General features: G+C 67.2%; 108 protein-coding genes, 1 pseudogene and 2 riboswitches (2 of these 111 only partly in view). Of the genes and pseudogenes, 45 read left to right on the top strand and 64 right to left on the bottom strand.

The annotated features are described in order from the left end of the window. The 3 genes in view from AC3A35_RS14670 to AC3A35_RS14660 are tightly spaced (at most 1 nt apart) and all read left to right on the top strand, a layout consistent with a single transcriptional unit that may run on beyond the window. A protein-coding gene (locus AC3A35_RS14670; protein ID WP_487436879.1) for a hydrogenase 4 subunit F crosses the window boundary here: on the top strand, nt 1–373 show its 3' portion. The gene continues 1,085 nt to the left of window position 1, outside the view; the window shows 373 of its 1,458 coding nt (coding positions 1,086–1,458); its start codon lies off the left edge, out of view; the stop codon is at nt 371–373. A gap of 1 nt (nt 374) precedes the next feature. Further along, nucleotides 375–1,919, top strand: a complete 1,545-nt coding sequence (locus AC3A35_RS14665; RefSeq protein ID WP_487436878.1) for a hydrogenase large subunit — start codon at nt 375–377, stop codon at nt 1,917–1,919. Beyond that, entirely contained in the window at nt 1,919–2,434 is a 516-nt protein-coding gene (locus tag AC3A35_RS14660) for an NADH-quinone oxidoreductase subunit B family protein (RefSeq protein ID WP_487436877.1), read from the top strand. Before AC3A35_RS14665 ends, AC3A35_RS14660 begins: the two co-directional genes overlap by 1 nt. Before the next feature lie 25 nt (nt 2,435–2,459). On the opposite strand, the gene purU is transcribed toward AC3A35_RS14660, so the two are convergent. Both purU and thrH read right to left on the bottom strand, forming a co-directional pair. Further along, nucleotides 2,460–3,335 (bottom strand): formyltetrahydrofolate deformylase, encoded by an 876-nt coding sequence (purU, locus tag AC3A35_RS14655; protein ID WP_487436876.1) that lies wholly within the window; start codon nt 3,333–3,335, stop codon nt 2,460–2,462. Between the two features lie 100 nt (nt 3,336–3,435). Beyond that, nucleotides 3,436–4,047 (bottom strand): bifunctional phosphoserine phosphatase/homoserine phosphotransferase ThrH, encoded by a 612-nt coding sequence (thrH, locus tag AC3A35_RS14650; protein WP_487436875.1) that lies wholly within the window; start codon nt 4,045–4,047, stop codon nt 3,436–3,438. A gap of 184 nt (nt 4,048–4,231) precedes the next feature. Between thrH and AC3A35_RS14645 the strand changes: the two genes are divergently transcribed. Beyond that, the gene (locus AC3A35_RS14645) at nt 4,232–4,852 is read left to right on the top strand and encodes a hypothetical protein (RefSeq protein ID WP_487436874.1); all 621 of its coding nucleotides are present in this window, start codon (nt 4,232–4,234) and stop codon (nt 4,850–4,852) included. On the opposite strand, the gene AC3A35_RS14640 is transcribed toward AC3A35_RS14645, so the two are convergent. Continuing rightward, nucleotides 4,795–5,250 carry a DUF2917 domain-containing protein gene (locus AC3A35_RS14640; RefSeq protein ID WP_487436873.1) on the bottom strand — a complete coding sequence of 152 codons (456 nt, stop codon included), beginning with the start codon at nt 5,248–5,250 and terminating at the stop codon, nt 4,795–4,797. The two genes, AC3A35_RS14645 and AC3A35_RS14640, sit on opposite strands and share 58 nt — an antisense overlap. 131 nt (nt 5,251–5,381) lie before the next feature. Between AC3A35_RS14640 and AC3A35_RS14635 the strand changes: the two genes are divergently transcribed. Further along, nucleotides 5,382–6,299: a LysR substrate-binding domain-containing protein gene (locus AC3A35_RS14635; RefSeq protein ID WP_487436872.1), complete on the top strand. Its 918-nt coding sequence runs from the start codon at nt 5,382–5,384 to the stop codon at nt 6,297–6,299. A gap of 1 nt (nt 6,300) precedes the next feature. Here the strand turns inward: AC3A35_RS14635 and AC3A35_RS14630 are convergent, their stop codons facing one another. The 5 genes from AC3A35_RS14630 to gshA form a co-directional block, all read right to left on the bottom strand. After that, on the bottom strand, nt 6,301–7,197 hold the full coding sequence (locus tag AC3A35_RS14630) for a DMT family transporter (protein WP_487436871.1): 897 nt from the start codon (nt 7,195–7,197) through the stop codon (nt 6,301–6,303). A gap of 84 nt (nt 7,198–7,281) precedes the next feature. After that, nucleotides 7,282–8,154 (bottom strand): DUF6279 family lipoprotein, encoded by an 873-nt coding sequence (locus AC3A35_RS14625; RefSeq protein WP_487436870.1) that lies wholly within the window; start codon nt 8,152–8,154, stop codon nt 7,282–7,284. A 137-nt stretch (nt 8,155–8,291) separates the two neighbouring features. Further along, on the bottom strand, nt 8,292–9,344 hold the full coding sequence (locus tag AC3A35_RS14620; protein WP_487436869.1) for an FAD:protein FMN transferase: 1,053 nt from the start codon (nt 9,342–9,344) through the stop codon (nt 8,292–8,294). Next, complete coding sequence (gene gshB, locus AC3A35_RS14615; RefSeq protein ID WP_487436867.1) at nt 9,341–10,297, bottom strand: glutathione synthase; 957 nt, start codon at nt 10,295–10,297, stop codon at nt 9,341–9,343. Before gshB ends, AC3A35_RS14620 begins: the two co-directional genes overlap by 4 nt. Before the next feature lie 2 nt (nt 10,298–10,299). Then, nucleotides 10,300–11,589 carry a glutamate--cysteine ligase gene (gene gshA / locus AC3A35_RS14610; protein ID WP_487436866.1) on the bottom strand — a complete coding sequence of 430 codons (1,290 nt, stop codon included), beginning with the start codon at nt 11,587–11,589 and terminating at the stop codon, nt 10,300–10,302. A gap of 512 nt (nt 11,590–12,101) precedes the next feature. Here gshA and AC3A35_RS14605 point away from each other — a divergent pair. Further along, complete coding sequence (locus AC3A35_RS14605; RefSeq protein WP_487436865.1) at nt 12,102–13,109, top strand: SLAC1 anion channel family protein; 1,008 nt, start codon at nt 12,102–12,104, stop codon at nt 13,107–13,109. Between the two features lie 64 nt (nt 13,110–13,173). Beyond that, a complete protein-coding gene (locus tag AC3A35_RS14600) occupies nt 13,174–14,400 on the top strand; it encodes a glutaredoxin family protein (RefSeq protein ID WP_487436864.1) in 1,227 nt (408 codons plus the stop codon). Between the two features lie 55 nt (nt 14,401–14,455). Here AC3A35_RS14600 and AC3A35_RS14595 read toward each other — a convergent pair whose 3' ends face one another. Together AC3A35_RS14595 and petA are read right to left on the bottom strand one after the other, a co-directional pair. Then, nucleotides 14,456–14,803: a NifB/NifX family molybdenum-iron cluster-binding protein gene (locus AC3A35_RS14595; RefSeq protein WP_487436863.1), complete on the bottom strand. Its 348-nt coding sequence runs from the start codon at nt 14,801–14,803 to the stop codon at nt 14,456–14,458. A gap of 135 nt (nt 14,804–14,938) precedes the next feature. Continuing rightward, nucleotides 14,939–15,532: a ubiquinol-cytochrome c reductase iron-sulfur subunit gene (gene petA / locus AC3A35_RS14590; protein ID WP_487436915.1), complete on the bottom strand. Its 594-nt coding sequence runs from the start codon at nt 15,530–15,532 to the stop codon at nt 14,939–14,941. A gap of 568 nt (nt 15,533–16,100) precedes the next feature. On the opposite strand from petA, the gene AC3A35_RS14585 reads away from it, so the two are divergent. After that, entirely contained in the window at nt 16,101–17,714 is a 1,614-nt protein-coding gene (locus AC3A35_RS14585) for a tetrathionate reductase family octaheme c-type cytochrome (RefSeq protein WP_487436862.1), read from the top strand. Continuing rightward, nucleotides 17,711–18,322: a cytochrome b/b6 domain-containing protein gene (locus AC3A35_RS14580; RefSeq protein ID WP_487436861.1), complete on the top strand. Its 612-nt coding sequence runs from the start codon at nt 17,711–17,713 to the stop codon at nt 18,320–18,322. Before AC3A35_RS14585 ends, AC3A35_RS14580 begins: the two co-directional genes overlap by 4 nt. Before the next feature lie 63 nt (nt 18,323–18,385). Here the strand turns inward: AC3A35_RS14580 and AC3A35_RS14575 are convergent, their stop codons facing one another. The 5 genes from AC3A35_RS14575 to AC3A35_RS14555 form a co-directional block, all read right to left on the bottom strand. Continuing rightward, entirely contained in the window at nt 18,386–19,492 is a 1,107-nt protein-coding gene (locus AC3A35_RS14575) for a PA0069 family radical SAM protein (protein WP_487436860.1), read from the bottom strand. A gap of 61 nt (nt 19,493–19,553) precedes the next feature. After that, nucleotides 19,554–20,561: an ABC transporter ATP-binding protein gene (locus AC3A35_RS14570; RefSeq protein WP_487436859.1), complete on the bottom strand. Its 1,008-nt coding sequence runs from the start codon at nt 20,559–20,561 to the stop codon at nt 19,554–19,556. Next, nucleotides 20,558–21,568, bottom strand: coding sequence for an ABC transporter ATP-binding protein (locus AC3A35_RS14565; RefSeq protein WP_487436858.1), 1,011 nt, complete (start codon nt 21,566–21,568; stop codon nt 20,558–20,560). Before AC3A35_RS14565 ends, AC3A35_RS14570 begins: the two co-directional genes overlap by 4 nt. Beyond that, nucleotides 21,565–22,476, bottom strand: a complete 912-nt coding sequence (locus AC3A35_RS14560) for an ABC transporter permease (protein WP_487436857.1) — start codon at nt 22,474–22,476, stop codon at nt 21,565–21,567. The genes AC3A35_RS14565 and AC3A35_RS14560 overlap by 4 nt, the downstream gene beginning before the upstream one ends. Before the next feature lie 79 nt (nt 22,477–22,555). Further along, the gene (locus AC3A35_RS14555) at nt 22,556–23,533 is read right to left on the bottom strand and encodes an ABC transporter permease (RefSeq protein ID WP_487436856.1); all 978 of its coding nucleotides are present in this window, start codon (nt 23,531–23,533) and stop codon (nt 22,556–22,558) included. A gap of 321 nt (nt 23,534–23,854) precedes the next feature. Here AC3A35_RS14555 and AC3A35_RS14550 point away from each other — a divergent pair, with 321 nt between their 5' ends. The 11 genes from AC3A35_RS14550 to AC3A35_RS14500 all read left to right on the top strand — a co-directional run bounded on the left by AC3A35_RS14550 (nt 23,855) and on the right by AC3A35_RS14500 (nt 35,109). Continuing rightward, a complete protein-coding gene (locus AC3A35_RS14550) occupies nt 23,855–24,775 on the top strand; it encodes a PhnD/SsuA/transferrin family substrate-binding protein (RefSeq protein ID WP_487436855.1) in 921 nt (306 codons plus the stop codon). A gap of 15 nt (nt 24,776–24,790) precedes the next feature. After that, entirely contained in the window at nt 24,791–26,860 is a 2,070-nt protein-coding gene (locus tag AC3A35_RS14545; RefSeq protein WP_487436854.1) for a putative bifunctional diguanylate cyclase/phosphodiesterase, read from the top strand. Further along, the gene (locus AC3A35_RS14540) at nt 26,853–27,431 is read left to right on the top strand and encodes a hypothetical protein (protein WP_487436853.1); all 579 of its coding nucleotides are present in this window, start codon (nt 26,853–26,855) and stop codon (nt 27,429–27,431) included. The genes AC3A35_RS14545 and AC3A35_RS14540 overlap by 8 nt, the downstream gene beginning before the upstream one ends. Further along, nucleotides 27,428–28,519 carry a c-type cytochrome gene (locus AC3A35_RS14535; protein ID WP_487436852.1) on the top strand — a complete coding sequence of 364 codons (1,092 nt, stop codon included), beginning with the start codon at nt 27,428–27,430 and terminating at the stop codon, nt 28,517–28,519. The genes AC3A35_RS14540 and AC3A35_RS14535 overlap by 4 nt, the downstream gene beginning before the upstream one ends. After that, nucleotides 28,516–30,090: a SulP family inorganic anion transporter gene (locus AC3A35_RS14530; RefSeq protein ID WP_487436851.1), complete on the top strand. Its 1,575-nt coding sequence runs from the start codon at nt 28,516–28,518 to the stop codon at nt 30,088–30,090. Before AC3A35_RS14535 ends, AC3A35_RS14530 begins: the two co-directional genes overlap by 4 nt. A gap of 125 nt (nt 30,091–30,215) precedes the next feature. Then, nucleotides 30,216–30,524 (top strand): hypothetical protein, encoded by a 309-nt coding sequence (locus AC3A35_RS14525; protein WP_487436850.1) that lies wholly within the window; start codon nt 30,216–30,218, stop codon nt 30,522–30,524. A 279-nt stretch (nt 30,525–30,803) separates the two neighbouring features. Continuing rightward, on the top strand, nt 30,804–31,418 hold the full coding sequence (locus tag AC3A35_RS14520; protein WP_487436849.1) for a thermostable hemolysin: 615 nt from the start codon (nt 30,804–30,806) through the stop codon (nt 31,416–31,418). Then, the gene (locus tag AC3A35_RS14515; protein ID WP_487436848.1) at nt 31,415–32,896 is read left to right on the top strand and encodes an AMP-binding protein; all 1,482 of its coding nucleotides are present in this window, start codon (nt 31,415–31,417) and stop codon (nt 32,894–32,896) included. The genes AC3A35_RS14520 and AC3A35_RS14515 overlap by 4 nt, the downstream gene beginning before the upstream one ends. A gap of 18 nt (nt 32,897–32,914) precedes the next feature. Further along, nucleotides 32,915–33,592 (top strand): iron-containing redox enzyme family protein, encoded by a 678-nt coding sequence (locus AC3A35_RS14510; protein WP_487436847.1) that lies wholly within the window; start codon nt 32,915–32,917, stop codon nt 33,590–33,592. Then, nucleotides 33,589–34,425 (top strand): SDR family oxidoreductase, encoded by an 837-nt coding sequence (locus AC3A35_RS14505; RefSeq protein WP_487436846.1) that lies wholly within the window; start codon nt 33,589–33,591, stop codon nt 34,423–34,425. Before AC3A35_RS14510 ends, AC3A35_RS14505 begins: the two co-directional genes overlap by 4 nt. A 21-nt stretch (nt 34,426–34,446) precedes the next feature. Continuing rightward, nucleotides 34,447–35,109 carry a tetratricopeptide repeat protein gene (locus AC3A35_RS14500; protein WP_487436845.1) on the top strand — a complete coding sequence of 221 codons (663 nt, stop codon included), beginning with the start codon at nt 34,447–34,449 and terminating at the stop codon, nt 35,107–35,109. Between the two features lie 13 nt (nt 35,110–35,122). Here the strand turns inward: AC3A35_RS14500 and AC3A35_RS14495 are convergent, their stop codons facing one another. The 4 genes from AC3A35_RS14495 to AC3A35_RS14480 all read right to left on the bottom strand — a co-directional run bounded on the left by AC3A35_RS14495 (nt 35,123) and on the right by AC3A35_RS14480 (nt 38,398). Then, nucleotides 35,123–36,496: an ATP-binding protein gene (locus AC3A35_RS14495; RefSeq protein WP_487436844.1), complete on the bottom strand. Its 1,374-nt coding sequence runs from the start codon at nt 36,494–36,496 to the stop codon at nt 35,123–35,125. Continuing rightward, nucleotides 36,493–37,161 carry a winged helix-turn-helix domain-containing protein gene (locus tag AC3A35_RS14490; RefSeq protein ID WP_487436843.1) on the bottom strand — a complete coding sequence of 223 codons (669 nt, stop codon included), beginning with the start codon at nt 37,159–37,161 and terminating at the stop codon, nt 36,493–36,495. The genes AC3A35_RS14495 and AC3A35_RS14490 overlap by 4 nt, the downstream gene beginning before the upstream one ends. Before the next feature lie 93 nt (nt 37,162–37,254). Further along, nucleotides 37,255–37,791 carry a YkgJ family cysteine cluster protein gene (locus AC3A35_RS14485; protein ID WP_487436842.1) on the bottom strand — a complete coding sequence of 179 codons (537 nt, stop codon included), beginning with the start codon at nt 37,789–37,791 and terminating at the stop codon, nt 37,255–37,257. Between the two features lie 58 nt (nt 37,792–37,849). Further along, nucleotides 37,850–38,398, bottom strand: a complete 549-nt coding sequence (locus tag AC3A35_RS14480) for a DUF3617 domain-containing protein (protein ID WP_487436841.1) — start codon at nt 38,396–38,398, stop codon at nt 37,850–37,852. A gap of 129 nt (nt 38,399–38,527) precedes the next feature. Here AC3A35_RS14480 and AC3A35_RS14475 point away from each other — a divergent pair, with 129 nt between their 5' ends. Together AC3A35_RS14475 and AC3A35_RS14470 are read left to right on the top strand one after the other, a co-directional pair. Beyond that, nucleotides 38,528–38,977, top strand: coding sequence for a septal ring lytic transglycosylase RlpA family protein (locus AC3A35_RS14475; protein WP_487436840.1), 450 nt, complete (start codon nt 38,528–38,530; stop codon nt 38,975–38,977). Nucleotides 38,978–39,119: 142 nt separating this feature from the next. Then, entirely contained in the window at nt 39,120–41,174 is a 2,055-nt protein-coding gene (locus AC3A35_RS14470; protein ID WP_487436839.1) for a helicase-related protein, read from the top strand. Nucleotides 41,175–41,262: 88 nt separating this feature from the next. On the opposite strand, the gene AC3A35_RS14465 is transcribed toward AC3A35_RS14470, so the two are convergent. Further along, nucleotides 41,263–42,861 (bottom strand): ABC transporter substrate-binding protein, encoded by a 1,599-nt coding sequence (locus AC3A35_RS14465; RefSeq protein WP_487436838.1) that lies wholly within the window; start codon nt 42,859–42,861, stop codon nt 41,263–41,265. 237 nt (nt 42,862–43,098) lie between these two features. Between AC3A35_RS14465 and chrA the strand changes: the two genes are divergently transcribed. The 3 genes from chrA to cysK all read left to right on the top strand — a co-directional run bounded on the left by chrA (nt 43,099) and on the right by cysK (nt 46,763). Beyond that, nucleotides 43,099–44,460: a chromate efflux transporter gene (gene chrA, locus AC3A35_RS14460; RefSeq protein WP_487436837.1), complete on the top strand. Its 1,362-nt coding sequence runs from the start codon at nt 43,099–43,101 to the stop codon at nt 44,458–44,460. Nucleotides 44,461–44,587: 127 nt separating this feature from the next. Continuing rightward, on the top strand, nt 44,588–45,595 hold the full coding sequence (locus AC3A35_RS14455; RefSeq protein ID WP_487436836.1) for a sulfate ABC transporter substrate-binding protein: 1,008 nt from the start codon (nt 44,588–44,590) through the stop codon (nt 45,593–45,595). Nucleotides 45,596–45,785: 190 nt separating this feature from the next. Then, nucleotides 45,786–46,763: a cysteine synthase A gene (gene cysK, locus AC3A35_RS14450; protein WP_487436835.1), complete on the top strand. Its 978-nt coding sequence runs from the start codon at nt 45,786–45,788 to the stop codon at nt 46,761–46,763. 62 nt (nt 46,764–46,825) lie between these two features. On the opposite strand, the gene AC3A35_RS14445 is transcribed toward cysK, so the two are convergent. Further along, a complete protein-coding gene (locus AC3A35_RS14445) occupies nt 46,826–47,698 on the bottom strand; it encodes an EAL domain-containing protein (RefSeq protein WP_487436834.1) in 873 nt (290 codons plus the stop codon). A 610-nt stretch (nt 47,699–48,308) separates the two neighbouring features. Here AC3A35_RS14445 and AC3A35_RS14440 point away from each other — a divergent pair. Genes AC3A35_RS14440 through AC3A35_RS14420 form a run of 5 tightly spaced genes read left to right on the top strand, consistent with a single transcriptional unit; the run spans nt 48,309 to nt 53,089 of the window. Next, nucleotides 48,309–49,331 carry a sulfate ABC transporter substrate-binding protein gene (locus AC3A35_RS14440; RefSeq protein WP_487436833.1) on the top strand — a complete coding sequence of 341 codons (1,023 nt, stop codon included), beginning with the start codon at nt 48,309–48,311 and terminating at the stop codon, nt 49,329–49,331. Further along, nucleotides 49,331–50,167, top strand: coding sequence for a sulfate ABC transporter permease subunit CysT (cysT, locus tag AC3A35_RS14435; protein ID WP_487436832.1), 837 nt, complete (start codon nt 49,331–49,333; stop codon nt 50,165–50,167). The genes AC3A35_RS14440 and cysT overlap by 1 nt, the downstream gene beginning before the upstream one ends. Beyond that, entirely contained in the window at nt 50,167–51,069 is a 903-nt protein-coding gene (gene cysW / locus AC3A35_RS14430; protein WP_487436831.1) for a sulfate ABC transporter permease subunit CysW, read from the top strand. Before cysT ends, cysW begins: the two co-directional genes overlap by 1 nt. Next, entirely contained in the window at nt 51,066–52,154 is a 1,089-nt protein-coding gene (locus AC3A35_RS14425) for a sulfate/molybdate ABC transporter ATP-binding protein (RefSeq protein WP_487436830.1), read from the top strand. Before cysW ends, AC3A35_RS14425 begins: the two co-directional genes overlap by 4 nt. Continuing rightward, nucleotides 52,151–53,089: a CysB family HTH-type transcriptional regulator gene (locus AC3A35_RS14420; RefSeq protein ID WP_487436829.1), complete on the top strand. Its 939-nt coding sequence runs from the start codon at nt 52,151–52,153 to the stop codon at nt 53,087–53,089. The genes AC3A35_RS14425 and AC3A35_RS14420 overlap by 4 nt, the downstream gene beginning before the upstream one ends. Before the next feature lie 34 nt (nt 53,090–53,123). Here the strand turns inward: AC3A35_RS14420 and AC3A35_RS14415 are convergent, their stop codons facing one another. Next, entirely contained in the window at nt 53,124–53,591 is a 468-nt protein-coding gene (locus AC3A35_RS14415; protein ID WP_487436828.1) for an Lrp/AsnC ligand binding domain-containing protein, read from the bottom strand. A gap of 166 nt (nt 53,592–53,757) precedes the next feature. On the opposite strand from AC3A35_RS14415, the gene putA reads away from it, so the two are divergent. The 7 genes from putA (at nt 53,758) to AC3A35_RS14380 (ending at nt 63,691) form a co-directional block, all read left to right on the top strand. Next, nucleotides 53,758–57,441: a trifunctional transcriptional regulator/proline dehydrogenase/L-glutamate gamma-semialdehyde dehydrogenase gene (putA, locus tag AC3A35_RS14410; RefSeq protein ID WP_487436827.1), complete on the top strand. Its 3,684-nt coding sequence runs from the start codon at nt 53,758–53,760 to the stop codon at nt 57,439–57,441. Nucleotides 57,442–57,604: 163 nt separating this feature from the next. Continuing rightward, nucleotides 57,605–58,699 carry a branched-chain amino acid ABC transporter substrate-binding protein gene (locus AC3A35_RS14405; protein ID WP_487436826.1) on the top strand — a complete coding sequence of 365 codons (1,095 nt, stop codon included), beginning with the start codon at nt 57,605–57,607 and terminating at the stop codon, nt 58,697–58,699. A 114-nt stretch (nt 58,700–58,813) separates the two neighbouring features. Continuing rightward, nucleotides 58,814–59,728, top strand: coding sequence for an ABC transporter permease subunit (locus AC3A35_RS14400; protein ID WP_487436825.1), 915 nt, complete (start codon nt 58,814–58,816; stop codon nt 59,726–59,728). Continuing rightward, nucleotides 59,728–61,056 (top strand): high-affinity branched-chain amino acid ABC transporter permease LivM, encoded by a 1,329-nt coding sequence (livM, locus tag AC3A35_RS14395; RefSeq protein WP_487436824.1) that lies wholly within the window; start codon nt 59,728–59,730, stop codon nt 61,054–61,056. The genes AC3A35_RS14400 and livM overlap by 1 nt, the downstream gene beginning before the upstream one ends. Then, on the top strand, nt 61,053–61,904 hold the full coding sequence (locus tag AC3A35_RS14390) for an ABC transporter ATP-binding protein (RefSeq protein WP_487436823.1): 852 nt from the start codon (nt 61,053–61,055) through the stop codon (nt 61,902–61,904). Before livM ends, AC3A35_RS14390 begins: the two co-directional genes overlap by 4 nt. Beyond that, complete coding sequence (locus tag AC3A35_RS14385) at nt 61,904–62,617, top strand: ABC transporter ATP-binding protein (RefSeq protein ID WP_487436914.1); 714 nt, start codon at nt 61,904–61,906, stop codon at nt 62,615–62,617. Before AC3A35_RS14390 ends, AC3A35_RS14385 begins: the two co-directional genes overlap by 1 nt. Nucleotides 62,618–62,785: 168 nt before the next feature. Beyond that, nucleotides 62,786–63,691: a DMT family transporter gene (locus AC3A35_RS14380; RefSeq protein WP_487436822.1), complete on the top strand. Its 906-nt coding sequence runs from the start codon at nt 62,786–62,788 to the stop codon at nt 63,689–63,691. A gap of 144 nt (nt 63,692–63,835) precedes the next feature. On the opposite strand, the gene AC3A35_RS14375 is transcribed toward AC3A35_RS14380, so the two are convergent. Next, a complete protein-coding gene (locus tag AC3A35_RS14375; RefSeq protein WP_487436821.1) occupies nt 63,836–65,065 on the bottom strand; it encodes an Eco57I restriction-modification methylase domain-containing protein in 1,230 nt (409 codons plus the stop codon). 292 nt (nt 65,066–65,357) lie between these two features. On the opposite strand from AC3A35_RS14375, the gene AC3A35_RS14370 reads away from it, so the two are divergent. Continuing rightward, entirely contained in the window at nt 65,358–65,879 is a 522-nt protein-coding gene (locus tag AC3A35_RS14370; RefSeq protein ID WP_487436820.1) for an N-acetyltransferase family protein, read from the top strand. Between the two features lie 25 nt (nt 65,880–65,904). Here the strand turns inward: AC3A35_RS14370 and AC3A35_RS14365 are convergent, their stop codons facing one another. Next, nucleotides 65,905–66,804 (bottom strand): LOG family protein, encoded by a 900-nt coding sequence (locus AC3A35_RS14365; RefSeq protein WP_487436819.1) that lies wholly within the window; start codon nt 66,802–66,804, stop codon nt 65,905–65,907. Nucleotides 66,805–67,004: 200 nt separating this feature from the next. Between AC3A35_RS14365 and AC3A35_RS14360 the strand changes: the two genes are divergently transcribed. Then, nucleotides 67,005–67,886, top strand: a complete 882-nt coding sequence (locus AC3A35_RS14360; protein WP_487436818.1) for a dienelactone hydrolase family protein — start codon at nt 67,005–67,007, stop codon at nt 67,884–67,886. A gap of 10 nt (nt 67,887–67,896) precedes the next feature. On the opposite strand, the gene AC3A35_RS14355 is transcribed toward AC3A35_RS14360, so the two are convergent. From AC3A35_RS14355 to AC3A35_RS14290, 14 genes are all read right to left on the bottom strand, one after another. Next, on the bottom strand, nt 67,897–68,088 hold the full coding sequence (locus AC3A35_RS14355) for a hypothetical protein (RefSeq protein WP_487436817.1): 192 nt from the start codon (nt 68,086–68,088) through the stop codon (nt 67,897–67,899). 34 nt (nt 68,089–68,122) lie between these two features. Further along, nucleotides 68,123–68,701 (bottom strand): Gx transporter family protein, encoded by a 579-nt coding sequence (locus AC3A35_RS14350; RefSeq protein ID WP_487436816.1) that lies wholly within the window; start codon nt 68,699–68,701, stop codon nt 68,123–68,125. Further along, on the bottom strand, nt 68,682–69,071 hold the full coding sequence (locus AC3A35_RS14345) for a NusG domain II-containing protein (protein WP_487436815.1): 390 nt from the start codon (nt 69,069–69,071) through the stop codon (nt 68,682–68,684). The genes AC3A35_RS14350 and AC3A35_RS14345 overlap by 20 nt, the downstream gene beginning before the upstream one ends. Further along, on the bottom strand, nt 69,068–69,943 hold the full coding sequence (gene rapZ / locus AC3A35_RS14340) for an RNase adapter RapZ (RefSeq protein ID WP_487436814.1): 876 nt from the start codon (nt 69,941–69,943) through the stop codon (nt 69,068–69,070). Before rapZ ends, AC3A35_RS14345 begins: the two co-directional genes overlap by 4 nt. Nucleotides 69,944–70,024: 81 nt before the next feature. Continuing rightward, nucleotides 70,025–71,485, bottom strand: coding sequence for an alanine/glycine:cation symporter family protein (locus AC3A35_RS14335; RefSeq protein WP_487436813.1), 1,461 nt, complete (start codon nt 71,483–71,485; stop codon nt 70,025–70,027). 85 nt (nt 71,486–71,570) lie between these two features. Further along, complete coding sequence (locus tag AC3A35_RS14330) at nt 71,571–72,491, bottom strand: MBL fold metallo-hydrolase (RefSeq protein WP_487436812.1); 921 nt, start codon at nt 72,489–72,491, stop codon at nt 71,571–71,573. Next, the gene (locus AC3A35_RS14325) at nt 72,488–72,676 is read right to left on the bottom strand and encodes a DUF1289 domain-containing protein (protein ID WP_487436811.1); all 189 of its coding nucleotides are present in this window, start codon (nt 72,674–72,676) and stop codon (nt 72,488–72,490) included. Before AC3A35_RS14325 ends, AC3A35_RS14330 begins: the two co-directional genes overlap by 4 nt. Continuing rightward, nucleotides 72,673–72,879, bottom strand: a complete 207-nt coding sequence (locus tag AC3A35_RS14320) for a DUF1289 domain-containing protein (RefSeq protein ID WP_487436810.1) — start codon at nt 72,877–72,879, stop codon at nt 72,673–72,675. The genes AC3A35_RS14325 and AC3A35_RS14320 overlap by 4 nt, the downstream gene beginning before the upstream one ends. A 12-nt stretch (nt 72,880–72,891) precedes the next feature. Continuing rightward, the gene (locus tag AC3A35_RS14315; RefSeq protein ID WP_487436809.1) at nt 72,892–73,827 is read right to left on the bottom strand and encodes a hydroxymethylglutaryl-CoA lyase; all 936 of its coding nucleotides are present in this window, start codon (nt 73,825–73,827) and stop codon (nt 72,892–72,894) included. 28 nt (nt 73,828–73,855) lie between these two features. Beyond that, the gene (locus tag AC3A35_RS14310) at nt 73,856–75,544 is read right to left on the bottom strand and encodes an AMP-binding protein (protein ID WP_487436808.1); all 1,689 of its coding nucleotides are present in this window, start codon (nt 75,542–75,544) and stop codon (nt 73,856–73,858) included. A gap of 165 nt (nt 75,545–75,709) precedes the next feature. Continuing rightward, nucleotides 75,710–77,707 carry an acetyl/propionyl/methylcrotonyl-CoA carboxylase subunit alpha gene (locus tag AC3A35_RS14305; protein WP_487436806.1) on the bottom strand — a complete coding sequence of 666 codons (1,998 nt, stop codon included), beginning with the start codon at nt 77,705–77,707 and terminating at the stop codon, nt 75,710–75,712. Then, nucleotides 77,707–78,507, bottom strand: coding sequence for an enoyl-CoA hydratase/isomerase family protein (locus tag AC3A35_RS14300; protein ID WP_487436805.1), 801 nt, complete (start codon nt 78,505–78,507; stop codon nt 77,707–77,709). The genes AC3A35_RS14305 and AC3A35_RS14300 overlap by 1 nt, the downstream gene beginning before the upstream one ends. Nucleotides 78,508–78,558: 51 nt before the next feature. After that, complete coding sequence (locus AC3A35_RS14295; protein WP_487436804.1) at nt 78,559–80,166, bottom strand: carboxyl transferase domain-containing protein; 1,608 nt, start codon at nt 80,164–80,166, stop codon at nt 78,559–78,561. A gap of 14 nt (nt 80,167–80,180) precedes the next feature. Next, nucleotides 80,181–81,374, bottom strand: a complete 1,194-nt coding sequence (locus tag AC3A35_RS14290; protein ID WP_487436803.1) for an isovaleryl-CoA dehydrogenase — start codon at nt 81,372–81,374, stop codon at nt 80,181–80,183. Nucleotides 81,375–81,528: 154 nt separating this feature from the next. On the opposite strand from AC3A35_RS14290, the gene AC3A35_RS14285 reads away from it, so the two are divergent. Next, a complete protein-coding gene (locus AC3A35_RS14285) occupies nt 81,529–82,608 on the top strand; it encodes an AraC family transcriptional regulator (RefSeq protein ID WP_487436802.1) in 1,080 nt (359 codons plus the stop codon). 62 nt (nt 82,609–82,670) lie between these two features. Here AC3A35_RS14285 and AC3A35_RS14280 read toward each other — a convergent pair whose 3' ends face one another. The 10 genes from AC3A35_RS14280 to AC3A35_RS14235 form a co-directional block, all read right to left on the bottom strand. Then, nucleotides 82,671–83,573 (bottom strand): SdiA-regulated domain-containing protein, encoded by a 903-nt coding sequence (locus tag AC3A35_RS14280; protein WP_487436801.1) that lies wholly within the window; start codon nt 83,571–83,573, stop codon nt 82,671–82,673. A gap of 80 nt (nt 83,574–83,653) precedes the next feature. Continuing rightward, the gene (locus AC3A35_RS14275; RefSeq protein WP_487436913.1) at nt 83,654–83,869 is read right to left on the bottom strand and encodes a DUF899 family protein; all 216 of its coding nucleotides are present in this window, start codon (nt 83,867–83,869) and stop codon (nt 83,654–83,656) included. Between the two features lie 116 nt (nt 83,870–83,985). Further along, nucleotides 83,986–84,666 (bottom strand): NHL repeat-containing protein, encoded by a 681-nt coding sequence (locus tag AC3A35_RS14270; protein ID WP_487436800.1) that lies wholly within the window; start codon nt 84,664–84,666, stop codon nt 83,986–83,988. Between the two features lie 46 nt (nt 84,667–84,712). Further along, nucleotides 84,713–86,017, bottom strand: a complete 1,305-nt coding sequence (locus AC3A35_RS14265) for a hypothetical protein (protein WP_487436799.1) — start codon at nt 86,015–86,017, stop codon at nt 84,713–84,715. A gap of 92 nt (nt 86,018–86,109) precedes the next feature. After that, on the bottom strand, nt 86,110–87,012 hold the full coding sequence (locus AC3A35_RS14260) for a fructosamine kinase family protein (protein WP_487436798.1): 903 nt from the start codon (nt 87,010–87,012) through the stop codon (nt 86,110–86,112). A 231-nt stretch (nt 87,013–87,243) separates the two neighbouring features. Then, nucleotides 87,244–87,855 (bottom strand): DsbA family protein, encoded by a 612-nt coding sequence (locus AC3A35_RS14255; protein WP_487436797.1) that lies wholly within the window; start codon nt 87,853–87,855, stop codon nt 87,244–87,246. Nucleotides 87,856–87,963: 108 nt separating this feature from the next. Beyond that, the gene (locus AC3A35_RS14250) at nt 87,964–89,097 is read right to left on the bottom strand and encodes an acyl-CoA dehydrogenase (RefSeq protein WP_487436796.1); all 1,134 of its coding nucleotides are present in this window, start codon (nt 89,095–89,097) and stop codon (nt 87,964–87,966) included. A gap of 241 nt (nt 89,098–89,338) precedes the next feature. After that, on the bottom strand, nt 89,339–90,550 hold the full coding sequence (locus AC3A35_RS14245; protein WP_487436795.1) for an acetyl-CoA C-acetyltransferase: 1,212 nt from the start codon (nt 90,548–90,550) through the stop codon (nt 89,339–89,341). Between the two features lie 64 nt (nt 90,551–90,614). Further along, the gene (locus AC3A35_RS14240; RefSeq protein WP_487436794.1) at nt 90,615–91,082 is read right to left on the bottom strand and encodes a PaaI family thioesterase; all 468 of its coding nucleotides are present in this window, start codon (nt 91,080–91,082) and stop codon (nt 90,615–90,617) included. Nucleotides 91,083–91,181: 99 nt separating this feature from the next. Then, nucleotides 91,182–91,625, bottom strand: coding sequence for a MerR family transcriptional regulator (locus AC3A35_RS14235; protein WP_487436793.1), 444 nt, complete (start codon nt 91,623–91,625; stop codon nt 91,182–91,184). A gap of 153 nt (nt 91,626–91,778) precedes the next feature. On the opposite strand from AC3A35_RS14235, the gene AC3A35_RS14230 reads away from it, so the two are divergent. The 3 genes from AC3A35_RS14230 to AC3A35_RS14220 all read left to right on the top strand — a co-directional run bounded on the left by AC3A35_RS14230 (nt 91,779) and on the right by AC3A35_RS14220 (nt 95,182). After that, nucleotides 91,779–92,807, top strand: a complete 1,029-nt coding sequence (locus tag AC3A35_RS14230) for an MBL fold metallo-hydrolase (RefSeq protein WP_487436792.1) — start codon at nt 91,779–91,781, stop codon at nt 92,805–92,807. Nucleotides 92,808–92,849: 42 nt separating this feature from the next. Next, a complete protein-coding gene (locus AC3A35_RS14225) occupies nt 92,850–94,670 on the top strand; it encodes a PHA/PHB synthase family protein (RefSeq protein ID WP_487436791.1) in 1,821 nt (606 codons plus the stop codon). Between the two features lie 68 nt (nt 94,671–94,738). Next, nucleotides 94,739–95,182 (top strand): PIN domain-containing protein, encoded by a 444-nt coding sequence (locus AC3A35_RS14220; RefSeq protein ID WP_487436790.1) that lies wholly within the window; start codon nt 94,739–94,741, stop codon nt 95,180–95,182. Here AC3A35_RS14220 and AC3A35_RS14215 read toward each other — a convergent pair. From AC3A35_RS14215 to AC3A35_RS14145, 15 genes are all read right to left on the bottom strand, one after another. Further along, on the bottom strand, nt 95,133–96,074 hold the full coding sequence (locus AC3A35_RS14215) for a helical backbone metal receptor (RefSeq protein ID WP_487436789.1): 942 nt from the start codon (nt 96,072–96,074) through the stop codon (nt 95,133–95,135). The two genes, AC3A35_RS14220 and AC3A35_RS14215, sit on opposite strands and share 50 nt — an antisense overlap. Before the next feature lie 66 nt (nt 96,075–96,140). Further along, nucleotides 96,141–96,614, bottom strand: a complete 474-nt coding sequence (locus AC3A35_RS14210) for a type II secretion system protein (protein WP_487436788.1) — start codon at nt 96,612–96,614, stop codon at nt 96,141–96,143. Further along, nucleotides 96,601–97,008, bottom strand: a complete 408-nt coding sequence (locus AC3A35_RS14205) for a type II secretion system protein (RefSeq protein WP_487436787.1) — start codon at nt 97,006–97,008, stop codon at nt 96,601–96,603. The genes AC3A35_RS14210 and AC3A35_RS14205 overlap by 14 nt, the downstream gene beginning before the upstream one ends. Nucleotides 97,009–97,012: 4 nt before the next feature. After that, complete coding sequence (locus AC3A35_RS14200) at nt 97,013–97,489, bottom strand: type II secretion system protein (protein ID WP_487436786.1); 477 nt, start codon at nt 97,487–97,489, stop codon at nt 97,013–97,015. Further along, complete coding sequence (locus AC3A35_RS14195; RefSeq protein ID WP_487436785.1) at nt 97,486–99,708, bottom strand: secretin N-terminal domain-containing protein; 2,223 nt, start codon at nt 99,706–99,708, stop codon at nt 97,486–97,488. The genes AC3A35_RS14200 and AC3A35_RS14195 overlap by 4 nt, the downstream gene beginning before the upstream one ends. A gap of 161 nt (nt 99,709–99,869) precedes the next feature. Continuing rightward, nucleotides 99,870–100,379: a hypothetical protein gene (locus tag AC3A35_RS14190; protein ID WP_487436784.1), complete on the bottom strand. Its 510-nt coding sequence runs from the start codon at nt 100,377–100,379 to the stop codon at nt 99,870–99,872. Further along, nucleotides 100,376–100,930 (bottom strand): hypothetical protein, encoded by a 555-nt coding sequence (locus tag AC3A35_RS14185; RefSeq protein ID WP_487436783.1) that lies wholly within the window; start codon nt 100,928–100,930, stop codon nt 100,376–100,378. Before AC3A35_RS14185 ends, AC3A35_RS14190 begins: the two co-directional genes overlap by 4 nt. Beyond that, entirely contained in the window at nt 100,927–101,487 is a 561-nt protein-coding gene (locus AC3A35_RS14180; protein ID WP_487436782.1) for a hypothetical protein, read from the bottom strand. Before AC3A35_RS14180 ends, AC3A35_RS14185 begins: the two co-directional genes overlap by 4 nt. After that, nucleotides 101,484–102,215: a hypothetical protein gene (locus AC3A35_RS14175; protein ID WP_487436781.1), complete on the bottom strand. Its 732-nt coding sequence runs from the start codon at nt 102,213–102,215 to the stop codon at nt 101,484–101,486. The genes AC3A35_RS14180 and AC3A35_RS14175 overlap by 4 nt, the downstream gene beginning before the upstream one ends. Further along, nucleotides 102,196–103,887, bottom strand: a complete 1,692-nt coding sequence (locus AC3A35_RS14170; protein WP_487436780.1) for a GspE/PulE family protein — start codon at nt 103,885–103,887, stop codon at nt 102,196–102,198. Before AC3A35_RS14170 ends, AC3A35_RS14175 begins: the two co-directional genes overlap by 20 nt. After that, a complete protein-coding gene (locus AC3A35_RS14165) occupies nt 103,884–105,059 on the bottom strand; it encodes a type II secretion system F family protein (protein WP_487436778.1) in 1,176 nt (391 codons plus the stop codon). Before AC3A35_RS14165 ends, AC3A35_RS14170 begins: the two co-directional genes overlap by 4 nt. A gap of 10 nt (nt 105,060–105,069) precedes the next feature. Beyond that, nucleotides 105,070–105,525 carry a type II secretion system major pseudopilin GspG gene (gene gspG, locus AC3A35_RS14160; RefSeq protein ID WP_487436777.1) on the bottom strand — a complete coding sequence of 152 codons (456 nt, stop codon included), beginning with the start codon at nt 105,523–105,525 and terminating at the stop codon, nt 105,070–105,072. Nucleotides 105,526–105,706: 181 nt separating this feature from the next. After that, nucleotides 105,707–106,354, bottom strand: a complete 648-nt coding sequence (locus AC3A35_RS14155) for a PEP-CTERM sorting domain-containing protein (protein ID WP_487436776.1) — start codon at nt 106,352–106,354, stop codon at nt 105,707–105,709. Nucleotides 106,355–106,611: 257 nt separating this feature from the next. Continuing rightward, nucleotides 106,612–107,091, bottom strand: a complete 480-nt coding sequence (locus AC3A35_RS14150) for an Ig-like domain-containing protein (RefSeq protein WP_487436912.1) — start codon at nt 107,089–107,091, stop codon at nt 106,612–106,614. A gap of 205 nt (nt 107,092–107,296) precedes the next feature. Beyond that, on the bottom strand, nt 107,297–109,099 hold the full coding sequence (locus tag AC3A35_RS14145) for a S8 family serine peptidase (protein WP_487436774.1): 1,803 nt from the start codon (nt 109,097–109,099) through the stop codon (nt 107,297–107,299). A 93-nt stretch (nt 109,100–109,192) separates the two neighbouring features. After that, nucleotides 109,193–109,279: riboswitch (cyclic di-GMP riboswitch) on the bottom strand. 405 nt (nt 109,280–109,684) lie between these two features. Here AC3A35_RS14145 and AC3A35_RS14140 point away from each other — a divergent pair. Beyond that, nucleotides 109,685–110,047, top strand: coding sequence for a hypothetical protein (locus AC3A35_RS14140; RefSeq protein WP_487436773.1), 363 nt, complete (start codon nt 109,685–109,687; stop codon nt 110,045–110,047). A 319-nt stretch (nt 110,048–110,366) separates the two neighbouring features. Then, a pseudogene (locus tag AC3A35_RS14135) lies at nt 110,367–110,546 on the top strand (IS5/IS1182 family transposase); the annotation flags it as partial. Nucleotides 110,547–110,782: 236 nt separating this feature from the next. Here AC3A35_RS14135 and AC3A35_RS14130 read toward each other — a convergent pair. Beyond that, on the bottom strand, nt 110,783–112,654 hold the full coding sequence (locus AC3A35_RS14130; RefSeq protein WP_487436772.1) for a S8 family serine peptidase: 1,872 nt from the start codon (nt 112,652–112,654) through the stop codon (nt 110,783–110,785). A 24-nt stretch (nt 112,655–112,678) separates the two neighbouring features. Next, nucleotides 112,679–112,729, bottom strand: a riboswitch (cyclic di-GMP riboswitch) (it continues 36 nt past the right edge of the window).

Genomic DNA, 112,729 nt, shown 5'->3' with positions numbered 1-112,729 from the left:
GGAAGACATCCGCGGCCTGATCAAGGTCAGCCCGACCGTGGGCTGGGGGCTGATGCTCGGCACCCTGGCGATCCTGGGCATGCCGCCGTTCGGCGTGTTCGCCAGCGAGTTCCTGATCCTCACCACCGCGATGCGCGAGCTGCCGTGGGCCACGCCCTTCCTGCTGGTCGCGCTCGGGGTCGCGTTCGCCGCCATCTTCAGCAAGGTCCAGCCGATGGTGTTCGGCGAGACCTCGGTGCGCCCGCTGCCCCATCCGCCCGCGCTGCTGCCGGTGTTCATCCACCTCGGCCTCGGGCTGATGCTCGGGCTCTACATTCCGCCCTATCTCAACGACTGGTACCAGCAGGCCGCCAGGATGATCGCCGGAGGCTGACATGCGCGTGTTCGACATCGATTGCGAGTTCGAGCGCCTGGATGCGCCGCTCCCCATCTTCGGCGCCCGGGTGGACGCCGTACGCTGGCTCGAACTGGCGCGTGCGGTCGTCGAGAACCAGGGCCAGCTGGTGAGCCTGTGGGGCACCGACCGGCGCGACGCCGGTGCCGGCTTCGAAGTGTGCGCCGCCTACCGCAGCGGAGCCGGCCTGTTGTGGGTGGCGCTCGCGCTCGACCCGGTGCAGCCGGCCTACCCCGACCTCGCGCGCTATTTCGCGCCCGCCAACCGCATGCAGCGCGCCGCCCACGATCTGCTCGGCATCGCCGCCGCGGACGCGGGCGACGAGCGCCCGTGGCTGCGCCACGCGGCGTGGCCGGCCGACTATTTCCCGCTGCGCTGCGACGCGACCGGCCACGAGCGCTTCGATCCGGGCGCGGACGACTACCCCTTCGTGCGCGTCGAGGGCGACGGCGTACACGAGATCCCGGTCGGCCCGGTGCACGCCGGGATCATCGAGCCGGGCCACTTCCGCTTCTCGGTGGTCGGCGAGAAGGTGCTCCGGCTGGAGCAGCGCCTCGGCTACAAGCACAAGGGCATCGAGCGCCGGTTCGTCGGCATGGGCGTCGATCAGGGCGCCATGCTCGCCGGGCGGGTGTCGGGCGACAGCACGGTGGCCTACGCCTGGGCCTACGCAATGGCGGCCGAAGTGCTGGCGGCGGTGCGCATCCCGGCGCGGGCGACCTGGCTGCGCGCCCTGCTGCTCGAGCGCGAGCGCATCGCCAACCACCTCGGCGACCTCGGTGCACTCGGCAATGACGCGGCCTTCGGTTTCGCCCTGGCGCAGTTTTCACGCCTGCGCGAAGACTGGCTGCGGACCAACGCCGGCTGCTTCGGCCACCGCCTGCTGATGGACCGGATCGTTCCCGGCGGCGTGGCCTGCGACCTGGATCACGACGAGCGCCGCGCGCTGCGCGAGCAGACTGCCGCGATCAGGGCGGAAGTGACCGCGCTGCAGCGCATCTTCGACGATCATGCCGGGCTGCAGGACCGCCTGGTCACCACCGGCCGGGTCACCCCGGCACTCGCCGGGAAGCTCGGCCTGACCGGCTTCGCCGCACGCGCCAGTGGCCGCCGCGCGGACCTGCGCGCGGACTTCCCGTGGGCGCCCTACGAGCAACTCCGCTTCCAGGTCTGCAGCCACACCAACGGCGACGTCGCCGCACGGCTCAACCTGCGTTTCGCCGAGCTGTTCGAGTCCTTGCGCCTGATCGATGCCATCCTCGACGAACTGCCTGACGGCCCGGTCCACACTCCGCTCGCGGCCCCGGCAAACACCAGCGGTGTCGGCTGGGTGGAAGGCTGGCGCGGCGAGATCCTGGTGATGCTCGAGACCGGTGCGGCGGGGGCGATTGCACGCTGCCACTGTCACGACCCATCGTGGCAGAACTGGCCGGTGCTCGAGCATGCGGTGATCGGCAACATCGTCGCCGACTTCCCGCTGATCAACAAGTCCTTCAACCTCAGCTATTCAGGGCAGGATCTGTAATGTGGCAAGTGCTCAGGAAGATCGCGCGCAGCGGCATCGTCACCGAACCGGCACCGAAACCGGCGACCGAGTGGCGCACCGAGGCGCAGCAGATCAACGCCGACATTCTCGCCATCCTCGGCCGCGCGCTCGCGATCCGCGAGGTGGACGCCGGCTCGTGCAACGGCTGCGAGCTCGAGATCAACGCCCTCAACAACCCCTATTACAACATCGAGGGGCTGGGCATCAAGTTCGTCGCCAGTCCGCGCCATGCCGACATGCTGCTGGTGACCGGCCCGGTGTCGCGCCACATGGAGGTCGCGCTCAGGCGCACCTACGACGCGACCCCGACGCCACGGCTGGTGGTCGCGGTGGGCGATTGCGGCTGCAGCGGAGGGATTTTCGGCGAAAGCTACGCCAGTTGCGGCCGGGTGGCGAACGTGATCCCGGTGGACGTCGCCGTGCCCGGCTGCCCTCCGCCGCCGCTCGACATCCTGCGCGGCATCCTGGCGGCGGTGAGTTCGACGCGGGGCTGAAGTACGACGAGCGGGCGCAGCGCTCTCAGCGGAACACGATGGTCTTGTTGCCGTGCACCAGCACGCGATCCTCAAGGTGGTAGCGCAGGCCGCGGGCGAGCACCGTCTTCTCGATGTCCTTCCCGTAGCGCACCATGTCCTCGACCGAATCCGAGTGGTCGATGCGGATCACGTCCTGCTCGATGATCGGGCCCTGGTCGAGATCGGCAGTGACGTAGTGGCAGGTGGCGCCGATCAGCTTGACGCCTTTGGTATAAGCCTGATGGTAGGGCTTGGCGCCGACGAAGCTGGGCAGGAAGCTGTGATGGATGTTGATGATCTGCCCGGGGTAGGCCGCGCACAGCTCGGGCGACAGGATCTGCATGTAGCGCGCGAGCACCATCGCATCGCCGCGCACTTCCTCGAACAGGCGCTGCACCTCGGCGTAGGCCTTCGCCTTGTTGTCGGCGCTGACCGCGACGTGATGGAAGGGAATGCCGTGCCACTCGACGAAGCCGCGCAAATCGTTGTGATTGGAGATCACGCACGGGATCTCGATGTCGAGCTCGCGCGACTTCCAGCGCGCAAGCAGGTCGTACAGGCAGTGCTCCTGCTTGCTCACCAGCATCACGACGCGCTTCTTGACCGCCGAATCGGTGATCTTCCACTCCATCTCGAGCTCTTCGGCGAGCGGGCGGAAGCGCTCGCGGAACTCGGCGAGATGGAAGGGCAGCGAGTCGGCCTTGATCTCGATGCGCATGAAGTAGCGCCCGACCGCCTCGCCTTCGCGCGCCAGTTCGGCGTGCAACGAAGTTTCCAGAATCCAGCCCCGGTGCTCGGCGATGAAACCCGACACGCGGGCGACGATGCCGACGCGGTCGGGACAGGAGGCGGACAGGGTGAAGAAGCGTTCGCGATGCATGGAGGGAGTGCCAACGTTTATTTGAGGGACCGAGCCCCCTTGGGGGGCGACGAACGGAGTGAGTCGGGGCCGTGCACCGCGCTGAAGGCTTTTGCCAAAGTCAGCCGACTTTGGCAAAAGCTTTGTCGATCTCGGTGCGCAGGGCGGCGTAGTCGCGCACCACCGGGTATTGCGGGAACTCGCGGATCACGTTCTCGGGCGGATGGAACAGGATGCCGCCGTGGGCTTCGCCGAGCATCGCGGTGTCGTTGTAGGAATCGCCCGCGGCCACCACCTTGAAGTTGAGCTCCTTGAAACGCTGCACCGCCTCGCGCTTCTGGTCGGGCATGCGCAGGTGGTAATTGACCAGGATGCCTGCGGCGTCGGCCTCGAGGCTGTGGCAGAACAGGGTCGGCAGGCCGAGCTGCACCATCAGCGGCTTGGCGAACTCGTAGAAGGTGTCGGACAGGATGACCACCTGGTAGGCGTCGCGCAGTTCGTCGAGGAAGGCGCGCGCACCGGGCATCGGCCCCATCTCGGCGATCACCTTCTGGATGTCGGGCAGGCCGAGCCGATGTCTGGCCAGGATGTCGAGCCGGTACTTCATCAGGGTGTCGTAGTTCGGCTCGTCGCGCGTGGTGCGGCGCAGTTCGGGAATGCCGGTGCGCTCGGCGAATTCGATCCAGATTTCCGGAACCAGCACACCTTCTAGGTCGAGACAGACGATACGCACCGGACGCTCCTGTGGGCAGAATTGGGCAAGGGCCGGATTCTACCACCGGGCGGGAAACAGCTTGGTGCGCAAGCGCCCTTGCTCGGGCGACGACCCGAACCTGCGCGCCGGTCACGAATGGAAACGCGCCTCCGGCGCCAAAGGCGCTATCCTACGCATCCCCATAACGTGACCCCGTTATCGCATGTCTTCACGTCCGTCTTTTCGCATTGCCGTCAGTGCTCTGCTGCTGAGCCTGACTCTCGCGCACGCGCACGCAGCCGACGACACCGCCCCCGAGGCGGCCCGCATCGACCAGCTCAATACCGAAGCAAAGCAGCTGCGCGATCAGGCCGAGGCCAACTTCCAGACGATCGAAGCGGCCTGCTACGAGCGCTTCATGGTCAACCGCTGTATCGATCGGGCCAAGCAGGAACGGCTCGAGGTCATCCGCCGGGCACGGGAGATCGAGGCCGAAGCCCGCAAGCTCGAACTCGCCGAACGGCAGCGTGCCGCAGCCGAAGTCATGCGCACCAACCCCGGCGTGCCGCTGACTCCGACCCCCCCCTCGCCCGCCGCCGACGCGGTGATCGCCCCGACGCCGGAAGCGGAGCGTCTGCGCGCCGAGCGCGCACGCGTTTCGGAACAGGCCGAGGCCGACGCCCGCGCCGCACGCGCGGCGAAGGATGCCGAGCGTGCCCGCGAGCGCCGCAAGGCCGACGAGGCCGCTGCGCTCCGCGCCGAGCAAGCCGCCCGCGAGCGCGCACGCTACGAAGAGCGGATACGCGAATACGAAGAAAAGAAGGCCCGCGACGCCGGACGCTGACCGCGGCCCACCGCGACCGGCACCACCAGCGACGGCGCTTCGGGCGCTACGACCTGGGTCGGCACGCGGCCCTCGAGTTGACGCAGCACCGCACTCCCCGCTCGCGGATCGAACATGCCGGCGAGCAGCTGCCACCAGCGCCGGCGCACCAGCGCCGAGCGCTCCGGACGACCCAGCGCCACCCGCGCGCCATGCGCTGACGACATCACCACCACCGCGCTCGCCATCGCTGGCACGAAGGCCCGTCCGGCCTCGAGCACCACGTCGCGATCGTCGCCGTACTGAGTCAGCCAGATTCGACCTTCCAGGCAACGCACCTCGACACCGGCCATCGCGCTGAACACCCGGATCTCTCCCGGCGCCAGCCGCCGGATCATCGTTCCGCGGGATCTGTCCATGATGCATCCTCCTGCGTAGCGGCAGACAACGCCTGGCGCCGATCGCCATTCCGTTCTGCCTTGCATGCAGTATCGTCATCGACTACGCTGCAGACAAACGATGATTCCGCATCAATACATGCTAAAGGCGCATGCATAGCCCACTCCTGAATCTGCCGCCACTGGACGCCTTGCGGGGCTTCGTCGCCGCCGCCCGCCACCTGAGCTTCACGCGCGCCGCCGCCGAACTGTGCCTCACCCAGTCGGCGATCAGCCGTCAGGTGCACACCCTCGAAGGCGCGCTCGGGGTGACCTTGTTCGTGCGCGGGGTGCGCAGCCTGAGCCTGAGCACGGAAGGGGCGCGCCTGGCCTCGGCGGCGGAGGGCTGGCTGAACGAATACGCCCGCCTCGCCGAAGCCCTGCGCCAGCCGGGCGAGCGGCCGGTGGTCGTCACCGCCTCGATCGGCATCTCGGCACTATGGCTGGTACCGCGCCTGCGCGATTTCCAGCAGGCGCATCCGGACACGGAGGTCCACATCGCCGCGTGCAACCGTATCGTCGACCTCGCCCGCGAGAACGTGGATCTCGCCCTGCGCTATTGCGCCGACCGCGATGCGCCGGCAGCGGCAATCAAACTGTTCGACGACGTGATCTTCCCCGTCGGCCACCCATCGATCGCGACCGGACTGGTGATCGACGCCGACACTCTGCCCGGGCTCACCCTGCTCGAATACAACGAGCCGGGCTTTCCATGGATAGGTTGGGATCACTGGCTGGCCTCGATCGGACTCGACGGGATCCGCCCGCGTGCGCGCATCGGCTTCAGCCACTACGACCAGTTGATCCACGCCGCGGCAACCGGACACGGGCTGGCGCTGGGCCGCGCGGTGCTGGTCGACCCGATGATCGACGACGGCCGCCTCGTTGCCGTGGGCGAGCGCCGGTTCCCGGTCGAGGGTCGCGGCTTCTGGCTGGCGCCGGCACCACGGCCGATGCGACCGGAGGTCAGGCGCTTCGCCGACTGGGTCCGGCAGACGGCGCACGCCCCGGACCGCAACCCGCCGCCCTGACTCAGGCCGGCAGCGCCGGCCGGTTCGCGATCCAGATCCCGACCCCGACCAGGCCGAGCGCGATGAACACCGCCGGGGTCAGCGGCTCGGCAAGCAACACGCCGCCCGCCACCACCCCCAACACCGGGGTCAGGAAGGAAAACGACGACAGCCGCGTCGCCGGGTAGTGGCGGATCAGCCAGAACCAGCCGATATAACTGCCCGTTGCCACGACCACGGTCTGGAACAACAGGCTTGCCCACACGGTCGGAGTGGGCGCGAACACGCCGGGCTCGCCGAGGGCGAGCGCGACCAGCGGCAACACCAGCGCCGACACCGCCAACTGGTAGATCAGCATCTTTTCCGGCGCCACCCGGCCCAGGGCCGATGCCTTGACCGTGAGCGTGGTGGCGGCCCAGAACACGGCAGCCGCGAACATCATCAGATCGCCGAGCCAGGCCATGCCCGACGGCCGCAGCAGATTCTCGCCGAACAGCACCACCACCCCGACGAATGCCAGCGCCATGCCCACCCACTGCGCGCGACGCATATGCTCGTGCGGCAGCAGCCACACCGCACCCACCGCCACCATGAAGGGCGCGGTGTACAGAAAGATCACGCCGCGCGACGCGGTGGTGTATTCCAGCGCCCAGTACAGCAGTGCGAACTCACCGGCGAACAGCAGCCCGGCCAGCAATCCGGGCCACAGGGTGAGATCGCGTTCGAACAGCCGCACCCCACGCAAACCGGCCCACGCCCACACCAGCACGGCAGCCCCGATCGACCGCAGGCCGGCCTGCCATACCGGCGAGATCCCCGCGCTGGCCAGCTTGATCGCCACCTGCTGGATGCCCCAGATCGTGCAGAAGATCACCATCAGGCCGATGGCGAGACGGTCGAGCTGGTGTTTCGGGGGCATGCGCGGCTCCGTTGCTGTTCCGGGTCGCGCAGTATACGCGGCCCGCCGCGGGGCCGGCCCGAGCGCGTGTTTGCCGTACCGGCTTCAGCCCAGCTTCGGCGCCTGCGGCGGGGGCGCACAGGCAAGCTGCTCGAACTGTCCGGCCCAGGTGGCGACCTCACCACGCAGGTGCTCGCGTTGTGCGGGATTGGCAACATTGAAGACCTCGGCCAGCAGGCTCAGGGTCAGCGCCCGGTTGCGCTCCACATCGGCGCGATACTGCACGGGCCAGGCGGCCTCGGGGCTGACCAGCAGACTCGACAGACGGGCCTCGAAGGCAGGCTGCGTGCGCTGCCCGAGTGCTGCCAGCAAGTCGACCTGCCACTGTTCGCGGTTCTGCAGCCAGCGGTCGGCCGTTGGCACGAGGTTTGCGCTCCATGCGGCAACCAGGCGGCGCTGTTCGGGCTCGAGGCGGCCGAACCAGCCCTGGAGTCGCTTTTCCATGCGTTCGATCTGGCGCTCGCGCCGCTCTTCCACCGTGCCGCCGAGGAACTCCTCGCGGACGTCGCGATTGCGCTTGTCGAATGCCGCCGCGAGCTCGTCGACCTGCTCGGCGCTGAGCCCGGCCAGCAGCGCGCCTGCATCGGGCGTGATCGCGGTCATCAGCGTGCGCCAGAACGCTTCGCCACGGTGCAGGTAGTGCTCCAGCTCGACGGGGGCAATCGGCGCGTCCGCATCGAGGCGCGCCTCGAACTCACGCAGCAAGTCGGCATAAGACCCCAGCTGGCTACTGCAGTGCCACGCCAGGCGCTGCGCCAGGCGGGTATCGAGCAGGTGTTTCTGGCCCGGATCGAGGGTCACGTAATCGCCGACATACCACGGCACCAGCCAGTCGAGGTGCTGGTAGGCGAAGCGCACGCCGCAGCCGGTCAGCACCAGGACGGGAAAAACCAGGGCGAGGAGCATACGGGTAGGCACGCGCATGCGGTGTGAGAGACGAGCGTGCCGATTAAGTTCGCGGACAACGTCCGGGGCCGGCACGGCGTGCAGCGGGCCGCATCGCGGTCCGAGCTGCGCGCGCCGGGAACCGGCCGGGTCGGCGCCGGACTTGCGCGCTAGTCGACGACGGTCACGTCGGTCGGCACCGGAAACTGCAGGCGCGCACGCAGCGCCCTGGTCACCTCGATACGGCCGTCCTCGGCCACCCGCAGCACGTGATCGATGCCGAAGCGCCGGGTCTGCTCGCGCCAGCCATCGTTGGCGAGATAGGCCGGTTTGCTCGCGGCGTCCGACAGGGTCCCGGCGCCGGCGCGCGGCGTGACGAGCACGGTGAGCGACTGGGTGCCATGGGCCGGCTGCCCGGTACGCGGATCGAGCAGGTGGGCGTAGCGCACGCCGTCGAGTTCAAAGTAGCGCTGGTAGTCGCCGGAGGTCCCGACCGCCTCGCCGTCGTACAGCGGCAGCGTGGCCAGCGGCGCAGGTTCGCGCGGGTGCTGGATGCCGATGCGCCACGGCTGATCGCCCTTCTGCCCCAGCGCCATCACGTTGCCGCCGATATTGACCAGCGCGTTGGTCACCCCCTGCGCGCGCAGGATGGCGATCGCGCGATCGAGCGCGTAGCCCTTGGCATAGCCGCCGAGGTCGAGTTGCACCGCGGGGTTGCGGCTACCCACCCGATTGCCGTCGATGAGCAGGTCGCTCATCCGCGGCCGCGCGGCGAGCAGCGCAGCGAGCTTGTCGGGGTCGGGCCGGGCGGGCACGAAGGTGTCGGTGTGAAAGCCCCACAGCGCGATCAGACCGCCGAGGGCGGGGTCGAACAGTTCGTCGCCGGTCGCGGCCAGCCGTTGCGCATCGCGCAGCATCGCGGCCAGTTCGTCCGACACCGCTAGCGTCTCGCCGCGGGCGATGGCCGTGTTCAGCGCGGTCAGCTCGGACGGCTCCCACGCATGATAGGCGCGATGCAGACGGTCGAACTCGCGCAGCACCGCAGCTGCCGCGGCGTCGGCCCGGGCCTTGTCCTCGCCATAGACGGCGACATCGACCCGGGTGCCGAAGACATAGGATTCCTGGCGGAAGATCTGCGGTCGCGAGCAGGCCGACAACACGAGCGCGCACACAAGCACCAGCAGAGCGGCGTGCAGCCGCCCGAAACCCCGCGCAACACTCATCCGGCGCAGGCCTGTTCGAGCTTCGTGATCACCAGTCCGGCGACGTCAAAGCCCTGCTGCGCGGCGATCTCGACCATGCAGGTGGGGCTGGTGACGTTGACCTCGGTGAGATGGCCGCCGATGACGTCGAGACCGACGATCAGCAGGCCGCGCGCCCACAGGATGGGCGCCAGGTGCTCGGCGATCTCGCGCTCGCGCACGGTCAGCGGCATCGCCACCCCGCGCCCGCCGGCGGCGAGGTTGCCGCGGGTCTCGCCGGCCTTCGGAATGCGCGCCAGCGCGTAGGGCACGACCTCGCCGCCGATGATCAGCACGCGCTTGTCGCCATCGGCGATCTGCGCCAGGTAGCGCTGCGCCATGATGGTGCGGCTACCGTCGTGGGTCAGGGTCTCGACGATCACATTGCGATTGGGGTCGTCGGCGCGCACGCGAAAGATCTGACTGCCGCCCATGCCGTCGAGCGGCTTCAGGATGACGTCGCCGAGTTCGTCGATGAAGGCGTGGATGTCGACCGGATCGCGCGCCACCAGCGTGGTCGCGGTGAACGGGGCAAACTCGGTGATCGCGATCTTTTCCGAATGGTCGCGGACCGAGCGCGGGTTGTTGAACACTCGCACCCCCGCCTGAACCGCGCGCTCGAGCAGCCAGGTCGCGGTGACGTACTCGAAGTCGAAGGGCGGATCCTGGCGCATCATCACTGCGTCGAAGGCGGCCAGCGGCATTACCAGCGCATCGCCCGCCGCGTACCAGTCGTGATCGTCGGCGCGCACCGTGAGCGGGGTGCTGCGCGCCACCACCACGCCCTCGCGCCAGGCCAGCGCCTCGCGCCGGATCGCCCACACCGAATGGCCGCGGGCCACCGCCGCACGCATCATCGCGACGCTGGAATCCTTGTACGCCTTGAGCCCCTCGAGCGGATCGAGGATGAAGGCAAGCTTGAGCGGACGGGTCATGATCAGGCGAACTCTTCGACCGGCGTGGTTTCCTCGATCTCGACCGAGGCGGCGAGCAGCGCCAGGCGCGCGACCACGCCATAGGCGTAGAAACGGTTGGGGGGCGCGTCCGGACCCTGGGCGCTGTCGGGCAGGGTGCAGCTGGTGTCGAACGCCAGCGGCTTGAAGTGCATGCCCGGCGCGTTGAGGTTCTCGTCGCGCGCACGCTCGGTGTGCACCCGGTAGAAACCGCCCACCACGTAGTGGTCCATCATGTAGATCACCGGCTCGGCCACCGCTCCATCCATCGTCTCGAAAGTATGCACGCCTTCCTGGATGATTACCTCCTGCACCTGCAGGCCCTCCTTCACCACCGCCATCTTGTTGCGCTGGCGGCGATTCAGGCCGACCACCTCGGAGGCGTCCTTGACCGTCATCACCCCCATTCCATAGGTGCCGGCATCGGCCTTGACCACCACGAAGGGTTCGTCGGCGATGCCGTATTCCTTGTACTTGGCGCGGATCTGGTCGAGCAGGGAGTCGACCTGCTGGGCCAGGCACTCCTCACCGGTCCGCTCCTGAAAGTTGATCTTGCCGCACACGCCGAAGGCCGGATTGATGCGCCACGGGTCGATCCCGATCTCCTCGGCGAAGGCCTGCACCACCCGGTCGTAGGCCGCGGCATGGCGCGACTTGCGTCGCACGTGCCAGCCGGCGTGCAGCGGCGGGATCAGCCACTGCTCGTCGAGCCCCTCGAGCACCGCGGGGATGCCGGCGGAGAGGTCGTTGTTGAGCAGCACAGCGCACGGATCGAAGTTGTCCAGCCCGAGCCGGCTGCCGCTGCGCTGCAGTGGCTCGAGGGTCAGCGTGGCGCCGTTGTTCAGCTCGATCACGGTCGGCCCGGTGATCTCGGGGAGCAGGCTGCCCAGGCGCACGTCCATGCCGGTGAGCTTGAGGATGGACACCAGCTTGGCCACGTTCTGCAGGTAGAACTGGTTGCGTGTGTGGTTCTCCGGGATCAGCAGCAGCTTGCTCGCATCGGCGCAGATGCGCTCGATCGCGGCCTGCGCCGCCTGCACGCACAGCGGCATGAAGGCGTCGTCGAGGTTGTTGAAGCCCCCCGGGAACAGGTTCAGGTCTACCGGCGCGAGCTTGAATCCGGAGTTGCGCAGATCGGTCGAACCGTAGAATGGCGGCATGTGGTCGAGCCACTGCACGCGGAACCACTTTTCGATTTCGGTGGCGCGGTCGAGAAACTGCTTCTCCAGTTCGAGCAGCGGGCCTGTGAGTGCAGTCGTGAGGTGAGGAACCATGATCCTGTGCCGGAAAGTATCCCGATCGAGGCGAGCGGGCGGATGAATTGGCCAGAATATTACACCATGCGCCCGGCGCCGCCGGCCTGCGCAGGATCGGGTCCGCGCGGGGGCGCATCGCCCGTCCGAACCCGCCCGGAAGCCGACCGGTTTGCGCGCCACTTCGAACGGCGCCCTCCCGATCGCGCCGGATGGCCCCTCTGCATCACGATCCGCGCGCCCCGCAACGACCGCCACTATCGACACAAGCTGGCAGCCGTGATGGCAGTCGGCAGTTGCCACCGGCGAGCCGGCGACCTTCACGCGGTCCGCATCGCCTTGCCGCCCGGCGCTCGTCGACGTCTGCGCCCACTTGGTGCCGTCTGGCACGGCCTTTGCATCCAATGGATCACAATCCGTGATCGGATTCGACAACGACGGCACCTTGCCGCCCGGCCTCACCCCGGAGCCACCTCCATGCCTTTGTACCTGTTCCCCTTCCTCGCGCCATTGACCCGCCGGAGCATCCATCCATGACAGCCCCTGCCGCTGCCGCCGCGCCGACATCCGCGGCGAACACGCACACCGCACCCCACTCCCGACTCGAGCACTTTCCGGTTGCGATCTTCTCCACAGTAATGGGGATGGCCGGTCTGACCATCGCATGGCTCAAGGCCCATCACGTCGGCGGCGCGCCCGCACCGGTCGGGGACTTGCTGCGTTGGGTGGCGACGGCGTTGTATGTCGTTCTGCTCGCGATCTATGCGACCAAGCTGCTCCGCCATCCCGCAGCGGTCGCCGCGGAACGCTCGCATCCGATCCGGCTCAACTTCTTTCCCGCGATCTCGATCGGCCTGCTGTTGCTGTCGATCGCCTGGGCCCCGGCCATTCCGGAAGTCGCGCGATGGATGTGGGGCGCCGCTGCGGCCATCCACCTGCTGTTCACCCTGTTCGCGATGAGCAGCTGGATCCACCATACCCATTACGACATCAAGCACGCCAATCCGGCGTGGTTCATCCCGGTGGTCGGCAATATCCTGGTGCCGGTCGCGGGCGTGCGCTTTGCGCCGGCGGACGTCAGCTGGTTCTTCTTCAGTATCGGGCTGGTGTTCTGGCTGGTGCTGATGACGATCGTGCTCTACCGCCTGTTCTTTCACGAACCGCTGCCTGCGCGGCTCACCCCGACACTGTTCATCCTGATCGCTCCGCCGGCGGTGGGCTTTCTTTCCTACGTGACCCTGGTCGACCAGGTGGACGCCTTTGCCCGCGTGCTGTACTTCACCGCCCTGTTCCTGACCCTGTTGCTGGCGAGCAATGCGCTGCGCTTCTTCCGTCTGCCGTTTTTCATTTCGGCCTGGGCCTATTCCTTCCCGCTCGCGGCGATGACCCTGGCGACCTTCGAAATGAATGCCCGCAGCGGAACCGCCTTTTACGCGGGGCTCGCCTGGGTGTTGCTCACGGTATTGAGCGCAGTCGTCGCGCTGCTCGCATTCAAGACCCTGCTCGCCGCGGCACGCCACCAGCTCTGCGTTCCGGAGTAATCACCCGCGCCGGAGGCTACACTTCCCCCGCGGCACCGCCTGCTTCGGGTGGAGACCCGGTTCCATGCACACCATCATCGCGGCATCTGCACGATCACAACCCCCCGCTGCGCGCATCGGTCTGCAGCAGGAAGGCCACGGGCCGTGGTATCGGCGCTTCCGCGCGCTGTGGTGGGTCGTGGGCCTGCTCGCGCTCACCACGCTGCCCGCGGTCGGCGCCGCCGTCGGCGAGGGGCAAGCGGTGGTCGACAGCGCTTCACCCACCGTACTTTCCGTCTATGTACGCGAGGGTTGCCCGCATTGCGCCGCCGCCAAGGACTTTCTGGCGCAGCTGACCATCGAACGCCCGGATCTGCACATCGTCTATCGCGCGGTGGATCGGGACGAGGCCGCACGCGACGAACTGATCGAGCTCAGCCGCCGCGCAGGCGTGTGGCCGCCCGGGGTGCCGACCTTCGTCCATCGCGGCAGGGTGTTGGTCGGCTTCGATGACGACGCCCATGCCGGCGCCGAGCTGCGCGCACTGGTCGGCGCCGGGCCGCCGGCGCGAACCGCGGTGGACACGGCGCTGTTCGGCACCCTGAGCGCGTCCCGACTGGGCCTGCCGCTGTTCACCCTGAGCATGGGCCTGCTCGACGGTTTCAACCCGTGTGCGATGTGGGTGCTGCTGTTCCTGCTGTCCTTGCTGGTGCGGCTCGAGGACCGTCGGCGCATGGCGCTGGTGGCCGGCACCTTCGTCGCCGTCAGCGGCGCCGTCTATTACGCCTTCATGGCGGCCTGGCTCAACGTGTTTCTCTTCGTCGGCATGTCGGACGCGCTGCGCATCGGCCTCGCGGCAGTGGCGCTGGCGATCGGTGCGATCAACGTCAAGGATTTCCTTGCCTGGGGTCGCGGCTTCTCGCTGTCGATTCCCGCGGCCGCGAAGCCCGGGCTGTATGCACGGGTGCGCGGCATCCTGAGTGCCGAGGCTCTGCCGGCATCGCTGCTTGCGGTGGCAACCCTCGCGGTGGTGGTGAATTTCATCGAACTGCTATGTACCGCCGGGCTGCCGGCAATCTACACCGCGGTGCTCACCCAGCAGCAACTCGGCGCCGCGGCCCACTATGCCTATCTGGGCCTCTACATCCTCGGCTATGTCGCCGACGATGCGCTGATGGTCACGGTCGCGGTGATTGCGCTGGGCAGCAGCAAGCTCACCGAACGCGGCGGCCGTGCGCTCAAGCTGCTCAGCGGCGCGGTGATGATCGCGCTGGGCGCGATCATGTTGTTGCGCCCGGGATGGCTGATGTAGGGCAAGAACTGGCGACGACCCGCCCGGCAACGCCCCCGATCAGCGCACGAACCTTTCAGCCATGACGATGCGCGTGGGGGAGCGCCGGCGTGATGGTGCCGCGGACGTAGTCCTTCACCGCCTGCAGCGGATCGTCCTCGCCACACACGACGACCTCGATGCCGCGCCGCCCCAGCCGCGCGATGAAGCCCTCCCCCGCGCTTGCGGTCAGCACCGCGCTCACCGCCTCGATCGGATGCGCGGTCCCGGCGAATTCGTGAAAGGCCATTTCCTTCGGCAGATCGAGACGCTCGACCTCGCGCGGCGAGCACGGCGCGCCGATGTCGTAGATCAGGAAACGGCGCGACTTGCCCGCATGCCCGGTGACGGTTCGGAAGTTCTGGCTGGTGACGGCAATCTTCATGATGTGAGGGTCCGGTTCGGGTGTTCGGGGAAAAGACGCGCAAGGGCGATGCGGGGTTGTGCGCTCGCGCCGTCGCGCATGCGCCGGGGGCTTCGCCGGCGCCATCAGCGCACAAAGGGGAATCCGCGGCTGCGCTCACGCTGCGGCACTGCCGCCGTCGTCTCCGATCAGCACGACGGTGTCCGCCAACCACTTGTGCGGCGGCACTTCGAGATTGGTCGGTGCGGGCTGGTTGCGAAACACACGCCCGGCCAGATCGAAGATCGAGCCGTGGCATGGGCACAGGAAGCCGCCCGGCCAGTCGTCGCCCATGCCGCTTTCGGCGCCCGGCGCGAACTTCTCCGACGGTGAACAGCCGAGATGGGTGCAGATGCCCACGACAACGAGAAATTCGGGATGGATCGACCGGTGGCGGTTCGACGTGTAGTCCGGCTGCTGAGGCTCCTCCGACCGCGGGTCGGCGAGGCGGTGTTCGTGGCCCTCGAGCACGGCCAGCATCTCCGGCGTCCGGCGCAGGATCCACACCGGCTTGCCCCGCCATTCGACGGTCATCATCTCGCCGGCCGCCAGCTTGCTGACATCGGCTTCCACGGGAGCACCCGCGGCCCGGGCGCGTTCGGACGGAGTGAGGCTGGCGACAAAGGGGATAGTGCTTGCTGCTGCCGCAACGACGCCGGCCCCGGTCGTGGCAAGCAACAGTGTGCGGCGGTCATGAAGACATTCGGACATGGACGGCTCCCCGATCGGTTTGCGGATGGAATGCGTTGGGCGCAGATGAAGCGAGACTGCGGCAGGGACCCGCCAGACAACCGCGGCCCCAAGGGAGGGATCGAAGGGGTGACGATCAGGCAACGATTGCGGCACAGCCTCGCTTCGCAGCTCTATCAGCAATCAACGTGCCATCTGCGCATTTGCCGCCAGTGCGGCCGCTACCACCGATGGACGGGCGCTTGAACACTGCCAGCTCCGCCAAATCAGTCAGTCCCTGCCCATTCTGGCCGACAGTTCCCGCCTGGCCGTATCGTCAGGTCCACGCGTGCGTGAGCATCCGTCATATCGCGCGCGATCGCCGCACGCCCGCCCGTGCGCTTGTTCGCGGCTGCGGGGCAAGGGCCACGCCGCCGACGTTTCGAGCGGAGAACGGCAGACTCCACCCTGGTGGCACGGCTCTTGTATGTAGCGCCTGTCGTGCCACGGCGTCGCTCGCGCAGATGAGCACAGACTTCGCGTCGGGGGAGCGCGGCGCCGGGAAAGGAAAATCCACCCGGCCGAATGGCAGGTCATGGAGGGAGACAATATGATTGAAACTGCAAAAAGACTCATCGGCGTGGTGGCGGCCACGCTCATGCTGCAGGCGGCGGGCATCGCGGCCCCCGTCCCCGGGGAAATTCCGCGCCAGTCCCGCATCGGCAGTACCACGGACCATAGCCAGCTCGAAGCCCTGAAAGGCCCGTTCAAGACCGGCCCCGAAGTTACCCGGGCCTGCCTGAGCTGTCACAACAAGGCCGGCCACCAGGTGATGAAAAGCATCCACTGGACCTGGGAGACGGTCAGCCCGACCACCGGCAAGAAGCTGGGCAAGCAGCACGCCGCCAACAACTTCTGCGGCTCGACGCTCTCCAACGAACCGCGCTGCACGAGTTGTCACGCCGGCTACGGATGGACCGACAAGGACTACGACTTCGCCCGGCAGGAGAACGTGGACTGTCTGGCCTGCCACGACACCACCGCCACCTACAAGAAAGTCCCCACCGACGCCGGCCACCCCCTCTACGAGGCGCGTGAACTGCCCAAGGGCAGCGGCAAGGTCGTGCAACCGCCGGATCTCACCCATATCGCCCAGCACGTGGGAAAACCCGGGCGCGAGAACTGCGGCGCCTGTCACTTCAACGGTGGCGGTGGCGATGCGGTCAAGCATGGTGATCTCGATACCTCGCTGCTCAAACCCCCGCGGGAACTCGACGTGCATATGGCGAGCGATGGCGCCGACATGGCCTGTGCCGACTGCCATACCTTCAACGAGCATCGGCCCTCGGGCAGCCGCTACGCGGCGACCGCCAGGGACCCGCACGGGCTCGATCTGCCCAAGGACGACCACAACCGGGCGACCTGCGAATCCTGCCACGGCTTCACGCCGCACGACCGCGACCGGCTCGACAACCATGCGGGCAAGGTGGCCTGTCAGACCTGCCACATTCCGGAATTCGCCCGCGGCGGGATCGCCACCAAGATGCAGTGGGACTGGTCGACGGCGGGCAAGCGCGGGCCCGATGGCAAGCCCCTGTTCATCAAGGATGACCACGGCCACCTGAGCTACTCCGCCGAGAAGGGCAACTTCGAGTACGGCGAGAACGTCCGTCCAAGTTACAAGTGGTACAACGGCGTGGTGAAGCAGATCGCGATCACCGACAAGATCGACGACAGCAAGGTCCTCGAACTGAACGCGATCGAAGGTTCGGCGGCAGACCCCGCTGCCCGCATCTGGCCGTTCAAGGTGATGCACGGCAAGCAGCCCTATGACCCGGTGAACAAGACCCTGGTCGTCAACCACGTGTATGGCAACGACGACACCTCGTTCTGGAGCAATTTCGACTACGCCAAGTCGATCAAGGCCGGCATGGACTACGCAGGTTTCCCGTACAGCGGTCAGTTCGCCTTCATCGAAACCCGCATGAACTGGTTCATCACCCACATGGTGGCGCCCAAGGAGAAGGCCGTTCCGTGTCAGGAATGCCACACCCGGGCCAGCGACGGCCGGCTGAACGAGATCACCGACATCTATCTGCCGGGCCGCGACCGCAATGCCTGGGTCGACATCGTCGGCAGCCTGCTCGTCGCCGGATCGATCGGCACCGGGCTGATCCACGGACTCGTCCGCATCATCACCCGCCGCAAGAGGCATGCACAATGAACACTCAGCGCATCTATATCTACAAGCGTTACGAACGGTTCTGGCACTGGTCGCAAGCCGCCCTGATCGTCGCCATGATGATCACCGGCTTCGAAGTGCACGGCAGCTACGAGTTCGTGGGTTTCCGCCGCGCGGTCAATATTCACACGCTGGCCGCCTGGTCGCTGGTGATCCTCTGGGCCTTCACCATCTTCTGGCAATTCACCACCGGCGAATGGCGGCAGTACCTTCCGTCGCTGAAGAATGTCGTGGCCATGATCAGCTACTACACCATCGGCATCTTCAGGGACACCCCTCATCCTTTCCGCAAGACGGTCGGGCAGAAGCACAACCCGCTGCAACGCCTGGCCTACCTTGCCCTGCTCGCCTTCATCTCGCCGCTGATCTGGGTTTCCGGGCTGCTGTACCTGTTCTACGGCGACTGGGCCCGGCTCGGAATCGATCAGTATCTTGCGCTCGAGACCGTGGCGGTGGCGCATACGATTGGCGCCTTCATGATCACCGCCTTCTTCTTCATCCACGTTTACCTGACCACCACCGGACACACGGTTTTCGCGCACATCAAGGCGATGATCACCGGCTGGGAGGAGGTCGACGATCATCGCTAGCACGCCCGCGCGGGCGGTCACGGGCCACCCCGGCCTGGATGACGGTCGCGCCCGCGGCATCGATCAGAACAGGTCCAGCTGTCTCCCCGCCGCTTCGCCGTCCGGCAAGGGCGGGCGAAACAGCGTGGTGACCAGTTCGCGCCGCATCCGGCCCAGACCCAGGCGTTGATGTAAGCGCCGCATGCGCTGACGATAGAGGTCGGCATACAGGCCTTCGCCGCGCATGCGGTGGCCGAAGCGCGGGTCATTGGCGCGTCCGCCCCGCACCGCGGCGATGCGGCTCATCACGTGTGCGGCCCGATCGGGCATCTCGCGCCGCAACCAGTCCTCGAACAGGCCTGCCAGTTCGTGCGGCAGGCGCAGCACCACATAGCCGGCGCTGTCCGCCCCCGCCGCATGGGCGGCCTCGACCACGGCCTCCATCTCGTGATCGTTGAGCGCCGGGATCAGGGGCGCAAACAACACCCCCACCGGGACCCCGGCCGCGCGCAGCCGGCGTATGGTTTCCAGCCGCCGCCCGGGACGCGCCGCGCGCGGCTCCATCCGCCGCGCGAGCCCATCGTCCAGCGTGGTGACCGACACCATGACGTGCACCAGACCGTCGCGCGCGAGCTCGGCGAGCAGATCGAGGTCACGCTCGATCAGCGCCGACTTGGTGATCGTGCTGACCGGGTGCCGGGTCTCGACCAGCACCTCGAGCAGGCGCCGGGTCAATCCGGTGCGGCGGTCGACCGGTTGCCACGCGTCGGTATTGACCCCGAGCGCGATCGGCGCGCAGCGGTAGTTGCGCTGCCCCAGCTCGCGGCGCAGCAAGGCCGGCGCATCGGGCTTCCAGAACAGTTTGGTCTCGAAATCCAGCCCCGGCGAGAGATCGAGCCAGGCATGGCTGGGCCGCGCGAAGCAGTAGATGCAGCCGTGCTCGCAGCCGCGATAGGGATTGATCGAGCGGTCGAAGGGGACGTCCGGCGAACGGTTGTAGGTGATCACGCTGCGCGCGGCGTCGATGCGCAGCTCGGTGACCACCGCATCGTCGGCGTCGTCCATGTCCGCCGCCCAGCCGTCGTCGACGGCCTCGCGCCGGTACTGCAGGAAGCGCCCATCCGGACGCAAGGGCGTGGCGCGACCGCGCGGCAGGAAGACCAGCGGAGCACTGTTGTTTTGTACAGTCATGAGCGGAAGTCTCCGCTCCGCCACCGGCGCCGTCAAGCGTCTGTGGCGCCTCTCCCGGCGGTCAGCCCGGATTCAGGTGACAGGCCGAGCGGTGGCGCGGCGCGATCTCGCGCAGCACCGGCGCTTCCGCGCGGCAGCGCGCGCTCGCATGCGGGCAACGCGGGTGGAAGTGGCAGCCGCGGGGCGGATCGAGGGGTGACGGCAGTTCGCCGCGGATGGCGACGAAGCGCTTCTTCTCCACCTTCAGCACCGGCGCCTCGGCCAGCAGGGCCTGGGTGTAAGGGTGATTCGGGCGGGCGAACAGCTCGTCGACCGGAGCGCTTTCCACCACCCGCCCGAGGTACATGATCACCACCCGATCGGACAGATGGCGCACCACGCCGAGATCGTGGCTGATGAACAGGTAGGTCAGCCCGAGCTCGGCGCGCAGGCGGCTGAACAGGTTCAGCACCTGGGCCTGGATCGACACGTCGAGCGCGGCGACCGCCTCGTCGCACACCAGGAAGGCCGGATTCACCGCCAGCGCACGGGCAATGCCGATCCGGGCGCGCTGGCCGCCGGAGAACTGGTGCGGATAGCGCTCCGCCATCGCCGGGTCGAGGCCGACCTGGCGCAGCCGCGCGGCGACGAAATCCGCCTGTTCGCCACCACCGATGAGGCCATGCACGCGCGGCGCCTCGGCGATCAGCTCACCCACCCGCAGGCGCGGATTGAGCGCGGCGTAGGGATCCTGGAAGATCATCTGGATGCCGAGCTGGCTGCGCCGGCGCTCGGCCACGGGCAGGCCGTCGATGGCGGCGCCGCGCCAGTAGCGGGCGCCCGCGGTGGGTGTGGTCAGGCCCACGGCGATCCGGCCCAGGGTCGATTTGCCGCACCCGGACTCGCCCACCAGACCGACCACCTCGCCGGCCTCGATCGCCAGGTCGACCCCGTCGAGCGCCTGCACCCGAGGTGCGGGCGCACGCCAGCCGAGTCGCTCGGCAACGCGCTCGATCCAGTCCGGCTGCGCGCCGAACTGCTTGCTGACGCCGCGCAGCTCCAGCACCGGCACAGGCAGGCCCGTCGTCATCGCGACTCCGGCGGCAACGGGTGGAAGCAGCGCACCGCGTGGCCGGGCGCGGGGCTGTGCATGGCCGGCGGCTGTTCGCAGGCGCCGGTCGCACGTGCGCAACGCGGGCGGAAGGCACAGCCGGCGGGCAGATCGAGCAGCACCGGGGGCACGCCCGGGATCTGCTGCAAACGGCTGCCGGGCGCGCCACCGCCGACCAGCGCCGCAGCGGGGGTCGAATCGAGCAGGCCCCGGGTATAGGGGTGCGCGGGCTGTTCCAGCACCTGCTGCGCGCTGCCCTGTTCGACGATCCGCCCCGCATACATCACGCACACCCGATCGGCGAGGCCGGCGACGACGGCGAGGTCGTGCGTGATCCAGATCAGCGCGGTGCCGGACTCACGGCACAGGGTCTGCATCTCGGACAGGATCTGGGCCTGGATGGTGACGTCGAGTGCGGTCGTCGGCTCGTCGGCGATGATCAGGTCGGGGCCATTGAGCAGCGCGATCGCGATCGCCACGCGCTGGCGCATGCCGCCCGACAGCTGGTGCGGATAGGCGCGCAGGCGCTCCTGCGGTGCGGCAATGCCGACCCGTACGAGCGCGGCGCGGGCCTCGTCGAGCGCGCCGCGCCGGCTCACCCGGCGGTGCGCATGGATCGCCTCCACCATCTGGGTGTCGATGCGCAGCACCGGATTAAGCGTCATCATCGGATCCTGGAAGATCATCGCGATGCGGTTGCCGCGGATGTCGCGCCACGCACCCTCGGACTGGCCGCGCAACTCCCGGCCCTCGAGCCGGATGCTGCCGCCGACGATCTCGCCGGGCGGGTCGATCAGGCCGAGCAGCGAGTACGCGGTCATCGACTTCCCCGAGCCCGACTCGCCGACCAGCCCGAGCACCTCCCCGGGCGCGACCGAAAAGCTGACATCGTCGACCGCGGTGACCACCCCGGCACGACCGGCGAAGCGGGTGGTGAGGTGCTCCACCGCGAGCGTGGGCGGCGTCGGTACGGCGCGCGTGCTCATAGCTTCTGCAACCGCGGATTGAGCACGTCGCGCAAGCGGTCGGCCACCAGGTTGATCGCGAGGATGGTCAGCAGCAGCGCCACGCCCGGGAACACGCTGATCCAGTAGCGCCCGGCATAGAGATACTGGAAGCCGTTGGCAATCAGCAGCCCGAGCGAGGGTTCGGTCACCGGCAGGCCGAGGCCGAGGAAGGACAGCGTGGCCTCGAGCGCGATCGCCGCCGCCACCTGCAGCGCCGCGACCACGATCAGCGGCGGCAGGCAGTTGGGCAGCAGGTGGCGGAACACGATGCGCACCGCCGACAGGCCGAGCAGCCGCGCCGCCTCGATGTACTCCTTGCGCCCCTCCACCATCGCGGCGCTGCGCGTGGTGCGGGCGTAGTAGGCCCACTGCGAGGCGACCAGCGCGATCACGATCTTGTCGATGCCCTGCCCGAACAGCGCGAGCAGGATCATCGCGGTGAGGATGGACGGGAAGGCGAGCTGGATGTCGACGATGCGCATCAGCACGGTGTCGAAACGTCCGCCGAAGTAGCCCGCCCCCAGCCCGAGCGCCATCCCCAGCATCAGCGCCAGCACGGTGGCGGCTACCCCCACCACGACGCTGATGCGCAGGCCGTAGAGGATGGCCGACAACATGTCGCGGCCCTGTGCATCGGTGCCGAGATGGTAGGTCAGGCGCCCGTCGCCGCTCGGGCTGCCGGGCGGCAGGCGCGAGTCGAGGATGTCGAGCTGCATCAGGTCGTAGGGATTCTGCGGCGCGAGCCAGGGCGCGAACAGCGCGGCGAGGACGATCGTCAGCAACAGCGCAAGGCCCGCCAGCGCCAGCCGGCTACCGGCGTAGTCGCCGGCGAGGCGGGCAAACGGGCCCGACGCCACCGCCAGCCCGTCGTCGGCGTGTGCGCTCACCGGACTACCCTCCTGTCGCTGCGCGACATCCTCCCCGCGGGAGGGCGAGCGCCCCCTTCGGGCGGCCGGGCGGGGGCGCTCATGCGGACTCCGCGCGGATGCGCACACGCGGATCGAGCACCGCATAGAGCAGGTCGACGACCAGATTGATGCCGATGTAGAGCACCACGATCAGCAGCAGATAGGCGACCACCACCGGACGGTCGAGCTGGACGATGGATTCGAGCAGCAGCTTGCCCATGCCCGGCCAGGCGAAGATCGACTCGGTGACCACCGAGAACGCGATCAGCGAACCGAACTCCATGCCGACCACGGTGACGATCGGAATCAGGATGTTCTTGAGCACATGCACGCCCACCACCCGCGTGCCCGACAGCCCCTTGGCCCGGGCGTAGCGCACGTAGTCCTGCTGCAGCGCCTCGCGCGTGCCGCTGCGGGTCAGGCGGATGATCAGCGACAGCTTGAACAACGCGAGGTTGGCCGCCGGCAAAACGAGATGACGCCAGCCCTCCACCGAGAACACCGACAGCGGCAATCCCAGCACCTCGCTCGTCGGTCCGCGCCCGCCCGCGGGCAGCCAGCCCAGCTGCACCGCGAACACCATGATCAGCATCAGCCCGACCCAGAACGTGGGCAGCGAAAAGCCGAGGATGGAACCGGCCATGATCGCCCTGCCGCCGACCGAGTCGGGAAAGAGCCCGGACCACAGCCCGAGCGGGATACCGAGCAGCACCGCGACCGCCATCGCCACCACCGCCAGCTCCAGGGTGGCCGGCATGCGCTCGAGGATCAGGCCCAGCGCCGGACTGCCATGGATGAAGGAGTCGCCCAGATCGCCCCCCAGCGCACGGACCAAAAAGCGCCAGTACTGCACCCACAGCGGCTGGTCGAGCCCGAGCGCCGCCGCCGCCCGGGCCAGATCCTCGGTGGTCGCCTGCGGATCGACGAGCAGGTCGAGCGGACTGCCGATCGCATACACCCCGGCGAACACCAGTAGCGACATGACGAACAGCACGTTGAAAGCCTGAATGCAGCGGCGGAGGATGAAGAGTGGCATACGGGTGCGAATCGGGCGTGGTGGCCGGCGGGCCGATCGTAGCAAGGAAAGCCGGACGCCCCTAGGCAATTCCGCCCGACACGTCCCCCTGCGCCTTTCCGGGGGGCCTCACCGGGCGTGTAGAACACGGCGCAGGGGCATTCGTTGGCACCGCCGGCGCGCGGCCCTTGAATTCCGTCGCGACCCGGTTCATGCTCGGCGCCTTGTTCGCGGGTGGGGCGAGTGCCCTCCACGCGGCGCAATCAAAAAACCAATAGACAGATAAGATGGCGTGCCGGCCGTCACCGGATCGGCACAGTCAACCTGCAAAGAGCAATACGAATGACCAAACCAAAGGAAGGTGCACGCAGTGCCGTGGCCACCCCGGGCCGCCGTCGCGCCCTGCTTGCGCTGCTGGCGACCGGCGCGGCGGCGCTGGCCTGGCGTACGATCCCCCCGGCGCGGGCCGCCGCTGCGACGCCGCTGAGAATGGGGATCTTCCCGCGCCGCCACGCGACACTGACCACCGAGCTGTTCACGCCGCTCGCCGCCTACCTCGGCCGCGAGCTTGGCCGGGAGGTGCGCCTGGAGACCGCGAAGGACTTCGCCGCGTTCTGGGACGGCGTCGAACAGGGGCACTTCGATATCGTCCATTACAACCAGTTCCACTACGTGCGCTCCGCCGACAAGTACCGGGTCATCACCCACAACGAGGAGTTCGGTACTGGCACCGTGGCCGGTGCGCTGTATGTCAGGAAGGACAGCGGCATCACCAGGATCGAGCAGCTGCGCGGGCGCAAGATCGTGTTCGGCGGCGGCAAGGACGCCATGATGAGTTACATCCTGCCGAGCTACCTGCTGTTGCAGGCCGGCCTGCAACCCGGCGACTACGAGACGGTGTTCGCGAAGAATCCGCCGAACTCGCTGATCTCGCTCTACTTCGGCCAGGCCGACGCGAGCGGCGCCGGCGATATCCTGATCGACCTGCCGGTGGTGCGCGAGGCGATGGACACCAGCACCGTCACCCACCTGGGCATGACCGATCGCCTGTCGCACCTGCCGTGGGCCGTGCGCCGCGACATGCCGCCGGCGCTGGGCGAGCGCATCCAGACGCTGCTGGTGGGCCTGGCCGCGCACGAGGACGGGCGTGCCATTCTCAAGCAGGCGCAGATGACCGGCTTCGCCGCCGCCGGCGACGCCGACTACGATCCGCACCGGCACATCATCCGCAAGGTCATGCCCGCGATCGTGCTTCCGCGCTGAATCGGGAGCACGCCCGTGCGTCTTGCGAGCAAATTCATCCTGATCGTGGCCGGCATCCTGTCGGTCACGCTGGCCCTGAACAGCTATTTCTTCCTGCACAGCCAGAGCCGCATCCTGGAGCAGCAGCTCAACGAGCGCGGCCGGGTGCTGGGCCACCTGATCGCGCTGATCAGCCCCGAGGTCATCCTCGGGCTCGATTTTCTCACCCTCAACGAATACGCGCGCGAGGTCACCCGGCAGCGCGACATCGTCTATGGCGTGATCGTCGACAACGACGGCATGCCGCTGACCTCATACGTGAATGGCGCCGACCCGCGCATCCGCGCCGCGCTCGGCATGGACGGACCGGTGCCGGACCATGTCTCGCCTTCCCGCCTGCGCCCCCTGATCGAGACCCTCACGCTCCTGCCCGCGCTGATCCCGATGGACTTTCCGATTCTCCACGACGGTCGCGTGCTGGGGCACTTGCGGGTCGGCATCAGCCGCGAGGAACTGGTCATCCAGGTCCGCGACCAGCTCGTGCAGCAATCGGCGGTCTACGCCGTCATCATCCTGTTCCTGGGCGTCGCGATCTACCTGGTATTCCGCTACAGCGTGATGCGCCCGGTGCGGCGCCTGATCGAGGTCTCGCAGGACCTGGGCCGCGGCGAGTTCAGACTCGTTCCGATCACCTCCGGCGACGAGCTGGGCGCGCTCGGCCAGACCTTCAACGCGATGACGCACGAGATCCAGCGCGAGCAGGCCAAACTGCACTATCAGGCCAACTACGACGCCCTGACCGCGCAGCCCAACCGCATGATGGCGATCGAGCGCCTGCGCCAGGAGATCCGCTCGGCGCACCGCCGGCAGCAGCGCTTTGCCCTGCTGTTCATCGACCTGGACGACTTCAAGGTCGTCAATGACACCATGGGGCATGCCGCCGGCGACCGGCTGCTGGTCGCGGTCAGCGCGCACCTGCGTGCGAGCCTTCGTGAGGAGGACACCCTCGCGCGTCTGGGCGGCGACGAGTTCCTGGTGCTGCTGCCTCGCATCGGCCAGGCCGGCGAGGCCAGGGACGTGGCCGGGCGGCTCGTCGAGGCGGTGGCCCAACCGGTGCTGCTGGACGGGCGCGAAGTGGTCGTGCATTGCAGCATCGGCATTGCGCTGTACCCGGACGACGGCGAGACGGTCGAGGCCTTGATGGCGAACGCCGACAACGCAATGTACCAGGCGAAGAAGCCGGGCCGGCCGCCGATCTGTTTCTTCACCCCGGAGATGAACGCCCAGGTGCGCGAACGCCTGCAACTCGAGCAGGACCTGAACCGGGCGCTGGCGCGCGAGGAGCTGCACCTGGTCTACCAGCCGATCTTCTGCGCCGGCAACCACGCCTACGTGGGGGCCGAGGTGCTGCTGCGCTGGCAACATCCCGAGGCAGGGGCGATCGCGCCCGCGACTTTCATTCCGCTGGCGGAGAGCACCGGCCAGATCGTGCGCATCGGTGAATGGGTCCTGCGCGAGGCCGGCCGCCAGCTGCGCCGCTGGCTGGACCTCGGCCTGGCGCCGGGCCACCTGGCGATCAACATCTCCCGCGTCCAGCTGCGTGAGGATCTCGAACAGGTGATCCGCGACGTCCTGCACGACAATGCATTGCCGCCGCAGGCGCTGGAGCTGGAGATCACCGAGAACATCCTGCTCGACGATCACCAGCAGATTGCCCCGGTGCTCGCGCGCCTGCACGACCAGGGACTGCTGTTCAGCCTCGACGACTTCGGCACCGGCTATTCCTCGCTCAGTTACCTGCGCCGCTTCTCCTTCGATACGCTGAAGATCGACCGCAGCTTTGTCGCGCCGCTGTGCGCCGATGCCGAGGCGGCGGCGCTGGTGCGCGCCATCGTCGCGATGGCGCACAGCCTCTCGCTCGAGGTCGTCGCCGAAGGGGTGGAGACGCCGGAGCAGCTCGCGTTCCTGCAGGAGCTGGGCTGCGACTATCTGCAGGGCTACCTGCTGTCGCGCCCACTCGACAGCGAGCGTTTCACCGAATTCCTGGTGGCGTCCGGCCACGCTGCGCTGGCCGGCGCAGACCAGCGCCTGCCCGCCGATGGCTAGCATTCCCGCCGCGTCCGTGTCCCCGGTCCGCGAGCGGCGCCGCGCCGCCCGTCGGGCGCGCCTCGCGGTGGTGGTGCGCGCGGCGCTGGCCGCCGGGTTCATCCTCGCGTTCGTGCTGTGGGCGCATGTCGGCTCCGGCAGGCCGGTGTTCTCGACGCGCGTGAGCGCCGAGCCGGGTTGGGACGCCTTCCGCATCGCGTACGGGGTCGACGGCTTCGGCCGCGACGGCTACTTCGTGCGGGCGGTGCAGAACGGCTACAACCTCGTCCACCACACCCACGAGTACGCCTGGCGCTTCACCCGCAAGGGTGCGCACGACCACCCCAATGCCTGCATCCACTGCCACAGCGGCGAGGCGCTGGCCAAGTCGTTCGCGACCAGCGACCGCTTCGACCCCTCGCTGCAGCGACGCGTGTCCTTCGAGGAGCGCGTGATGCGCTGCTATGCCGACCACCTCGACGGCTTCGTCCCGACCATCTACGACCCGGCGGTGCGTGACATCCGCATCTTTGCCCGCATGGTCGCCCACCACATGCAGCTGGGCGAGGGCGGCACCGAGGGCGCACCATGAAGCCGCTCGCCGGACCGTGGAAGAAGGCCTTGCGTATCGTGCTGCTGGTCGGGGTACTGCTCGGGCTGTATGCGGTCGCCGTCGCCAGGCATGACGAGCGGGCGCAGATCCGGCAGCAGCCGGTGACGTTGACGCCGGGCTGCGCCGACAAGCTCGCGCGCTATCAGCTCGCCGCCGGCGAGCACTACGTCTCGCCCTACGTGCTCGCCCGCACCGGCCAGGCAGTCGTCAAACGCGGCTATTCGGAAGAGGACGTGCGCGCAATCCAGCGTGGCTGCAACATCATCGATGACCTGCAGGGGCAGGACGCGACCGACCCCGCGCGCGAACGCTGGAACGCCACGCGCTTCGTGCGCGGCAACCATACCAGCTGCGATCACTGCCACCAGGGCATCGGCGACAAGCAGTCCGCCGCCGATGTGGCCCAGCCCGGTTCACTGAGCCTCGCCGCATCGTGGGTCATGGCCGACATGTACGACCAGTTCACCGGCATCCTGTTGCCCTACGAACTGCGCCAGATGCAGTGCTACATCAACTCCTCGAACGGCTACAAGCCCAACATCGCCGACGACCTGGTCCGCGACGTCACCGCCTATAGCCGCTTTCTCGCCGCGGCGCTGGATCTGCGCTTCGGCAACCGCTACCCGGAGCAGGGCATCGAGGAGGTGGCCGCCTCGGCGACGCTGAAACGCGGCGACGACTATGTTCGCGGCGGCGCGCTGTTTCGGGAGAAATGCGCCGCTTGCCACGGCGAGCAGGGGCTCGGCACGGTGGTCGACGGCCGCGTGCTGTTCCCCGCGGTGGCCGGACCGAACGCGTTCAACCTGCAGTCGCGCAACAACTTTTCGTTCGTGTCGACGATCCTGCCCGGCTTCATCTGCCGCAACATGCCGCCCGGCCAGGAAGGCTCGCTGAGTCCGCAGGACTGCCGCGACCTTGCCTTCTACGTGAGCAACCTGCCGCGTCCGGCCGGCGACAAGCAGGGGCCGCTGGCGGCACTGTGGCAGCAGCTGATGATGCGGCTGATGCCCCCACTGGTGCGGGCGGTCGAGCAATGGCAGGACGCCGACACGGGGCACGGCACATGAACTTCGCCGCGCGTAGCTGGACCCCTCCGAGCGCCCGCGAATTCGGCAACGAACTCCTGATCGGGCTGACGCTGGCGATCGTGGTGCTGCCGCAGGCGATCGCGTTTTCCACCACGCTGGCCGGCCTGCCGCCGCATTTCGGCCTCTACGCGGCGATCTGGGGCGTGCTGTTCACCGCCCTGCTCAATCCCTCGCGCGTGTTCCACGGCGGGCCCAACAGCACGCTGTCGGCGGTGGTCGGCGTCACCCTGCTGCCGGTCGCACCGCAGTTCGGGCCCGACTACATCGGCTACGCGCTGACCCTGTTCCTGATGGCGGGGCTGATCCAGCTTGCCTTCATGGTGATTCCCCCGCTCGGAAGGGTGCTCGACTTCGTCAGCGAACCGGTCGCCAACGGCATGATCTGCGGCATCGGCCTGTACATGATCTTCAAGTCCTTCCCCGCGTTCGCCGGCCTGCCGATCAGCACCCAGGTCGAATGGCGGCCGTGGATCGCGTGGCAGACATTCCAGGCCGTGCTCGAGATCGGCAACATGCACGCCATCCACATCGGCATGATCACGCTGCTGGTGACGGTCGTGCTGCGCCAGTTCGAGCGCCTGCGCAACTGGGCGATCCTGCTCGGCATCGCGGCCGGCACGCTGTATTCGGAGTTCATCAACGCGCACCTGGGCCTGGCCGAGACGCTGGTCGAACAGACGGCCAAGGTGTCCGGGACCGGCTTCGTGTATCCCTCGCTGCCGCTGTTCAGCCAGGAGGCGATGCCCGACATCATCAGCATCATCCCCGGCGCCATCACGCTGGCGCTGCTGGGCCTGTTCCAGACGGTCGCGGCGATGCGGCGCATGAACCGCAAGAGCGGCCAGTTCGTCGATGCACGCCACGGCATCTTCGGCGACGCGCTGAGCAACTGCGTCCTGCCCTTCCTCTCCGCGCTGCCCACCTGCGCCTCGTTCAACCGCATGTCGCTGATGCACGGCATGCACACCCACAGCCGTCTCGCCGCCGCCTCCTCGGCGGTCATCCTGCTCGCCCTGGTGAGCTTCTTCGGCGACTTGATCGCGATCATTCCGGTTCCGGCGATGGCCGCCATCATCATGGTGGTCGGTGCCGGCATGATCGACTGGGCGGACATCGCGCCGCATTTTCGCCACCGTCCGGAAACGGTCGTGTTCGGCGCCTCCTTCCTGTCGGTGCATATCTTCGGCCTGTTCGGCGCGGTGATCAGCGGTTCGCTGTTAGCGCTGGCCTACGCCAAATGGGAGAAGGCGCACCCGAGCATCAGCCTGGAGCTAAACGTGCTGCGCATTCGCGGCAACGTCTATTACGGCTCGCTGCCGCTGATCGAATCGCTCTACCACCGCGCCGATCAGCGTTTCGCCGAGTTCGTGGTGGATTTTTCCGCCGTGCATCACATCGATGCGGAAGGCATCCGCTGGCTCGCCGAGATCGGCAAGAACCCAAAGGTGAGCTTCGCCGACCGGCGCAGCGGGCAGGACCGGCGCGCCGACGGGCAGGACAGGCGCGCCGGCCGCAAACGCAGCGACCGGCGCCGCCGGCACACGCTGTAGCGCACCGCTGTAGCCACCCATGCCGGCCGCGGTCCGGCGCGGCCGCAAGCGCACGATCGGCCACCACGCGGCAGGCGCTCCGGGTAGTAGACTATCGGCCCACACGTGAGCAAACGCGCAAGGCCATGAAGATCGACCAACTCCCTCTCGGTGCCCGCTTCCAGCTGAAAGGCCGCACCTACACCAAGGTCGGCCCGATGACGGCCTCCGGAGAGTCCGGAGGCGTAGAGTTCATTCCGAAGCACGCCGCGCTCCAACCGGTTCCCGGCGAGGCGCCGCCTGCGCCGGCAGACGCCGCCACCCGGCCGCTTGACGCGGCAAGGGTAGCCGCGGCCTTCGAGACCTATCACCAGGCGGCACTGACATGTACCGACGATGGCGGACGGGCGCGGCTGGAGACCGCACGCAAGCGCTTCTTGTCCGAGATCCGCTGACGCCGGGATCGTGCGGCTGGCGCGTGCCCCCGCAGCGAGCCGACCGTCTCGTGGCTGGATGCGAGAGCCCACCTGACTGCTTCACGAACCGCTCGAACGCTGCCGTCTTCATCGCAGCCTCCCGAACCTGGAAACGGTACAAACAGATAGCCAATACCAGCGCTCGGCTCGTTCACCACTGAACGGCGACAGAGCCTATCGTTAAGCCTGCCTTAATGTCAGCCGTCGAAGATCCCTCCCATCAACACGCAATCGGTGCGTGTCCGAACAGGAGTGGTGATGTCGATGGCACGAAAGTCGGTTCCGACTCACGGGACACATGGCGAAGGGAGCCGGATCAGCGTGCACGGGCCAGACCAGGCCGACCGGGGCGAGGTCGAGGCGTTCATCCGTGGCGTCTTTGCCGACCGCTACGGTGCCCGGGTGGCGAGTTTCGCCCCGCACCTCGTCGCGCTGCGCTGCAATGGGCAGATCGAGGCCGCGGCCGGCTATCGGCCGGCAACCACTCCGCTGTTCCTAGAGCGCTACCTCGATGCACCGGTGGATCAAATGCTCGCGCCGCACGCCGGCACACAACCCACCCGCGAGCAGATTGTCGAGGTCGGGCACCTCGCGGCGACGCGCGCGGGCATGGGGCGCCGCCTGATCCTGGGGCTCGGCCTGCATCTGGCCGAAAGCCCCTGCCAGTGGGTGGTGAGCACGCTCACCGAGGAGCTGCGCCATCTCTTCGTGCGCATGGGGGTCACGCCGCTTGCGCTCGGGATCGCCGATCCCGCCCGACTGGGCGCCGACTCCGCTGACTGGGGCCGCTACTACGAACATCATCCGATTGTGCTCGCCGGCCAGTTGCGCCCGGCCCTGCGCCGGCTGCAGGCGCGCGGAGCGAGCGCGTGAGCGCGAGCCTGCACGACGCACTCCGCCGGCATGCCTGCGCCGCCAAGGCAATCGCGCTCAAGTCCGGTCAGACGGAATGGGATTACCCGACCCTGGTCGCCGAGGTCGAGCAGCTTGCCAGCTTCCTGGAAGCTTCCGGCGTGAAGGTGCTGGCCACCCTGCTCGACAACGGCCCGGCGTGGGTCATCGCCGACCTCGCCGCGCGCGCAGCAGGTGCAGTGCACCTCCCACTGCCGGGCTTCTTCACCGCCGCGCAGCAACACCACGCACTTCAGTCCGCAGGCGCCGACACGCTGCTCGCGCCCCTCGCCGCCGCGCAGGCGTGGCACGGTCGCTGGCTTCGACCGACGGTCGTCGGCGACAGCATGCTCGGGCTGGTCGGCCTCGACACGCGCCCGGTGCGGCTGCCGCCGGGGACCGCAAAGATTACCTTCACTTCCGGCACGACCGGCACGCCCAAGGGTGTCTGCCTCGGCGCGGCGGCCATGGACGCGGTCGCCGCCGGCCTGCTCCAGGCGACCGCCGGACTCGACATCCGCACCCACCTGTGCGCCCTGCCGCTGCCGGTCCTGCTCGAAAACATTGCCGGGGTGATGGCCCCCCTGTTCGCGGGCGCCACCTGCATCGTGCCACCGCTCGGCGAGGTCGGGCTGTCCGGCTCCTCGCATTTCGATGTCGCACGCTTTCATGCCGCGGTCGACAGGCACGCACCGCACAGCATGATCCTGCTGCCGCAGATGCTGCGTGCCTGGGTTGCCTGGCTGCAGGCGGGCGCGCGCCGCGCTCCGGCCGGCCTGAAACTGGTCGCGGTCGGTGGCGCGGCGGTCGGTGTGCCGCTGATCGGCGCTGCCCGCGCGCTCGGCATCCCGGCCTACGAGGGCTATGGCCTGTCGGAAGGCGCCTCGGTTCAGGCCCTCAACCTGCCCGGGGCCGATCGCCCGGGCAGCGTCGGCCGCGCGTTGCCGCATGCGGAGGTGCGCGTCTCTGCACAGGGCGAAATCGAGATCAGCGGCAGCCCGTTCCTCGGCTACCTTGGTGACGATGTCCCCGCGGCGGGCTGGTGGCCGACCGGCGACCTGGGCGCAGTCGATAGCGACGGCTACCTCCACGTTCGCGGTCGCTGCAAGCACGTGCTGATTACCGGCTTCGGCCGCAACGTGTCGCCGGAATGGGTCGAAACCGCGCTGCAGGCATCGCCGGCCATCGCCCACGCGGTCGTGCTGGGCGAGGGTCGCGCGGCACTCGGCGCAGTCATCTGGCCAGTGCACGCCGGAATTGCCGATGCGCTAATCGACGCCGCCGTCACCGCGGCCAATGCCACGCTTCCCGACTATGCGCGGATCGAGCGCTGGGTACGGGCACGGGCGCCGTTCGGCATCGAATCCGGCCTTGCCACCGCCAACGGCCGCCCCCGGCGTTCCGCCGTCGAGGCACGTCATGTCGACGCCCTGGGCTGGCAATCGCAGCTCACCCACTGAGTAACAGGAGGAATTTCCATGCTCTTCTACGAGCGCTTGCTGGCCGAGACCGCCGCCGCACGCGACACCTTGCAGGCCGCGCCGATCATCCAGGGCTGCCTGCGCGGCGAGGTGTCCTTACCGAGCTACGTCGCCTTCCTGAGCGAGGCCTATCATCATGTCAGTCACACCGTGCCGCTGCTCGAAGCCTGCCGGGCACAGGTCCCCGAGCGCCTTGCCTGGCTGCGCCCGGCGCTCGACGAGTACATCGACGAGGAACGTGGCCACGAGTGCTGGATTCTCGACGACATCCGCGCCTGCGGTGCCGACGCCGATGCGGTACGCGACGGCCTGCCGGCGCATGCGACCGAGGTCATGGTGGCGTATGCCTACGACGCCATTGCACGCCGGAATCCGCTCGCCTTCTTCGGCATGGTGCTGGTGCTCGAGGGCACGAGCGTCGCGCTGGCCCTGCTTGCCGCCGATCGTATCCAGGAACGGCTCGGCCTGGCCGACGCCGCGTTCAGCTACCTGCGCTCGCACGGTACGCTCGACCAGTCGCACACCCAGCATCTGGCACGGCTGATGGACCGCATCGACGAGCCCGCCGACCAGGCCGCGATCATCCACGCCGCACGCGCCTTCTACCGGCTCTACGGCGACATCTTCCGTAGCCTGCCGCTGCCGGTTCTTGCCCACGAGGCGGTGAGCGCATGAAGATCGCCGACGCACGTGTGGTGCTCACCGGCGCGACCGGCGGTATCGGTGGTATGGCGGCGCAGGCTCTGCTCGCCGCGGGCGCCTCGGTGATGCTCGTCGGCCGCTCCGCGACCTCGCTGCAGACGCAGGCAGCATCCCTTGCCGCGGCCACGTCCGGGCTGACTGCGGCGGATCGGCTGGCAACCCAGGTCGCCGACCTCTCCGACTCGGTATCGCTCGCCGCGCTCGTCCACAGCGCGATCGCCTGGCGCGCCAATGTCGTCGTCCACGGCGCCGGCCTGCCCGCCTTCGGCGCCCTGGACACGGTGCATCCCGCCGATCTCGAAAGCGTCATGCAGGTCAACCTGATCGCCCCCATGTTGCTCACGCGCGCGCTGCTGGCGCATCTGGGCACGCTGTCGCGCGCTCAGGTCATCTTCGTCGGCTCCGTGCTCGGACGTCTCGGCCTGCCGGGCTACAGCGTGTATTGCGCGAGCAAGTTCGGGCTGCGCGGCTTCAGCGAAGCGCTGCGACGCGAGCTTGCCGATGGGCCGGTGAAGGTGCAGTACCTCGGCCCGCGCAGCACCCGGACCGCATTCAACAGCCCCGCGGTCGATGCCTACAACCGCGCGACCGGCACCCACAGCGACACCCCGGAGGCCGTCGCCGCCGCCCTGCTGCAACTCATCGCGGACGAGTCCAGCGAGCGCTTCCTCGGCTTTCCGGAAAAGCTGGCCGTACGCATCAACGGCCTCGCGCCGGCGGCCCTCGACAGCGCGTTCGCGGTCCACCGCCGCAGCCTGGCGACGACAGGGGCATCCGCGGCCCCGCTCGCCCGCGACCCTCGCTGATTCACCCCTGGAGACAAACACATGAACCATCGCTCGATCAAGACCATACGCCGCTTCTGCCTCATGCTCGCCCTTGCGGCGGGGGCCTCGCCGGCATTGCCATCGGAAGGCGTCGACGAGGGTGTCGTCGCGTTGCAGCAGGAGTGGGAGGTGATCCGCTACCAGACGCCGGAAAAGGCGCGCGAGAAACACTTCGAGGCCCTTGCGGCCAAGGCGCGCCAGTTGGCCGAAGCCCACGCCGGGCGGGCCGAACCGCTGGTCTGGGAAGGCATCATCCTGAGCTCGTGGGCCGGAGAAAAAGGTGGGCTCGGGGCGCTCGGCCTCGTCAAGCAGGCGCGTGCCCGTTACGAACAAGCGATCGCGATCGAACCCGAGGCGCTCGACGGATCCGCCTACAACAGCCTCGGCGTGCTCTACTACAAGGTGCCGGGCTGGCCGCTGGGGTTCGGTGACAAGGACAAGGCGCGCGAGTTGCTGCAGAAGGCGCTGGCGATCAATCCGCAGGGCATCGATCCGAACTACTTCTACGCCGAGTACCTGATCGAGACCGGCGAATCTGCCCAGGCAGTGGCTTATCTCGAACAGGTGCTCAAGGCGCCGCCACGCCCGGGACGACAGGTTGCCGATACCGGACGGCGCGAGGAAGCACGCGCCCTGCTCGAAAAGCTGCGGCAAGCACAGTGAGCCTTCGGACCTGTCACCTGGCCGGGCGCGCGTTCCGCGCCCGCCCCACCCTGACCCGTACGCCGCCGGCAGGAGACCCGCCGTTGTCGTCGTGATTGACGAAGACGACCTCCAGGGCGTGCAGCGCGGCAATGCGCTGCACGATCGAGATGCCCAGCCCGCTGCCGACTTCGGCCTGCCCTTCGGGACGGAAATAGCGCTCGCCGAGACGCGCCCGAACGCTCGCATCCAGCGCGGGACCGTCGTTCTCGACCGCGAACCCGTCTTCATCGAACACCAGCCGCACGGCCGACCCCACGGGCGCATAGCGCACCGCATTGTCGAGCAGGTTGCGTAGCAGGACGGTCAGCAGATTCGGATCGCCGTACAGCGGCATGGCCTGCGCACCGGCAGCGGGCCAGTCGCACTCGAGTTCGATGTGGCGCCGTTCGGCGAGCGGCAGGCAGTCGCTGAATGCGTTTTCGACGATCGCCGGCCAGGCGATCGCCTCGCGAACGATCGTCGTCTCGTTCGCGCCCTCCACCCGCGACATCGCGAGCATCTGCGACACGAGTCGTTCAAGGCGCTCAAACCCCGCGCTCATGCGCGCTTCGGCGTGCGCACGCAGAACGGGATCGGTTTCGCGCCGGACCACGTCCCATTGCGCACGCAGCGCAGCGAGCGGCGTGCGCAACTCATGCGCGGCATCGGCGGTGAATCGACGTTCGCGCGCCATGGCCTCGCGGATACGAACGAACAGGGCGTTCATGGCCGCCACCAGCGGCACCAGTTCGGTGCTCCGCCCGGACTCGGAAAGCGTTTGCAGATCGTCCGGATTACGTACTGCGAGCTCACGCGAAACCTGCCGCAGCGGTGCGAGCGCCTTGCCGACGGCCAGCGCCATCACCACCAGTAGCACCGGCAACATCGCCAACCATGGGGTGAGCTGGCTGACGGTGAGATCGAACACGACCTCGTCGCGCTCGTAGATCTTCTGCCCGGCCGCGACCAGCCATGCCCCGTCGAGCGACTGCAGGTAATACACCCGCCACTCGTCCTCACCGACAACGACGTTGTGGAAACCGCTGGCATCGGATCGATACGGAAAGCCGGTACCCCCTCGGTCGACCAGCATCAAGCGGCCGTGGCGGTCCCACACGACGGTCGCAAGGTCCTCGGCTTCGAGCTCGGTGTCATCGACCCGACCGACCTGAACCGGCTCTCGCAGCCCCAGGGGTCCACCCTGCCCCAGCGTGGCCTGAACCTGGCGGGCGAGGTGGATCAGTTCGGCGTCGAACAACTCCGTGACCTCCTCGCGCGCGCCGGCGACGGAAAACCACAGAGCCACCGCCCACACCAGCGGTGCGCAGACCAGCAGGTAGAAAAGCACGCGTCGTTGCAGGCTCAAGCTTGCTCCGCCTCGCCGAGTGCGTAGCCCACCCCACGCACGGTACGCACGATACCGGGATCGATCTTGCGCCGCAGGTGGTGCACATGCACCTCGAGTGCATTGCTCTCCACCTCTCCGTTGAGGTCGTAGAGTTTCTCCTGCAACTGCGCGCGTGACAGAATCCGTTTGGGCTGCGCCAGCAGGGCCTCGAGGATGGCCAGCTCGCGGGCGGTCAAGTCCACCGGCTGGCCGCACCAGCGCACCGTCTTCCCGGCCGGGTCATACTCCAGCGCACCGTGCTGCCAGACCGCCTGTGCGCGTCCGCTCGAGCGCCGCAGCAAGGCACGCAGGCGGGCGGCGATCTCGTCGATGCCGACCGGCTTGATCAGGTAGTCGTCGGCCCCGGCATCGAGGCCGGCGATACGGTGCGCCACCTCGTCGCGCGCAGTCAGGATCAGGATCGGCACCGCCACTGCGCGCGCGCGCCACCGCGCCAGCCAGTGCATTCCGTCCTTGCCGGGGAGGCCGAGGTCGAGCACGACTGCGTCATACGGGGCGAGGGCCAGGGCAGCGTCCGCGTCGGGGCCACGGGAGAACCAGTCGACCGCATGGCCGAGCTGGCGCAGGCCGGCCGCGAGGGCTTCGCCGAGCGGGAGATCGTCTTCGAGGATAAGCAGGCGCATGGACTGACACCGGTAGGCAGGCGGGAAGAATCGAGCGGCATGGGCATCCCCCGATGGAGCGGGCGCACCGCAGCGCATGCTGCCACATCTTCCTTAAGTCCCGCTTAAGAAGTCCCCCGTCTGCACCTCCCCCTCCCGATCTGCAAACCACGCGGTCAGCGCGCGGGTTTCGCCCAGCGCGGCGAGTCGGCGGTCGATGGCGTCGTGGTTGCCCCATACCACGTCGGCGAGGGCGCCGCTGGCGACGCGGGATTCGATGTCGTGGCAATACAGCCCCAGCTCGCGTTGCACATAGAAGCCGTAGGTCCGGCACGCCACCGGACGCTGGGCGTAGACCAGACAGGCGTCGGTGGTCCGGTCCAGCAGCGGGCAGACGACGGGGTTCGGCCGCTGGGCGGCCAGGGTTTCAATGTCCCGGGCGATGTCCCGAAGCCGTGCCGGCGGCAGCGCAGCCAGGCCCTGCTGCAGCAGGGCCCATTCGTCCGCGGTCAGTTGCGGCACATCGGCGAGCCGTCGACAGCAGCTTGCGCAGCCCTTGGAACACAGCCAGTCGGGGCGATCCTCTCGGATCACCCCGACGCGCGCGTCGATATCCGCGTGAAGCTCGGACAGGGAGATGTTTTCTTGCATGACTCATCCAGGCAAACGCAGGCAGCAGGAGCGCACACGGACGCACCGCCACCTCGATCTAGCGCGCACCACCGGGGGCGGCGCCCTGCGCAGTCGCGCATTGCGCCGCAACCCAGCGTGCCTCGGTTTCCATCTGCATGTCTCCCTGGGGAGACTTAAGGTCGACGCGGGTGGTGAACCGTTCCGGGCCGTCGATCCGCGCCTCGAAGTCGCCGCTGGCTTGCGGCTGGGTGCAGGTCATGCGCCCCTTTACCGTATTGCCGGTCTTCACCACATTGCTCAGCGTGCAGCTGTCTTCGGTCTTGCCGGAATAGATGTTGTCCTGCTTCGCCTGTTCGGCCGTGATGCAGCTGCGCACCGTGCCATCCTTGCCCAGGCTCACGCCGCGCGCCGCCATCTGTTCTTCCATCATGCGGCGCATGTCGGGGGGCAGGTTCTTCATGTGCTGCTGCATCTGCGCCATCTGCCCCGACATGTCGGGCAGGCCGGCAACATTCATCCGCGTCGACCGAAACTCCCACAGCCCGGGCCGGACATCGGCCGCGTGCGCGGCGGCACTCGCCCACAGCGCGGCAAGACCAAGAACCAGGGTTCGAACACCTTTCATGAAGCATCTCCTGTCAATACGACTCGGCTTGGCCGCCATCATGCGGCACCCGGCGCGACCACCCGCAGGCGAACTCCGCTGCGAAAATCGACTCCACCAGAACGATGAAGCGACCCAGAGGCGACCCGAATGTCTGCAAGATGCCGCAATGACCGGCGCAAGTGCAAGGGCGCCCGGGCGTGGGCACTGATCGCACTCTTGCTGGCACTGCCGGCCCGCGGCGATGATGATGCGTCCGGAACGGCAGCTGCCCTCGAAACCCGGGTCGGGCTCGCGTCGTATTATGCGCGCAGCCTGCACGGACAAGAGACCGCAAGCGGCGAGACCTTCGACCGCAACGAGATGGTCGCCGCGCATCCACGCTATCCATTCGGGACCCGCGTGCGGGTGACCAACCCGAGGAACGGACGCACCATCGAGGTGCGCATCAACGATCGTGGCCCGACCATGCGCAACCGGAAGGAAGGCGTCATCATCGACCTGTCGCCGGCCGCCGCCGCCCGGCTCGGCATCATCAAGGCCGGCAGGTCGCGGGTGAAGGTGGAGGTGATGGCGTGGGGCGAGGACGACAGGAAATGATGTTCATGGATGGGTGCGCGAGCGGGCGCCGGTCCACGTGTTCAAACAGATCGGGCTGAACGGTCGACGCCGTCGACCGCGGACCCGGCAGACCGCGTCTCACGCCGGCAGCCGGCGTGCGACGCACTCTTTGTTGCCAGGGATGAACGAATTGAACGAAAGCTTTCTCATCGATCCGGAAGCGAGTGTGCCCGCCGGCCCGGATCCGGACGCCGACGATGCGCTCCTCGACGTCGCGCGCGAACTCCACGCCTACCTCCAGGGCTTCAACGCCCGCCTGGTGCACAACGAGGGCGCGGTGGCGATCGAAGTCGCGGGGGTGGTCGAGGCCGACGGCCGCCCTTATCCCTTCCGCCTGGTGCCGGCACACGGCGTGCTCGCGCGCATCCAGAAATGGCGCAAGCTCACCGCCGAACGCCATCTGGCGCTGGTACGCGAGCGCCTCAACGCGATCACGGTGGCCGAGTTCGAAGGCGAGGTGGGCCGCTTCGTCGCCAGCGTGCTGCGCCGCGCCGAGGCCCAGGGGCTGGACGGCGCCCGCTTCCTGCGCGCGCTCGAGACCGGCAAGGAACTGGCGAGCCGGCGCTTTCGCATCGTCGAGGATCGCCTCGCCGAGGCGGCCAGCCGGCACCGGGCGCAAACCCAGACGGAGGCGGCGCGCGACACGGTCCGGCTGGCCCGCTACCCCGAGTCGTTCGAGACCGCGTTCATGATGCGGCGCCGCTTCATCGCCATCCTGGGGCCGACCAATTCGGGCAAGACCCACCAGGCAATGGAGGCGCTGGCGCGCGCGCCCACCGGCGTATATCTGGCGCCGCTGCGCCTGCTCGCGCTGGAGAACTATGAGCGCCTCGCCGAGCGCGGAGTCGCGGTGAGCCTGGTGACCGGCGAGGAGCGCCGCCTCACCCCCGGCGCCACCCACGTCGCCAGCACCATCGAGATGCTCGACACCTCGCGCCCGGTGGAGGTCGCGGTGATCGACGAGATCCAGATGCTCGAGGATCTGGAGCGCGGCTCGGCGTGGACCGCCGCGGTGTGCGGGGCTGCGGCCAAGACGGTGTATCTGCTCGGCGCCCTGTCCGCGCGCCCCGCGGTGGAGGCGCTCGCCGAGCGCCTCGGCTGCCGGCTCGAAGTGATCACCCTGGCGCGCAAGTCACCGTTGGAGATGGCACCGCAGGCGATCGGCAGCGTCGGCCAGCTGCGCCGCGGCGATGCGGTGATCGCGTTCTCGCGCCGGGATGTGCTCAACTGGGCGGCCACCATCGCCGCCGCCGGATTCCGCGTGGCGACGATCTACGGCAACCTGTCGCCCGAAGTGCGCCGCGCCCAGGCCCAGCGCTTTCGCGACGGCGAGGCCGACATCGTGGTCGCCACCGACGCCATCGGCATGGGCCTGAACCTCCCGGTGGCGCGGGTCGTGTTCACCACCGCGAAGAAGTTCGATGGCATCTCCGAGGACATCCTGCCGCCCTGGCTCACCCACCAGATCGCCGGCCGGGCGGGGCGTTTCGGCCTGCACGAGGCCGGACTGGTGGCGGGTTTCGACGACCATACCCAGCGCATCATCGCCCGCCTGATGCGCACGCCGACCGATCCGCTGTCGAACCGGGGTTTCTATGTCACGCCGTCGCAGCACCATCTGAAGACCATTGCCGCGGCGACCGGCGAGCGCACGCTGGCACACTTGCTCGAACTCTTTTCGCGCAACATCGACCTCACCGACGACTTCTTTCTCCCCGGCGATTTGACCGAACAGATCGAGCGCGCGCGCTGGCTCGACACGCTGCCGCTGGCGCTCGAGCACCGTTTCACGCTGTCGCTGGTACCGGTATCCACCCGGGTCGACAGCCTCAAGCAGGCGTGGGAGGGGTGGGCGCGGGCGCTGGCGAAGGACAAGCGCTCGCACCTGTCGATCGAGCCGGTGGGCGACACGCGCTATCCGCTGCAGGCGGCCGAGGACGCGTGCAAGAAGTACTCGGCCTACGCCTGGCTCGGCTACCGCCTGCCGGATTACTACCCCGACGCCGAGGCCGCGGTGTCCCTTGCCCGCAGCATGTCGGAGACCGTGGACGAGATGCTCGCGCGCCAGCACGGCAGGCAGCGCGAGGCGAAACGGCGCCCCGCCCGCCGCGTGCGCTCGGGCGCCGCCAGCTCGCAGGGCAACCGCCGGGAAGGGCGGAGCCGGCCGGGGCGGTGAGTGGCGCTCGGGCCGCAACCGCGGCCGCACCGATGCCGCAGCCCCACCGCCCGGCGGGGATGAACGGAGCCGATTCCGATGCGGGGCCTCACTTGGCGCCACGCACCTCGTGCGCATAGGTGAACTCATCCACCCTGCCCTGGTAGCGCAGACCCTTGCGCAAGGCCCAGGTCGCCAGCTGGTGGTGCGACGGGATCACCGCGTAGTCGCCCAGCGCAACCTTCACCGCCTGGCGGGCGAAATCCTCGCGCTGCGCCGGGTCGACCGAGCCCAGCGCCGACTGCACCAGCGTATCGACCTCGGGGTTGCTGTAGCGCCCCCAGTTCCAGGTGCCCCAGCCGGTGTCCGGATTGGGGGTCCCGACGATGGTGCGCAGGGTGAAGTCGCTCGCCAGCGAGCCCCAGCCGAGCAGGGCGAAGCTGTATTCGCTGGCGCGTGCCTTGCCGAAATACACCGACAGCGGCAGCGTCTCCACCCGGGTGCGGATGCCGACCCGATTGAGGAACTGGGCCACCGTCTGCACCACCTGCGCATCGTTGATGTAGCGGTTGTTCGGCCCGTGGATGGTGAGCCCGAAGCCGTCCGGATAGCCAGCTTCGGCGAGCAGCTTCTTCGCCCCGTCGGGGTCGTAGGGTTCGACCGCGAGCCCGTTGTTGTAGCCGAAGATGCCCGGCGCGTTGATGTTCGACGCCGGCACCGCGAGCCCTTCGAGCGAGCGCTCGACCAGCGCCTGGCGGTTGATCGCCTTGGAGATCGCCCGCCGCACGCGCACGTCCTTGAGCGGGTTGCGATCGAGCGGCTTGCCCGCGGCGTCGGTGACGAAGGGCGAGTTGTCGCGAAACTGGTCGAGATGCCAGAACAGGGTGCGCCAGGTAGTGTGCGACGCGAGCGTGAACTTCGGGTCGGTCTTGAGCTTGGCGAGGTCGGCCGGCGGCACCGCCTCGATCAGGTCCACGTCGCCGGCGAGCAGGGCCGACAGCCGCGGCGCATCGCTGGCCAGCACCCTGAAGCGCACCGTATCCCACTCCGGCTTCTCGCCCCAATAGGCCTCGTGACGGGCGATCTCGATGCTGTCGCCTTTGCGGAAGGCGACCAGTTTGAACGGGCCGGTGCCGATCGCCGCTGCGCCGCTGTTGAACTGCTCGGTGGTCGCACGCTCGGCGGCCTTCTTCGACACGATGAAGATCGACGCCAGGTCGAGCGGCAGCGGGCCATAGGCGCTCGCCGTCGTCAGCCGCACGGTGTGGCGGTCCACCGCCGCGCTGGCGACGATCGGTTTGGTAAAGCTGGTGTAGGAACCCGGGCTGTTGGTGATCAGCCCCGGCCGCGCGAGCGAGAACAGCACGTCCTCGGCGGTGAGTTCGCTGCCGTCATGGAACTTCACTCCCTTGCGCAGCCTGAACTCCCAGGTGGTGGCATCGACCGCCTGCCACGATTCGGCCAGGCCGGGAATCAGCTTGCCGGTGGGGTCCACGTCCACCAGGCTGTCGAACAGATGGTGCAGGAAGGCGTTGTTGGGGCCGCTGTTGAAGAAGTGCGGATCGATCGTGGTGACCTCGGCGGCGAGGCCGATCTTCAGTTCGGCCGCCCCTGTCGGCACTGCGCCTGCCGCGAACAACCCGGCGGCCAGCGCGAGCGCCCGCGTCGCCGAAAGGAGGGAATGGCCCGTTTGCATTGTGTCTGGCATGGAGTCGTCCTTTATTGGTCTTCAGTTATCAGGGTAGCCGCTCTGCCCCCGGATCGCGAAGTCCACGGGCAGCCCGGCGGCCCCCGACACTCGAGCGGGCGACCTGCGCTGTCGCGCGCCTGGTGTGCACGCGGACATATCCGCGCGCTACCATGCCCGGCGACGACCCGATTCGGGTTCGGCCTGCGCGGCGCGCGCAAGCCGGGTTGACCTCCCCGACCAAGAGAAATCCACATAATGAACAATTCCATCCCCCTCCCGGCCACCGACCTCGCCCCCCCGGCGCCGGTGAGCTTTCGCGACGCCTTCCTGTTCTGGCTCAAGCTCGGCTTCATCAGCTTCGGCGGCCCGGCCGGGCAGATCTCGATCATGCACCAGGAACTGGTCGAGAACCGGCGCTGGCTCTCCGAGCGCCGCTTCCTGCACGCGCTGAACTACTGCATGGTGCTGCCCGGGCCGGAAGCGCAGCAGCTTGCGACCTACATTGGCTGGCTGATGCACCGGACCTGGGGCGGCGTGGTCGCCGGCGCGCTGTTCGTGCTGCCCTCGCTGCTGATCCTGATCGCGCTGTCGTGGGCGTATGTCGCCTTCGGCGACGTGCCGCTGGTGGCCGGGCTGTTCTACGGGATCAAGCCGGCGGTCACCGCGATCGTGCTGCAGGCCACCCACCGCATCGGCGGGCGGGCGCTGCGCAACAACGCGATGTGGGCGATCGCGGCGGCCTCCTTTGTCGCCATCTTCGTGCTCGACGTGCCCTTCCCGGCCATCGTCGCCGCCGCCGCGCTGATCGGCTATATCGGCGGACAGCTCGCGCCCGACACGTTCAAGGCCGGCGGCGGCCACGGCAAGGCCGCAAAGTCCTTCGGCGCCGCGCTGATCGACGACGACACCCCCGCGCCCGCGCACACCCGGTTCCGCTGGGGCCGGCTGGCCCAGGTCGCGGTGGTCGGCGCGCTGCTGTGGGCGGTGCCGATGGCCGTGCTGACCGCCGCCTGGGGCTGGGACCACACCCTCACCCAGATGGGCTGGTTCTTCACCAAGGCGGCGCTCCTCACCTTCGGTGGCGCCTACGCGGTGCTGCCCTACGTCTACCAGGGCGCGGTCGGGCACTACGGCTGGCTGACGCCGACCCAGATGATCGACGGCCTCGCGCTGGGCGAGACCACGCCGGGGCCGCTGATCATGGTGGTGGCCTTCGTCGGCTTCGTCGGCGGCTACGTGAAGAGCGTGTTCGGCCCGGATGCGCTGTTCCTGGCCGGGGCGGTGGCGGCGACGCTGGTGACCTGGTTCACCTTCCTGCCGTCCTTCCTGTTCATCCTCGCCGGCGGCCCGCTCGTCGAATCCACCCACGGCGACCTCAAGTTCACCGCCCCGCTGACCGCGATCACCGCCGCGGTGGTCGGCGTGATCCTCAATCTGGCGCTGTTCTTCGGCTACCACGTGCTGTGGCCCGAAGGCTTTGCCGGCAGCTTCGACTGGATCTCCGCCCTGATCACGGCCGGCGCCACGCTGGCCCTGTTCCGCTTCAGGGTCGGCGTGATCCCGGTGATCGGCGGCTGTGCGCTGGTCGGGCTGGCCTTGAAGCTGGCGCTGGGCTGACGCTGCGGCCGCCTCCCCGGCGAGGGCAAGCTCCGACGGAATAAGCAATCCATGTTTTCTTGGTTGGGCGCGCAAGGCCGCAACGCTAGATTTCTCCCGTCACCCTCTCATACGACCGGAGAACATCATGCAGTTCAGCCACCTTCGCCGCAGCCTGCTGGCGCTCGCCCTCGCCACCGGCCTGACCGGCGGCGCCCACGCCCAGACCACGCTGCTCAACGTATCCTACGACCCGACCCGCGAGCTATACCAGGAGTACAACCCCGAGTTCGCCCGCTACTGGAAGGCGAAGACGGGCGAGGACGTCACCGTGCGCCAGTCGCACGGCGGCTCGGGCAAGCAGGCGCGCTCGGTGATCGACGGGCTCGAAGCGGACGTCGTCACCCTGGCGCTGGCCTACGACATCGACGCGATCGCCGCAAAGGCGGGCAAGCTGCCAGCCGACTGGCAGCAGCGCCTGCCGCACAACAGCGCGCCCTACACGTCGACCATCGTGTTCCTGGTGCGCAAGGGCAACCCGAAGAACATCAAGGACTGGGACGACCTGGTCAAACCCGGCGTCGAAGTCATCACCCCCAACCCCAAGACCTCCGGCGGTGCGCGCTGGAATTACCTCGCGGCCTGGGGCTATGCGCTGAAGAAGCCCGGCGGCAACGAGGCGAGCGCCCGCGCCTATGTCACCGAACTGCTCCAGCACGTACCGGTGCTCGACCCCGGCGCACGTGGCGCGACCAACTCCTTCGTCCAGCGCGGCCTCGGCGACGTGCTGCTGGCATGGGAGAACGAGGCCTTCCTGTCGGTCGATGAGCTCGGCCCCGACAAGTTCGAGATCGTCGTGCCCTCGGTCTCCATCCTCGCCGAGCCACCGGTCGCGGTGGTCGACGCGGTGGCGAAGAAGCGCGGTACGGAGAAGACCGCGCAGGCCTACCTCGAATACCTGTACTCGCCGGTCGGCCAGAAGCTGGCGGCCAGGCACTACTACCGCCCGATCAAGCCCGAACTGGCCGACCCGGTCCATATCGCCCGCTTCCCCAAGCTGAACTTCATCACCATCGACGATCTCGGTGGCTGGCAGGCGGCGCAGCAGAAGCACTTCGCCGACGGCGGCGTGTTCGACCAGATCTATGCCCGCTGAGCCGATTCAGTGTGGCCCGACGCGATCCGGGCCGGGCGCGCAACCCGCAGCGCCGCGGCTTTTGGTAAGGTGCGCAAGATCCTCTCGGGCTGCGAGAGACAATCCGCACGATCGGCGCCCGCGCTGATCTTTCAACCGCTGGCGCCATGCCGGACTGCCGTCCTGCAGGGACGAAACAAGGAGCTTGAACATGTCGAACTGGTACACCAACAACGCGGAATCGATCGGTCGCACCCCGCTGGTCCGCCTGAACCGCATCCTCGACGGCGCGCCGGCCACCGTGCTGGCCAAGATCGAGGGCCGCAACCCGGCCTACTCGGTCAAGTGCCGAATCGGCGCGGCGATGGTCGCCGATGCCGAAGCCCGCGGCCTGCTCGGGCCGGGCAAGGAGCTGGTCGAGCCGACCAGTGGCAACACCGGCATCGCGCTCGCCTTCGTCGCCGCGGCCAAGGGCATTCCGCTGACCCTGACGATGCCGGACACGATGAGCGTCGAGCGGCGCAAGCTGCTGGTCGCCTACGGTGCAAGGCTGGTACTGACCGAAGGGGCCAAGGGCATGAGCGGCGCGATCGCGAAGGCGGAGGAGATCGTCGCGTCCGACCCCGACAAGTACGTGTTGCTGCAACAGTTCAAGAACCCGGCCAACCCTGCGATCCACGAAACGACCACCGGCCCGGAGATCTGGGACGACACCGACGGCGCCGTCGACATCTTCGTTTCCGGCGTAGGTACCGGCGGCACCCTCACCGGTGTGTCGCGCTTCATCAAGCAGACCCGGGGCAAGGCGATCCAGACCGTCGCGGTGGAGCCGAGCGCCAGCCCGGTGCTGAGCCAGGCGCGGGCCGGCGAGGCGCTCAAGCCCGGCCCACACAAGATCCAGGGCATCGGCGCCGGCTTCGTGCCCGGGGTGCTGGACCTCGCCCTGGTCGACAGCGTCGAGCAGGTCAGCAACGAGGAAGCCATCGACTACGCTCGCCGCCTGGCGCGCGAGGAAGGCATCCTGTCGGGCATCTCCAGCGGCGCGGCCGCGGCGGTAGCCACACGCCTGGCGCGCAAGCCGGAGAACGCGGGCAAGACCATCGTAGTGATCCTGCCCGACTCGGGCGAACGCTACCTCAGCTCGATTCTGTTCGAGGGTCTGTTCGACACTGCAGGACTCGCCGCATGAAGGCCTCGGCCTGATTCGACGGGTGGTCCTTGAGGGCCGCACGATTGTGCGGCCCTCTACATTCATGCGGTCGAACCCGATTCAATGTCAGCCTGCAGGGCCAAGAGTGGGGAGTGCGCGGTCGGCACTCCATACGCATTGCCCTGCACCAGGCAGTGCTCGACCCATGCGTGCGGCAGTTGCGCCTCGAGTCGGGTCAGAATCGGCGTAGCCATACCGCGCAGCCCGGCGAACCGGCCGATACGTGCGCGCCCGTTGCCCGTCGCGAGCAGCTTGCTCCCATCCAGCTTGATGAAGTTGGCCGAAGAAGTCGCCGCAAGCGCCTGCCACTGCGCAGGCGACTCCACATTCACCGCGACCTGGAAGCCGTTCTGGCGGTAGTTGCGCAGCACGAAGCCGAGCAGATCGGGCTGGGCGCTCGCGCCGACCGGGGTCTCGATCACGATGCGCCGGGCCGGAAATCCGAGCGCATCGACCACCCGGCGGTAAGCCTCGCCGTGATCGGCATCGACCGCCGCGAGCAGGCGCCCGTGGACATTGAGGAACAGCAGGCTGTCCTGGCCGATGCCGTCACTCGTCGCGGCAATGAAGTTGAGCAGATGGACGGTACGGGCGAGGCGGTCGAGTGCCACCAGGCGAGCATCGTCCGCATTGGCTGAGAACAGCGTCCACGGTGACAGGTCGTGCCCGCCACTGCCGAGGATGCGCAGAAACGCTTCGTAACCGCCGATGCGAGCGCTTGCGGGATCGACGATGGGCTGGAACACGCTCGACAACTCGCACCCATACCAGTCGCCGACCACGCCACCATCGGGCAGGCGCCGCAACTGCTTCGAACCGCCGTGAGCAAGCGGCAGCCCCTCCAGAAATTCGCGCGCACGCGAGGCGCGCCCGGAGGACTCGACGGATAGTGCATTCGTGGTGATGGCATCCATGGGAGCGCTCCGGAGGGTGTGCAGGAGGGGCAGGTGACGCAGCGTCACGTGCTGCCCACCTTCGACCATGCGAACTTTAGCAGCGAGCACGCAGCGAGCGAACCAAGAAAATCCGCAATGCTTATTCCTCGAGATTGGCGATGAGCAGCACCCCACAATGTTCGCAGAGCACATCCGGTACGGCTGCGGTTTCATGTTGACCGTGATGTCGATGTCTCTTGCAGGGCCGACTTCGGTCGGCCGCTGGTGCCCGACCTGGCGCTCATGCCTTAATCACCCCCTGCGGCGGACTGAAGTCAGGCAGACCTTTCGATCCCGCCCTACATGCCTCTTGACTCGGATAACAGTATCTACGGCGGCTGTGCCCGGGATGGGTGCTTAAGTCGGATAACAGTATCTACGGCGCCAGTGCCGGGAATCGGCGCTTCACCCTGAAAGCCGTATCTACAGATGGGATGCCCCTCAAGCATCAATCGCTGCGAGACTCGACAGGGGGACGTGTGGGAGCCGTTGGTTTAGCAATTTTGTTCATATAGAACACGCTTTTTATTGTTTAGCGATACTAAGCGCCGTGGATAGACTTCGAGCCATCTCAATATCGCCAGGAACCATGATGGCCGCTCAAGCTCCTGCCCATCGCACAATCCGCCGTCTCGTCACCGCCGTCGCCTTTGCGCTCACGGCCGGAAGCGCGCTCGCCCAGACGTCCATCCTGAACGTCTCCTACGATGTGTCGCGCGAACTCTACAAGGACATCAATCCGGTCTTCTCCGCCCAGTGGAAGGCGAAGACCGGCGAGGTGGTCACGGTCAACCAGTCGCATGGCGGCTCGAGCAAGCAGGCAATGTCGATCACCGAAGGGCTCGAGGCCGACGTCATCACCATGAACCAGTCACCGGACATCGATATCCTGCTCGAACGCGGCAATCTCGTTGCCGCCGACTGGCACAAGCGCTTCCCCCACGACGCCTCCCCCTACACCACCACCTCGGTATTCCTGGTGCGCAAGGGCAATCCGAAGGGGATCAAGGACTGGGACGATCTCACCCGTGCCGATCTGCAAGTGATCGTGCCCAATCCCAAGACCTCGGGCAACGGTCGCTACACCTACCTCGCGGCGTGGGGCTACGCGCTGGACAAGACCGGCTCCGATGCGGGCGCGAAGGACTTCGTGACCAAGCTCCTCGCCAACGTGCCGGTGCTCGACGGCGGTGGCCGTGGCGCCACCACCACCTTCACCCAGCGCGATGTCGGCGACGTGCTGGTGACCTTCGAGAACGAAGCCATTCTGATCGCGAAGGAAGTGGGCGGGGCCAAGTTCGACATCGTCTATCCGTCGATCTCCATCGACGGCTCGGCACCGGTGGCTGTGGTCGAAAAGGTCACCCAGAAACGTGACACGACCAAGGTCGCCGAGGCCTACCTCAACTTCCTGTTCTCTCCCGAAGGACAGGAGATCATTGCCCGCCACAACTTCCGTCCGCGTGACCCGGCCGTGCTCGAGAAATTCGCCGCTCAGTTCCCGGCGATTCGCACATTCAGCGTCGAAAACAACCTGGGAGGCTGGAAAGCGGCCAATGCCAAGCACTTCGCAGACGGCGCCATCTACGACCAGATCATGGTGAACCGCTGATGGCTGCAACGAAGACCTTCAGAGTACTGCCGGGCTTCAACATCACGCTCGGCTTCACCCTGGCCTATCTCTCGCTGATCGTGCTGATCCCGCTGTCGGCCGTCTTTCTCAAGACCACCGAACTGGGTCTAGGCGACTTCTGGGACGTGGTCACCGCACCGCGCGTGGTCGCCACCTACGAGCTGTCGTTCGGCCTGTCGCTGGTGGCCGCGACAATCAACACGGTGTTCGGCCTGATGCTGGCGTGGGCGCTGGTGCGCTATTCCTTCCCCGGCAAACGCCTGGTCGACGCCCTGGTCGACCTGCCGTTCGCGCTGCCGACCGCGGTGGCCGGCATTGCGCTGACCGCGCTCTACGCCAGGAACGGCTGGATTGGGCAGTACCTCGACCCGCTGGGCATCCAGGTCGCGTTCAAACCGCTGGGGGTGCTAGTGGCGCTGGTGTTCATCGGCCTGCCTTTCGTCGTGCGTACCGTGCAACCCATCCTCGAGGATCTCGATACCGAGCTCGAGGAGGCAGCGACCAGTCTCGGTGCGCACCGCTGGCAGACCTTCCGCCACGTGATCCTGCCCATCCTGCTGCCTGCGCTGCTGACCGGTTTTGCGCTGGCCTTCGCCCGTGCGGTGGGTGAATACGGCTCGGTCATCTTCATTGCCGGCAACATCCCCATGGTTTCGGAAATCACCCCGCTGATGATCATCACCAAACTCGAGCAGTACGACTACGCCGGCGCCACCGCAATCGCCACCGTCATGTTGATGCTGTCCTTCACCCTGCTGCTGATCATCAATGGTCTGCAAGCCTGGACTTCCAAACATACCGGGAGAGAGCGCTGATGGCCGGCGCAACCACGCTCCACATTGGAGGCGACCACGCCCACCGCTTCGAATCGAAAGCGGCGACGCGCGAGACACCCTTCGTCAAGTGGCTGATCCTCGGCGTGTCGCTCACCTTCTTCGTGGTCTTCCTGCTGATGCCGCTGATCGCGGTATTCGTCGAGGCTTTCCGCAAGGGTTGGGAAACCTACCTCACCGCGCTGGTCGAGCCCGATGCCTTGTCGGCGATCAAGCTCACCGTCATCGCAGCGCTGATCTCGGTGCCGCTCAACCTGGTGTTCGGAGTGTGCGCGGCATGGGCCATCGCCAAGTTCGAGTTTCGCGGCAAGCAGTTCCTGATCACGCTGATCGACCTGCCGTTCTCGGTGTCGCCGGTGATCGCCGGCCTGGTGTTCGTGCTGCTGTTCGGCGCCCAGGGCTGGTTTGGATCATGGCTGTCGGACAACGACATCCGGATCATCTTCGCCGTCCCCAGCATCGTGCTGGCGACCTTGTTCGTGACCTTCCCCTTTGTGGCGCGCGAACTGATCCCGCTGATGCAGGCACAGGGGCGCGAGGAGGAAGAGGCCGCGGTGGTGCTCGGTGCCCGGGGCTTCCAGACTTTCTGGTACGTGACCCTGCCCAACATCAAGTGGGGCCTGCTGTACGGGGTGATCCTGTGCAATGCGCGGGCGATGGGCGAGTTCGGGGCGGTCAGCGTGGTCTCGGGCCACATCCGCGGCCAGACCAACACCTTGCCCTTGCATGTCGAGATTCTCTACAACGAATACGAGTTCGCTGCAGCCTTTGCCGCGGCCTCGGTGCTCGCGGTGCTGGCACTGGTCACCCTGGTGATCAAGACCTGGGTTGAAAACCGCGCGGCGCAATCACACAAAGACTCCAATCGGGACGATGCATCATGAGTATCCAGGTCAAGGACATCCACAAGCAGTTCGGCAGTTTCGTCGCCCTCGACCAGGTCTCGCTCGACTTCCCCACCGGCGAGCTGGTAGCCCTGCTGGGCCCCTCGGGCTGCGGCAAGACCACCTTGCTGCGCATCATCGCCGGACTCGAGGCGGCCGATTCGGGGCAGGTGCTGCTCGACGGCGAGGACGCCTCCGGCACCCATGTGCGCGAACGCCAGGTCGGCTTCGTGTTCCAGCACTACGCCCTCTTTCGCCACATGACCGTGTTCGACAACGTGGCCTTCGGCATGCGGATGAAGCCACGCAGCCAGCGCCCGTCGGACAGGCAGATCAAGGCCAAGGTGCACGGACTGCTGAACCTGGTCCAGCTCGACTGGCTCGCCGACCGTTTTCCGGCGCAGCTCTCCGGCGGCCAGCGCCAGCGTATCGCGCTCGCCCGCGCGCTGGCGGTGGAGCCGCGGGTGTTGCTGCTCGACGAGCCTTTCGGTGCGCTCGACGCCAAGGTGCGCAAGGAGCTGCGGCGCTGGCTGAGGAAGCTGCACGACGAGTTGCACATCACCTCGATCTTCGTCACCCACGACCAGGAAGAGGCGCTCGAAGTGGCGGACCGGGTGGTGCTGATGGATCACGGCAAGGTGGAACAGGTCGGCACTCCGGAGGAGGTCTACCGCCACCCGGCCACCCCCTTCGTCTACAGTTTTCTGGGCTCGGTCAATCTGTTCCATGGGCGCATCGAGGGCGACACGGTGCAGGTCGGCGAAGATGTGCTGCCGCATGTGCCGCACGATTTCAATCCTGGCGCCGAGGTGGTCGCCTTTGCCCGCCCGCACGAGATGGACATTGTCATCGACGGCGAGCCCGGCAATGGCGTGGCAGGCCGGATCAGCCGCATACTGGCCTTCGGCGTGACCGCACGGGTGGAACTCGACGGCGTGAACGGCGCGAGCGGCCAGCACTTCGAGGTCGAGATCACCCGGGCCCGGGTCCTCGAGCTGGGGCTGGCTGAAGGCCAGGCGGTGCGGCTGCTGCCCTCGCGCCTGAAACTGTTCGAGCGAGAGATCGTGGGTGGAGTCCTGCAATGAATTTCCAGCAACTGCGCATCATCCGCGAGACGGTGCGGCGCGGCTTCAATCTCACCGAGGTGGCCAATGCGCTGTTCACCTCGCAGTCGGGCGTGTCCAAGCACATCAAGGATCTCGAGGATGAGCTCGGGGTGGAGCTCTTCGTGCGCAAGGGCAAGCGCCTGCTCGGCCTGACCGAACCGGGCCAGGAACTGGTGGTGATGGTCGAGCGCATGCTGCTCGACGCCGCCAACATCAAGCGCCTGGCCGAGCAGTACAGCAACCGCGACCAGGGCCGGCTCACCGTGGTCACCACCCACACTCAGGCGCGCTACGCCCTGCCCAAGGTGGTGACCGAGTTCAAGCGTGCCTTCCCCAAGGTGCACCTGAAGCTGCATCAGGGCAGCCCGGACGAGATCGTGCAGATGCTGCTCGACGGCGAGGCCGATATCGGCGTGGCCACCGAGGCTCTGGCCGACGTCCCCGAGCTCGCCTCGTTCCCCTACTACGCCTGGCACCACACGGTGATCGTGCCCGCGGGGCATCCGCTGCAGGCGGTCCGCCCGCTGACCCTGGAGGCGGTCGCCGAGCATCCGATCATCACCTACCACGAGGGCTTCACCGGCCGTACCCGGATCGACAAGACCTTCGCCGCGCAGGGGCTGGTGCCCGACGTGGTGATGTCGGCGCTCGACGCGGACGTGATCAAGACCTATGTCGAGCTCGGCCTCGGGGTCGGCATCGTCGCCGCGATGGCCTTCGCTCCCGGGCGCGACGACGCGCTGGTCCAGCTCGACAGCAGTCACCTCTTTCCCGAGAACGTCACCCGCCTCGCGGTGCGCCGCGGCCACTATCTGCGCGGCTTCGCCTATCGCTTCATCGAGCTGTGCTCGCCCGAGCTGACCGAGGGCCGGATCGCCGGCGTGGTCGGAAACGGGAGCGGAACGCCGGCCTGAGCCGTCGCCCGCGGCCGGACACGAGCGCCCCGGCTCAGCCTTCCGCCCGGTTCAGCGGCAGGCTGCGCTCGTCCTTGACCACCTCCATCACCACATAGGTGTGGGTCTGCTTGACGCAGGGCAGCTCGGAAATGCGCTCGCCCATCACCTTGCGGTACTCGTTGATGTCGCGCGTGCGCACCTTGAGCAGGTAGTCGAAGTCGCCGGCGATCATGTGGCAGGACTCGATCTCGGGAATGCGCATCACGCCCTCGTTGAAGCGCCGCAGATCGTGCGCCGTGGTGCTGGACAGCAGCACCTGCACCACCACGATGTGGGCCACGCCGATCGCTTCGGGGTCGAGGTCGGCGTGATAGCCGCGGATCACCCCAGCCTTCTCCAGGCGTCGGACACGCTCGGCACACGGGGTCTTGGTCAGGCCGACCCGGCGCGACAGCTCCACCACCGGCATGCGGGCGTCGGCCTGCAGTTCGGCCAGAATCTTCAGATCGATGCGGTCCATTGCAGTGCAGAAGGCGTTTAGCCTGTTCCTCAAGGGAATAAAGGCATTATGGCTGTATAGATTTTGATTTTGGAGCCATTAACTGCAGTTTTCGGGGAAAAATGCAGCCATATCGATCGCGCCCCTGACTGCGCGAATCCCGATACCGCCTGCAGGAGTACGCGTCGTGAGCCACCCCGAGTTCCTTGCCACCTTCGATCCGGCCGCCGCGGCCCTGCCCCGCGAACCGCGCACCGAACTGCGCCGGCAGATCAGCGCCGCGTGGCGCCTGCCCGAACCGGTCTGCGTGCCACCCCTGGTTGCCGCGGCACGGGTCGATGTCGCGCTGCAGGCGCGTATCCATCAATTCGCCTCCGGCCTGGTAGTGGGCCTGCGCACCCGGCGCAGCCGCTCCAGCGGCGTCGATGCGCTGATGAAGGAGTTCTCGCTGTCGAGCCAGGAAGGCGTGGCCCTGATGTGCCTGGCCGAAGCCCTGCTGCGCGTTCCCGACAAGGCCACCGCCGATCGCCTGATCCGCGACAAGCTGGCGCATGGCGACTGGCGCGCGCACCTGGGCAACAGCCCGTCGCTGTTCGTCAATGCCGCAACCTGGGGCCTGCTCGTCACCGGACGGCTGGTGTCCACCAGCAGCGCGGAAGGCCTGTCGAGCGCGCTCACCCGCATGCTCGCCCGCGGTGGCGAGCCGCTGATCCGCAAGGGGATGGACCTGGCGATGCGGATGCTCGGCGAGCAGTTCGTCACCGGCCGCGACATCGACGAAGCCCTGGCGCGCGGCCGCAGCGCCGAGAAGCGCGGCTATCGCTACTCCTTCGACATGCTCGGCGAGGCGGCCATGACCGCAGCCGACGCGGGCCGCTACCTCGCCGCCTACGAACAGGCGATCCACGCCATCGGCAAGGCTGCCGGCGGGCGCGGCGTGGTCGATGGCAACGGCATCTCGGTCAAGCTGTCGGCACTGCACCCGCACTATGTGTGGTCGCAGCGCACGCGCATGATGGACGAACTGCTGCCGCGGCTGAAGTCGCTGTGCCTGCTGGCCAAACACTACGACATCGGGCTCAACATCGATGCCGAAGAGGCCGACCGCCTGGACCTGTCGCTCGACCTGCTCGAAGCGCTCGCGCTCGACACCGAACTCGCCGCCTGGCAAGGCCTGGGCTTTGTGGTGCAGGCCTACCAGAAGCGTGCGCCATGCGTGCTCGACTGGATCGTCGATCTCGCCCGCCGCAGCGGCCGACGCATGTCGGTACGGCTGGTCAAGGGCGCCTACTGGGACGCCGAGATCAAGCGCGCCCAGGTCGACGGTGCGGACGGCTACCCGGTGTTCACGCGCAAGGTCTACACCGACGTGTGCTACCTCGCCTGCGCGAAAAAGCTGCTGGCCGCACGCGACGCGATCTACCCGCAGTTCGCCACCCACAACGCGCACACCCTGGCGGCGATCTTCCACCTCGCCGGCGACGCCTACCAGGTCGGCGACTACGAGTTCCAGTGCCTGCACGGCATGGGCGAACCGCTCTACGACCAGATCGTCGGCCACGCGCAGCGCCATCGCATGGTGCGCATCTACGCGCCGGTCGGCAGTCACGAGACCCTGCTCGCCTACCTCGTCCGCCGCCTGCTCGAGAACGGCGCCAATAGCAGCTTCGTGAACCGGATCGTGGACGAGAAGGTGCCGATCGACGCGCTGATCGCCGACCCGGTGGATGAAGCCCATCCGCTCGCCGGTGCACCGCATCCGCGCATTGCGCTGCCCACCGAGCTGTACGGCACCGAGCGGCGCAATGCGGCCGGCCACGATCTGGCCAGCGAAACGGTGCGCGGCCGTATCGCCGCCGCCCTGGCCGACAGCCGTGCCAGCCAGCACCATGCCGCACCGGTGCTGGCGCAGGAGGTGCCGGCCGCCAGCGGCGCCCCGTCCCCGGTGCGGAACCCGGCCGATCACGGGGACATCGTCGGCAGCGTGACCAAAGCGGATCCGGTCGCGATCGAAGCGGCGCTTGCCGCGGCCACCATGGCTGCGCCCGGGTGGGCGATGCAGACCCCGGCGCAGCGCGCCGCCTGCCTCGAGCGCGCTGCCGAGCTGATGGAGCGCGATGCGGACGAGCTGATGGCGCTGGCGATCCGCGAAGCCGGCAAGTCGTGGGCCAACGCGGTGGCCGAGCTGCGCGAGGCGGTGGACTTCTGCCGCTACTATGCGGCCCAGGCGCGCGGCTTCGACAACGGCACCCATCCCGCGCTCGGGCCGGTGCTGTGCATCAGCCCGTGGAACTTCCCGCTCGCGATCTTCAGCGGGCAGGTGGCCGCGGCGCTCGCCGCCGGCAATCCGGTGCTGGCCAAGCCGGCTGAGCAGACGCCGCTGATCGCTGCCGCCGCGGTGCGCCTGTTCCACGCCGCCGGTGTCCCGGTGGCGGCGCTGCAACTGCTGCCGGGCCGCGGCGAGACCGTGGGGGCGGCACTGGTGGCCGACCCGCGCGTGCGTGCGGTGATGTTCACCGGCTCGACCGCGGTGGCGACCCTGATCAACCGTACGCTCGCCGCGCGCGGCGGCCGGGTGCCGCTGATCGCCGAGACCGGCGGCCAGAACGCGATGATCGTGGACTCCACCGCGCTCGCCGAGCAGGTGGTCGGCGACGTCCTCGCCTCCAGCTTCGACTCCGCCGGCCAGCGCTGCTCGGCGCTGCGCGTGCTGTGCCTGCAGGACGAGATTGCCGACACCGTGCTCGCGATGCTGGCCGGTGCGGCCGGCGAACTGAGTGTGGGCAACCCGGCCGACGTGCGCATCGACGTCGGCCCGGTGATCGACGCCGACGCCCGCGCCGGGCTCGAGCGTCACGTCGCCGCGATGCGGGCGAGCGGCGCCCGGGTCACCCGCCTGCCGCTGCCCGCGGCCTGCAGCGCGGGGACCTTCGTCGCCCCGACCCTCATCGAGATCGACGCGCTCGGCGCCCTCGGGGACGAGCAGTTCGGTCCCGTGCTGCACGTGCTGCGCTACCGCGCGGCCGGGCTCGAGCGCCTGCTCGACGACATCAATGCGGCCGGCTACGGCCTCACCATGGGCGTCCATTCGCGCATCGACGAGACCATCGCCGAGGTCATCCGACGGGCCCATGTCGGCAACCTGTACGTCAATCGCAACATGATCGGTGCGGTCGTGGGGGTGCAGCCCTTCGGCGGCGAGGGCCTGTCCGGCACCGGACCGAAGGCGGGCGGGCCGCTCTACCTGCACCGCCTGCTGCAGCGCAGCCCCGGACCGGTGTTTGAGCGCGCCGGGCAGACCGCCGACGGCGAAGCCTTCCGCGCCTTCGTCGACTGGCTCGATGGCCCCGCACGGGCGCTGATCGAAGGCGACGACGTCGCCGTGCTGCGCGACCGTATCGACGCCTACCGCAGCAAGCGAGTCAACGGCCTGCGACTCATCCTCACCGGCCCCACTGGCGAAGACAACAGCCTGCGCTTCGTCGCGCGTGGGCTGGTGGCCGGCGTGGCCGACAGCACCGTCGGCCGCCTGCACCAGATTCTCGCCGCGCTCGCCACCGGCAACCGCATCGTGTTCGGCGACGAGCCGTCGCTGCGGGGCCTGCTCGAGGCCATGCCCGACCCGGTCGGTGCCCAGGTGAGCCTGAGCGCCGGCTGGTTCGAGCAGCCCTTCGCCGCCCTGCTGTTCGACGGCACCGAAGCCGATGCCGACAACTGGCGCATCCGCCTCGCCGGGCGCAACGGTCCGATCGTGTCGCTGCTCTGTCCCGAGCCCGAGTACGACCCGACCCGCCTGGTGCACGAACGCACGGTCAGCATCAACACCGCTGCGGCCGGCGGCAATGCCAGCCTGATGACGATGGGATCGTGATGAGCACTCGCTCCGATCGCCCCCGAACCCATACACCTAGGGCGAGCACGGATGGCGCCGCCCCCTGGTTGGCATAAGCTACACGGCTTGCACGACCGCAGCGGTCGGCATGTCGGGTGACTCGCAGCACCTGCAAGACCACGTCAATATGAGGAGACCCTTGATGAAAAGAAATCTGCTTGCCACCGCCTGCCTGACCCTCGGTGCGCTGTCCACGCCCGCGCTGGCCGACCTGCCGGTGGCCATTGCCGGTCCGATGACCGGCCAGTACGCCTCTGCCGGCGATCAGATCCGCAAGGGCGCGGAGATGGCGATCGCCGACATCAACGCCCGCGGTGGCGTGCTCGGCGAGAAGCTCAAGCTCGAGATCGGCGACGATGCCTGCGACCCCAAGCAGGCCGTTTCGGTGGCCAACACCATGGTCAACCGCAACATCGTGTTCATGCACGGTCACTGGTGTTCGAGCTCGACCATCCCGGCCTCTGACGTATACAACGAGGCCGACATCCCGATGGCAACCGTGTCGACCAACCCGCAGGTGACCGAGCGCGGGCTGAACAACGTGTTCCGCATCATGGGTCGTGACGACCAGCAGGGCCTGGTCGCCGGCGACTACCTCGCCACCACCTTCAAGGACAAGAAGATCGCCGTGGTTGACGACAAGAGCGCCTACGGCAAGGGTCTGGCCGACGAGATCGCCAAGGCGATGAGCGCCAAGGGGGTGAAGCCCACGCTGCGCGAATCCATCACCGCCGGCGAGAAGGACTACTCCGGGATCGTCACCAAGCTCAAGCAGGCGGGGGTCGAAGTGATGGCCTACGGCGGCTACCATACCGAGGTCGCGCTGATCCTGCGCCAGGCCCAGCAGGCCGGGCTGCAGCTCACGGTGATGGGCGGCGACACCATGACCAACTCCGAACTGGTGACCGCCGCCGGCCCGGCCGCCGACAACGTGATGTTCACCTTCTCGCCCGACGCCCGCAAGAATCCGGAGGCGGCGCCGGTGGTGAAGAAGTTCCGTGACGCCAAGGTGGAACCGGAAGGCTACGTGCTGTATGCGTATGCGGCCATGCAGCTGTTCGAGCAGGCGGCGACCCAGGCCAAGAGCACGAAATACAAGGATCTGGAAAAGGCCATGCGCGGCGGCACCTTCAAGACCGTGATCGGCGACCTGTCGTTCAACGCCAAGGGTGACCAGAAGGCGCCCGGCTTCGTCGTCTATCGCTGGAAGGGCGGCCAGTACGACTACGCGAAGTAAGCCTCCCTCACCGCCGTCCGGCGCCTGCTGGATGGCGGTACCCCCGGAAAACCACAAACTGCGCACGCCGCCGCCTCGCCGGCCGGTCGTCGCGCCGCCACCGCGGGAGACATCGTGGCCTACGCACTGCAACAACTCATCAACGGGCTGACGCTCGGCGCCATGTATGGCCTGATCGCGATCGGCTACACCATGGTGTACGGCATCATCGGCATGATCAATTTCGCCCATGGCGACATCTTCATGGTGAGCGCCTTCATCGCGATCACCGCCTTCACCCTGCTCGCCGCCGCCGACGTCAGCTCGGTGCCGCTGGCGCTGACCTTCGTGCTGATCGTGTCGATCTTCTTCACCTCGGCCTACGGCTGGGCAGTGGAGCGCACCGCCTACCGCCCGCTGCGCGGGGCCACCCGGCTGGCGCCGCTGATCTCGGCGATCGGGGTGTCGATCTTTCTGCAGAACTCGGTACAGCTCACCCAGGGCGCACGGGTAAAGCCGATCCCGCCGGTGATCCAGGGTGGATTCGAGGTGTGGAGCACGCCCGCGTTCACCGTGCAGATCGGCTGGAGCCAGCTGCTGATCATCGTCGTCACCGTGGTGCTGATGGTGGCCTTCACCTGGATGATCACCCGCACCCCGTTCGGTCGCCAGCAGCGCGCCTGCGAACAGGACCGGACCATGGCCGCGCTGCTCGGGATCAACGTCGACCGCACGATCTCGCTGACCTTCATGCTCGGTGCGGCGCTCGCCGCGGTCGCCGGGGTGATGGTCACGGTGTATTACGGCGTGGTCGATTTCTTCATCGGCTTTCTGGCCGGGATCAAGGCCTTCACCGCGGCGGTGCTCGGCGGCATCGGCTCGCTGCCCGGCGCCATGCTGGGCGGCCTGCTGATCGGTCTGATCGAATCGTTCTGGTCGGCCTATCTGTGGGCCGAGTACAAGGACGTCGCCACCTTCGGCATCCTGTGCCTGGTGCTGATGCTGCGTCCGTCGGGCCTGCTCGGCCGTCCCGAAGTGGAGAAGGTCTGATGAGCGCCGTCGTCTTTGCGCGTCACGCGATGACGCCGACCGAGCGCCTGCGCGACGCCGGCTGGGTCGCCTTCGTCAGCCTGGTGCTGGGCATTCCGCTGATCGGCCTGACCACGGTGGACGGGGGCGGCAAGCTGGTGGTCGACACCCGCTTCGGCCTGCTCGCCATCTTCGTTGCCACCGCCTTCGCCGGCCGGTTGCTGCTGCGCTGGGCGATCGACCGCATGCGGGCGAACAGACTTGCCCGCGACCGGGCCAGCACCGCCACCGCGGCCGAGCGCGCGGGCAGCGCCCAGAAAGTGGTCAATGTGCTGGGCTGGGTCGCGCTCGGGGCCGCGGTCGCACTGCCGGTGATGTTCTCCGACAACCGCTACGTGGTCGATACCGCCACCACGGTGATGATCTACGTGATGCTCGGCTGGGGACTGAACGTGGTGGTCGGCCTCGCCGGCCTGCTCGACCTCGGCTACGTCGCGTTCTATGCGGTGGGGGCCTATTCCTACGCGCTGCTGTCCACCCAGTACGGCTGGAGCTTCTGGGAAGCGCTGCCGGTGTCGGGCGCGCTCGCGGCCAGCTTCGGCATCCTGCTCGGCTATCCGATCCTGCGCCTGCGCGGCGACTACCTGGCAATCGTGACCCTGGGCTTCGGCGAGATCGTCCGCATCATCCTGGTGAACTGGACCGAGCTCTCCGGTGGGCCGAACGGGATCAGCTCGATTCCGCGACCGAGCTTTTTCGGCCTCGATTTCACCCGCAGCGCCGCGGACGGCGAGCAGACCTTCGCCGGCTTCTTCGGCCTCGAGTTCTCGCCCATGCACCGGCTGATCTTCCTCTATTACCTGATCCTGGTGCTGGCGCTGCTCACCCACGCCTTCGTCTCGCGGCTGCGCAAGCTGCCGATGGGGCGCGCCTGGGAGGCACTGCGCGAGGACGAGATCGCGTGCAAGGCGATGGGCATGAACACCACCAACATCAAGCTGTCTGCATTCGCCATCGGCGCGATGCTGGGTGGTTTTGCCGGGGTGTTCTTTGCCGCCCGCCTGGGCTTCATCTCGCCGGAGAGCTTCACCTTCACCGAATCCGCGATCATCCTCGCCATCGTCGTGCTCGGCGGCATGGGCTCGCAGATGGGGGTGGTGCTGGCGGCCACGCTGCTGGTGCTGATCCCCGAGTTCGGGCGCAATTTCGCCGAGTACCGGATGCTGCTGTTCGGCGCGGCGATGGTGTTGATCATGGTGTGGAAGCCGGGCGGCCTGCTGTCGACCCGCGAACCGACGCTGCGCCTGACGCCTGCGGGCGTGGGCCAGGCCAGGGAGGGCGCACGATGACCGACGCGAACACGGCTACTCTGCTTTCGGTACGCCAGCTGACCATGCGCTTCGGCGGCCTGACCGCGATCGACGACCTGTCGCTGGAGGTGCCGGCGGGCAGGATCACCGGCATCATCGGCCCCAATGGCGCGGGCAAGACCACGCTGTTCAACTGTCTGACCGGGTTCTACAAGCCGACCACGGGCACCCTGCGGCTGAACCATCCGCAACGCGGCGAGCTGCAGCTGGAGAGCCTGCCCAGCCATCGCGTGGCGCGCGACGCCCAGGTGGTGCGCACCTTCCAGAACATTCGCCTGTTCCCGAAGATGACCGTGCTCGAGAACCTGATCGTGGCCCAGCACAACGTGTTGCAGCAGGCGTCGAAGTTCTCGGTCGCCGGCCTGTTCGCCCTGCCCGGCTATCGCCGCGCCGAGCGGGAGGCGATCGCACGGGCGGAGACCTGGCTCACCCGGCTGCAACTCACGCGCTACGCCGACCACGCTGCCGGCGACCTGCCCTACGGCACCCAGCGCCGCATCGAGATCGCACGCGCGCTGTGCGTCGACCCGGTGCTGCTGTGCCTGGACGAACCGGCCGCCGGCCTCAATCCGCGCGAGTCGGCCGAGCTCAACCAGCTGCTGCTCTATCTGTGCGGCGAGCAAGGGATCTCCATCCTGCTGATCGAACATGACATGAGCGTGGTGATGAACGTATCCGACCATATCTGCGTCATCAACTACGGCCACAAGATTGCCGAAGGACCGCCCGACACGGTGAAGAACGACCCTGAAGTGATCAAGGCCTATCTGGGCGAGGATGAGGACCAGGACGAGCACACGCAGACCGGCGGAGGGCTGATGCCATGATGCTGACGATGGAGGGCGTACACACCCATTACGGACACATCCACGCCTTGCGCGGGGTCGATGTCGAGGTTCAGGTCGGCGAGATCGTGACCCTGATCGGGGCCAACGGCGCGGGCAAGTCGACGCTGATGATGAGCCTGTTCGGCAGCCCCCAGGCTTCCGCCGGACGCATCGTGTTCGACGGCGAAGACATCACCCGGCTGCACACGCATGCCATCGCCCGTCGCGGCATCGCGCTGGTCCCGGAGGGCAGGCACATCTTCCCGCGCATGACGGTGCTCGAGAACCTGCAGATCGGCGCCGCCCAGGGCGATCCGGCGAACTACGCAGCCGACATCGCGCGCATGTATGCGATGTTCCCCATCCTCGAGGAGCGTCAGGGCCAGCGCGCCGGCACCCTGTCCGGCGGCGAGCAGCAGATGCTGGCCATCGGCCGCGCGCTGATGAGTCGGCCGAAACTGCTGCTGCTCGACGAACCCTCGCTCGGACTGGCACCGATCTACATCCGCAAGATCTTCCAGATCGTACGCGAGCTCAACCGCGACCACGGCATGACCATCCTGCTGGTCGAGCAGAACGCCAACCAGGCGCTGCGCGTGGCGCATCGCGGCTATGTGCTGCAGCACGGCGAGATCACGCTCGCCGGCAGCGGCGCCGAACTGCTCGCCAGCCCGGAGGTGCGCGCGGCCTATCTCGAGGGCGGGCACGCCTGAACCCTGGTGCGGGGACGGGTGAGCGGGCGGGGCGCTCGTTCCGGTCGCTGCGGAACTCGCGTGCGGGCCCGGACCGTCCTCGCGCCGTCCACCCGCTCACCGGCGCCTGCGCTTCGATACGACCGCCGGGCCGGTCTTTTCCCGATCCACGACCACTGCGACGCTTTGATGTCTTCATCCCCTAGCCCTGCCCGCTGGCTCCCCTTCGTCGTCCTCGGCATCGGCCTCACCGCGATCTCCTTCGGCGCCATCCTCGCCCGCCTGGCGCAGGCGGAGGGCGTGAGTTCGCTCGCGGTCGCCACCTGGCGGCTGGGGCTGGCGGCGCTCATCGTCACCCCGTTCGCGCTGCTGCAATCGCGGCACGACCTCGCCCGGCTCGGGGCAAGGCAGATGGCGATGGCACTCGCGGCCGGATTCTTCCTCGCACTGCATTTCGCGACCTGGATCACCTCGCTCGAATACACTTCGGTCGCCTCGAGCACCGCCCTGGTCACCACCAACCCGTTGTGGATCGGGCTGGCGTCCTTCGTGCTGTTCCGCGAGCGCCCGAGCACGATGATGGTCGGTGGCATCGCCCTGTCGCTCGCGGGCAGCCTGTTCATCTTCTGGAGCGACAGCCAGAGCGCGGCGCCCGGCACCAGCCCGATGCTGGGCAATCTGCTCGCGCTGATCGGCAGCTGGTGCTTTTCCGCCTACCTGCTGATCGGTCGCCGGCTGCGCGCGGGACTCGGCCTGCCGGCCTATATCTGGCTCGCCTACGGCACCGCCGGCGTGTTCCTATTCGTCGCCAGCGGGATCGGCGACATCAGCCTGTTCGACCATTCGAACACCGCCTGGCTGGTGCTGCTGGCGATGGCGTTGGGACCGCAGCTGCTCGGCCACACGTCGTACAACTGGTCGCTGCGCTACGTGTCGGCGACCTTCGTCGCGGTGGTGACCCTGGGCGAGCCGGTCGGCAGCGCGCTGATGGCCTTCATCATCTTCGGCGAAGGCTTCGCGCCGCTGCAGTTCGTCGGCTTCAGCCTGTTGCTGGCCGGGATCTACCTGGCAGCAAAGGGCGAGAAGCGCCCGTAGATACGGCTGTCGGAGTCAAGCGCCTATTCGGGAGGCGGGCCAGCGGCACCGCGGTTTGCGCCGCCAGGTCCGCGATCACGCGCCGGTGTCCGTCCGCGCCCGGCGATCAGGTCCAGTCCCTCATAGCTATCCCGATGCGACCGCTCAGCCCGGGCGAAACGCCTCGAAGGCTGCCGGCAAGGGCGCATTTTCAAGGCTGCGCTGGGTGAACAGGAAGCGCCCGTCGCAGACGAAACCGAGATCGGCCCAGTCGACAGCGTTGAGCGCATCGCGAAACGCGACCGGATCGATGTCGTCGCGGCGCGGAAAGATCGCCAGCACGGCGCCATCGTAGTCCTTGCAGTCGTGGACGAAAAAGGGCCGTGCGACGCGGGTCTTGCCATTCACGTACACCCGTGGCCGCTCGCTGCGATAGTGCAGCCGGCCCCACATCCACCAGTTGTCCTCGTCGAAGCGGGTGACCTTGCGCTGGAGCAGGCGCGGCTTGTGAGGATGCAGGACCGCAGGCGGCGGCTCGCCGGGTTCGGTCCAGATCATGCGCCGGGTGTGGCCGGTCGAGACCGTGGACGAACACACGAAGTCGCGACTGCCGTGTACGGGATCGGTGTAGATGTCGTCCGCCCCCGATACCGCACCGACCTTGACGAAGGCCACGTCCGACAGGCGCAACGGATAGTCGCCGGCAGCGAACATCAGGTGACCGCCGCACTCCACCAGGTGACGGGTTTCCCACGCCGGCGCCGCAAGCGCCGCGGCCAGGTCGTCCGCGGTACCGATCTCGGCATGGCGCATGGCACGCCCGAAGCAGCCTTTCTCGAAGCGCCAGATCAGGCAATTGGGCACCGCGTCGGCGAACACGCGTGCATCGCCGAGTTCGATCGCGTCGGTGATCGTACCCTGGTCGAACAACAGGCGGTTGAGCTTGACCGCCGAAGTGGCCTTGAGGAAGTCACGCGGGGTGATGAAGATCAGCTCACCGCCGGGGGCGAGGTGGCGCAGACACTTCTCGATGAAGAACAGGTAGAGATTGGAGCGGCCGTCGAAATGCCCGCCTTCGAGCAGCTGACGGGTTGCTGGCGGAATATCCTGGAAGCGCACATAGGGCGGGTTGCCGATGATGGTGTCGAACTGCTCACGATCGGGATAGGCAAAGAAATCCATCACCCTGGCCCCGGGCGGGCAGTGGTTGGCGTCGAGTTCGAGCCCGACCGCATCCGGCAGATGACGCAGAAAGGCACCGTTGCCGCAGGACGGTTCGAGCACGCGTCCCTGCCTGCGGCGCAGCGCGAGCATGGCGTGCACCGCAGGTTCGGGGGTGAAGATCTGGCCGAGCGCGGCGACGTCGCGCAGATCGAGACCGAGTTGGGCGCTCATGCCTCGAACCGCCACGAGTCGGACACGCGCATGCCGGCAGGCGATCGGCTGGAGCGGGGAACGGAATTCATCATGCAGGGTGCGGAACAGGACGGGAGGCGACGATAACGCCGGCCGGCCGCGCGCGCAAACAAAACCCGGCATTCCATTGCGCAGCCGGGACGGATCCGGCGCCACCGGTCTGCCTCCTGCAGCACTGAGCGCAGACTTCGCCCGCGCCCATGCCGCCGGGTGCGGCGCCGCCCATCCTCGGTTACAGTCGCGACACTCCCATGACTCTGCCGTCATCGCCATGCATCTCGTCGACTGCAACCCCGCACGCCATGCCGACGCGATCCTCGGCCTGCTCAACGATGCGATCCTGAACTCGACCGCGCTCTACGAGTACGACCCGCGCCCGCCGGAGAGCATGCGCGCCTGGTTCGAGACCAGACAGCATGGCCGTTTTCCGGTCATCGGGCTGGAGGACGACGCCGGGCGGCTCGCGGGATTCGCCAGCTACGGCAGCTTCCGCGCCTATCCGGCGTTCAAGTATGCGGTCGAACACTCGGTGTACGTCCATCCCGACTTCCGCGGCCAGGGCGTGGGCGGAGTGCTGCTGCAGGCATTGATCGAACGCGCCCGGCAGCAGGACCGCCACCTGCTGGTGGGCGCGATCGACGCCGGCAACGCCGCGAGCATTGCGTTGCACGAGCGCCTCGGCTTCAGCCATGCGGGCACGATCCGCGAAGCGGGTTTCAAGTTCGGGCGCTGGCTGGATCTCGCCTTCTACCAGCTCAGGCTCGATACTCCGGCCGAACCGCGCGACGGCTGATCGCGGCCCGCGGCCGGACGGACGGTCAGCCCTCGCGCACCTGGCGTGCGGTCATCGTCGGGTCGCCCTCGGTGTAGGTCTGCTTGATGGCATCCCAGGCCTCTTCGGCGGTTTCGACGTAGTGAATCAGGTCGAGGTCTCCGTGACTGATCACGCCCTCGTCGGCGAGCGCCTCGAAGTTCACCACGCGGTCCCAGAACGCCCGTCCGAACAGGATGATCGGGCGGCGCCGGATCTTGCGCGTCTGCGCCAGGGTCAGCACCTCGAACAACTCGTCCATGGTGCCGAAGCCGCCGGGGAAGCTGACCAGCGCCACCGCCCGCATCAGGAAGTGCATCTTGCGGATGGCGAAATAGTGGAACTGGAAACAGAGCTCGGGGGTGATGTAGGGGTTCGGATCTTCCTCGAAGGGCAGGTGAATACTCATCCCCATGCTGCGCCCGCCGGCCTCGAAGGCGCCGCGGTTGCCCGCCTCCATGATCCCCGGGCCGCCACCGGTGGTAATGATCACGCGCTCGCCAAGGGCATCGGCATCACGCGTCACCAGCTCGGCGAAACGACGCGCCGCATCGTAGTAGCGCACGTTCGCCACCATCCGCTCGGCGTGGCGGATCGCATCCGGGTGACCCGCCGCGGTCGCCTTCTCCAGCATCGCTTCGGCCTCCTCACGCGCCTTGAAGCGTGCACTGCCGAAGATGACGATGGTGGACTCCACGCCCTGATCCTGCTGGATCAGCTCGGGTTTCATCAGTTCGAGCTGCATGCGCACCGGGCGCAGTTCCTGGCGCAACAGGAACTCGGTGTCCGCATAGGCCATGCCGTAGGAGCTTCCCGGGCCGGCATAACGCGACGGCACGCGAACCGAGGCCGCCTCGTCCTGGGCCGACGGAAAGTTGCGCGCCTTCAGCTGACTCTTCTTGTTCATGATTCGTCTCCGATGCATGATGATTTCGTACCTTGATGTTGCACTGCAACATAGAGAATTGCAAGTGACGCTGTTGTCCGCCCCTACGCAAGGCGCGCGGCGGAACTCCGCCAGCGCGCCCCACTCCATTGTGTCGGCTGCTACGATTCAATACAGCCGACCCTCGATGTTTCATGCTCGAACCATAACAGGAGACCCCGATGCCAGAAGTCATCCCGTCGATCAGCAGCGAGTTCGACAGCCTGTTGCCAGCCGCACGGCTGGGCCGCCGCGAGTTTGTCGCGACCCTCGCCGCCACCGGATTCGCCCTCGCGGTACAGCCGGTGCACGCCACCACCATAATCAGCACCGATACCAAGGGGCTGGATGCAGGCGAGGACAGGATCAAGGTCGGCAACGTTGAACTGCCCGTCTATTCTGCCCGACCGACCGGCGGCGCGAAATTGCCGACGGTGCTCGTGGTGCAGGAAATCTTCGGCGTGCATGAGCATATCCGCGACGTGTGCCGCCGCCTGGCCAAGGCCGGCTATCTCGCGATCGCACCCGAGCTGTACTTCCGCCAGGGCGATCCGACCAAGGTCGACAACGTCGGCGCGATCATCGCGGGCATCGTGTCCAAGGTCCCGGACGCCCAAGTCATGGAGGACCTCGATACCTGCGCCGCATGGGCCACCGGCCAGGGCGGCGACCCTGAGCGGCTGGCGATCACCGGGTTCTGCTGGGGCGGCCGCATCGCCTGGCTGTATGCCGCGCGCAACCCGAAGCTGAAAGCCGCGGTTGCCTGGTACGGCCGTCTCGACGGCGCGCCTTCCGAGCTGACGCCACAGCATCCGATCGATGTGGTCGCGGGTCTTCATGCACCGGTGCTCGGGCTATATGGGGGCAAGGACCAGGGCATTCCGCTCGAAGATGTGGAGGCCATGCGCGCCGCACTCAAGGCCGCGGGCAAAGCCGGCGAGATCGTGGTGTACCCGGAGGCCCCCCATGCCTTCCATGCCGACTACCGTCCGAGTTTTCGTCCCACCGAAGCCGCGGACGGGTGGCAGCGCTTGCTCGACTGGTTCAGCCGCAACGGCGTATAGGCCGTTACCGTCACCGGTCTGACCGCCCTGCCGATGCCGAAGGCGTAGCCGAAGCGACGCCTTCGCTGCATACCACCTGGCTCCTTGCCTCGCCGGGCGGCTGATCCGCACGCACCAAGCCCATTCCGGCCAGCAGACCAAAAGCGATACCACAGGCGATCGCCACCAGCCCGGTGAGCAAACGCCACAAGCGCTTGTACATCCCGTCTCTCCCGCGCCCACGACCCGGCGCATGTTCAGGCTGGAGGTTTGACGGTACATTCGGACGCGCGTTCCGCCGATCTCGCGGCAGCCTCCTCGATGGCCAGTTCCTGCAGCAGGCGCCCGGCGACCAGGCCATTGACCAGACCGAACAGCACCGCCGCGGCGGCGAATACCGGCACCAGGTAGAACACGCCATCGTGCGGCACCAGCCACAGCCGGGCCACCACCAATTGCGCGCCGATATGGGCAAATGCGGCGAGGATGCTGTGACTCACCGGACCGAACCAGCGCCGCGGCAGGTGCATCGCCAGGCCCAGCACCAGCAGGCTGGCGACCGCGCCAGACAGGCTGAGGAAAAACCCCGGGGCGAGAAACTGCCCGAGCAGCAGGCTGCCGGCAAACACCCGCAGCAGCGAAACCCACACCGCCTCGCGCCAGCCCCAGCGCGCCAGTACCACCAGGGTGACGATGTTGGCCAAGCCCGGCTTGACCCCGGGCAACGGCAGCGGAATGGCCGCCTCGGCCACCGTCAGCACGATCGCCGCCGCCGCATGGCGCGCAATGCGACGGTCTTCGACCGTCGGCTTCAGTTCAATAGTTGAGCGAGTCATAGTCGGTACCGCGCCCGGTGAGCACCAGGCTGACTTCATTGGGCGCGCAGATCGCCACCGCGCCGGCACGATCGAGCCATCCCTGGCGCACGCAATACTGACGCGGCCCTGGGTCGGACGCGACCCGAGCGCGCCCGGGTTCGATCTGGATCAGGGTCGTGCCCAGCGGCCCGGCAACCTCGATGGTACGGGCACGCGACAGATCGGTCTCGGCAACGACCTTGCCGCCGGCACGCACGATCGCGCCGTCGGGCGCGCCTGCGGTCCACAGGCCGACACCGGAATAGACGCATAGCCCCAGCCCCGCCGCGATGACCAGCCAGTCACCCGGTCGCAGCAGCGCCCGCCAGTCGGCCGGAATGCGGATCACTTGCCGGCGGCGGCAGCCCGGTCGGCCTCACGCCGCGCCGCGGAGCGATGCCGCACGAGCACCTGGGCGTTGTCGCGGAAACGCTGCGCCAGCCACTCGGCGATATAGACCGAGCGATGCTGGCCCCCGGTGCAGCCGATCGCGACGGTCAGGTAACTGCGGTTGTCGCGGATATAGCACGGCAGCCAGTTGGCAAGGAAGCGGCGGATATCTTCGGCCATGCGGCCGACCTCGGGGATTCGTTCGAGGAAGTCGATGACCGGCTGATCGCGCCCGGTGAGCGGACGCAGGCGCGGATCGTAATGCGGATTGGGCAGACAGCGCACGTCGAACACCAGATCGGCGTCCATCGGGATGCCGTGCTTGAAGCCGAACGACTGGAACATCAGCGTCAGCCCGGATCCCGCCTCGGCGTGGATGAAATCCTTCACCCACGCGCGCAAGGTGTTCGGGTGCATGTCGCTGGTATCGATGCGGTGCCCCAGCTCCGAGATCGGTGCCAGCGCATCGCGCTCGCGCTGGATGGCCTCGTCCAGCGTAATCCCTTCGTCGGCCAGCGGATGGCGGCGGCGGGTTTCGGAAAAGCGTGCGATCAGGGTGTCGTCACGGGCTTCGAGGAAGATGAAGCGCAGGTCGGTGACGATTTCGCGCAAGGTGTCGAGCTGCTGGGGCAGCGCCGCAATGCTCGCGCCCGAGCGCACATCCACCGCTACCGCCACCCGATGGTAGCCCCCGCCGTGCAGGGTCGCCACCAGTTGCGGCAACAGCGTCGCCGGCAGGTTATCCACCACGAAATAGCTCGCGTCTTCGAGCACATTGAGCGCAATGCTCTTGCCCGAACCCGACAGCCCACTGATCAGTACGATCTGCATGACACCAGACAGAAAAAGAGGTGAGGCCACTATAACGGAAGCACAGCCCGAAGAGTTCTGCCCCGTTCGCGCAGCCGGTGATCAATCGACCTCGGCGCGGAGCCGACGTTCAGCCCGGCTCACCCAGAGGTCGGCGTGGTCGATGCCGAGCCGCCGCGGGTCGAACTGCGGTTGCAGGTGGCCGGCCTGCTGTTGATCCTCGTAGTCCTTCAGGGCGAGCATGGCGGGCTGGCGCAACACCACGATGGCGACGATGTTGAGCCACGCCATGATGCCGACGCCGATGTCGCCCAGGCCCCAGGCCAGCTCGCTGGTGCGAACGCAGCCATACAGCGCGGAGGCAATCAGGACCACGCGCAGCAGGAACACCATGATGTCCGAATGTACATTACGGGTGAGATAGGCGAGATTGGTCTCGGCGATATAGTAGTAAGCGAGCACGGTGGTGAAGGCGAAGAAGAACAGCGCCACCGCCACGAACACGCTACCGAAACCGGGTAATACCGACTCCATCGCTGCCTGGGTGTAGCCGGTGCCGACCGCGATGCCGGCCAGGCCGGTGAAGATCGGCGCCCCGTCCGGGCCGCTGACGTTGTAGGTGCCGGCGATCAGGATCATGAAGGCGGTGGCCGAACACACGAAGAGGGTGTCGATGTACACCGAAAAGGCCTGTACCAGCCCCTGCGCCGCCGGGTGCGACACTTCCGCCGCCGCCGCCGCATGCGGCCCCGAGCCCTGCCCCGCCTCGTTGGAATACACGCCGCGCTTCACCCCCCACTGGATCGCCAGGCCGATCATGGCGCCGAAGCCGGCCTCGAAGCCGAAGGCCGACGACAGAATGAGCCCGATCACGCCCGGCAGCTTCTCGATGTTCAGGACGATCACCACCGCCGCCGCCAGCACATAGCCCAGCGCCATGAACGGCACCACGATCTGGGTCACCTGGGCGATGCGGCGTACGCCACCGAACACGATCACTCCGAGCAGGATGACGATCACCGTGCCGGTCACCGCCGGGGCCACGCCAAAGGCGTTCTCCATGGCCACCGCGATGCTGTTGGTCTGCACCCCGGGGAGCAGCAGACCGTTGGCAAACACGGTGACCAGGGCGAACACGATGGCGTAGGCGCGCCAACCCAGTCCGGCTTCGATGTAGTACGCCGGTCCACCGCGATACAAACCGTGGTGCTTGATCTTGTAGATCTGCCCGAGGGTGGATTCGATGTAGGCGGTGGACGCGCCGAGGAAGGCCACCATCCACATCCAGAACACCGCGCCCGGCCCGCCGAAGGCAATCGCCGTGGCCACGCCGGCGATGTTGCCGGTGCCGACGCGGCCGGAGAGGGCGATGGTCAGGGCCTGAAACGACGATACGCCGGCCTCGGAACTGCGGCCGCGGAACATCTGCCGCACCATTTCGGCCAGATGGCGGACCTGCATGAAGCGGGTCTTGAGTGAGAAATACAGCCCGACCGCGAGGCATAGATAGACCAGCGCGGGGCTCCACACCAGGCTGTTGATGCCATCGACCCACTGTTCCATGCTTGGCTCCCCGCGTTCGCGCAATGACCGGCATTGTATGCCGGCCGGCTCGGGCCGGGCGCGCCCACTGCACCATCCGCAGTGCTCAGCGCGCGACCAGATCCGGGCCTTCGCGCAGGGCGACGCCGGCACGTTCGAGCTCGCCCACCAGCCATGCCGCGAGCGCATCCGGGCTCATGCCGAGGAACCGGGCATTCGCCTCGCGATAGAGCGGCGTCTCGGCCAGGTGCTGCGGCAACGCGTCGAGCGCCATGCGACGGGTGGCCATCAGCGCAAAGCTCATGCACCCGCGAATCGCGTTGCGCGCCATCCGCGCGCCGTCGTCCTCGAACGCACGCAGACGGGCGAAGGCGCGTTCGAGCGCATCGTCGAAGTCGGAGAAGGGCGCGCCATGGCCGGGAATCACCGCATCCACTGCCAGCCGGCCGATCGCCTCCAGCGTGCGGCGCGCCTCGCCGAGCCCGTCCCCGGTGCCGAGCACGTCGGCGAACAGGATGCCGAAGCCGTCGCGCCACAGCGCATCGCCCGAGATCAGGATGCGACGCTCGGCGTTGTAATAGGCCAGTGCGTCCATGTCGTGGCCGGGCACTGCGAGTGCCTGCCATTCGAGTTCGCCGGCGACGAAGCGCGCGTCCGGCTGGAGCAGTGCATCGGCGGAAAAGCGCTCGCCGACCTGGCGTGCGGTACTCAGCAGCAGCGCGTCCTCGTCCCAGCACGCGATGGCGTCGGCCATGCCCGCCGGCACCGTGATCGTGCAGCCGAACGCGCGCTGCACCGCGGCGTTGCCACCGATGTGGTCGGAGTGCGAGTGGGTGTTGATCAGGTGGCGCAGGCGGCGCCCGTCGAGCGCGGCGCGCACCAGGGCCACGGTCTGGTCGGCATGGGTGAGGTAGCCGGTGTCGATCAGGGTGGCGTCATCGCCGTCGAACAGCAGGATGTTGTTGGCCGACAGCCAGCCGCGCTCGAATACCTGGAGACTGGCCGGAAAGCGCAGTGCGGCGCTCAATCACTGCCCTCGCCCACCTGTGCCGCCACGTTGGGCGGCAGCGGCGCGGGTTTGGGCGGCTGCAGGTCGGCCGGCGGCGGCGGAACCGGCACGCCATTGATCTCGTCCGCGGTCCGGCCGCAGCCGAGGCAGACCCCGGCATCCCAGTCGATCATGCACACTCCGACACACAGCGCGTCGCTCATGCGCCCGCTCCTTCAATGTCCGCCAGCGGCGCCAGGCCGAGCAGGTCACGCCGATCGGCCACCGCGGCAAGGATCCGGCGCTTGTCGGCATCGCTCGCCCGGCTCCAGCGCGTGATCTCGTCGATACTGCGCTGACAGCCCTCGCACCAGCCGGTGTCGGCGCTCATATGGCAAATGTTGATGCAGGGTGATGCGATGCTCATTGCGTTTCCTGTTCAGTTTGTACCCGCCGCCATCGCCCGTTTGGCCAGCACCGCGCGGGCGACCCGCGAAGCGGGAGCGCGTCCGAGTTCGGCGCTGATCCAGGCGGCGGTATCGACCAGGCGTTCGAGGTCGATGCCGGTATGGATGCCCATGCCACTCAGCAACCAGACCACGTCCTCGGTGGCAACGTTCCCCGACGCGCCGGCGGCGTAAGGGCAGCCGCCGAGCCCGCCGACCGAGGCGTCGTACACGGCCACCCCCATCTGCAGCGAGGCGTGGATGTTGGCCACCGCCATGCCGTAGGTGTCGTGGTAGTGGCCGGCAAGCCGCTGCACCGGCACCCGCCGCATCACCGCCTCGAGCATGCGCTGCACGGTGACCGGATTGCCCGAACCGATGGTATCGCCGAGCGAGATTTCATAACACCCCATCGACAGCAGGGTTTCCGCCACTTCGGCGACCTTGTCCGGGGCCACCGCCCCTTCGTAGGGGCAGCCGGCCACGCACGACACATAGCCGCGCACCTTCACCCCGGCGGCCTGCGCCGCCGCGGTGAGCGGACGAAAGCGTTCGAGCGATTCGGCGATCGAACAGTTGATGTTCTTCTGGCTGAAGGACTCGGACGCTGCGCCGAACACTGCGACCTCGCGCGCGCCCGCCGCGAGCGCGGCCTCGAAGCCCTTCAGGTTGGGGGTCAGCACCGGGTAGTCCACGCCCGGCGCCGGCGTCGCCAGCACCCGGCCGAGCACCTCGGTGTTGTCACCCATCTGCGGCACCCACTTCGGCGACACGAAGGAGGTGGCTTCGATGGTCTTCAGCCCGGCCGCGGCCAGGCGGCGGATCAGCTCGACCTTGGTGTCGGCGGACACCAGCTGCTTCTCGTTCTGCAGCCCGTCGCGCGGGCCGACCTCGACGATGCGCACGCGCGCAGGAAGGGGGTTCGACATGCAATTCTCCATCATGGTGACGACCGACTCAGGCGGAGCGCGCGTCGTCGATGCCCAGCTCTTCCTTCATCTTCTGGCGGATCAGGAATTTCTGGATCTTGCCGGTCACCGTCATCGGAAAGCTGTCGACGAAGCGGATGTGGCGCGGAATCTTGTAGTGCGCAATCTGGCCCTGGCAGAAGGCACGCACCTCGTCTTCGGTGAGGGTGCCTTCCTCGCGCGCGATGATCCAGGCGCACAGCTCCTCGCCGTACTTGACGTCGGGCACCCCCACCACCTGCACGTCGAGCACCTTGGGGTGGCGATAGAGGAACTCCTCGATCTCGCGCGGATAGATGTTCTCGCCGCCGCGGATCACCATGTCCTTGATCCGGCCGACGATCCTGCAATAGCCCTCGTCGTCGATGGTGGCGAGGTCGCCGGTGTGCATCCAGCCGGCGACATCGATCGCTTCGCGCGTTTTCTGTTCGTCGCCCCAGTAGCCGAGCATCACCGAATAGCCACGGGTGCATAGCTCGCCCGGGGTGCCGCGCGGCACGATGTGGCCTTCGTTGTCGACGATCTTGACCTCGCAGTGGGGCTGGATGCGGCCGACGGTGGACACCCGGCGGTCGAGCGGGTCGTCGGTGCCGCTCTGGAAGCTCACCGGCGAGGTCTCGGTCATGCCGTAGGCGATGGTCACCTCACGCATGTGCATCTTGTCGATCACCCGCTTCATGACCTCGATCGGGCACGGGCTGCCGGCCATGATCCCGGTGCGCAGTGCCGCCAGGTCGAACTCGGCAAAGCGCGGATGGTCGAGCGCGGCGATGAACATGGTCGGCACCCCATACAGCGCGGTGCATCTCTCCTCGGCCACCGCCTCGAGGACCGCCAGCGGCTCGAAGGCCTCGCCCGGATACACCATGGTGGCGCCGTGAGTCAGGCAACCGAGGTTGCCCATCACCATGCCGAAACAGTGGTACAGCGGCACCGGGATGCACAGGCGGTCGCCCGCCACCAGCCCGATCGCCTCACCGACGAAATAGCCGTTGTTGAGAATGTTGTGGTGCGACAGGGTCGCACCCTTGGGGTGGCCGGTGGTACCCGAGGTGAACTGGATGTTGATCGGATCGTCGAACTGCAGCTTCTCGCTCAGCAGCGCCAGCGCGGTGAGCTCGTCGCGCGCCGGCGCCTTGAGCAGGTCGTCGAAATTGAGCATGCCGGGCGTACACTCGACCCCCTGGCGGATCACGAACTCCAGGGTCGGCAGCACATGGCTGCGCAGCAGGCCGGGCTCGCAGTGACCCAGTTCGGGCGCCAACTCGGCGAGCATTTCGAGGTAGTTGCTGCTCTTGAAGGTCGGCGACAGCACCAGCGCACGGCAGCCGACCTTGTTCAGCGCGTACTCGAGCTCGGCGCGGCGATAGGCCGGGTTGATGTTGACCAGCACCAGCCCCGCCTTGGCGCTGGCGAACTGGGTCAGCGCCCACTCCAGGTTGTTCTGCGACCAGATCCCGATACGCTCGCCCGGCTGCAGCCCCAGCCGCATCAGCCCGCAGGCCAGGGCATCGACCTTGTTTTTGAGTCCGGCATAGGTCAGACGCACGCCCTGGTGGCGCACCACCAACGCATCGCGTTCCGCATGGCGGGCGCAGGCTTCGTCGAAGAAACGGCCGATGGTCTGGCCGATCAGCGCCTTTTCGGAGGCGCCATGTACATAGCTCAGTGTGCTCATTCTTGTGATGTCTCCTCGTTCCCATGCAGCTCGCCCACGCAGGCCGGTAGGGCGGGTTTCAACCCGCCGCAAGTGGCGATCCGGGCATGCCCCCCCGGCCCGAGCATCGTGGCCGACTGAGCGGCCCTACAAAACCCGCTGCTACCATGCCATTCCGGGCGGCCTTCAGCCCGCCTCGAACTCGACCAGCTCGGCGCCATCGGTCACCTGGTCGCCCACCGCGAAGCGGAAGGCCTTCACCGTGCCGGCGGCCGGTGCGTTGATGGTGTGCTCCATCTTCATCGCTTCCAGGATCAGCAGCGGCGCGCCCTTCTCCACCTTGGCGCCGGCGGTGGCGATCAGCGCGATCACCTTGCCCGGCATCGGCGCCAGCAGGCCGCCCTCGGCACCGCCGCCTTCGCCGCCGAAATGCAGCGGGTCGACCGCGGCGAGCTGCCACGCACGGCCCTTGGCAAAGACGTGGCGACGGCCGGCGGCGGCGATCACGGTGGCGTCCATCCGGGTGCCGTCCAGTTCCACCCGCAGCAGACCGCGGGCATTAAGCTCGCCACGCGCCTCGACACTGCGGCCGCCGATCCCGAGCCGGTAGGCGCCGGGCAGGTAGGCGACGTCGACGGTGTGCTCGGCCTCGCCGTGGCGGAACATCAGCGCACGCCGGGCGGTGGCGTTGAGCCGCCAACCGTCGCGCGCATGCCACGGCGAGTGCGGATCGGTATTGCGCCCGGCAGCTTTCCCGGCACGCGCGGACTCGCGCAGCAGCTCGGCCAGCGCGGCGATCAGGAACACCTCGTCGGGCACGGTTTCGCCCTCCGGGAACAGATAGGCCTTCTCGCGTTCGATCAGGCCGGTGTCGAGATCGGCGCCGGCAAAGGCCGGGCAGGCGGTGAGCCGCGACAGGAATTCGATGTTGTTCGACACCCCGACCACGCGGTAGTCGGCCAGCGCCTGCAGCATGCGCGCGAGCGCACGGTCGCGGTTCACGTCCCAGACGATGAGCTTGGCGATCATCGGGTCGTAGTGCGGGCTGATCTCGTCGCCCTCCTCGACCCCGGTGTCGACCCGCACATGCAGGTCCTCGGCGGGCGGGGCGAGGTGCACGAGTTTGCCGGTCGAGGGCAGGAAGCCCTTGGCCGGGTCCTCGGCGTAGATCCGCGCCTCCAGCGCATGGCCGCGGATCTGCAGCTGCTCCTGGGCGAGCGGCAGCGGCTCGCCGGACGCGACGCGCAACTGCCATTCGACCAGGTCCAGGCCGGTGATCATCTCGGTCACCGGGTGCTCGACCTGCAGCCGGGTGTTCATCTCCATGAAGTAGAAGGTACCGTCCTGGTTGGCGATGAACTCCACCGTGCCGGCCCCGACGTAGCCCACCGCCTTGGCCGCCTCGACCGCGGCCTTGCCCATCGCGGCGCGGCGCTCGGCAGTCATGCCCGGCGCGGGCGCCTCTTCGAGCACCTTCTGGTGACGCCGCTGCACCGAGCAGTCGCGCTCGAACAGATACACGCAGTCGCCGAAGCTGTCGCCGAACACCTGGATCTCGATGTGGCGCGGACGGGTGATGTACTTCTCGATCAGCACATGGTCGTCGCCGAAGCTGGAGATCGCTTCGCGCTTGCACGAGGCGAGCAGGTCGATGAAGTCCTCGGACTTCTCCACCAGCCGCATGCCCTTGCCGCCACCACCGGCCGCGGCCTTGATCAGCACCGGGTAACCGATGCCGTCGGCCTGCTGGTGCAGGTGCGCGGGGTCCTGCTCGTCGCCGTGGTAACCCGGCGTAAGCGGCACACCGGCCGCACCCATGATCTTCTTCGCCTCGGACTTCGAGCCCATGGCGCGAATGGCGGATACCGGCGGGCCGATGAAGACGATGCCGGCTTCGTCACAGGCGTGGCAGAAGGCCTCGTTCTCGGACAGGAAGCCGTAGCCGGGGTGGATCGCCTGCGCGCCGGTGGCCTTGGCTGCGGCGATGATCTTGTCGATCACCAGATAGCTTTCCTTGACCGCTGCCGGGCCGATCAGCACCGCTTCGTCGGCCATGCGCACGTGGCGTGCGTTGGCATCGGCCTCGGAATACACCGCCACCGTCTTCACGCCCATGCGGCGGGCGGTCTTGATGACGCGGCAGGCGATCTCGCCTCTATTGGCGATCAGGATCTTGTCGAACACTATTTTTCTCCTTGTTCCTGCGAAACCCAGGCGGCCGGGCGCTTGGCGAGGAAGGCGTCGAGGCCCTCCCTTGCTTCGGGCGTGGCGCGCAGGCTGGAAATGCGCCGCGCGGTGTCTTCCACCACCGCGTCGGACAGCGGGCGGTTGGCGACCGCGCGGATCAGGTCCTTGGCCGCGGCCTGCGCCTTGGGCCCGCCCTGCAGCAGGGACTGGACGATCTCTTCCACCCTGGCGTCGAGCACGTCGGCACCCACCACCTCATGGGCGAGACCAATCTCTGCCGCACGCGCGGCGCCGATGCGCTCGGCGGTCTGAAAGTAGCGATAGGACTGGCGCTCGCCGATGGCGCGGATCACATAGGGGCTGATCGCCGCCGGAATGATCCCGAACTTGACCTCGGAGGTGGCGAACACCGCCTTGTCCGCGGCCACGCAGATGTCGCAGGCCGAGGCCAGGCCCATGCCGCCGCCCAGCGCCGCGCCATGCACACGCGCGATGGTCGGTTTGTTGATCCCGGCCAGGGTGCGCAGCATGCCGGCGAGCTTCATCGCATCGGCGAAGTTCTCCGCCTCGCTCGCCTCGCCCGCGGCCTTCATCCAGTTGAGGTCGGCGCCGGCGGAAAAGCTCTTGCCCCGCCCCGCCAGCACCACCACGCGCACCGCCTCGTCACCGTCGAGTTGCCGGAAGGCGGCGGTGAGCTCGGCGATCAGTTGCGCGTTGAAGGCGTTGTGCACATCCGGGCGGTTCATCCACACCGTGGCCACGCCCTGCTTCAGTTCGATTTCCAGCGTTTCGTACATCGTGTCTCCTCGCCTCGGGTGGGCGGATTCAATCACTATCGAATAGCCCGATTACATCCGGAACACGCCGAACTTGGTCGGTGCGATCGGCGCATTCAGCGCCGCCGACAGGCTCAGCCCCAGCGTGCGCCGGGTCTGCGCCGGGTCGATCACGCCGTCGTCCCACATCCGCGCGGTGGCGTAATAGGGATGACCCTGGAGTTCGTACTGATCGCGGATCGGCGCCTTGAAGGCCTCCTCGTCGTCCTTGCTCCACGCCCCACCCTTGGTCTCGATGCCGTCGCGGCGCACGGTGGCGAGCACGCTGGCGGCCTGCTCGCCGCCCATCACGCTGATCCGGCTGTTGGGCCACATCCACAGGAAGCGCGGGCTGTAGGCGCGCCCGCACATTCCGTAGTTGCCGGCGCCGAAGCTGCCGCCGATCAGGGTGGTGATCTTGGGCACCTGCACGGTGGCGACCGCGGTCACCATCTTGGCGCCGTCCTTGGCGATGCCGGCATTCTCGTACTTGCGCCCGACCATGAAGCCGGTGATGTTCTGCAGGAACAGCAGCGGGATGCCGCGCTGACCGCACAGCTCGATGAAGTGCGCGCCTTTCTGCGCCGATTCGCCGAACAGGATGCCGTTGTTGGCGACGATGCCCACCGGGTAGCCGTAGAGCTGGGCGAAGCCGCACACCAGGGTGGTGCCGTAGCGCGCCTTGAACTCGTCGAAGCGCGAGCCGTCGACCACGCGGGCGATGATCTCGCGCACATCGAAGGGCTTGCGGCTGTCGGTGGGGATGATGCCGTAGATCTCTTCCGGGTCGTAGGCGGGCTCCTCGCCCTGCCCGAGCGCCAGATTGACCGGCTTGACCCGGTTCAGGTTGGAGACGATGCGCCGTGCCAGGTAGAGGGCGTGGGTGTCGTTCTCGGCCAGGTGGTCGGCCACGCCCGAGAGCCGCGTATGCACGTCGCCGCCGCCGAGGTCTTCGGCGGTGACCACTTCGCCGGTCGCGGCCTTCACCAGCGGCGGGCCGCCGAGGAAGATGGTGCCCTGATTGCGCACGATGATGGTTTCGTCCGACATCGCCGGCACGTAGGCGCCGCCCGCGGTGCACGAGCCCATCACCACCGCGATCTGCGGGATGCCCCTGGCGCTCATGTTGGCCTGGTTGTAGAAGATGCGGCCGAAATGGTCGCGATCGGGGAAGACCTCGTCCTGGCGCGGCAGGAAGGCACCGCCCGAGTCGACCAGGTAGACGCAGGGCAGGTTGTTCTGCTCGGCGATCTCCTGCGCGCGCAGGTGCTTCTTGACCGTCATCGGGTAGTAGGTGCCGCCCTTCACCGTGGCGTCGTTGGCCACGATCATGCACTCGACGCCCTGCACCCGGCCGATGCCGGTGATCACGCCGGCGGCCGGGGCCTCGTTGTCGTACATGCCCCAGGCCGCCATCTGCCCCACTTCGAGGAAGGGGGTGCCGGGGTCGAGCAGGTGGCCGACGCGGTCGCGCGGCAGCAGCTTGCCGCGCGCGGTGTGCTTGGCGCGGGCCGATTCGCCACCGCCCAGCGCAACCTCGGCGGCCTTGTCGCGCAGGTCTTCGACCAGCCCGCGCAGGGCCCTGGCGTTGGCCTGGAAGTCTTCGCTGCGCGGGTTGATCGCGGATTTGATGATGCTCATGGTGGCTCCCTGCCTCAGCGGGTTTCGGCGAACAGTTCGCGACCGATCAGCATGCGCCGGATCTCGCTGGTGCCGGCGCCGATCTCGTACAACTTGGCGTCGCGCCACAGGCGGCCCACCGCATATTCATTGGTATAGCCCACGCCGCCCAGGGTCTGGATCGCCTCGCCGGCCATCCAGGTCGCCTTCTCGGCGGTGTAGAGGATGACCCCGGCCGCATCCTTGCGCAGCGAGCGCGCATGATCGCTGCGGTCGCAGGCCTGGCCCACCGCATAGGCGTAGGCGCGGCAGGCGCTCCAGGTGGAGTACAGGTCGGCGACCTTGCCCTGCATCAGCTGGAACTCGCCGATCGGGGTGTCGAACTGCTTGCGCTCGTGCAGGAAGGGCACCACCGCGTCCATGCACGCCGCCATGATGCCGAGCGGGCCACCGGACAGCACCGCACGCTCGTAGTCGAGGCCGGACATCAGCACCTGCACGCCGCGGCCGATGTTGGCCTCGCCGCCGAGGACGTTCTCCGCCGGTACCTCGACGTCGTCGAAGAACAGCGGATAGGTGTTGGAGCCACGCATGCCGAGCTTGTCGAGGTGGGTGCCGCAGGAAAAACCCTTCATCCCCTTCTCGATGATGAAGGCGGTGATGCCGCGCGGGCCGGCATCGATGTCGGTCTTGGCATACACCACCAGGGTGTCGGCATCGCCGCCGTTGGTGATCCACATCTTGCTGCCGTTGAGGATGAAGCGGTCGCCGCTTTTGCCACCAACCCGGTCGGCGCGCAGCTTCATGCTCACCACGTCGGAGCCGGCATTGGGCTCGGACATCGCCAGCGCACCGACGTGGTCGCCGGAGATCAGTTTGGGCAGGTATTTCTGCTTCTGCGCCTCGGTGCCGTTGCGCCGGATCTGGTTGATGCACAGGTTGGAGTGCGCACCGTAGGACAGGCCGACCGAGGCCGACGCGCGCGAGATCTCCTCCATCGCGATGATGTGGGCGAGGTAACCCATGTCGGTGCCGCCGTATTCCTCGCTCACCGTCATGCCATGCACGCCGAGGTCGCCCAGCTTCTTCCACAGGTCGGCGGGGAACTCGTTCACGCGGTCGATCTCGGCGGCGCGCGGCGCGATCTCGGCCGCACAGAAATCGCGCAGGGTGTCGCGCAAGGCTTCGATCGTTTCGCCGAGGTTGAAGTCGAGGCTCGGAATGTGCATGGTCTGTCTCCTCCGTATGTTCGTCGCGTGATCGTGGCACGAACGGACGACACCTCGCCCGCCTGCCTCAGATTAGCCGAGCGTAGCCCGAAGCGCTGCGCGACAACTGCCATCGAGGTTGCAAATCCTGCCAATACGCCTAGGATTGGACCCCATGAAGATCCTCACCCCTTCCCCTGCCGAACTCACCCTGGGCCGCGCGGCTACGCCCATGGCCTTCATCCGTGCAATCATCCTCGGATACCGCCGACGGGGAATGGATCCGGCCAACGCGCTGCACCAGGCGCAGATCCCGGCGGATGCCCTCGACGACTCCGCCGCCCGCGTCACCGCCGCGCAAATGGAAGTGATCTCCGGCGTCGCCATGCAGGAACTCGACGACGAGGCCCTGGGCTGGTTCTCGCGCCGCCTGCCGTGGGGCAGCTACGGCATGCTGTGCCGTGCCTCGCTGAGCTCGCCGACGCTGGAGGTGGCACTCAAGCGCTGGTGCCGTCACCACCGCCTGCTGACCGAGGACCTGACCCTCTCCTTCAGCCAGCAGCGCGCCACCGCCACCATCCGCATCGCCGAGGCGCGCGCGCTCGGCGAGATGCGCGAGTTCTGCCTGGTCAGCACCCTGCGCTACCTGCTCGGCTACGCCTGCTGGCTGATCGATTCGCGCATCGCGCTGGCCGAGACCAGCCTGCCCTTCGCCGCCCCGCCCCACGCCGACGCCTACCCTTACCTCTTCCCCGGCCCGCTGCGCTTCGACGCCGACGCCGCCGGCTTCAGCTTCGACGCCCGCTACCTGGCGCTGCCGCTGCGCCGTGACGAACGCGCGCTGCAAACCATGCTGCAACGCGCGCTGCCGCTCACCGTACTGCAATACCGCCGCGACCGTCTGCTGGTGCACAGCGTCAGCCAGATCCTCACCGCCGACCCCGGCCACGCCCACACGGCCGACGACGTGGCCGCGCAACTCAACCTGTCGGTGCGAACGCTGCATCGCCAGCTGAAGGAAGAGGGCATCTCGCTGCAACGGCTGAAGAACGAAGCCCGCCGCGAGCGCGCGATCAAACTGCTGCTGCAGACCCGCAGGCCGGTGAAGCAGGTGGCGGCGGCCGTAGGATTCGACAGCGAGAAGAGCTTCGCGCGGGCGTTTCGGGAATGGATGGGGGTGGCACCGAGCCGGTTCAGGGAGGGAGCGCGGGGCCTGGCGCTCGATCAGGGTCGGCCTGAACGGCCGTCCGACTGACCAGGGGCGGCACCCAGGTCGGCGGGCGGATACACCCGTCCAAGGTGTTACCGGCAGGGAGCTCAGGGCGTGCGAGAGAACCGATAGAATAGATTCGGCTCGGAAAGAATGTAGATCTCGCCATTTCCATCAATGGCCACCCCCTCGGCCTGCGGAATCCCCTTGGTCAGGCCGTGCCACCCTGCCCGCAATACGAGCAGATCGAAGACGTTTCCGCTCCGGTCGAATTCGACCAGCAGTCGTGACTCGTCGCTGAGCAGGAACAGATGACCCGTGTTCTCGTGATAAGTCAGCGATGAGAGATCGTTGAGCATGATGCGCGCGGCCGCAGCGGGTTCCCATTCGCCGATACTCAAGCCGATTGTTCCTGCATTGAGAAGCTCCTCCAGGCCGCCAACTTCAAACACCCGCAGCGGCCGCTTTTCCTTGACCACGAACAGGCGTTTCCTGTCGCTGTCCCAGGACACCCCCTCGAAGCCGACATTGTTTCCGCCTTCGAAAGCCCAGCCCAACCAGGGAAGACCCTCGATACCTATTTCATCTGTCGTATCCTGAACCTGAACACGATATACCCGCTGAGTCCACTCATCGGTTATGAAGAAATAATCGTCATATTGATGCGATATTCCTTCCACATCGGCAAAACCCTTTAGCGGGATCGTTCTCAGCAGCTTCCCGTTGGTGTCCAATTCGGCGATCTGCGGCGGTTGATTGATGACCGTAAACAGCGTTTTTCGGAGCGGATGATAGGTTAGCCCGGAGGCATTCTTCGGGATGCCTTCAACCGGCTTCGCTTCAATGGTCACCTGATAATCGCGCAGGCCGAGGCTGGTCGAATGCGGGTCCAGCTGAGTGACATACGCCAGAATGAAGTGATAGCCGAGCGCGACACCCCCTGTGACCCAGGCGAATGGAACGGCAAGGATCATGATCAACAGCACGACAATGACAATACGTTTATTCATTTAGATTGGCGTTCGTTATACATAAGATCGTCCCCGACCAGCGCGCCGTGATGCATTCACAAACTCGGCCCGCTCGCGCTTCAGGGGTGCCCATGGCAGCACGAACCGATCGCAGGCGCCGGTTTCGCGATCGGTGCCGGCTCGTAGCGGTCGCGGTGACGCACCCAATCCATGGCGTAGTCCGGGTTGTCCTCATCGCGACCCTTGGGGGTGAGATCGAGCAAGTTATACGTGCCCATCATCACCTCCACACCGCGCCCGTAGGTCGAGCCAGCGGTCCCTGGATACGACCGGATGGTTCACTCAGTTGCGGTGTCCATGATGTGCTCCTTGGCTCGAAGAGCCGTTCGAGGTTCGTCGATACGCGGTCCAACCGCGCTGCCGGCCGATGCCGTGGCCGAGCGCAATGCGATCACGCCCTGGCTCCTTTCGGACGGCGCACTGCACGGACCTTTCCGCCCGGTCCACCGCCGCAATAAAAGAGATCCGCCCCGTCCGACTCGAGCCCGCTGACGCCGATGCCGGGCGGCATCTCCAGCCGCTCGAGCACGGTGCCGCTCTGCGGGTCGATGCGGCGGATATCGCTCTCGTCCCCTTCCCAGGTTCCGTGCCACAGCTCGCCGTCGACCCAGGTCACCCCGGTGACGAAGCGGTTCGACTCGATGGTGCGAATGACGGCGCCGTTCGCCGGATCGATCTGGTGGATCCTGCAATCGCGGTATTGCCCCACCCACAGACTGCCCTCGGCCCAGGTCAGTCCCGAGTCGTTGCCGTGGCCGGGCGCCGGGATCGAGCCCACCACGTCGCCGGTGACGGGGTCGATCTTGTCGATGCGCGCCTCGGCGATCTGATAGAGGTAGGTGCCGTCGAAGGCGGTGCCGGCGTCGCACGCGTGGTCCAGCGTGCGCGTGGGCTCGCCGCTCGCCGGATCGAAGGCGACCAGCCTGACCCCGGTGGCGGCCCAGATGCGCTCACCATCATGGGTCACGCCGTGTACGTGGTCGGCACCGACGAACGGGCCGTACTCGCGTACGATATCGGCCGAATGTGCCCTTGCCGGGGTTCCGTCCGGGCTTACCTTGCTTGTGGTCATCGCTGGCTCCTTGTGACGCGCCTCGGATCGGCGCCGTAAGGCAACTCTAGTCAAACGGCAGCGCAGCGGGGAGTAACAAGATCGTCGTGAATCCGGCCAGCGGCGGCGACAGCCAGCGCTGCGCCCGCGCCCGCCCGATCGAGCGCACCCGTCCGGCGCCCTCGAGCTCGGCGAGGGCACGCTGGACGGTGCGCTGACTGGCCCCGAGGGCCAGCGCCAGGGCCGAGGTCGACCAGGCCGCGCCGTCGGCGAGCAGCGCCACCAGCGCTGCCTGATCGCCGTCGATGGGCGGCGCCAGCACGACGACGGCGCGCTCGCCGCGCGGTCTGAGGACGAAGCCGCGCGCGGTGGCCTCGATGGACGCCAGCGCCGTGACGAGCGCGCGCAGACGGCCGATCTCGACCCGCAGGCGCACCCGATGCGACTCGTCGGGGTGGCGGGCGCGAAACGCGCACTCGATCAGGGCGTCCCGATCGACATCGCCCGGCCACGCCTCGGCGAGCGCGCGCGCCAGTGCGAACAGCACCGGCCGGCGCGCCAGCGGCTGCCACGCGGCGCCGGCGCCCAGCCGGCGACGGCAGCCATCGACCACCAGCGCGTCCGAGGCCAGCAGCGCGGCAACCTCATCGAGGCGCAGGGGTTGCTCGCCGCCGGCAAGAAGGCGCCGGGCCGCGGGACGATCGAGCGCAGCCCTGGCCTCCGCCACCTCGGCCACAAGCGCCGGCACACGTGCGCGATCGGCCGCCTCATGCGCACGCGCGAGCGCCGCCTGCGCCGGGCCGATGCGTAACGCGCGCAGCGCGAGCTCGGCGGCGATCAGCTCGGCCACCGCCGCCAGCGACGGCGTCAGGCCACGCGTATCGACTGAACCGTCCCCACCCTCATTGCGTTCGCATCGCACCACCGGCTGTGCCCAGCCGGCCGATTCCGGGAGCTGCCCGGCGCCGACTGAGGCGAGCGCGGCTGCGGCCTCGTCCAGGCGGCCGAGCAGAAGGAGCCGGCGCACCGCAATCAACCGCGCCTGCAGCGCGTTGGCGTGATCGGCGCGCGCCTCGAGTGTGGCCGCAGCCGTCGCCAGCGTGCGCGGCGAGCCGCCGAGGTCGCGCATGGCCAGTGCCACCTCGGCCTCGGCAACGACGCAGCGCGCGTGCGCCCGCGCCTCGTGGGTGCCGAAGCCGCGGGTGGCGCAGCGCAGGAGCTCGCGCGCGCGCGGATACTCGCCGAGCTGGGCCATGGCGATGCCGCGCAGGGCCAGCGCCGGCGGGTCGTCGCGCAGGGCGACCCGCTTGAGGGCGCCGAGCGCGTCGCCGGCAGCGAGGGCGCGCGCGGCGGCGGTGATCAGGGAATCCATGACGACAGCCTACACCGCCGCGCCGATGTCGTGCCACGCGGGTGACTTCCCGGGCACGGCAGCCACGGCGGCCGTCATGACCACGCGCCGCCTCAGCGCATCAGCGCCGACGCCAGCCCCCTGATCATCCGCTCGGCCTGCCCGAGGTAGGCGCGGCCGAAGAGATTGAGATGATTGAGCACGTGATACAGGTTGTAGAGTGTCTTGCGCTGCTCGTAGCCTTCCGCCGGCGGCCAGGCCGCCCGGTATGCGGCGTAGAAGGCGGTTGGAAAACCGCCGAACAGCTCGCTCATCGCGAGGTCTGCGTCGCGATCGCCGCGATACACGGCGGGGTCGAAGATCACCGGCCTGCCCTCGGCATCCATTGCCGCGTTGCCGTGCCACAGGTCGCCATGCAGCAGGCTGGGCCGGGGGCGGTAGTCCAGGAATAGCGCCGGCACCCGTTCCAGCAGCTGTTCGGCTTCGCCCGCGACGGCTGCGCCCAGACCGGCGGAACGCGCCATCTGCAGTTGCGGCAGCAGCCGGCAGCTCAAGAAGAACTTCGCCCAGCCGTCAGCTTGACCGTTGGTTTGCGGATTGGCGCCGATGAAGTTGTCGCGCGCCCAGCCGAAGTGCTCGCCGGTGTCTTGATGCAGTTGCACCAGCGCCGCGGCAAAGCGCCGGCCATCCTCGGCGCTCGCGAGCGGGCGGAGCTGAAGGTATTCGAGCAGCAGGAAGGCCTCGTCGCCGATCGCACCGCAGGCCAGGACGCGCGGCACACGAAAGGCACCACAGCCAGCCAGCGAGGCCAGGCCGTCAGCCTCGGCCTCGAACATCGGCAACGCACCCGCGTTGTTCAGCTTGAGAAAGTACGGCCGTCCATCGGCGCGGACTTCGAACGCACGATTGATGCAACCGCCGCCGATTGCCCGCATCGCGGCGCGGGAGAAGTCGATACCGCTGGGGGCCGTGAGGGCATGCGCGAGGTCCGCGCTCAGACCTGGAGGGTGCTCCACTGCAGGACTCCGGATGGGTGGACGAAGAACGCGTCGAATATACCAGCACGGCGAATGCCGAATGCGACGGGACAGCTCGCATCGACCAGGCCACTTGCCGCATGGTGACGAACCGTTCGCGATCCTGAGGACGAGGGCAGCAACCCGTTCTCCATCCTCACCCCGGGATAGCGTTCGACATCCTGGCGGCCAGGAAGGTGTTGGTGTCGCCCGGGCGAGCGGCGCCCGAAATCAGAAGCCGCCGGTCTCCAGCCAGCGCTCGATCTGCGGCAGGCGGTCGACACCCCAGAACGCCTCGCCGTCGATCACCACATAGGGTGAGCCGAACACGCCGATACCCAGCGCCTCGTCAGATGCGGACTTGAGCAACGCCTTGACCGCGTCGGTGGCGACAGCGGCGGCCAGCGCTTCGCGCTCGATGCCCAGCGCGGCGGCGACGTCGAGGACTTCATCCAGGGCCGAGATGTCACGCCCGTCGACGAAGTAATCGCGAAAGATCGCCAGCGCGAAACGCCGGGCCAGCACCGGATCGCCCTGCTCCAGATGGTAGAAGGCACGCGCGGCATGCAGGGTCGGCACCGGAAACGGCTGCGGCATGGTAAAGCGCACCCCGAGAAAACGGGCACTGCGCGCCAGATCGTGGATCGAGTACGGCCCCTTGAGGGGAATCGACGTCAGTGGCTGGCCCCCCACCAGTTTGTACACCGCCCCGAGCAGAAAGGGACGCCAGCGCACCTGGCGACGATGCCGTGCCGCCAACGCATCGAGCTTCTCGGCCATCAGGTAGCCGTAGGGCGAGGAAAAATCGAACCAGAAATCGATCGCTGCGGTCGGCTTGGTCATCGGCACGGCTCCATCGTCGAACAAGAGGTCCTGCGGGCCATGGCGGGAAGAGAGGGAGGGAAACCCGCCGTAAAGCACCCGCAGGACCGGAAACCCGGTCCGCCGGGATCAGCCCGCCAGCGCGCGGCCGATCACCAGCTTCTGGATGTCGCTGGCGCCTTCGTAGATCTGGCACACGCGCACGTCGCGGTAGATGCGTTCGACCGGGAAGTCGCTGACATAGCCATAACCGCCATGCACCTGGATCGCATCGGAGCACACGCGCTCGGCCATCTCGGAGGCGAACAGCTTGGCCATCGACGCCTCCTTGAGGCAGGGGCGGCCGGCGTCCTTCAGGCTGGCGGCGTGCCACACCAGCTGGCGCGCCGCCTCGAGCTGGGTGGCCATGTCGGCGAGCCGGAAATTCACCGCCTGGTGTTCGAAAATCGGCTTGCCGAAGGTCTCGCGCTCCTGCGCGTACTTCACCGCGGCTTCGAGCGCGGCGCGCGCCATGCCCAGGCACTGCGAGGCGATGCCGATGCGCCCGGCCTCGAGGTTCGACAGCGCGACCTTGTAGCCCTCACCCTCGGCGCCCAGCATCGCACTTGCCGGCACGCGACAGTCCTCGAACAGGATCTGCGCGGTGTCCGATGCCTTTTGCCCCATTTTTTCCTCGAGGCGGCCGACGACGTAACCCGGCGTGTTCGCCGGCACCAGGAAGCAGGAGATGCCCTTCTTGCCGGCGGCCTTGTCGGTGACCGCGAATACGATCGCGACGTCGGCGTATTTGCCGGTGGTGATGAACTGCTTGACCCCGTTCAGCACCCAGTGATCGCCGTCGCGAGTTGCGGTGGTGCGAATCGCCGAGGCATCGGAGCCGACATGCGGCTCGGTGAGGCAGAAGCAGCCGAGCTTCTCGCCACGGGCGAGCGGCTTGAGCCATTCCTCTTTCTGCGCGTCGGTGCCGTAGCGGTTGGGAATGCCGCAGGCGAGCGAGTTCTGCACGCTGACGATGGTCGAAGTGGCGCCGTCGCCGGCGGCGATTTCTTCCAGCGCCAGCACCAGGCTCATGTAGTCCATGCCGGCCCCGCCCCATTCTTCGGGCACCACCATGCCGAGGGCACCGAGCTCGGCGAGCTCCTTCAGCGCCTCGCGCGGGAAGGTGTGATTGCGGTCCCAGTCGGCGGCGAAGGGGGCGAGGCGCTCCTGCGCGAAGGCACGGATGGAGTCGCGGATCATTTCCTGTTCAGGGGTGAGGATCATGGTGTTCCTTGGTAAAGGCCATCGCCTTTCAACTCAAAACTTTTGGTACCTGCACATCCAGCACTGACCGCGGTCAGGCGGTTCGTGTCGGGGGCTTGTGGAGCAGGCGAGGACTGTCTGAGGCCGCAGGCCGAGTTCCGCAGCCTGCGGAGCAAGACCCCGCGCGGAACGCGTTAGCAGCACGAACGCATCCGGCTGCGGTCGGCGCGTACGCTCACCGACCCCTCAGGCATTTGAACAGTCAGCCGCCGCAAGCCACCGACGCATCGAGCTCGATCGCCATCGCGGTGGCCTCGCCGCCGCCGATGCACAGGCTGGCGACGCCGCGCTTCAGGCCGCGCTTGCGTAGCGCACCGATCAGCGTGACCAGGATGCGCGCGCCCGAGGCACCGATCGGATGACCGAGCGCGCAGGCCCCGCCATTGACGTTGACCTTGTCGTGCGGCAGCTTCATTTCCTTCATCGCCGCCATCGTGACCACCGCGAAGGCCTCGTTGATCTCCCACAGATCGACGTCGCCGACACCCCAGCCGGCCTTGGCCAGCACCTTCTGCATCGCGCCCACCGGCGCGGTGGTGAACCAGGCCGGATCCTGCGCGTGGGTGGCGTGGCCGACGATGGTCGCCAGCGGCGCCAGACCGAGCTTTTCAGCGGTCGACTTGCGCATCAGCACCAGCGCCGCGGCGCCGTCGGAAATCGACGACGAGTTGGCCGCGGTCACGGTGCCGTCCTTCCTGAACGCCGGCTTGAGTGCCCCGATCTTGTCGAGCTGGGCCTTGGGCGGCTGTTCGTCATGCTCGACCACCACGTCGCCCTTGCGCCCGGCAACGGTCACCGGCACCACTTCCCAGGTGAAGGAACCGTCCTTGATCGCATTCTGCGCGCGGGTGGTCGAGGCCACCGCGAACTCGTCCTGCGCGGCGCGGGTGAAGTCGAAGTGGCTGGCGCAATCCTCGGCGAAGGTGCCCATCAGGCGGCCCTTGTGCTCCTTCGAATAGCTGTCCTCGAGTCCGTCGAGGAACATGTGGTCGAGCAGCTGGCCGTGGCCGAGGCGGTAGCCACCGCGCGCCTTGGGCAGCAGATAGGGCGCGTTGGACATCGACTCCATGCCGCCGGCGACCATCACCTCGTTGCTGCCGGCCACCAACAGGTCGTGGGCGAACATGGTGGCCTTCATGCCGGAGCCGCACACCTTGTTCACCGTGGTGCACCCGGCCGACAACGGCAGGCCGGCACCGAGCGCGGCCTGCCGTGCAGGCGCTTGGCCGACGCCGGCCGGCAGCACGCAGCCCATGATCACTTCCTGCACCTGCTCGGGCGACAGCCGCGCGCGCTCGACTGCGGCCTTGATCGCGACCGCGCCCAGTTGGGGGCCGGTGAGGCCGGACAGTTCGCCCTGGAAGCCGCCCATCGGGGTGCGGGCGGCGGATACGATCACGATCGGGTCGGACATGCTTTGATTCTCCTTCGAATTGAGTCGGATTCGTCGGCCGTGCCGGCGTCTGGCGCACCGCCGCTCAGGCGGCGCTGTCCTTCCTGCCATGCACGGCCATGATGGTCTGCTGCATCACCGCACACAAGGTCCATTTCTCGTCCAGGATCGCGAATACGTCGGCCCGCGTGACCAGCAGCGTGCGGCCGGGCTTGATCACTTCTCCCCGCGCCACCAGGCGTTGACCTTCGGCCGGCGCGACCAGGTTGAGCTTGTACTCCACGGTCAGCACATCGCTGTCGTGCGCGGTCAAGGTGTTGGCCGCATAGCCCGCCGCCGAGTCGGCAATCATGCCGACCACGCCACCGTGGATATACCCGCGCTGCTGGGTGATCTGCGGTCGGTAGGGCAACTGGATCTCGACGTGTCCCGGCTCGATCACGGTCAGTTCGGCGCCGATCAGCTGCATCGCCGGCTGCATGTCGAAGCTCGCCCGCACGCGGGTGGCGTAGTCGGGATCCTTGGGCTGGAACAGCGGCAGCTCGTGTCGCATCAATGCCTCCTTGGGGGACGAATTTTTCGTTGTTTTTACGTTAACGTCAACGTAAACTAAACGACGAAAAAATCAAGCCTTGCAGCAACGTCGTCTGACTCAGGCGGTACTTGCGCTGTCGATGTGCTTCACCAGTTCCGCGCGCGCCGCGGCGGCGCCTTCGGGATTCTGGCCGAGCAGGGCGTGACACTGGCGCTCGAGCGTGTCGATCTCGATCAGCACCGCTTCGATGTCGATCCGCTGCTGCTCGAGGGCGGCGCGGCGCTCGGTCAGCACCTTGACGAAACGTTCGAGCTGGGGCGCGGAGTTGCGTACGCCGCCATACATGTCGAGCAATTCGTTGATTTCGGCCAGCGACAGGCCGAGACGCTTGCCCCGCAGCGTCAGCTTCAGGCGGGTGCGGTCGGCCTTGGTATAGACCCGGCTCCGCCCCGAGCGGGCCGGCGTCAGCAGCCCCTGGTCTTCGTAGAAGCGGATCGCGCGCGGGGTGATGTCGAACTCGCGCGCAAGCTCGGTGATGGTGTAAGTCTGTTCGCTGGGCATGTTGAGCCATTCAGGCCGCGGGCACCGGACTTGGGCCTGGACGCGGTGTTACCGTTGCAGGATTGACAGGTGATTCCGTATTGCGGAAAAGTTAAGCAGATTCCGGGGGTTTGGGCAATGCGAATCTCGACCACCCCCTCATGAGGCCACAAAATGACGACAACAGACGAAATCGACTACCCCTTCCCCGACATCCCTGCGGCGGGCACCGCCCGTGCCGTCGCGCCCGGCATCGGCTGGGTCCGCATGCCGCTGCCTTTTGCGCTGGATCACATCAATCTGTGGCTGCTCGACGACGGTGCAAGCCTGACCGCGGTCGATACGGGCTTCGGACTCGACCCGATCAAGGCCCAATGGCGCGCGGTGCTCGACTCCGACCCGCGGCCTCTGGCGCGCATTATCGTGACCCACTGCCACCCCGATCACCTCGGCCTCGCCACCTGGCTGGCGCAGCGCAATGGCGCAACGATCCACATGACCCAGGGCGAATACCTCGGCGGCCACGCCCTGTGGCATCAACTGCCCGGCTACTCCGTGCAGGACATGCTCGCCCAGTTCCGCCGCCATGGTCTCGACGAAGCCCGCCTGGCTGCACTCGCCGAACGCGGCAACGGCTACCGCCGCGGCGTGCCGGAAATGCCGGCGAGCTATCACCGCCTGTTCGACGGCGACCACATCACCATCGGAGGGTGCCGGTGGCGGGTCATCGTGGGCTACGGACACGCCCCGGAACACGCCAGCCTGTATTGCGAAGCGCTCGGCGTGTTGATCTCGGGCGACATGCTGCTACCGCGCATTTCCACCAATGTCAGCGTTTTCGCGGCGACGCCGGATGACGACCCGCTCGGCTGGTTTCTGGATTCATTGCGTCGCATCAATCACTTGCCTGACGACACGCTCGTGCTACCATCCCACGGCAGACCGTTCCGAGGAATTCGGGCGCGGGTCGGCCAACTCATCGAACATCACCGTGAACGCTGCGCTGCACTATTGAACGAGTGCGGCACGGCACGCAGCGCCGGCGAGTTGCTGAGCACGCTGTTTCCGCGCGAACTGGATACTCACCAGGTGATGTTTGCCATGGGTGAGGCGATTGCCCACCTGAACCACCTCGAGAAGCTGGGAGAGCTTCGCAAGGTGGCGGAAGACGACGGAGCCATCCGTTTCATCAAGACCAGCTGAACGGTCCACTGCGGACCCTTCGAACCAGGAGCAAAAAATACAATGGCTGCACCCACCGACACCGCTCACACCGAGATGCCCGATCCCCAGGAGGTCGCCAAGACCTATGCCGAGGTCGCCAAGCGTGCCTCCCACCTGATCAGCGAACACGTCCAGCGCCAGCTCAAGAAGGGGGTCTCGACCCCCGCCGACGAACTCGGCATCGCCCAGGCTTTCATGGACATGATGGCCAAGCTGCTGTCCAACCCGTACAAGCTCGCCCAGAGCCAGATGAACCTGGTGTGGGACTACTTCTCGCTTTGGCAGCATTCGATGATGCGCTTTGCCGGCATGAACTCGGCACCGATCGCGTCGCCCGAGCGTTCGGACAAGCGCTTCAAGGACGAGGAGTGGCAGGAACACTTCATGTTCGACTTCGTCAAGCAGTCCTACCTGATTGCCGCCCGCCACATCCACGACACCGTGTGCTGTGTCGAGGGCCTCGACGAACAGTCGCAGAAGAAGGTCAATTTCTACACTCGCCAGTACATCGACGCGCTGTCACCGTCGAACTTCGCGATGACCAACCCGGAAGTGTTCCGCGAAACGGTCAAGAGCCACGGCCAGAACCTGATCAAGGGCCTGAACAATCTGCTGCGTGACGTCGAGGATGGCGGCGGCCAGTTGCGGGTCAAGATGACCGACACCACCGCGTTCGAGCTGGGCAAGAACGTTGCCACCACGCCGGGCAAGGTCGTGTTCCAGACCGAGATGATGCAGCTGATCCAGTACACGCCGACCACCGACAAGGTGTTCAAGCGTCCGCTGCTGATCGTGCCGCCGTGGATCAACAAGTTCTACATCCTCGACCTGCGCGAGAAGAACTCCTACATCAAGTGGTGCCTGGATCAGGGCCATTCGGTGTTCGTGATCTCGTGGGTGAACCCGGACGAGCGCCAGTCCGAGAAGACCTTCGAATCCTATGTCAAGGAAGGTGTCATCGCCGCCCTCGACGCGATCGAACAGCAGACCGGCGAGAAGGAAATCAACGCCTGCGGATACTGCCTGGGTGGCACGCTGCTCGCGACCACGCTGGCCTACCTCGCGGCCAAGAAGCAGAAGCGGATCGCCTCGGCGACCTTCTTCACCACCATGACCGACTTCTCGGAACCTGGCGAACTGGGCGTGTTCATCGACGAGCAGCAGATCTCCAGTCTCGAGAAGAAGATGTTCGAGCGCGGCTACCTCGAGGGCGCCGAGATGGCCGGCACCTTCAACATGATGCGGGCCAACGACCTGATCTGGTCGTTCGTGGTGAACAACTACCTGATGGGCAAGGATCCCTTCCCCTTCGACCTGCTGTACTGGAACTCCGACTCCACGCGCATGCCGGCCAAGATGCACAGCTTCTACCTGCGCGCGATGTACATGGAAAACCTGCTGGTCCAGCCCGGTGGCGTGGTCATCGACGGGGTGCCGATCGATCTCACCAAGATCAAGGTGCCGAGCTACTTCATCTCCGCGATCGAAGACCATATCGCGCCGTGGAAGAGCACCTACACCGGTTCGCTCAAGCTCGGTGGCCCGGTCCGTTTCGTGCTCGGCGGCTCGGGCCACATCGCCGGCATCGTCAACCCGCCGGCGGCCAACAAGTACGGCTACTGGGTCAATTCGTCAGCCAAGCGCCCGGCCACGGCCGACGAGTGGTTTGCCGCCGCCCAGCAGCACCCGGGCTCGTGGTGGACCGACTGGCAGGCCTGGGTGGCCGCACATGACGCCGACCAGGTCGATGCGCGCAATCCCGCCAAGGGCAAGCTGAAGGTGCTGGAAGACGCACCGGGCTCCTTCGTCAAGATCCGCATCGACGCCAAGGAAGCGGCCTGACCCTGACGCGGCAGGCCTGCTGACAGGGGGAAGGGTACGCCCTTCCCCCTTCCTTTTCCGGAACCCCGATGACCACCACGCTGAATCTGGTGCTCGACACCAACACGGTGATGGCCCTGTGGCATTTCGACGACCCCGCGCTGCGCCCGCTGGCACGGGCCATCGAGGCCGGCGAACTGGTGCTGTTCAGCCGTGAAGACGCCCTCGAGGAGTTGCGCCGGGTACTCGGCTACGGTCAGTTCCGCATTTCCATTGCTAACCAACAAGCTTTGTTCGAGCGCTACCGCGCCCGCACCCACCCCGCACCGCCGCCAGCCGACGACCCCATCGCGCTACCCGCCTGCCGCGACCGAGACGACCAGAAGTTTCTGGAGATTGCGCGCGATGCCGGCGTCAGCCACCTGCTGACCCGCGACAAGCTGCTGCTCAGGCTCGCGCGCCACCGCATGCTGCACAACCGTTTCAACATTCTGACCCCGGACCGCTTCGTCGCCCTGCTGGCGCCGGGCTGAGCCACGCCAACCGACGGCGCAGCTCCACCAGATACCGCACCCCCTGGATCACCCGGCTCCCATACCAGGAGGCCATTTCGCCGTCGACCAGCAGCGCCGGCCGCGCTGCCAGCGCGCTCACCTCATCGACTTGCCGGGGGCGAAAACGATAGGGCTCGCTCGACAACAGTATCCGCTGTACATCCACCAGCCACAGCGCGTCCCAGTCAAAATCCGGGTAGCGCGCCGCCCCCCTGTCGCCACCATCGACTGCCGGCAAGGTGTGCCAGCCCACCTCAGCCAGCATCGCCGATATGTATGTATCGCGCGCGATCGTCATCCACGGTTCGCGCCAGATCAGGTACAGCACATTCTCCGCCGGCAGTTCGGCTTTCGCCGCGGCCGCCTCGCCCAGCGCTTCCAGCAGCTTGGACTCCAGCTGCGCGGCCGCCCGCTCGCAACCAAAGATACTGCCAAACAGGCGATACAACGCCAGGTTGTCCTGCGGCTTGCCCGGGTGGGTGACGATGATGTTCGGCACGAACGCCGCAAGCTCATCGACCGTCTCACGACGATTCTCGTCGATATTCACCACCACATGGGTCGGGGCGAGCGCGCGGATGCGATCCAGCTTCACATCCTTGGTACCACCCACCTTGGGCACGGCACGCACCGCATCACGCGGATGCACGCAAAAGCCGGTCCGCCCCACCAGTTGCGCACCCAGCCCGAGCGCAAACAGCAACTCGGTCAGTGAAGGCACCAGCGACACGATGCGCACCTCGCCCCGCGCCGGCGCGTGGAAAACACCGGCCGCGTCGCACGATGCACGCGCGGAAGAACATCCGGGCACGGCGCCGCCCGCATCGCCTCCATCCCCGTCTGCCAGCACCAACTTGGGTGCCATGCTCATACTCCATTCCAACAACGTTCTCCTCCCGCCAGTGAGCGCGGCCGTGACATCGACGCACGCACTGCGCTACGGGCCAACCGGCCTGAATATCCAGTCGGCGTAGGTAGCGGCCTGCTCGGCAGTATCACCCAACTCGGCCGGAAGCGCGGCACGGCGGATTGGCACCCGCTCGGACAGGCTGCGCACGCCGACAATGCTTTCGCCTTCGCGCACCAGCCCCCACTCGGCCTGCCCGGTGATCGGGTCGCGATAGATACGGCGCAGATGGCGCCGCGGGGTGGGCCAGCGGCGGTCCTCGACCAGCTGCTCCAGTGCGGATGGCCTGGCAGGCGTGCCCAACGGCGTCTCGGCTGCATAGCGCCCGAGGGCGCGGGCGATCTCGACGCCGACCGCAAGCAGTTCAGCCTCCCGTTCACGCTGCGCCGTCTGCTGCCAGACCACGCCCGCCTGCGCCGCCAGCAGTCCGAGACCGGCGACGACAAAGAGCACCAGCAAATAAGTGTAGCCGGACTGGCCCCGATACCCGCTACCAGTCGGCATACGGAATGCCATTGCGGCCGGTGCCGCTTGCTCCGCTACGGACATCCCACACCCCGCTCTCGTTCGCATCGGGCGGTGGCACGGGCTCCCAGGTGGCGGCGGAATCGGTGATCGGGTCGACCGGCACTGCACGCAGGTAACGCCGCGCCGCGAGGTCGTCCAGGCTGGGCGGGTAGACGCCGGTGTCGGCACGATACTTGTCGATGGCATCGCGCATCACCGCGAGCGACTGCCGCAGCGCGTTGTCGCGTGCCTGCTCGAGGTGACCGAAGTAGCGCGGTGCGGCGATCGTCAGCAACGTTGCGATGATCGCCATCACCACCAGAAGTTCGATCAGGGTGAAGCCGGTGGCACGCCGCAACGCGCCCCGGTTCGGCACAAGCGTCAACGCCATGACTTCACCATTCCCGGTAGGCAATGCCGTTCAGACCGACGCGGTCCGACAGCGAATAGACATCAAACACGTCCGCACCTTCCCGCGGCGCCCCCGGCGGGCTCGCATAGCTGCGTTTCCCCCATGTGCGCTCGGCCTCGAGGCTGACGTCAGGATGAAAGGGATCGCGGGGAATGCGGCGCAGAAAGTAAATCTTGCGGCCATCGGCCTCCTTGACATCGGACACGCCGACAACCATCGCAGCGAGACTGGGGGGATAGCCCGAAACACCCTCTTTCTGCTCGATGCGTCCGTCGTCGTACGCGGCCTTGTAGGCATCCAGCCCGGCCCGGATCTGGCGCAGGGCCGCGCGCAGTTCGGATTCCTTGCTGCGCTGCATGGTCAGTTCGGCCAGCGGGACGGCTCCGGCGGCAAGCACACCGATGATCGCCACCGTGACGACGAGTTCGATCAGCGTGAAGCCCGTCCGCGCACGCTTCACGGCACCACACCGACCGAAGCCGTGCCGGACACCGGGACCGCGATGCGCTGGCCGGCGATGGTGAAGATCAGACTGTTGATCATTATCGTGACGGCCCCCTCGACGTCGGGCTTGACGCGGAACGCCAGGGGCAGCGTGGCCGGCAATTCGCCGGCGGGCAGGCTGGCCACGCCCTGCCCCGGCTGCGGGCCGGCAAATCCCACCGCGTCGAGGCGCGCGGCGTCATAGTCGAACTCGACCACCACCCCGTCATGCCGGCCTTCGCCCTCCAGCTTCAGGGTCAGCGTGAGCATGCCGCCCACCTTGGCCGTCTCGGGTGCAGCCAGATCGACGCTGACCTGCTTCGGCACCACCCTGCCGTCGTCCGGTTGCGGCGCGGCCCGCGCGGCGTTTGCCGCGGCCACGTCCGGCTGGCCGGTACCGCTGAGGAGCAGGCTGTCGGGTGCCGCCGGCCCGATGCGCAGCGGCGCTCTGCCCACGTTGCCCTCGGTCCCGGCCGCGAGGTCGTCGCGCGAATAGGCCGGCGCGACCACGTTGCGAATAATGCGGGGCGTGATCAGCAGCACGATCTCGGTCTTGGTCGAGCTGTTGCGCTCGGCGGAAAAGAGCCGTCCGAGCACGGGAAGATCGCCCAGCCCCGGCAGGCGCAGACCGGACGCACGATCCTCGTCGTTGATCAGACCTGCAAGCACCTGCGTTTCGCCGTGTTTGAGGCGAAGCGTGGTTGCAGCGCTGCGCGTGCCGATCTGATAGGCGAGCGAGCCCTCCGGACCGGGGATCTCACGCACGATGTTGCTGACCTCGAGCGCGAGCTTGATCGACACCTCGTCGTCGAGCGTGACGCTCGGCTCGACGTCGAGCTTGAGGCCGACGTCGAGATAACTGACCGAGGCCGCGACGCCGACGTTTGCCGTCGACGTCGTGGTGAACACCGGCAGCTTGTCGCCGATGTGAATCTTCGCTTCGGAGCGACTCTTCACCCGGATACGCGGGTTGGCGAGCAGGCTGGTATCGCCGTCCTCGGCGCGCAGGCGCAACACGACGGCAGGGTTGGTGACAAAGGGCACCATGCCGCCCGCGCGGTCGAGATTGACGAACCCCTCCGCCAGCGTGCCGCCGCTCTCCCCGGAGAGAAGTCCGTAGCCGATCTGGTCCGGAAACTCCAAGCCGATATTGCGCAGCTTGTTGCGGCTGATCTCGAGCACTTCGAGTTCAAGCATGACCTCTGGCTCCGCAACGTCGAGCGCTGCAATGAGCCGTTCGGCAAGACGGACCGCCTCCGCGGTGTCCTTCAGGACAATCAGGTTGAGCTTCTCGTCGACGAAAATGTCGCGCGTCTTTACCACCTGTTTAACCAGCGCCAGGGCCTGCTTCACATCGGCGTGCGCAAGATAGAAGGCGCGCGAGACGAGCTCCTGATATTCGCGCTGCTTGGCCGGGGTCGCCGGATAGATCAGCACCGTATTCGAGTTGAGCAGCTTGCGATCGATCTGCTGCGTGGCAGTCATCAGCTTGATGACCTCGTCGACCGAGGTGTCCCGCACCGCCAGGCTTACCAGCGCGTCGGCGCCGATGTCGCTGTCGAAGACGAAATTGAGCCCGGCGGCACGCGACAGGGCTTCGAACACGACCCGCAACGGGGCATCACGAAACTGCAGATTGACCTTTTTCGCGAGCGGCCCGGTGAGACTCTCGAGCGTCGGTGTCAGCGGCCTGCGCTCGTCGAGTTCGCGCAACAGGCGGCGCGCACGCGGATGTGCCGGTGCCTCGGCCAGCACCGATCGGGTCAGGCGTTCGGCGCCGGCGATGTCGCCGCGCACGAATGCCGCTTCGGCGCCGTCGAGACGCCCCGCCCGGCGACGCTCGTTGCCCAGTGTGTCGAGGCCGGCGTGCGCGCGCGCATTGCTGGCATCGATTGCAAGCACGTCCCGGTACAGGCGATCGGCACGATCGAACTCGCCGTAGGCGCGCGCGCGCTCGGCCGCGGCCAGCGACTCAGTGGCGAGCCGCTCCTTGTGGCGCAGATAACGGGCGCGTAGACCTGCATTGCGGGGGTCATTCGCCACTGCCTGCTCAAGCGTCGCCAGCGTCCGCAACGGGTCGTCGCCAGCCTCGGGGGCAGACGACTCCAGCAGCGGACTCGTCGTGCACGCTGCCAGCGACCCGGCCAGCGCCAGCGATCTCCAGGTTTTCAATTGTCGGACAAGCGCTTTTTTCATTCTGTGTCCAATCGTGCGTCAGCCTTACTCCGTGCGCCGCCCCCAACGCGGCCTGCGGCATCATCGCTGACAGTGTGCAGCCAAACTGACTTCGGCCAATGAACAAACAGCACCATGTTCCGGCCCCACCTCCACGTTTTGCCAGCCCGGCCCCTGCGCGCTCAGCCCCCGTGGTCGGGATCACCCGCGAGATCGAGCACCTGCTTGCGTTCCATCGGCAAGTAAGTAAATTCAATGCGGGTTGCCAGCACCCGATCGACACGATAGCGCGCATCGATACGCTGCCGCGCCACGACCAGATGGACCTGCTCGCCTTCGATCAGGATCGCAGTACGCTGCCCACCATCCTCAATCGCGCCTACGAAAACAAAAGGCAGAGGCGGGGGCTCCGTCGCCTGCTGCGGGACCGCGCCCGCCCCCTCGGCCACCACGCCCGGCGGCTCCATGAGCCGGGCCGCCGACGGCGGCCACGCCGAGCGCGCGATGTGCGGCACTGCCTCGCGTACAAGCGGCCTGCCGTCCTGTACGCCCGCGCGCCCGGCCATGCGTGGCGCCCGCGCCGTCGGCACCGCCGCGGTTTCGGTGGGCACGTCCTCCATCGTCGATGCCCACCAGGTCGCCGCGAGCGTGGCCACCAGAGTGGCGACAAGCACAAGCTGACGGCGGGTCATGACCGATCCCGTCGGACAAATACCACCATGCGCACCTCACCCTCGATGAATCCGAGCTGCGGATCCGAGCGACGCACCGACAGCGTCTCGAAACCGACCGCGGGCACCGCCGTACTCAGTTCGCCGAGCCACGCATAAAGCGCGCGAAAATCACCCCGCACCGGCAGATTGAGCGCCACCCGCATCAACGGCGTACCGGCTTCGTCTGCGAGGCGATAGTCGGTGCGGGCCAGATCGACGCCGTGATTTTCGGCGCGCGCATGCACGTCGCCGAGGATGACGGGGAGACCACCTGCCGGCGGAAACCCGGCGTAAAAAGCGTCGAGCGCTTCCCGACTCGCCGCGGCGCCCGACGCGGGCGTGGCGCTGCCCCCGCGCAGCAGGGCGGCGCGCTCGGCCGCCAGGGTGGCACGACGGGTGTCGAGCGCGCCCCCTGCAGCCTGGTCCACTGCAACCGCGATCAGGATCAGCAGTCCGCCCGCCATGCCCGCCCATCCGGCATTCCGCAACGCCCGCAGCGCAGACTCGCGGAGTCTGGACGCCGTACTCATCGCCCACCCTCCCACTGCGCGGTCACGGCAAAGCGGATCACCGCATCCCCCGTCCCGACCGTGACCCATTCGTGGCTATCGATGCGGGGGTTGCGCAGGACACCTTCGCGCTGCAACCGCTGCAGGTATTCGAAAGCTATTTCGAGCGAGGGCGCCTGACCGATCGCGCGAAAAAGACCGCGGGCGGCGTCGGCCTGGAATTCGACCAGGGCGACGTCGTCGATCTGCGCCTGCGCGAGCTGCGCAAACACGCCGGCCCATTCGGCGTTGAGCACATCGGCCACCCGAATGGCCGGGCCAAGTTCCTGCGCCGTGAGCACGACGGTCACCGCGCGTGGCGCCGCGGCGGGGCTGGGCTGCATCTCTGCCCGCAAGCGCTCGACAATACGCTCGCGTTCGTCGACGTCGAGCCGCTCCGCGCGCCACGCGTAAGTGGCGACACCCAGCGCCGCGACACCGATCGCCAGGACCACCCAGCCCAGCCATCCCGAACGCCGCCGGGGCGATGGCGAAAAATCGAGGTCGACCGCGGGCGGTGCATTGCGCAGCAGTTTCATGCCCGCTCCCCCACCGCCGCCACGCGCCATCCGCTCGGCACGGACGGCGCCAGGCCGTCCGCATACAACACCGCGTCGACCGTGGCCGACGCGCCCAGCGCCGGTGCGCCGCGTTGCCACGCATCCAGCATCAGGCGCACCCCGTCCGCATTGTCGGCGCGCAGCGCCTGACTACGTACCGTGTGCCAGCTGCCGTCACACCACATCCCCACCGTAACCCGCCCGCCGTGAGCAAGCGCCAGCGCACCCACTGTTCCGCGCGCCTCCCGAAACGCGGGCCGCAGCCGGTTGTAGGCCTCAACGAAATCGCCGCACACACCGTCAAGGCGAAGGCCGTGCCGGGTCGCAAAATCCTGCACCGCCGCAACCAGCGTCGCCGGCACCGCACAGGCGAGCGCAGGCGCCCCCTCCGCGGCGCGATCGGCGGCGACCAGCCAGTCGGGCTCGCCCACGCCATGAACCTCGCGGAAACGATGGGCGAGAAACGCCTTGCGCTCCTCCGCCCGGCTGACCCCTTCCGGCCACGGCACCACCAGGTAGCGTAGCCAACCGTCGGCAATTACCACCTTCAGCACGCCCTTGCGCCGAACTGGGTCAGCGTCGAGCCGGCGCAGCTCCGCCGCCGGGGTCGCGCCCTCGAGCGTGTGCGTGAACCGGTCGCCGCCGGTACGCAGCACCCAAGCATCGGGCTCGAGGCGCAATAGCCAGTCAGCCGTGGATCGTGACACGATTCAACTCCTGCAAGGTGGTTTCACCCGCGGCCACGAGATCGATCACCGCTTCACGCAGCCCGCGGAATCCGCGCCGGGCCGCCGCCTCGCGCACGGCGCGAACCGGCGCACGCGCCAGAATCAGCTCCCGAACCTCATCGTCGAGCAGCAACACCTCGGCCACCGCACGCCGCCCCCTGCACCCCGAACCGCGGCAGTGACCGCAGCCGTGACCGGCGCGGAAGTTGAAGCGCGCCAGATCGCCGAGCCCGGATTCGGCAACCACGACAGGATCCGGCACGACCGGTTCACTGCAATGCGGGCAGTTGATCCGCACCAGGCGCTGCGCCACCACGCCATTGAGGGCGGCCACCAGGTTGTAGGGGTCGATGCCCATGTGCATGAACCGTCCGATCACGTCGAACACGTTGTTCGCATGCACCGTGGTGTAAACCAGATGGCCGGTCAGTGCGGCCTGAATTGCGATTTCGGCGGTTTCGCCGTCGCGAATCTCGCCCACCATGATGCGATCGGGGTCGTGACGCAGGATGGAGCGCAGCCCGCGCGCGAAGGTGAGCCCCTTCTTCTCGTTGACCGGGATCTGCAGCACGCCCGCCAACTGATACTCGACCGGATCCTCGATGGTGACGACCTTGTCGAACCCGCTATTGGTCTCGCCCAGCACCGCATAGAGCGTGGTCGTCTTGCCGCTGCCGGTGGGGCCGGTGACGAGCAGCATGCCGTAGGGTTCGTTGGCGAGCCGGCGCAGCACCTTGCGCGAGGCCGCATCGAAGCCCAGCGCTTCGAGCGTCAGCCCGCTCATCTCGCGACTGAGATGCTCCTTGTCGAGCACGCGCAACACGGCATCCTCGCCATGAATGCTGGGCATGATCGACACCCGGAAATCAATCTCGCGACCACCGGTCTGTGCCTTGAAGCGCCCGTCCTGCGGCACCCGGCGCTCGGCGATGTCGAGCTCGGCCATGACCTTGATCCTGGAAATGGCCTGTTCGGCGAGGTCCGGCGTCGACACGGTACCGACCCGCGACAGCACGCCATCGATGCGATACTTGATCACCAGGGCGCCGGGCACCGACTCCAGGTGGATGTCGCTCGCGCCCTGCTTGAGCGCGTCGTACAGGGTCGAATTGACCAGTTTGACCACCGGGCTCGCGCCTGCGGTGATGCGCTGCAGCGACAGATCCTCGACATCGACATTCGCACCCGCGGTCTCGCGGCCGTCGTCCAGACCGGCCGCGCGACGCACCTCGTCCTCGTGGCGCGCGAGGCAGGCGGCGAGATCGTCGCGGTCCGCCAGCGCCAGGCTGAACGGTTCGCGCAGACGGGCGCCGAGGCCATCGAGCAGGTCCTGGTCGAACGGGTTCGCGAGCACGATGCACAAACCGCCCTGCTCGTCGCGCAGCGCCACGCAATCGTGGCTCACCCCGGCCTCGAATCCGAGCGCGGCGAAATCGGGTGCCAGCGCCATCAGCCGCGCATGTCCGACCACCGGAAAGCTGCAGGTCGCCGCCAGCCGCGCAAGGCGCTCGCCGGCATCGGGTACGCGCATCGCGAGCACGTCGAGCAGACGTCCGCCCGCGGCCAGGGCGTCGGCCAGTTCCTCCGCGGAAAAGGGCTGCACGGCGGGCACGGCGGATGATGCAGGAGGGAGGCCGGCTGCGGCTTTCATCCTATGCTCTCCGCAAGCTGGAAGATGGGCAGGTACATGAGCACGACGATCAGGCCGATCGCCCCCCCGATAATCAGCATCAGCAGGGGGCCGAACAGGCGCGTGAGCCATTCTACCTCGCGCGCGGTTTCGTCCTCGTGGAACTCCGCCGAGCGGGTGAGCATTTCGCCGAGGTTTCCCGCCCGTTCGCCCACCGCCAGCATGCGCTGCGCGACCGGGGTGGCAAGGCCGCAGCTGGCCAGCGTGGCGGTGAAGCCTTGCCCCTCGCGAATGCGCTCGATGGCAACCAGCAAGGTGCCGCGCAGCACCGGCGACAGCAGACCCGAGACCATGCGCAGCGCGGTCACCGCCGGAATGCCGCCCGACAGCAGCATGCCCAGCGTGCGATAAAAGCGCGCCAGCTCGAACACCCGCAACCGCCGGCCGACCAGGGGCATGCGCCACAGTTGGCGACCGGCCGCCGCCCATACCGCATCGCTACGCATCACGGCAACGACACCCAGCGCCACCACGACCAGCAGCCCCATCATGACGAGCGCATGGGCCTCGACCAACCGGCCCCACTCGAGCAGCACCCGAGACAACCACGGCAGGTCGCCGCCCACGTCCTCATAGATGTGCGAGAACCTGGGCACCACATAGCCGAGCAGGAACAACATGACCAGGCCGCCCACCCCGAGCAGCAGGGCCGGATAGATCGCCGCGCTGACGAGCTTGCCGCGCAGGGTTTCGACCTGCAGCAGGTAGGCGATGTAGCGCTCGATCGCGCGCTCGAGGTCGCTCGTGCGCTCGGCCGCGCGAATCAGCGCCACATAGAGATCGGGGAAGGCGTGGGGCGCGCGCTCAAGCGCGCGCGACAGCGAATGGCCCTCGCGCAGCGCGGCAACCAGGTCGCCCAGCACGCCGCGCACCGGGGCCCGGTTTTCCTTTTCGGCGAGCGCGGCGACCGACTCGGCCAGCGGAATGCCCGCGCGCAGCAAGGCCAACAGCTCCTGATTGAACAGGCGCAACGGAAAACGCGCATGCCCGCCGCGACCGCCCAGACGGGTGAGGGTCAGCACAACCAGCCCGCGCCCGGCCGCGAGTGCGCGAAGTTCGGCCTCGCTCGCGGCTTCGAGCTCGGCCTCGACGATCCTGTGGTCCGCTCCGACCGCCTTTACGCGATAGCGCATCGCTCGGCGCTCACCAATTGACGATATCCACGGCAGTACCCTCTCCCCCCGGCTGGCCATCCGCGCCATAGGAATAGAGGTCGTACTCGCCATGCTCACCGGGGTGGCGGTAGGCGTACGGCTTGCCCCAGGGGTCGGGCGGCGCTGCCTTCTTCAGGTACGGCCCTTGCCAGCGTTTCTCGCCGCTGGGCGCCACCACCAGCGCCTCCAGGCCCTGCTCCGACGACGGATAGCGGCCGACGTCGAGGCGATACTGGTCAAGCGCCTTGCCGAAGGCATCGAGCTGTGCCCGCGCGGTGTTAACTTCGGACTTGCCGATCTGCGAGAAGAAGCGTGGCCCGACGTAGCCCGCGAGCAGGCCGATGATGACCATCACCACCAGCAGTTCGAGCAGGGTGAAGCCGCGCGTGCGCACGGCTTCACCCACGGAGAAATCCACCTTGTGCCCACTCCGGAGCTTGTTCATCGCCATTCCGTCCCAATGTCAGCCGTGGGAATTGTGGCACAAGCACGCGCCTGCATGTGAGCATGCGCCGGACGGGCACCCGCTGAAGGCGGCGACGCAGAACGCGGAGCCAAGGAATCGGAACAGCGGCGAAGGCAAAAAAAAAGGCACTCCGCAGAGTGCCCTTCGACGTGCCCCCGACTCAGGCACTCTTGCGACGCCGAATCGCGGCCAAGCCGACCAGACCCAAGCCGAGCAGGGCGAGTGACGCGGGCTCGGGCACCCCAATGATCCCGCCGCCGCCTTCACGGATGAACAGCGCTAGATGCGACAGGTCGGGGGTTTGACCACCATTGTTCGTGAAAACGATCTCCCACGTACCGTCGGTCGGGTTTACATCTACAGCGATGTCGTCGAAGAACCACAGCGCGTACTCGTCGCCGCCCTTCAACGCGGCTACGAAATCGAAGTCGGCCGGCAAGGGACTTCCCGTGGCCGAAAGAGACCAAGTATTGGGAGTACCACTGTCCCAAGTCAGAGTGAACGTGTAACCCCCGAACATCCCCGTATCCGAGCCAGTGCCAGTATTACCGGTTTCGTCCCCCTGGAGCAGGAACTCCCATCCCGTGCCCCATTTGCTGGAGACAATGCCGTCAAGGTTGGTCTGATCGTTGACATTGCCGGACACCACCCCGTAACAGTCGTTGGCGTTGGCACCGTCGTACGTCATGTTGCTTTCGGAAATTCCTTCCGTCTGGTTGCCATCACTGCAGAACAGGACGGCATGGGCCGGCAGGGCAAGCAGCGTACCCGCGGCACTGAGCAGCAGGGCAAGCAGTTTCGTTTTCATCGCACACCTCGTGTCGTGTTTGCCTCGCCACCCACCCCAGCGAGTCAAGCGTAATCGAGCAGAAAACGTGCCAAATGTCACACCATTGTTTTTTAAGTGTTTATTTTTCTGTAGCCTTCAGACTGTAAAAATCTCCGACGCAACCGGCGTGCGGCGTATCCCGTCAAGCCCACCGCGGAAATGCCACGGGGCCCGTCGGGCCCCGTACTCACTGTCGAGACCGCCGTCGGCAGGCTGGTCTCAGTTTTCAACAAAGGTCACGCGGTGACCGAAATACTCCGAGTGCCCTTGTTGCCGGCGGCGTCAACCGCCTTGACCAGCAGCGTATGGGAGCCGGCCGACAGCTTGTTGATGTTCCACTTGTAGCTCAGGCTGCCGTTGCTGCTGCTCCTGACAAGCTGGCCGTCGATGAACAGCTTCATACGGGTGACGCCGACATTGTCGGTGGCGCTGCTGTTTACATCGACGCTGCCGCGTCCGGTGAGCCGCGTGCCGTCGGTCGGGCTGCTGATCGTGGCCTCGGACGCGTTGGTGTCGGTGGTCGGGCTGTGCTCCGGCTCGGTCGTCTGGCTGCTGTTCGCCACGGTCACCTTGACGCCGTGGGTAGCATAGTTGCCGGCGGCGTCATAGGCGTAGGCGATCAGAGTGGCGTCGCCGTCGGCCACCTTGCTGCTGTCCCAACTGAAGCCGTAGGGCGAGGACTTGTCCGAGGCCAACAGCTTGCCGTTCACGTGCAGGTCGACCTGGGAAGTGTGCCAAATTTCACGCCCTTGTTTTTTAAGGGCTTATTCTTCTGCTGTCTTCAGACAGTAAAATTCTCCGACACAACCGGCGTGCGGCACATCCCGTCAAGTCCACCGCGGAAATGCGACGGGGCCCGTCGGGCCCCGTACTCACTGTCGAGACCGCCGTCAGCAGGCTGGTCTCAGTTCTCAACAAACGTCACTTAGTGACCGTGACGCTCTTGCTGCCCGTATTGCCCGCCGCATCGTCAGCCTCGACGGTGACCGTATGGCTACCCTTGCTCGCGTTTGTCGTGTTCCAGGTATAGGAAAGCTTCGATCCGCTGGCCGCGGCAACCACCGTGCCATCGATCAACAGCCGCACACTGGTGACGCCGACGTTGTCGGTCGCCTCCCCCGCCACGCCCACATTGACTCCCAACTGGGCGCCATCGGTCGGCTTACGGAGATTGGCCACCGGCGCCGTAGTATCGCCGCTCTTGGTGCCGTCATCCGTGGCGACGGTATTCGCCACCGTGACGGTCACACTGTACGACGACGGATTGCCTGCGGCATCGTATGCGGCCGCCGTCAGCTTCGCACTGCCGTCGGCGACTTTGGTGCTATCCCAGCTGAAACCGAACGGTGCAGTCGTGTCGCTCGCGATCTTGGCACCGTTGACCAGCAGGTCCACCCGGCTCACCCCCACGTTGTCGGTCGCGCCGACGTCGACCGCAACCAAGCCCTTCACCGTGCTGCCACCGGTGGGCGAGGAGATCGAGGTCGTGGGCGCGGTGGTGTCCGCGGTCGAGGCGCCCTTGGCGGCCGCGACGGCTGCACCCGCGTCGACCCGGCCGTGACCGTAGTACTTGTCCCATCCCGCAGTGCCAAGGTCCGTGGCGGTTGAGACGAGGCGCTTCTCGATCTCGCTCGGCGAGAGACTCGAATTCACCGACTTCATCAGCGCGACGACGCCGGCAACGACCGGGCCGGAGAACGATGTGCCACTCGCCGTACCATAGCTCCCACCCCGGGTCGTCGTATAGATGCTGACTCCGGGGGCTGCGAGGTCGACGTAGGCGCCGTAGCTCGACCAGCTGGCTTTCGCGTCACTGCTGGTGGTCGCCGAAACGCTGATGATGGTGTCGGTGGCAGAAATACTTTCCTCGCCGCCGCTGTTGCCAGCCCCAGCCACGACCAGACCGCCCTTGTTCTTCATGTACTGCGCGGCGTTCCGGATGCTCGAGCTGCCGGCGACCCCGCCGATGCTGATGTTCGCGACCCTGGCACCTTTGTCCGCCGCCCAAGTGACGGCATTGGCAATCGTGCTGTATGAGGCATAGCCGTTGGCGTCTGTGACCCGCAGCGGCATGATGCGGGCGCCACCCGCCAAGGCGGCGACGCCAAGGCTGTTGTTGGTACTGGCGGCAGCCGTGCCGGCTACCTTGGTACCGTGCCCGTGTACGTCGGAAGTGTCGGAATTGTTGCTGTAGAAGTTCCAGCCCGACACCATCCGGGCGCTCAGGTCGGCATGGCTCGAATCGACGCCGGTGTCGAGGATCGCGATGGTCACCCCGCTGCCCATGCCGTAGTCCCATGCGGTGGGCGCAGCGATCTTGGGCAGGTGCCAGCCCTTGCTGAAGTACGGGTCATTGACTGTTGCATCGACTTTCAGCAGCAAGTCCCGTTCGGCAAACTTCAGATGCTTGTTCCGCTTCAGCAGCGCCTCGACTGCCTTCTCGGAAGCCTGCGGCGGCAACTGGATGATGCGCACGTCGATGCCTTCGATCTTGCCGACTTGCTTGCCACCGTGCTGCTTGACGATCTTGTCGAATTCGGCTTCGGAGAGACCCGGACGGGGCTGCACCAGCAGGCGGCCCGGCACCCACTCACCCTCGCTCGGCGCGGGCTGTGCAGCAACGGGGACGGAAAGCGCACCCAGTGCGAGCGCGAGGCAGGCGAGTGTCGGAAGACGGATCGATGTGCGGGAGGTGGCGGGGGTGCTGCGGTGCGCGGTTCTCATCATTGGCTCCATGCGGTTGATTGCTGGTCGTGACTCACGATCAACCGATTGCATGAAGCGAGCGCGCACCACCCCGCAGGGTGGGCAAGATCACCTGGCAATCCCGCTGTCATGGGGCACGAGCCCTTTAGACCGGTAACTTTGCGTCCCCGCCTTTCGACGGGTTTGCCTTTTTCAGGCCGCGACAACAAATACGTTGGCGCGAATATTAATTCGATGTGACGGCAACTGGATTGCCACTAAAGTATTGTTACCATTTCACATCGCCTGCACCATGTCAACGACCCCGCATGACTTTTCTTTAGGCCCTTTTGCGACTTTTTTAACGATGGCGACCAAATATGCCTAACAGGCAAGACATGGGCATCGGCGACATCGGCGCGGCACGACCCGATTCGGACTAGCCCTAAGCCGGCGAAGCCGGAACCAAACAGGTTAAAGTTGCAGGGCTCAGTGACACGAAGTGGAGGTGGCAATGCACGCGCAGCTTCTTGAATGCCACCGTGACCGGATCGCAGGGGTACTGAGCCGTTACGACCGGATCGTATTACGGGCACGCTGCCGGGCGCCTGCGATCACGCGGGGATGACCAGTTTCCTGAACGCGCACCACATCCGGATTTTTGACTACCCGCGCTTTGCCGAACCGTTGCGCGATCGCAGCATCAAGGGGTTCAACTTCTTCGACAAGGCCGAGCATTCCCTGCTGTGTTCGCTGCAACATCCGCAGTTCAAGATCCGCGGCGTGCGCCCTGCCGACCTGAAACCGTTTCTCCCCCAGTTGTCCCCAACCAGCACCACCCGCTACTTGAAACGCCTGCGCGACTTCGGCCTCATCAAGAAGGTCGGCGGAACCTATCGCTATAACCTCACCCGCATTGGACGCAGCGCCATCGCCGCCGCCTGCAGACTCTCCGAACAGATCATCGCCCCGGCTCTCACCGTATGACAAAGTTTGATCAGAATCTGTAAAGAGTGAAGTCATAAGGGACAAAAATGCATGTACTGCGCTGCATACGCAGCGGCCAGGTGATTGAAGCTCGAGCGGACGCGCTCGGGCAGCGCGGCGAGTCGTCATAGCTCGGTGGCTCCAGCCGCAGCGCAGCCTTGAAGTGCCCTCCACGGTCCCGAACCCAATCTCCCCGCGATTGGTGAAGATCGTCCACAGCTTGGCCCAGCGTGCGGCAGCTTCGAGTACCGGGGTGCACCCGACTGGCGCAAAACGGCCGTCTCATCCGCCCAGTAAATGACCACCCTTGCGGCCTTGGCGCGCGCAGGTCGAAGCGTTGCTCAAGCGCGCAAATTCAGCTGACGAGACTGAGAAGGACGAGCCTGAGCTGGACATCCCGGCGGAAATCGCGCGGCGCGAGCAGCGCCTGGCGGCGATTGCCGAGGCCCGGACCCGGCTGGAGCAGCGCCAGCGCGAGACCGACCTGGCGCAGCGACGATGAGACCGCCGCCCCCGGGGCGGGGACGGCAGGCCGAACTGCGTGCCCCCCAAGATCTGGACGCACGGCGCGTCCATAGTGCAAAAGGCGGGCTTAGCTGTTCCGGAACTGCACCCACAATGCGCAGCCGCACCCGGACCTCCTGCGCCATCGTCAGCTTACGGCAGCCCCGCATACGGACTGCCGCAGGTCTTCTCGACCCTACCCCAGGACCAACCCAATGAGGCAGACAGGCGTTATTTCGTGACCTTGACGCTCTTGCTGCCCATATTGCCCGCCGCATCGACAGCCTCGACGGTGACCGCATGGGTACCCGCGCTCGCCTTTTTCGTGTTCCAGCGATAGGAAAGACTCGATCCGCTGGCCGAGGCAACCACCTTGCCGTCGATCAACAGCCGCACGCTGGTGACGCCGACATTGTCGGTCGCGCTCGCCGCCACGGCCACATTGCCGCTCACGTTGCTGCCGTCGGTCGGCTTATCGATATTGGCCACCGGCGCCGTAGTATCGCTAGTATTGGCGCCGTCATCCGTGGCGACGGCATTCGCCACCGTGACGGTCACACTGTACGACGACGGATTGCCTGCGGCATCGTATGCGGCCGCCGTCAGCTTCGCACTGCCGTCGGCGACTTTGGTGCTATCCCAGCTGAAACCGAACGGTGCAGTCGTGTCGCTCGCGATCTTGGCACCGTTGACCAGCAGGTCCACCCGGCTCACCCCCACGTTGTCGGTCGCGCCGACGTCGACCGCAACCAAGCCCTTCACCGTGCTGCCACCGGTGGGCGAGGAGATCGAGGTCGTGGGCGCGGTGGTGTCCGCGGTCGAGGCGCCCTTGGCGGCCGCGACGGCTGCACCCGCGTCGACCCGGCCGTGACCGTAGTACTTGTCCCATCCCGCAGTGCCAAGGTCCGTGGCGGTTGAGACGAGGCGCTTCTCGATCTCGCTCGGCGAGAGACTCGAATTCACCGACTTCATCAGCGCGACGACGCCGGCAACGACCGGGCCGGAGAACGATGTGCCACTCGCCGTACCATAGCTCCCACCCCGGGTCGTCGTATAGATGCTGACTCCGGGGGCTGCGAGGTCGACGTAGGCGCCGTAGCTCGACCAGCTGGCTTTCGCGTCACTGCTGGTGGTCGCCGAAACGCTGATGATGGTGTCGGTGGCAGAAATACTTTCCTCGCCGCCGCTGTTGCCAGCCCCAGCCACGACCAGACCGCCCTTGTTCTTCATGTACTGCGCGGCGTTCCGGATGCTCGAGCTGCCGGCGACCCCGCCGATGCTGATGTTCGCGACCCTGGCACCTTTGTCCGCCGCCCAAGTGACGGCATTGGCAATCGTGCTGTATGAGGCATAGCCGTTGGCGTCTGTGACCCGCAGCGGCATGATGCGGGCGCCACCCGCCAAGGCGGCGACGCCAAGGCTGTTGTTGGTACTGGCGGCAGCCGTGCCGGCTACCTTGGTACCGTGCCCGTGTACGTCGGAAGTGTCGGAATTGTTGCTGTAGAAGTTCCAGCCCGACACCATCCGGGCGCTCAGGTCGGCATGGCTCGAATCGACGCCGGTGTCGAGGATCGCGATGGTCACCCCGCTGCCCATGCCGTAGTCCCATGCGGTGGGCGCAGCGATCTTGGGCAGGTGCCAGCCCTTGCTGAAGTACGGGTCATTGACTGTTGCATCGACTTTCAGCAGCAAGTCCCGTTCGGCAAACTTCAGATGCTTGTTCCGCTTCAGCAGCGCCTCGACTGCCTTCTCGGAAGCCTGCGGCGGCAACTGGATGATGCGCACGTCGATGCCTTCGATCTTGCCGACTTGCTTGCCACCGTGCTGCTTGACGATCTTGTCGAATTCGGCTTCGGAGAGACCCGCACGGGGCTGCACCAGCAGGCGGCCCGGCACCCACTCACCCTCGCTCGGCGCGGGCTGTGCAGCAACGGGGACGGAAAGCGCACCCAGTGCGAGCGCGAGGCAGGCGAGTGTCGGAAGACGGATCGATGTGCGGGAGGTGGCGGGGGTGCTGCGGTGCGCGGTTCTCATCATTGGCTCCATGCGGTTGATTGCTGGTCGTGACTCACGATCAACCGATTGCATGAAGCGAGCGCGCACCACCCCGCAGGGTGGGCAAGATCACCTGGCAATCCCGCTGTCATGGGGCACGAGCCCTTTAGACCGGTAACTTTG

This window comes from Azoarcus sp. Soil_N_20 (genome assembly GCF_057656155.1).
This window is presented reverse-complemented; position numbering and strand designations above follow the sequence as displayed.

Excerpts from the sequence above, each read along its gene's own strand:
- AC3A35_RS14665 (WP_487436878.1), top strand. The coding sequence starts at position 375 with ATGCGCGTGTTCGACATCGATTGCGAGTTCGAGCGCCTGGATGCGCCG.
- AC3A35_RS14660 (WP_487436877.1), top strand. The coding sequence starts at position 1,919 with ATGTGGCAAGTGCTCAGGAAGATCGCGCGCAGCGGCATCGTCACCGAA.
- purU (WP_487436876.1), bottom strand. The coding sequence starts at position 3,335 with ATGCATCGCGAACGCTTCTTCACCCTGTCCGCCTCCTGTCCCGACCGC.
- AC3A35_RS14645 (WP_487436874.1), top strand. The coding sequence starts at position 4,232 with ATGTCTTCACGTCCGTCTTTTCGCATTGCCGTCAGTGCTCTGCTGCTG.
- AC3A35_RS14640 (WP_487436873.1), bottom strand. The coding sequence starts at position 5,250 with ATGGACAGATCCCGCGGAACGATGATCCGGCGGCTGGCGCCGGGAGAG.
- AC3A35_RS14635 (WP_487436872.1), top strand. The coding sequence starts at position 5,382 with ATGCATAGCCCACTCCTGAATCTGCCGCCACTGGACGCCTTGCGGGGC.
- AC3A35_RS14630 (WP_487436871.1), bottom strand. The coding sequence starts at position 7,197 with ATGCCCCCGAAACACCAGCTCGACCGTCTCGCCATCGGCCTGATGGTG.
- AC3A35_RS14620 (WP_487436869.1), bottom strand. The coding sequence starts at position 9,344 with ATGAGTGTTGCGCGGGGTTTCGGGCGGCTGCACGCCGCTCTGCTGGTG.
- gshB (WP_487436867.1), bottom strand. The coding sequence starts at position 10,297 with ATGACCCGTCCGCTCAAGCTTGCCTTCATCCTCGATCCGCTCGAGGGG.
- gshA (WP_487436866.1), bottom strand. The coding sequence starts at position 11,589 with ATGGTTCCTCACCTCACGACTGCACTCACAGGCCCGCTGCTCGAACTG.
- AC3A35_RS14605 (WP_487436865.1), top strand. The coding sequence starts at position 12,102 with ATGACAGCCCCTGCCGCTGCCGCCGCGCCGACATCCGCGGCGAACACG.
- AC3A35_RS14600 (WP_487436864.1), top strand. The coding sequence starts at position 13,174 with ATGCACACCATCATCGCGGCATCTGCACGATCACAACCCCCCGCTGCG.
- AC3A35_RS14595 (WP_487436863.1), bottom strand. The coding sequence starts at position 14,803 with ATGAAGATTGCCGTCACCAGCCAGAACTTCCGAACCGTCACCGGGCAT.
- petA (WP_487436915.1), bottom strand. The coding sequence starts at position 15,532 with ATGTCCGAATGTCTTCATGACCGCCGCACACTGTTGCTTGCCACGACC.
- AC3A35_RS14585 (WP_487436862.1), top strand. The coding sequence starts at position 16,101 with ATGATTGAAACTGCAAAAAGACTCATCGGCGTGGTGGCGGCCACGCTC.
- AC3A35_RS14580 (WP_487436861.1), top strand. The coding sequence starts at position 17,711 with ATGAACACTCAGCGCATCTATATCTACAAGCGTTACGAACGGTTCTGG.
- AC3A35_RS14575 (WP_487436860.1), bottom strand. The coding sequence starts at position 19,492 with ATGACTGTACAAAACAACAGTGCTCCGCTGGTCTTCCTGCCGCGCGGT.
- AC3A35_RS14570 (WP_487436859.1), bottom strand. The coding sequence starts at position 20,561 with ATGACGACGGGCCTGCCTGTGCCGGTGCTGGAGCTGCGCGGCGTCAGC.
- AC3A35_RS14565 (WP_487436858.1), bottom strand. The coding sequence starts at position 21,568 with ATGAGCACGCGCGCCGTACCGACGCCGCCCACGCTCGCGGTGGAGCAC.
- AC3A35_RS14555 (WP_487436856.1), bottom strand. The coding sequence starts at position 23,533 with ATGCCACTCTTCATCCTCCGCCGCTGCATTCAGGCTTTCAACGTGCTG.
- AC3A35_RS14550 (WP_487436855.1), top strand. The coding sequence starts at position 23,855 with ATGACCAAACCAAAGGAAGGTGCACGCAGTGCCGTGGCCACCCCGGGC.
- AC3A35_RS14540 (WP_487436853.1), top strand. The coding sequence starts at position 26,853 with ATGGCTAGCATTCCCGCCGCGTCCGTGTCCCCGGTCCGCGAGCGGCGC.
- AC3A35_RS14535 (WP_487436852.1), top strand. The coding sequence starts at position 27,428 with ATGAAGCCGCTCGCCGGACCGTGGAAGAAGGCCTTGCGTATCGTGCTG.
- AC3A35_RS14530 (WP_487436851.1), top strand. The coding sequence starts at position 28,516 with ATGAACTTCGCCGCGCGTAGCTGGACCCCTCCGAGCGCCCGCGAATTC.
- AC3A35_RS14525 (WP_487436850.1), top strand. The coding sequence starts at position 30,216 with ATGAAGATCGACCAACTCCCTCTCGGTGCCCGCTTCCAGCTGAAAGGC.
- AC3A35_RS14520 (WP_487436849.1), top strand. The coding sequence starts at position 30,804 with ATGTCGATGGCACGAAAGTCGGTTCCGACTCACGGGACACATGGCGAA.
- AC3A35_RS14510 (WP_487436847.1), top strand. The coding sequence starts at position 32,915 with ATGCTCTTCTACGAGCGCTTGCTGGCCGAGACCGCCGCCGCACGCGAC.
- AC3A35_RS14505 (WP_487436846.1), top strand. The coding sequence starts at position 33,589 with ATGAAGATCGCCGACGCACGTGTGGTGCTCACCGGCGCGACCGGCGGT.
- AC3A35_RS14500 (WP_487436845.1), top strand. The coding sequence starts at position 34,447 with ATGAACCATCGCTCGATCAAGACCATACGCCGCTTCTGCCTCATGCTC.
- AC3A35_RS14490 (WP_487436843.1), bottom strand. The coding sequence starts at position 37,161 with ATGCGCCTGCTTATCCTCGAAGACGATCTCCCGCTCGGCGAAGCCCTC.
- AC3A35_RS14485 (WP_487436842.1), bottom strand. The coding sequence starts at position 37,791 with ATGCAAGAAAACATCTCCCTGTCCGAGCTTCACGCGGATATCGACGCG.
- AC3A35_RS14480 (WP_487436841.1), bottom strand. The coding sequence starts at position 38,398 with ATGAAAGGTGTTCGAACCCTGGTTCTTGGTCTTGCCGCGCTGTGGGCG.
- AC3A35_RS14475 (WP_487436840.1), top strand. The coding sequence starts at position 38,528 with ATGTCTGCAAGATGCCGCAATGACCGGCGCAAGTGCAAGGGCGCCCGG.
- AC3A35_RS14470 (WP_487436839.1), top strand. The coding sequence starts at position 39,120 with ATGAACGAATTGAACGAAAGCTTTCTCATCGATCCGGAAGCGAGTGTG.
- AC3A35_RS14465 (WP_487436838.1), bottom strand. The coding sequence starts at position 42,861 with ATGCCAGACACAATGCAAACGGGCCATTCCCTCCTTTCGGCGACGCGG.
- chrA (WP_487436837.1), top strand. The coding sequence starts at position 43,099 with ATGAACAATTCCATCCCCCTCCCGGCCACCGACCTCGCCCCCCCGGCG.
- AC3A35_RS14455 (WP_487436836.1), top strand. The coding sequence starts at position 44,588 with ATGCAGTTCAGCCACCTTCGCCGCAGCCTGCTGGCGCTCGCCCTCGCC.
- cysK (WP_487436835.1), top strand. The coding sequence starts at position 45,786 with ATGTCGAACTGGTACACCAACAACGCGGAATCGATCGGTCGCACCCCG.
- AC3A35_RS14445 (WP_487436834.1), bottom strand. The coding sequence starts at position 47,698 with ATGGATGCCATCACCACGAATGCACTATCCGTCGAGTCCTCCGGGCGC.
- AC3A35_RS14440 (WP_487436833.1), top strand. The coding sequence starts at position 48,309 with ATGATGGCCGCTCAAGCTCCTGCCCATCGCACAATCCGCCGTCTCGTC.
- cysT (WP_487436832.1), top strand. The coding sequence starts at position 49,331 with ATGGCTGCAACGAAGACCTTCAGAGTACTGCCGGGCTTCAACATCACG.
- cysW (WP_487436831.1), top strand. The coding sequence starts at position 50,167 with ATGGCCGGCGCAACCACGCTCCACATTGGAGGCGACCACGCCCACCGC.
- AC3A35_RS14425 (WP_487436830.1), top strand. The coding sequence starts at position 51,066 with ATGAGTATCCAGGTCAAGGACATCCACAAGCAGTTCGGCAGTTTCGTC.
- AC3A35_RS14420 (WP_487436829.1), top strand. The coding sequence starts at position 52,151 with ATGAATTTCCAGCAACTGCGCATCATCCGCGAGACGGTGCGGCGCGGC.
- AC3A35_RS14415 (WP_487436828.1), bottom strand. The coding sequence starts at position 53,591 with ATGGACCGCATCGATCTGAAGATTCTGGCCGAACTGCAGGCCGACGCC.
- AC3A35_RS14405 (WP_487436826.1), top strand. The coding sequence starts at position 57,605 with ATGAAAAGAAATCTGCTTGCCACCGCCTGCCTGACCCTCGGTGCGCTG.
- livM (WP_487436824.1), top strand. The coding sequence starts at position 59,728 with ATGAGCGCCGTCGTCTTTGCGCGTCACGCGATGACGCCGACCGAGCGC.
- AC3A35_RS14390 (WP_487436823.1), top strand. The coding sequence starts at position 61,053 with ATGACCGACGCGAACACGGCTACTCTGCTTTCGGTACGCCAGCTGACC.
- AC3A35_RS14385 (WP_487436914.1), top strand. The coding sequence starts at position 61,904 with ATGCTGACGATGGAGGGCGTACACACCCATTACGGACACATCCACGCC.
- AC3A35_RS14380 (WP_487436822.1), top strand. The coding sequence starts at position 62,786 with ATGTCTTCATCCCCTAGCCCTGCCCGCTGGCTCCCCTTCGTCGTCCTC.
- AC3A35_RS14375 (WP_487436821.1), bottom strand. The coding sequence starts at position 65,065 with ATGAGCGCCCAACTCGGTCTCGATCTGCGCGACGTCGCCGCGCTCGGC.
- AC3A35_RS14370 (WP_487436820.1), top strand. The coding sequence starts at position 65,358 with ATGCATCTCGTCGACTGCAACCCCGCACGCCATGCCGACGCGATCCTC.
- AC3A35_RS14365 (WP_487436819.1), bottom strand. The coding sequence starts at position 66,804 with ATGAACAAGAAGAGTCAGCTGAAGGCGCGCAACTTTCCGTCGGCCCAG.
- AC3A35_RS14360 (WP_487436818.1), top strand. The coding sequence starts at position 67,005 with ATGCCAGAAGTCATCCCGTCGATCAGCAGCGAGTTCGACAGCCTGTTG.
- AC3A35_RS14355 (WP_487436817.1), bottom strand. The coding sequence starts at position 68,088 with ATGTACAAGCGCTTGTGGCGTTTGCTCACCGGGCTGGTGGCGATCGCC.
- AC3A35_RS14350 (WP_487436816.1), bottom strand. The coding sequence starts at position 68,701 with ATGACTCGCTCAACTATTGAACTGAAGCCGACGGTCGAAGACCGTCGC.
- rapZ (WP_487436814.1), bottom strand. The coding sequence starts at position 69,943 with ATGCAGATCGTACTGATCAGTGGGCTGTCGGGTTCGGGCAAGAGCATT.
- AC3A35_RS14335 (WP_487436813.1), bottom strand. The coding sequence starts at position 71,485 with ATGGAACAGTGGGTCGATGGCATCAACAGCCTGGTGTGGAGCCCCGCG.
- AC3A35_RS14325 (WP_487436811.1), bottom strand. The coding sequence starts at position 72,676 with ATGAGCGACGCGCTGTGTGTCGGAGTGTGCATGATCGACTGGGATGCC.
- AC3A35_RS14320 (WP_487436810.1), bottom strand. The coding sequence starts at position 72,879 with ATGAGCATCGCATCACCCTGCATCAACATTTGCCATATGAGCGCCGAC.
- AC3A35_RS14315 (WP_487436809.1), bottom strand. The coding sequence starts at position 73,827 with ATGTCGAACCCCCTTCCTGCGCGCGTGCGCATCGTCGAGGTCGGCCCG.
- AC3A35_RS14310 (WP_487436808.1), bottom strand. The coding sequence starts at position 75,544 with ATGAGCACACTGAGCTATGTACATGGCGCCTCCGAAAAGGCGCTGATC.
- AC3A35_RS14300 (WP_487436805.1), bottom strand. The coding sequence starts at position 78,507 with ATGTACGAAACGCTGGAAATCGAACTGAAGCAGGGCGTGGCCACGGTG.
- AC3A35_RS14295 (WP_487436804.1), bottom strand. The coding sequence starts at position 80,166 with ATGAGCATCATCAAATCCGCGATCAACCCGCGCAGCGAAGACTTCCAG.
- AC3A35_RS14290 (WP_487436803.1), bottom strand. The coding sequence starts at position 81,374 with ATGCACATTCCGAGCCTCGACTTCAACCTCGGCGAAACGATCGAAGCC.
- AC3A35_RS14285 (WP_487436802.1), top strand. The coding sequence starts at position 81,529 with ATGAAGATCCTCACCCCTTCCCCTGCCGAACTCACCCTGGGCCGCGCG.
- AC3A35_RS14280 (WP_487436801.1), bottom strand. The coding sequence starts at position 83,573 with ATGAATAAACGTATTGTCATTGTCGTGCTGTTGATCATGATCCTTGCC.
- AC3A35_RS14270 (WP_487436800.1), bottom strand. The coding sequence starts at position 84,666 with ATGACCACAAGCAAGGTAAGCCCGGACGGAACCCCGGCAAGGGCACAT.
- AC3A35_RS14265 (WP_487436799.1), bottom strand. The coding sequence starts at position 86,017 with ATGGATTCCCTGATCACCGCCGCCGCGCGCGCCCTCGCTGCCGGCGAC.
- AC3A35_RS14255 (WP_487436797.1), bottom strand. The coding sequence starts at position 87,855 with ATGACCAAGCCGACCGCAGCGATCGATTTCTGGTTCGATTTTTCCTCG.
- AC3A35_RS14250 (WP_487436796.1), bottom strand. The coding sequence starts at position 89,097 with ATGATCCTCACCCCTGAACAGGAAATGATCCGCGACTCCATCCGTGCC.
- AC3A35_RS14245 (WP_487436795.1), bottom strand. The coding sequence starts at position 90,550 with ATGTCCGACCCGATCGTGATCGTATCCGCCGCCCGCACCCCGATGGGC.
- AC3A35_RS14240 (WP_487436794.1), bottom strand. The coding sequence starts at position 91,082 with ATGCGACACGAGCTGCCGCTGTTCCAGCCCAAGGATCCCGACTACGCC.
- AC3A35_RS14235 (WP_487436793.1), bottom strand. The coding sequence starts at position 91,625 with ATGCCCAGCGAACAGACTTACACCATCACCGAGCTTGCGCGCGAGTTC.
- AC3A35_RS14230 (WP_487436792.1), top strand. The coding sequence starts at position 91,779 with ATGACGACAACAGACGAAATCGACTACCCCTTCCCCGACATCCCTGCG.
- AC3A35_RS14225 (WP_487436791.1), top strand. The coding sequence starts at position 92,850 with ATGGCTGCACCCACCGACACCGCTCACACCGAGATGCCCGATCCCCAG.
- AC3A35_RS14220 (WP_487436790.1), top strand. The coding sequence starts at position 94,739 with ATGACCACCACGCTGAATCTGGTGCTCGACACCAACACGGTGATGGCC.
- AC3A35_RS14215 (WP_487436789.1), bottom strand. The coding sequence starts at position 96,074 with ATGAGCATGGCACCCAAGTTGGTGCTGGCAGACGGGGATGGAGGCGAT.
- AC3A35_RS14210 (WP_487436788.1), bottom strand. The coding sequence starts at position 96,614 with ATGCCGACTGGTAGCGGGTATCGGGGCCAGTCCGGCTACACTTATTTG.
- AC3A35_RS14205 (WP_487436787.1), bottom strand. The coding sequence starts at position 97,008 with ATGGCGTTGACGCTTGTGCCGAACCGGGGCGCGTTGCGGCGTGCCACC.
- AC3A35_RS14195 (WP_487436785.1), bottom strand. The coding sequence starts at position 99,708 with ATGAAAAAAGCGCTTGTCCGACAATTGAAAACCTGGAGATCGCTGGCG.
- AC3A35_RS14190 (WP_487436784.1), bottom strand. The coding sequence starts at position 100,379 with ATGACCCGCCGTCAGCTTGTGCTTGTCGCCACTCTGGTGGCCACGCTC.
- AC3A35_RS14185 (WP_487436783.1), bottom strand. The coding sequence starts at position 100,930 with ATGAGTACGGCGTCCAGACTCCGCGAGTCTGCGCTGCGGGCGTTGCGG.
- AC3A35_RS14180 (WP_487436782.1), bottom strand. The coding sequence starts at position 101,487 with ATGAAACTGCTGCGCAATGCACCGCCCGCGGTCGACCTCGATTTTTCG.
- AC3A35_RS14170 (WP_487436780.1), bottom strand. The coding sequence starts at position 103,887 with ATGAAAGCCGCAGCCGGCCTCCCTCCTGCATCATCCGCCGTGCCCGCC.
- AC3A35_RS14165 (WP_487436778.1), bottom strand. The coding sequence starts at position 105,059 with ATGCGCTATCGCGTAAAGGCGGTCGGAGCGGACCACAGGATCGTCGAG.
- gspG (WP_487436777.1), bottom strand. The coding sequence starts at position 105,525 with ATGAACAAGCTCCGGAGTGGGCACAAGGTGGATTTCTCCGTGGGTGAA.
- AC3A35_RS14155 (WP_487436776.1), bottom strand. The coding sequence starts at position 106,354 with ATGAAAACGAAACTGCTTGCCCTGCTGCTCAGTGCCGCGGGTACGCTG.
- AC3A35_RS14145 (WP_487436774.1), bottom strand. The coding sequence starts at position 109,099 with ATGAGAACCGCGCACCGCAGCACCCCCGCCACCTCCCGCACATCGATC.
- AC3A35_RS14140 (WP_487436773.1), top strand. The coding sequence starts at position 109,685 with ATGACCAGTTTCCTGAACGCGCACCACATCCGGATTTTTGACTACCCG.